The organism is Mesorhizobium sp. B2-8-5, from assembly GCF_006440675.2.
GTDB lineage: Bacteria > Pseudomonadota > Alphaproteobacteria > Rhizobiales > Rhizobiaceae > Mesorhizobium.
The window spans coordinates 452144-567486 of sequence record NZ_CP083951.1 but is presented as its reverse complement, the minus strand read 5'-3'; the positions used below and the strand labels follow the sequence as shown (position 1 = coordinate 567486).

The following is a 115343-nucleotide window of genomic DNA, read 5'->3' as shown; positions in this document are numbered from 1 at the left end:
GTTTCCGCGCTGGACGGAGGAAGCCGCATGAACTGGCTGCGAATCTCGGCGGGGCGAACGGTCTTCGCCCGCAGCTTCCTCGTCTGGTCCGCGTTCGAGCGTCTGGGGGTCTTGGTCCTCATCATCGCGGCGCTGTGGCTGGCGGTTGCCTGGGCGGTGTCGCTGGCATGAACAAGACAGATCCCGCAGCCGCCGAGGCGGGCGGCCGCCTCATCAGCCTGTCGAACGTGACAGTCGCCTATGATCGGCGCCCGGCCGTGCATCATCTTTCCGGCTCGTTTCTTCCGGGCAGCATGACGGCGATCGCGGGCCCGAATGGCGCCGGCAAATCGACGCTGGTCAAGGCGCTGATGAACCAGCTCCCTGTCGTGGAAGGACATATCGACCACGCCGAACTTTCCTCGCGCGACTTCGGCTACCTGCCGCAGGCGGCGGAGATCGACCGCAGTTTCCCGCTGAGCGTCGGAGACACGGTCATGCTCGGCGCGTGGCACGTCGTCGGTGCGTTTCGCGGTATCACCGCGGCGATAACCGCCAAGGCGCGGGAGGCGCTGTCGGCCGTCGGCCTGGAAGGGTTCGAACGTCGTCCCATCGGCTCGCTGTCCGCAGGGCAGTTCCAGCGTGTGCTGTTTGCCCGGCTGCTGCTGCAGGACGCGCGGGTCATCCTGCTCGATGAGCCATTCACCGCCATCGACGCCAGGACCACGCGCGACCTGATGGATATCCTGCTGCGTTGGCACCGCGACGGCCGCACGATCATCGCCGTCCTGCATGATTTCGAGCAGGTGCGGGCGCATTTCCCCGAAACGCTGCTGATCGCCCGCGAACCGATCGGATGGGGTCCGACGTCATCGGTGATGACTGCCGAGAATCTGCTCAAGGCAAGAGCCATGGCGGAAAACTGGGACGACTTTGCCGAGGTTTGTCACCGGCCGGGGAATAAGGCGGCATGAGCCTCCACGACCTGCTTTTGGCGCCTTTCGCCGACTATGGTTTCATGCGCCGGGCGCTTGTCGCCTGTTTCTGTCTGGGATTGGGTTCCGGCCCGGTCGGCGTGCTCCTGATGCTGCGCCGTATGAGCCTGGTCGGGGATTCGCTTAGCCATGCCGTGCTGCCCGGCGCGGCGGTCGGCTTCCTGTTCGCGGGCTTTTCGCTGACGGCCATGGGCATCGGCGGGCTGATCGCCGGGCTCGCCGTTGCGATCCTGTCGGGCATCGTCAGCCGCACGACGTCGCTGCGCGAGGATGCCAGTTTCGCCACCTTCTACCTCACGTCGCTCGCCGCCGGCGTGCTGATCGTCTCGCTGCGCGGATCGAGCCGGGATCTATTGCACGTACTGTTCGGCACCATCCTCGCGATCGACGCGCCGGCGCTTTACCTCGTCGCGACGATCGCTTCGCTCACGCTGATCATCCTTGCGATCGTATACCGCCCGCTGATCGCAGAATGTTTCGATCCCGGATTTCTTCGCGCGGTCGGCGGACGCGGGTCGCTCCACCATCTCGTCTTTCTCTTCCTGGTCGTTCTCAATCTCGTCGCCGGCTTTCAGGCCTTGGGTACGCTCATGGCGGTGGGGCTCATGATGCTGCCCGCCGCGATTGCCCGGCTATGGGCACGCAGCGTGCCTGGAATGTTCATCGTCGCCGCCTCGACGGCAGCGCTCTCCGGTTTCGTCGGGCTGATCGCCTCATTCCATCTCGGCTACGCCTCGGGACCATGCATCATCCTGACTGCAAGCCTCCTCTATTGCGTCTCGCTGCTTGCCGCTCCGTCGGGTGCCGTGCGGCGTCTGTTTCCCCGCCCACACCTTACGGGCTGATCACCAAGGAGAGTTTCGATGAGAAGACTGAACATGATGGCCACGCTTGGGCTCAGCGCTGTTGCCGTGTTGGCGGTGGCGGCCGCTGCCTCCGCCAAGACGCTGCATGTCGTTGCGAGCTTCACGGTGCTTGCCGACGTGGCCAAGGAAGTCGGCGGCAGCAATGTCGAAGTCAAGACAATCGTACCGGCCGACGGCGATCCCCATGAATACGAGCCGACGCCGGACGACGCCAAGAACCTCAAAGCCGCCGATGTCGTTTTCGTCAGTGGCGAAGGGCTGGAGGGCTGGATGGATCGCCTGATCAGCGGTTCCGGTTACACCGGAACGCCGGTCGTCGCTTCCGAAGGCGTCAAGACCCGCACGATGGATGAGGATGGCAAGACCGTGACCGATCCGCATGTCTGGAACAGCCCGGTCAATGTCGAGGTCTGGGTCGGCAACATCGAGAAGGCGCTCGAGGCGGCCGATCCCGAGGGGGCAGGACATTTCAAGGCGAATGCCGAGAGATACATGAAGAAGCTCCATGAACTCGACGCCTACGCGCGTTCCAAGATCGACCCGATTCCGCAGGAGAAGCGCAAGGTGCTGACCAGCCATGACGCCTTCGGCTATTTCGGACGTGAGTACGGGGTTTCTTTCCTGTCGCCGCTTGGCTTGTCAACTGAAGCCGAGGCCTCGGCCGGCGACGTCGCCAAGCTGATCGAGCAGATCAAGAAGGAAGGCGTGAAGACCTATTTCTTTGAAAACTCCAACGATCCTCGTCTCGTCAAGCAGATCGCGGGCGCCACGGGCGCCGAAGCGGGCGGAGAGCTCTACGTCGAGGCCCTTTCGAAGGAGGACGGTCCCGCGCCAACCTACGCCAGGATGTTCAAATACAACGTCGACCAATTGGCCGCTGCCATGGCGAAACAAACGCTGGCGCAGCAATAGAATATTCCATGCCAAAAGCGGATGGGGCCGTCGCCCCATCCGTAGGTTCACCCTGCGATTCCGCCTCTGGCGATGAGATCGAAGAAGCCGCGCCGTGGGGTTATTGGTTCTGTCCAGAGTGGTATCGGGAGGCCGGCTTGCGGCGTGACGGTGGCCTCCAGAATCCAGTTGCGGGTTTCAAGATGCGTGGGAGCCGCGATGGGCTCGCTTCCGCACCTGCCTGCCCGGCGGCTGCCTCGTCGATCTGAGTTTCGACGCCGAGACCTTGGCCAGCCTGCGCGACGGCAAAAGCCTCAAGGTCAAGGTGGTCGCCGACGGCGGCAAGGAGACCAATCTGGCGCTTTCGCTGAACGGCTTCCCCAGCGCCGTCGACAGGACAATGGCGCTGTTGAAGTAGACGTTCTATTTCCCGTACCGTTGCTCCTGGGCATCGGCAATGTGTTCGCAAAACAGCTCCCCGTTTACACCGGGTCTCGTTCGCTGGATTTCTCCGGATGGCTACCCGCGCGGTGTCTTCATGAAGGCCGTCGAGCGAAGCTCGGGATTCTGCAGTCGAATGTAAGATCTGACTTATATTTAAACATCCTAATGTTTACATCAATAAATCCGAAACGATTCAATTAACCTCTTTATAAGTTGCTTGATGTGTGATGTTCTTGACAGACTTGCTTTGCGGTGCCGATTCGGTCGCCAGTGCAACGCCGCCATTGCCCGGGACCAAGGTGCGATCGCGGTTGGCAATCTGATCAGGCTGAGGAGAGGGTGATGCTGGAGCAGATCAAGCCAGCAGTGGGCATTGCGGATATATGAGGTCGTGGCGCAGCCTAGTCAGGCGAGTGGCGCGTCATTGCCGTCGGTCAGTCGACTGATGCAAGGATCCGCCGAGGGTCATCCCGTTCCGGCCCGGCAAAGCGGGCAGGCAACCCTCCTTGCCAGCTGTCGGTTCGTCACCAACCCCTTCAGCAAATCTCTTATCACATGGATCGGTCGGCTGCCGCCCCGGCCATATCGATTTGCAAGGCGGCCGGCATGTTACGACGACTGGTTGCGGCAGTGACCATTCGACGCGGGGGAATATGATGGATAGAATCGTGAACAGCAAAGCAGGCATGTCGGCGGAGCCGACGCGCGAACCATCATTTGCCCATCGCCTGCTGCGCGGCGGCCGTATGACCAAATGGAAAGGCCAGGCGGCGAGCTATGCGCCGAATCTTGCCCACCTGGCTTCGACGGCAGCTCCGGTCTTGCGTGGTGCGCTTGTGTCGGCCGCGCTATTGGCCGGGCTTGGCGCCGTCCCTGCAGGGGCGGCCGATCTCTATTGGGACGTCAACGGCACCGCTGTGGGCCTCGGGGGTACCGGAGCCTGGAACACCTCGTCCCTGCTTTGGAATCCGAGCAGTGATGGTGTCACCGGGCCGATGGCCAGTTGGAACAATGCCGCCGTCGGCGGCGACAATGCCTTCTTCAACGGCACCGCCGGGACGGTGACGCTCGCGGGGCCGATGACGGCCCACAATCTGACCTTCGGTGTCGCGGGCTATACAATCGCTGGCAGCACGCTGACGCTCACCGGCACGACGCCGACGATTTCCACTGCCGGAACCACCACAATCAGTTCGGTGATCGCCGGATCAGGCTTCACCAAAGTCGGCGCCGGCGGGCTGACGCTCACCGGCGCGAACACCTTCACGGGTGACATCACCGTCTCGGCCGGAGGACTTGGGCTCGCCAGCGATGCCTCACTCGGCGCGGCCGGCAATGGCGTGTCACTTGCGAATGGTACCTCTATCAGCTCGACCAGCGCACTTGCCGCCAGCCGGGTTGTTACGATCGTCAGCGGACGTGCGGTCGCAGGTAGTGGGGCGCTCACAGCGCGCTTCACCGGGGCCGGCGGGCTGCAGGTTTTAGGCACAATCAGCAACGACGCCAACGACTATACAGGTCAGACGGTTTTCGGCCAAGGCACCAACGGCTTCACCTCGGTAGCAGACCTTGGGGTGGCAAGCTCGCTCGGCGCGCCTACGGATGCGGCGTCGGGTACCATCACTGTAAGCGCCGGTGGCGGAGTGGGCGGCAATCTGGTCTATTTCGGTGACGGCGACAGCTCCAATCGCAACTGGCGTTTCAACAACACCTCCAGCGGAGGCAACTATCTCCAGAACGCTGGCACCGGGACGCTGACGCTGACCGGCGATATTCTTGCCGGCGGTGCCTACGGACTTACCATGAATTTCTCCGCGGCGTCCGGCGACATGGACCTGCTGGGCGTCATTAGTTCCTCGGTCGCCCGGGCTATCGCCTTTACCGGAAATGCTGGCCGGATCATCACCCTCGGGGACGCCAACACCTACACCGGGCCGACCACGATCAACACTATCACCGTCAGGGCCGGGACCCTGGCGAACAGCGGTGCCAACAGCTCCTTCGGCACCGGCAACACTATCAATTTCGGCGGCGGCACGCTGAGCTATACCGGAACGGGCTCGGCGACCAACCGCACGCTGACGATCTCGGGCTCCAGCACCATCAGCAATGACGGCACCGGCGCGCTCTCCTTCAGCGGACCGACGAGCTTTGTCGCGGGCGGCGTCGCCGATACGCTGACGCTCGGCGGCAGCTTCGCGGGGGCGAACACATTCTCCGGCGTGATCTCCGGCGCCGGCAACCTCACCATGAACGGCGCCGGCACCTGGGTGGTGAGCGGCAGCAACACTTTCACCGGCACCACCACGGTCCAGGGCGGAACGCTCACCGCCGGCAGCTCTGCTGCATTCGGGCCTTCCAATCCGCTTGTCGTCAATGGCGGCACGCTTGACCTGGGTGGCTTCGACATAACCGCGCGCTCCTTGGCGGGCACCGGCGGGACCGTGGACCTCGGCAGCAACAACCTGACGGTGAACGGCACATCGGGCAGCGCCACCTATGCCGGCGTCATTACCGGCGCCGGCGGCCTCACCAAGCTAGGTGCCAGCACGCAGACGCTGACGGGCGCCAACACCTATTCCGGCGCGACCAGCATCGGCGGCGGCACGCTGGCGCTGGATTTCACAGCGCCCGGCGCGCCGACGGACAATATCGTTTCCATATCCTCGGCGCTCAATATGAGCGGCGGCACGCTCACCGTGAAAGATGGCACCGGGACGAACAGCCAAAGCTTCAATGGCCTGAACGTCACGGCGGGCAACAACCGGATCAACGCGACCGCTGGCGCGGGCGGCGTGCTGGCGGTCAAACTCGGCGCCGTCAGCCGTACCGGCGGTCTGGTCGATTTCGGCATCGGCACGGGAACGTCGATGGCCACCAGCAATGCCAACGGCGCGCTTGGCGGCTGGGCAACCGTCAACGGCACCGACTATGCGCAAGTGTCGGGCGGCTTCATCACCGCATTCACCGCCTATGTTGATGAGGACAATGCGGCCCTGTGGGCGACGGGCAATATCCTTAGCGACGAAGCCGGCAACGCCAATACGCCCTATTTCGGCACGGTGAACGGCAATGTCGCGCTCGGCGGCCTCAAATACACGGCGGCGGCCAATTCCATCGTCACTGTTGGCGCCGGCAATACGCTCGGCGTGGACGGCACTATAATCGTCTCTCCCTCGGTCGGCACCGCGAACCAGACCATCCAGGGCGGCTCCTTGACCGGAGGCGCCGGTGGAAGCGCGCTTGGCGTGCAGCAGAACAGTGGCGGCACCTTCACCGTCGCCTCGAACATTATCAACAACGGTGGCCCGACCTCCTTCACGGTGGGCGGCACGGGAGGCTCGACCGGCACCGGTGTCGTCGCGCTGACGGGCAGCAACAGTTACACCGGTGCGACGACGGTGAGCGGTGCCACGCTCGCCTTCAACAGTGTCGCCAATGGCGGCGCGGCGAGCGGCATCGGCGCCTCATCCAGCGCGTCGTCGAACCTGGTGATCGAGAACGGCACGTTGCGCTACACCGGCGCAACGGCCTCGACCGATCGCGGCTTCACCCTCGTCAACGGCGGTCCATCGCGCACCTTCGAGGTCACCAACGCCGCCACCAACCTGACGTTCTCCGGCCAAGTGACCAGCCCGGACGATGCCGGCTTCATCAAGACCGGTGCCGGCACGCTGACGCTGGCCAACGCGAGCAACGACTATGTCGGCGCCACCACCATTGCCGGCGGCACTCTGGCCGTAAGCGCGCTTGCCAATGGCGGGCAGGCAAGCGGCATCGGCGCGGCGAGCAATGCTTCATCCAATCTTGTGCTGCAGAACGGTGGGAAGCTCAGCTATATCGGCGGAACCACCAGCAGCGACCGTGGCTTCACGCTCGGCACCGGCGGCGGAGCTATCGACGTAATCGGCGGCACCACGCTGACGATGAGCGGGGTTGGCACCGGGACAGGTGGTCTCACCAAGGGCGGCGCCGGTGTCTTGGTGCTGTCGGGCACGAACAATTATACCGGCGGCAGCACGGTAAGCGCTGGCATTCTGCGTGCAGGGTCTGCCGGTGCGTTCGGCACAGGGGCGATGACAGTGGCCACGGGAGCGACTCTCGATCTGGCCAACAACAACAACACCGTGGGCGGGCTCGGCGGCGGGGGCAGCGTGCTGCTGGGCGCGGCGACCCTGACGACGAACGGCAACGGCAGCTTTTCGGGCACTATCGGCGGCAGCGGCGGCGTCGCCGTCGCGGGCGGCAGCCAGACCTTCAGCGGCTGCACCAACAGCTACACGGGAGCCACGACCATCACCGGCACGCTGAACGTCAGCTGCCTGCGCAATGGCGGACAGCCGAGCGACATCGGCGCCTCGAGCAGCGCCTCGACCAATCTGCAGATCGATGGCACACTGAACTATACCGGCGCCAGCGTCACGACCGATCGCGGCTTTACACTGACCTCGGGCAGGATCACGGTGGAGAACGCCGCCACGACACTCGAGTTCAGCGGGGTGGCGACGGGGACGCAGCTCGAAAAGTTCGGGCCCGGCACCTTGGTGCTCTCCGGTGCCAATACCTACAACGGTGCGACTTTCGTCAACGGCGGCACCCTCCGCGCGGGGTCGACCAGCGCATTCGGCTTGAGCGGCCTGCGAATGGACACGACCGGGGCAACCCTGGATCTGAACGGTTTCAGCAATACGGTCGGTTATATCAGCCAAGGTAATCTGGGCATTACTGGCGGCAACATCACGCTTGGCAGCGCCACGTTGACGATAAGCGGTATCGGAAGCGCCAATTACAACGGTGCCATCAGCGGCAGCGGCGGGCTTGTGAAGAACGGGGCCAGCGCGCAGTCGTTGTCCGGCAGCGCTAGCAGCTACACCGGCCCGACTGTCATCAATGGCGGCATCCTCGCCGTGGCCAGCCTTGCCAATGGTGGCACCAACAGCTCGATCGGAGCATCGAGTTCCGTGCCGAGCAATCTGATCATCAATGGCGGCGTGCTGCGTTATAACGGTACGGGTGGCAGCACCGACCGGCAGTTCACCTTCGGCCCCAATGGCGGCGGTCTCGACGCGTACGCCTCTGGCCCGGGTCCGATCAATTTTACCAGCACGGCGCCTGTCACCATGTCAGGCAGCGGGAGCCGAACGCTGCAGCTCGCGGGCCTGAGCACTGCCGACAACTCGCTTTCGGCGCGGATCGACAACCCGACGGGCGGCACTACCGCTCTCACCAAGAGCGGCACGGGTACCTGGGTGCTGAAGAACCAGACCAGTACCTATACCGGCATCACCACGATCAGCGGCGGCGTGCTTGCCGTCGACAAGCTCGCCGATGGCGGCCAGGCGAGTTCGATCGGGAAGTCGTCGAACCTGGCATCCAGCCTCGTGATCGGCAGCGGTTCGACGCTGCGCTATACCGGCACGGGCGACACCACCGACCGGCTGTTCACGCTGCAGACAGGCGTCAGCTTCATCGAATCGTCCGGCACCGGGGCGATCCAGTTCACCAATACCGGGTCCGCATTATACAGTGGGGCCGGAGCGCGCACGCTGGCGCTGGGCGGCACGAACACCGGTCTCAACATAATGGGCGGGACGATCGTCGACCAGAATGCCACGACCGGGAAAACGACGCTGGCCAAGAACGATGCCGGCACGTGGGTGCTGACGGGCAACAACAGCTATTCCGGCAACACTGTCATCAATGACGGGAACCTGATCATCGGCAATGGCGGCACGTCGGGCAACGCCGGCACAGGCAACGTCGTTGTCGTCAACTCGACCTCGACGCTGTCGTTCAATCGCAGCGATACGTTCAACTTTGCCGGCAATCTGAGCGGCGCGGGCAACATCGCCCAGATCGGCGCCGGCACGACTAGGCTGACGTCGGCGATCGACAGCAGCATCGGCGGCACGACGCAGGTCGATGCCGGCATGCTGGAATTGGCAACCAACCTGACCAGCAGCGGCGGCACGACCGTGAATGCCGGCACGCTGCAGGTCGACGCGGGCAAGGTGCTGACCACGCCGACCCTCGCCATGGATGGCGGCTCGACCTTGAACGTCAATGGCACCGTGCAGGCGGTCGGCGCGACCCCCGTAGCAATCACCGGCGACGCAGGGGCAAGCACGATCAACATCGCCAATGGCGGCACGCTGCGCAGCAATGGCGACCTTGGCGGTGGCAGCGACACTGTCAATCTGACCGGGACATTGAACACCGGAGTGGGAGCGGTCAACCTTGGCGCCGGCAACGACACGCTGACGCTTAACGACGGCGCCGTTCTCACCGGAACAGTCAACGCCGGCACCGGTGGCGAGACGGGCGCGGGCGACACGCTTCGGGTAATCAACACGGTGAATCGCACAGTCCAGGGCGCGGGCATCAGCGGGTTCGAGAGCCTGGACAAGCAGGGCACCGGAACGTTGACGCTTGTTGGTGACCACAGTTACAGCGCCGGCACGACGATCCAGGGCGGGACGGTCCAGGTGGGCAGCGGCGCGACAGCGGGTACCTTGACGACACCGAGCGTGACCAACAACGGCACGCTCGCGTTCAACCTGAACAACAACTACAGCTTCGACGGCGTCATCTCCGGCACCGGCGCGGTCAACAAGCTCGGCACCGGCATCACCACGCTCACCGGCACCAACAGCTACAGCGGCGCCACCAACATCAATGCCGGGACGCTGCTGATCAACGGCAACCAGTCGGGTGCTACCGGCCCGACATCGGTCGCGAGCGGCGCGACCCTCGGCGGCACCGGCACGATCGGCGGCAGCGTCACCGTCGCCGACGGCGGCACGCTCGCCCCCGGCGGCGCCGGCAATGCTCCAGGCACGCTGACCATCAATGGCAATCTTGCGTTGGGCAACTCCGACCTCAACGTCAATTTCGGCCAGGCAAACGTGCCTGGCGGCCCGCTGAACGATCTCATCAATGTCGGTGGCAATCTGACGCTCGACGGCACGCTGAACGTGACCCAGAGCCCGGGAGGAACCCTGGGTCCGGGCGTGTATCGCATCATCAGCTACAACGGCTCCCTTGCCGATAACGGTCTCGACGTCACGGATCCCAACTATTTCGTGCAGACCTCGGTGGCCAACCAGGTCAACCTCGTCAATTCGGCCGGGCTGACGCTCAGCTACTGGGACGGCAATGCCGGCCCCCACTCCAATGGCGCGGTGAATGGCGGCAGCGGTACCTGGCGCGCCGCAGGCGACCAGAACTGGACGGACATCACCGGAACGTTCGCTGCTCCCTTCGCCAATGCCAGCTTCGCGATTTTCCAGGGGGCCGCCGGCACGGTGACGGTGGACGGCACGAACGGCCCGGTGCAGGCCGCCGGCATGCAGTTCGCGGCGGACGGCTACCTGGTCCAGGGCGCGGACATCGGCCTGGTCGGCCCGCAATCGATCATCCGCGTCGGTGACGGCACGGCGGTGGGCGCGGCCTATGTCGCGACGATCGCATCCAACCTGACGGGCGCCACCCAGTTGGTGAAGACCGATCTCGGCACGCTGGTGCTCGAAGGCACCAACACTTATGCCGGCGGCACGGCGATCAATGGCGGCACGGTCCAGATCGCGTCGGACAACAATCTCGGCGACGCCTCCGGCGGTCTTTCGCTCGATGGCGGCACGCTGCACACGACGGCCGATATCACTTCTGCCCGCGCCGTGACGCTCAATGCCGGCGGCGGCACCTTCGACACCGACGGCGCGACCAGCCTGGCGCTCACCAACACCGTGAGCGGCGCCGGAACTTTGACCAAGGAAGGCGGCGGCACGCTCGTGCTCAGCGGCGCCAACAGCTACCAAGGCGGCACCGTCATCGATGGCGGCACGGTCCAGATCACCGCCGATGCCAATCTCGGCGATGTGGCCGGCGACGTCACCTTCGATGGCGGTACGTTGCATCAGACCCTGTCCAGCATCGTAACCGGACGCGACGCTACGCTTCAGGCGGGCGGCGGAACGTTCCAGGTCGACAGCACCGTGCAGTGGGAAGGCGCTATAGACGGCGCGGGCGCGCTCACCAAGACCGGCGCCGGCGCGCTGATCCTCGGCGCGGACAATAGCTATGCCGGCGGCACGACCATTGCGAGCGGCATCCTGATGCTGGGCACCGGCGGTACGACCGGGTCAATCCTCGGCGATGTGGTCGACAACGGCACGCTCAGCTTCAACCGCTCCAACCTCTATAGTTTCGGCGGCACGATCTCGGGCAGCGGCGGCGTCAGCCAGGATGGAACCGGCAACACCGTGCTCACGGCCGACAACACTTACGGCGGCACCACGCTGATTGTCGGCGGCGGCGGGCTCTACATCAATGGCGACCAGAGCGCCGCAACCGGATTGACCAACGTCAATTTGGGCACGCTCGGCGGCAACGGCACCATCGGCGGCGATGTGTTCGTCGACGTGGCCGGCAGGCTGGCCCCCGGTGGCCTCGGCTCCGCGCCCGGCGCGCTCACCATCAACGGCAACCTCGAACTGGCCGACGGCTCGAATCTTGATTACTCGTTCGGCCAGGCAGGCGTGGTTGGCGGCGCATACAATGATCTGACGGTCGTCCACGGCAATCTGGCACTCGACGGCACCATCAACGTGACGGAGGCGCCCGGCGGCAATTTCGGGCCGGGCATCTATCGCGTCATCAGCTATGACGGCACCCTGACCGACAACGGGCTCGACAGCAATTCGCCCACTCATGTCGTCCAGACCTCGATAGCGGGCCAGGTCAACCTCATCGACATCAGCGCCATGACGCTGAATTTCTGGGACGGCGACGCCGGCCCCAAGAGCAATAACGCCGTCAATGGCGGCAACGGCACCTGGCGGGCGGCCGGCGACGACAACTGGACCGGGCCGGCCGGCGATATCAACGCCGCCTTCTCGAACGGCAGCTTCGCGATCTTCGCAGGCCAGGCCGGCACGGTCGATGTCGACAGCACGACGAATGGCCAGGTGCAGGCCGCAGGCATGCAGTTCGCCACCGATGGCTACCTGATCCAGGGGCAGTCCATCGATCTGGTCGGGCCGCAGGCGACGATCCGGGTGGGCGACGGAACCCTGCCGGGTGCGGGCTACACCGCGACCATCGCTTCGGTGCTCCAGGGCAGCTCGCAGCTGGTCAAGACCGATCTCGGCACGCTGGTGCTGAGCGGCACCAATACCTACAGCGGCGGCACGGCCATCAATGGCGGCACGCTCAGGGTCTCGGCCGACGTCAACCTTGGCGATGGGGCGGGAGCGCTGTCGTTCGACAATGCCGCGACGCTGCAAAATACCGCCGCGTTCAGCTCGGCGCGCGACATCACGCTCAATGCCGGCGGCGGCACGTTGCAGACCGACGCCGATCTCACGCTGTCCGGCCCTATCGGCGGCGCGGGCGGCTTCACCAAGACGGGCGGCGCGGCGCTGACGCTGACGGGCACCAACTCCTATGCCGGAGCGACCACCGTGGCGGCAGGCGGGCTCTATGTCGATGGCGACAACAGCCTGGCCACAGGGCTTACCTCGGTTGAGATCGGCGCCACGCTTGGCGGCAAGGGCACGATCGGCGGCAACGTCGTGATCGCCGACGGCGCCACGCTCTCGCCCGGATCGGCCGACGCCACGCCGGGCACACTGGCGATCGCCGGCGACCTGACGCTCTCCGGCGGCTCGATCCTCAACTACAGCTTCGGCCAGGCGAATGTCGCGGGCGGGGCGCTCAACGACCTCACCACCGTAGGCGGCAATCTGACGCTCGCCGGCACGCTCAATGTGACTGTCTCGCCAGGCGGAACCTTCGGCCCCGGCATCTACCGGGTGTTCGATTACAGCGGGACCTTGACCAACAACGGCCTGTCCGTTGGCTCCATCCCATCCTCGAACTACTTCGTTCAGACGTCCGTCGATCATCAGGTGAACCTCGTCAACACGCAAGGGCTGAACCTGAACTACTGGGACGGCGATGCCGGTCCGAAGTTCGACGGCACGGTCGATGGCGGTAGCGGCACCTGGCAGAGCTCCTTGGGCAACGACAACTGGACCGAAGACACCGGGTCGATCAACGCAGCCTATTCGGACGGCGCCTTCGCCATCTTCGCCGGCCAGGCCGGCACGGTGACGGTGGACAACGGGCTCGGCCAGGTGACGGCCGCCGGCATGCAGTTCTCGACCGACGGCTATGTCATTCAGGGCGGCGACATTGGCTTGGTCGGCGCGCAGTCGACGATCCGGGTCGGCGACGGCACCAGTGCCGGCGCAGGCTACACGGCGACGATCGCCTCCGCGCTCAGCGGCAATGCCCAGCTCGTCAAGACGGATGCCGGAACGCTGGTGCTGACCGGCACCAACAGCTACACCGGCGGCACCGCCATCAATGGCGGCACGCTCAGGGTCTCGGCCGATGCCAATCTCGGCGATGCGGCCGGCGGGCTCTCCTTCAACGGCGGCACGCTCAACACCACCGCCAGCTTCGCCAGCGACCGCGCCATCGACATGCTCGGCCAGGGCACGATCTCGACTGACGCCGGTACCACCTTGACCGTGAACGGGGCATTGACCGGATCGGGCGCGTTCAACAAAGCAGGAGATGGTACGCTTGTCCTGACAGCCGCTGGCTCGGCCTTCTCGGGATCCACCTCTGTCCAGCAGGGCACACTGGCCGCGGGCGCGACAAACGTGCTCAGCTCCAGTTCGGCCTTCACCGTCGCCTCCGGCGGCACGCTTGACCTTGCCGGCTTCGACCAGACGGTGGCCTCGCTCGACAACAGCGGCGCGGTGCGACTTGGCGCCGCGGCACCCGGCACGGTGCTGACGGTGAGCGGCGACTATGTCGGCAATGGCGGCAAAATCCTCATCAATGCCGCGCTCGACGGCGATGCCTCCACGACCGACAAGCTGGTGGTGCATGGCAACACGTCCGGCACCGGCATCCTGGCGGTCACCAATGTCGGCGGCGCGGGCGCGCAGACCAGCGAAGGCATCAAGATCGTCGACATCGACGGCAGTTCGGCCGGCACCTTCACGCTCGCCGGCGACTATGTCTTTGAGGGCGACCAGGCCGTGGTCGGCGGCGCTTACGCCTACCGGCTCTACAAGAACGGCGTCAGCACGCCGGCCGACGGCGATTGGTATCTGCGCTCGACGCTGATCAACCAGACCGGTCCGCTCTATGCGCCAAGCACGCCGCTCTACGAGGCCTATGAAGGCGTGCTGCAGAGCTTCAATGAACTGGGCACCTTGCAGCAGCGCACCGGCAACCGGACCTGGGGCGAGGGCGCGACGCCGCAAGGCGCGGACGTGCCCGGCCAGGGTCCGGTCGACGGCAGCGCCATCTGGGCCCGTATCGATGCCGCGCATGGCAAGTTCGAGCCCAAGACCTCGACCACCGGCACCGACTACGACGTGACGACGTGGAAGCTCAACGCCGGTGTCGATGGCCTGCTGCATGAGAGCGAGGCCGGCATTCTGTTGGGCGGCATCACCGTCCACTACGGCACCGTTTCGTCGGATGTCGCGTCGAGCTTCGGCACCGGCTCGATCTCGGCCACCGGCTACGGCGTTGGCGGCACGCTGACCTGGTTCGGCAACAGCGGCTTCTACGTCGACACGCAGGCCCAGGCGACCTGGTATGACAGCGACATCAACTCGGCCGTGCTGGGCAAGCTTGCCGATGGCAACAACGGCTTCGGCTATGCCTTGAGCATCGAGAGCGGGCAGAAGATCGCGCTGCGCTCCAACTGGTCGCTGACCCCGCAGGCGCAACTTTCCTACTCGGCGGTCGACTTCGACAAGTTCACCGATCCGTTCGGCACCGTCGTGTCGCCCGGCAGCGGCGACAACCTGATCGGCCGGCTCGGCATCTCGGCCGACTATGAGGACCAGTGGGCCGACAGCGCCGGGCAGGTAAGCCGCGCGCATGTCTATGGCATCGCCAACCTCTACTACGACTTCCTCGACGGCACCGAGGTCGATGTCTCGGGCGTGAAGCTTTCCAGCCAGAACCAGAAGTTCTGGGGCGGCGTCGGCCTCGGCGGCTCGCTCGACTTTGGCGACGGCAAGTATTCGGTCTATGGCGAGGCGCTCGCCAAGACCAGCCTGGCGAGCTTCGGCGACAGCAATGTCATAAGCGGCAAGCTCGGCTTCAGCGTGCGCTGGTAGCGGCGCCGACGAGGCATCGGGCAAAGCCCGGGTCGAGCAATCAGAATGCGCGCGGAAATGCGCATTCTCTGTCGTTCGCATTCGTCGTTCGCATTCTGGGCGGTCCGACTTTTTGAGAGATGGAAACGAGATGATACGAAACAGCCGAATTGGATATGCCACGCTGATCGCCGCAAGCCTGCTCTCGCTTGCGGCCGCTTTCGCGCAAGACACGGCAGCCCTCCCAGGCGGGGCGACCTCGCTCAGGGAAGGGCATGGCGACTGGACCGTCTCGTGCAATCTCGCCACCCAGAACGGCGCCAATGTGAAGGTCTGCGCGCTGTCGCAGGAACAGACCGACAGCCAGTCGCGCCAGCGCGTGCTGGCGATGGAACTGCGCCCGGCCGGCGAGGCCGTCCAGGGAACGCTGGTGCTGCCATTCGGCCTGGCGCTGGACCAGGGCGTGACGCTCCAGATCGATGACGGCCCGGCCCTGCCGCCGCTGCGCTTCCGCACCTGCCTGCCCGGCGGCTGCCTCGTCGATCTGAGTTTCGACGCCGAGACCTTGGCGAACTTGCGCGACGGCAAAAGCCTCAAGGTCAAGGTGATCGCGGACGGGGGGAAGGAGACCAATCTGGCGCTCTCGCTGAACGGCTTCCCCAGCGCCGTCGACAGGACGGTGGCGCTGTTGAAGTGATCGCCGTCTTCGGGTTGATGACGAGTCGCTGATTGAGGTCTATTGCCGGTCAAAGCAAATGCATGTCGCGCAAAAGTGTGCAGCGGTTTTGCGATAACGACATGCATGAAAATAAAGGCTTAAAAGCGCGTCGCCTGAATCCGTTTCGACGCGACGCGCTTTAGGCGCAAAAGTCGGCTTTCTAGCCCAATTGACCGTCTCTGCCGAAACTGCCGCCCAAGCTCCTCGACAGACCAAACACACTTGAGCGCTGCTTTTATGGGCAGGACCCAGCAACCGCTTTCCGTGGAATCAGTGCCGGGCACGTCATGCGAACGATGATTACGCGACCTTTGCTCCACGAAAGCAGCGGAAAGAGAGCCCTGTTGGTTGCGTGGGCAGTCTCCAGGCAAGCAAGGTAAGTCAGAATTGGCGTAACCGATTGAAATAGAAAGATAATTTGGCGCACCCGACAGGATTCGAACCTGTGACCTCTGCCTTCGGAGGGCAGCGCTCTATCCAGCTGAGCTACGGGTGCTTCCCGGAAACCGGAAAACGAACCAGCCGGTAAGCCGGCCAGCCACGGCTTCTTAGCGGAAGCCGCACCTAGCTTCAACGGCCAATTGGCGATTGTGCGGCGGCCTGTGATGGGTCGATTGTCCGACCGATAGGCCATCGGAGATGGCGCCCCCTTCTCCGTCTCGATTTCGTCGAGCCTCCGTTCCGGGGCGAGCCGCGGGTCTCGCTTGTCCTTCGGCCCCCCACTTTTTGGGGGCGAGGAACCCTAGCTCCTCATCCCTCCGCCGGCACCTTCGCCGTCTTCCTCCGCACCGCCCTTGTCGCCCGCTTCTGCTTCTTCGCGCCGGCCAGCTCGTGCATGGCGTCGAGCTGCATCTGCTGCATTTCGGCCAGGCGCTGCCATTGGCGCGAGATCAGGTAATCGAGCTTTTCGTGCAGGTGCCGCACTTCGAGCTCGGCCTTGAGGTTCACCCGGTAGTCGTTGAAGGAGCGCAGCCGGTCTTTGGCCTCCTGCCGCTTCTGGCTCATCATGATCACCGGCGCCTGGATGGCGGCGATGCAGGAGAGCATCAGGTTGAGCAGGATGAACGGGTAGGGGTCGAAGGCGTGCGCCAGGCCGGCGATCAGGTTGATGCCGATCCAGATCAGCAGCACGCCGCCGAACGAGATCAGGAACCACCAGCTGCCGCCGAACTCGGCCATGGTGTCGGAGATACGGTCGGCGAAGGAGCGGTGCTCCTCGAACTCCTCTTCCGAGTTTTCCGAGATCGTGTCTTGCCTGGCGATCGATTCCACCACCTGGCGGTCGAGCTCGGAGAATTCGCCGTGCTCCTGCTGCAGCAATTCCTCCATGTAGCGCATGCGGTAGCGGCCGAGCTCCTCGCGGCTGATGCGGGCGCCGCGCGGCAGGTCTGGATGGTCGGAGCGGATGCGGTCGGCGAGGCTGGGCCTCAGATCATCGACGCGCACCAGGTCGCGCTTGCGGAACTTTCTGCCGCTGATCGCCGAGGGTTTTTTCTTCGGCTTGATCCGGCCGGGCACATGCGGTTCGGAATCCGGCACTTCCGGCGCTTCGAGGATCTCGTCGGCGGCGGCTTGCGCATCCTCCGGCACGGTCTCCGCCTCGAGATATTCGCCGGCGATGTCGTTCTCGTTGTCGGCCTGGACTTGCGCGGACGCCTTCGGGTCGCCTGCCATGGTCGGTGCTCCTGTTCGCGGGCTTTTGCGGCTACGATACGCCAAGCCGGCGCAGCATATCCATTGCCAGTGTGAATCCCGTGTGACCGAACAAGTTCTTGTGATTGGGTGGGAAGGTGAGAGGCGTCGCCAGCCGCCACGCGCAATTGCATAGGTCGGCGCTGCCCCCGCTCCGTCTCGGCTCGGTCGAAGTCGAAATGAGAGGGAGAGCGCCGTTCGCGATTATCCGATCTCCCCTGGAGCAATCGTCTTCGCCGGCTGGCCTTGATCCAGATCAAGCTGGCCCCTGTGGCTGGCCTGATAGGCTGACTATATCCAAATCAGGCCTGATCGTTCAGGCTCCCGCCAATTGGGGCGCGCATCGCCCCGCAAATGAGGGGTAGCCACCATGTACAAGAAAATCCTGATCGCCACCGACGGCTCGGAACTGGCCCAGAAGGGCGTCGCACACGGGCTGGAGCTGGCCAAGGGCCTCGGCGCCACCGTGGCGTTCGTCACCGTCTCCGAGCAGTTCCCCGCGCTGGCCTGGGGCGGCGCCATGGCCGGCTACGTCGCCGCCGATGAACTGGTCAATTACGAGGAAAGCGCGCGCAAATATGCAAGCGAGCTGCTCGACAAATGCAAGGCCGAGGCCGATGCGAAGGGCGTGGCCTCCAAGGGCATCCATATCGAGAACCGCACGCCCGCCGAAGCGATCCTCGAGGTTGCGGCCAGTGAAGGCAGCGACCTCATCGTCATGGCCTCGCACGGCCGCCGCGGCATCGGCCGCCTGGTTCTGGGCAGCCAGACGGCGGAAGTGGTGTCGCTGACGCAGATCCCCGTGCTGGTGGTTAGGTAGGGTCTACGGATAGGGCGGCGAGCCACTTTCGGTTCGTCATTCCAGGGCGGAGCGGCGCGAAGCGTCGCGCAGACCCTAGTATCCATGCCATTACGCCGAAGAATACAGCGGTGCAGAGCAGCCTGCGCTGCCTTTCGCATCAGGTCTGCACCGTGGGATCGCTCATAGGTCACGGAATGGCAACTGTGTTCATGCGAATGCGGTTTTGTCGCGCATGATGGCGTTGAGGACGACCAGGAGCTTCCTTGCGACGGCGATGATGGCGAGCTTCTTGGAGCCGGAGCGGGCAGCAAGTGCGCTGTAGAAGGTCTTGAAGCGCTCACAGGTTCGAATGGCGGTGAGGGCTGCCATGTAGAGAGCGCGGCGCACGCGTGATCGCCCGCCCTGGATCTGGCTCCTGCGGTTGAGCTTGCCGCTTTTGTTGTCGAACGGGGCCAGGCCGACCAGTGCCGCGATCGCCTTGGGTGAGCGCTGGCCGAGCTCGGGCAGAAGCGCCAGCAGCGAGAATGCGCCGACCTTGGAGACACCGGGCACGGAGACCATGAGCGTGTAATCGCGGGCGGTGTCCTCGGCTTGACGAATGACTTCGGCAATCTGGCTCTCGATCGCCTTGATGCGCGTGTCGAGGTAGGCGATCGTTTCTTCCAGATCGGCAATGACGATCTCATTGAAGGCCTCGGCGAGGTGCTTCTTCGCCGTTGCCCGCATCTCGACCAGTTGATCGCGGTAGCGGGCAAGCGATTGAAGCCGCTCGACTTCTTCGCGCGGCGCCGGCTCGGCCTCAGGCTGATAGCGACGGCCGTAGTCGCTCAGCATCCTGGCGTCGAGAGGATCGGTCTTGGCCCGCCGTCTCGTCGACTTCGCATAGTGGTGGGTATGCGCTGGGTTGTGCCGCGAGAACGGCACGCCGGCCTTGGCCAGCGCATGGCGCAGAAGCCGGTCATGGACGCCCGTCGCCTCCATGACGACGAAGTCCCGACTGGGATCAAGGCCCGCCACATACGCCGCGATCGCGTCGGCCTGGTTGTCGATGCGCCGAAGACGGCCACTTGTCTCATCAAAAAAATCGAGCCACTGCTTTGAGATGTCGCAGCCGACATAGTTCTGGGCTATCATGTCCACGCCTCTTCCTGTGGTGCGGGGTCTGCTTAGAACAGCCCCGTGCAACTGTTCAGGTTGATGGTTCACCGGTGGGAAGGGACCGGGCCATGCCACGGCCTGTCCGAAAGGACGACCAGGATTCATTCGGTCTCCTTCCCACTTCAAACCATACACCAGAACCAACACACAGGATTCCAGGGTCTCCGCGACGGAGCTTCGCTCCTGCTTCGCCCTGGAATGACGAAGGAACGGCTTCGCCGTCGTTCAAGGAGGCGCGCCTGTTGGCCTTGTCTATTGCGTCGGCAGCAGCGGCGCACTGGGCGAGGCCAGATCCGCCGACGGCAGATCGGATGCCGGCGAACCCGGCGGCGGCAGCCCTGGCAAAGCCGAGTCCGGCGGCGGCAATTGGGGAAGTGGCGAGGCCGGTTGCTGCCCGGAATACATCAGTCGGGGCTGGGTTGCATCGGCGGTCGTCGGCCCCAGGCTGCGCTGGATCAGCGCCTCGACATGATCGTTGCGCTGGCGCGCGGTATCGGCACCCATCACCACCACGATCAGATGCCGCCCGTCGGCATTGTAGGAGGTGACGATGTTGTAGCCGGAAGCTCTTATGTAACCGGTCTTGATGCCGTCGACGCCGCGCACCCGTCCCAGCATGTCGTTGTGGCCGCGCACCAGCCGGCCGCGGAACATGAAGTCGCTTTCGGAGAAATAGTGGAAATGCTGCGGGAAGCGGCGCTCCAGCGCCATGCCCAGCACCGCCATGTCGCGCGCCGTGGTCACCTGGCCGTCGTCGGGCAGGCCGCATGCATTGCGGAAACTGGTGCCGGTCATGCCGAGCGAGCGCGCCTTGGTGGTCATCATGGCGGCGAACTGGTCCTCTGAGCCGCCGCCCAGATATTCGCCCACGGCCACCGCCACGTCGTTGGCAGACTTCACCACCATGGCGCGGATGGCGGAATCGACGTCGATCGTTTCGCCACGCCGGAAACGCAGTTTCGTCGGCGGCTGCGAGGCGGCGTGATCGGAAACCGGGATCCGCGTTTCCTTGGTGACGCGGCCGGACTCCAGCGCCTCGAACAGCATGTAGAGCGTCATCATCTTGGTCAGCGACGCGGGATAGCGCTGCGACCTCGAATTGACCTCGAACAGGGTCTTGCCGGACGAAGCGTCGACCACGATCGCCGCATATTTCTGCGGTTGCGCCGGCACGGCCAGCACGCTTTCCGGCGGCGTGGTGGTGCAGCCGGCAAGCGACGCGAGCAATGCCAATATGGCGATGAGTTTCTGGAGGAAGGGACGGGGCAAGACTTGTTCTAAAGCTGTTGCTGAGACGCGGCGAAGCTAGCGTAACCCATCCGCCGCGTCCAACTGGTTAACGCGCACAGCAAAGCATTTGCCCAGGTTTTGCAGTCTTTCAGACACACCGGCGCGTCCCCGCTTTGCCATCCCCGCCCCCCCTTGCCGCTATGGGATTTCATAGGGCGCAAACGCGCTGATGCAAAATGCTGGTCGCTCCGCTTGCGCGCGCTCCATCGAACAGGCTTTTCTTGCGCAAAGATTCGCGGGAGACATTCATGGACACGCTCACCATCGGCGCAAAAGGCATCTCGGTCTCGCTCGATCTCGCGGTCGGCCATATCGCCGCCATGGACATCGAAGCCGACGGCCGCGTTCTGAAACCCCTGCATCGCGCGCCCTGGGTCGGTTCGCCGCGCGAGAACCTGCCGGAAACCCTGCCCGAAGGCACGGTCCGCCTGTCCGGCGATTTCCTTTGCGCGCCATTCTCCACCAGCGACGTCGAGGCCGCGCCCCTGCATGGCTGGCCGGCCAACAGTCAGTGGGACGTCGTCGAGAACGGCGCCATTGCCGGCGGCTGGCGGGCCGTGTTCCGGCTGCGCCGCAAGGTGATGGGCGCCACCATCGACAAGGTCTTCACGCTGCGCGACGGTCATCCCTTCCTCTACCAGGAGCACATCTTTTCCGGTGGCTCCGGCGCGATCTCCGTCGCCCACCATCCGATGACGGTGATGAAGGGCGGCGGCCGGTTGGCCTTCTCGCCGAAGCGCATGGCCGTCACGCCCCCGACGCCGCCGGAGCCCGATCCGGCGCGCGGGCGTTTTCGGCTGGCCTATCCGGCCCGCGCCAGCGACCTCACAAAGGTCCCTCTGGCCGCCGGCGGCACAACCGACCTCACCGACTATCGCATGGAAGACAGGCGCGAGGATTTCATAACCCTGGTCGAGGCGGATCACGGCGGCCCGGGCTGGACGGCGATAGCCCGCCACGCCGAGCAGGACCTGGTGCTGGTGCTGAAGAACCCGGCCGAACTGCCGGTGACCATGCTGTGGTTCAGCAATGGCGGCCGCGACTACGCGCCCTGGAGCGGCCGTCACGTCGGTGTTCTCGGCGTCGAGGACGGCTGCACTGCCGTCGGCCACGCCGCCTCGCTCGGCGACAACTGGTTGAAGCATGAAGGCGTGGCAACGGCCTTCGCGCTCGCCGAGGGACGGTCGATCTCCTTCCGCCATGTCATCGGCGCGGTTCCGTTCGCGGGTGTGGAGCCGCCGGGCGGCCTGGAATCGGCGCCTGACCGCTTGCGCGTCGTCACCGCCGGCGGCGCGGCGCGGGAGCTGCCGTTCGACGGCGGGTTCCTGCGTATCGGCCGCTCGGTTCCTACGTGAGAGGTCCGGGGACAGCGCGTCTAGAAATTCGTCATTCCAGGGCGGAACGAGGAGCAAAGCTCTGTCGCGGAGCCCTGGAATCCTTGCCGTTACCTCGATAGAAAGGCGTGAGCCGAGCAGAATTCTGCGCCGTTGCAACCCTCAAGGGCACGGAATGGATCCGCGCGGCTGCGCCGCGTCGCAACGCTCCTTGCTCCGCCCGTGGATGACGATGGGATGGACGCCTCGGCTAATCTCGAAGGCGTGCAGGCCGCCGAAACTTCGGAACGAGGTTTGAAATTTCCATCCACACCCGCCAAGATGTCGGCTGAACCGCAGCCGGAAAGCCGCCGATGTCCGAGATCGCCCATATCACAGCCGCCATATTCAAGCGCGCCGGCGGAGCCAGGCGCTTCGTCGTCGCCATCGCCGGTCCGCCCGGCTCCGGCAAGTCGACGCTGTCCGCTGCATTGCATGAGCTGCTGCCGGAAGGCACATCCGAGGTCGTACCGATGGACGGCTTCCATTATGACGACATCATTCTCAACCGCCGCGGCCTGCGACCTCGCAAGGGCGCGCCGGAAACCTTCGATTTCGCCGGCTTCGAGACGCTGCTGAAGCGCATCCGCTCCGGCGAACCCGATATCGCGATTCCCGTGTTCGACCGCAGCATCGAACTGTCGCGCGCGGCGGCCGAAATCGTCGGCGCCGACACCAAGTTCATTCTGGTCGAGGGCAATTACCTGCTGCTCGACGAGGAGCCGTGGTCGCGGCTGGCGCCTTTGTTCGACTTCACCATCTTCGTCGACGTGCCGCGCAACGAGCTCGAGCGCCGCCTGATGGAGCGCTGGCGGGAGCACGGCAAGTCCGACGAGGACGCCCGTGCCTGGATCGCCTCCAACGACATGCCCAACATCGAGCGGGTGCTGGCGCGGCGCCGACCGGCCGACATGGTCGTTGGTTCCTTGGTTATTGGTTAACCTGCTCAATTTTCAATATTTTCCGGCGGGAACTTTAAGGTTTTCAGGCCGTTATGACCCTATCCCGAATTGTCCGGCGCCGGAGCAATTCCAGGAAGGTGCATCGCTTTGCCTCCGGAATTGCAAAAAAGAAAATGACAGGAGCCGTCAGATGGCAACCAGCAGAAAACCCGCGCCCAAGAAAAGCAGGGCCAACCAATCCAGGGCGACGCAGGCCAAGGCTGGCGCCGGCCCCACAATCGCTGAGCGGTCGAAAGACGCCAAGCCGGCTTTCGGCAAGGCGGCGCCAAAGAAAGTGACGCCTGGCACGGCCCACAAGGTCGCGGCCAAGAGCGCGAAACATGCCAAGTCGCCGGCTAGCAAATCGGGGCCGATCCGCACTGTGGCCAGCGTCGCGACAGGAGCAGTCGTCGCGACCGCGAGGCTCGCGGCGTCCGTGTTCGGCCGCGGCGGCGCCAAGGCCAAGGCGAAATAGCTCTTAGCCTTTCGCCGGGATGGTGAGGCCTCGCTTCACCGCCGGCCGTTCCAGGCCGCGCTCCAGCCACTCGGCGACGGTCGGGAAATCATCGAAGCCGACCAGGTCCCGCGCCTCGTAGAAACCGATCAGGTTGCGCATCCAGCCCAGCATCGACACGTCCGCAATGGTGTAGTCGTCGTCCATGATCCACTTGCGGCCCTTCAGGCGCGTTTCGAGCACGCCGATCAGCCGCCGCGACTCGTCGCGGTAACGCTCCAGCGGCCGCTTGTCGGCGATCTCGCGTCCGGCGAATTTGTGGAAGAAGCCGACCTGCCCGAAGATCGGGCCGATCGCCGCCATCTGGAAGAACACCCATTGGATCGTCTCGTAGCGCCGCGCCGGATCGGCGGGAATGAGCTTGCCGGTCTTGTCGGCCAGATAGAGCAGGATGGCGCCGGACTCGAACAGCCCGATCGGCTTGCCGCCCGGACCGTCCGGATCGATGATCGCCGGTATCTTGCCGTTCGGGTTGAGCGACAGGAATTCCGGCGTCCAGCTCTCGTTCTTGCCGATGTCGACGTAGTGCGGTTCGTAGGGCAGGCCGATCTCCTCCAGCGCGATCGACGCCTTCACGCCATTGGGCGTCGTGGCGGAATAAAGCTGCAAGCGATCGGGGTGCTCGGCCGGCCAGCGCTTGGCGATCGGAAAGGCGGACAGGTCGGTCATCGGAAACTCCGGATGCGGATTGGCGCCGGGGCGGCGCTCATGGCGGGTGAACAAAGAATTAGGACCCTGGCCGGCCGGATCAATACACCGGCAAGCGGCTTGCCGTGCACAGTCAACGGAATCGCTAGATCAGACCGCCTTGAAGGCCAGCACCGCATTGGTCCCGCCGAAGGCGAAACTGTTGCTGAGCGCGGCGCGCACCTTGCGCTCGCGCGCCGTGTTCGGCGTCACGTCGAGGTCGCATTCCGGGTCCGGCTCGCGGTAATTGGCGGTCGGCGGCACGATGCCGTCGCGGATCGCCATCACGCAGGCGATCATCTCCAGCCCGCCGGAAGCGCCGAGGCAATGCGCATGCATCGACTTGGTCGACGATACCGAAAGCGAACGCGCGTGCTCGCCGAAGACGCGCTTGATCGCCGCGGTTTCGATCTGGTCGTTGGCCTTGGTGCCGGTCCCGTGCGCGTTAAGGTAGTCGACATCTTCAGGATTGAGCCCGGCATCTGCCAGGCAGAAACGCATGGCCGCCTCCGGCCCTTCCACGGTCGGCGCGACGATGTCGGAGGCGTCGGCCGAAAGCCCGACGCCGGCGATCTCGGCCAAAATGGTGGCGCCGCGCGCCATCGCGTGATCGTAGCTTTCGAGCACCGCCATGCCGGCGCCTTCGCCGAGCACCAGGCCTGCTCGATCGGCCGAGAACGGCCGGCACGTGTCGGGCGAAAGCACCCTGAGCGCCTCCCAGCCCTTCAGCACGCCCCACACCAGCGGCGCTTCGGTGCCGCCGGCGACCATTACGTCGGCGCGGCCGAGCCTGATCTGGTCGACGGCCGAGGAAATCGCGTGGTTGGCGGACGAGCAGGCCGAAGTGGCGCCGAAGACAGGGCCGCGCAGCCCGAGATTCATGCTGACCTGGCCGGCGGCCGCGCCCGGCATCACTTTCGGCACGGTGAAGATCGCGGCGCGGTTGCGCCCCTCGAGCAGAATGGCGCGGTAATTCTCTTCGATGGTCTCGAAGCCCGCGACGCCGATGCCGACGATTGCCCCCATCCGGTAGGTGTTGTCGGCATGCGCCGTCAATCCGGACTGCCTCATGGCCTCGCGCGCGGCGATCACCGCCAGCAGGCTGAAGCGGTCCATCGACACGACCTGCTTGCGGTCGATGCCATGGTCCGGCAATTCCTTGATCTCGCAGCCGGTCTTGACCTTGAGATCATGCAGCGACGGGTTGTCGATAGGGCCGATGGCCGAGCGGCCGGCGCGCATGGCCTCCCACATCGCCGGCGCGTCGTTGCCAAGCCCGCAAATCCCGCCAATGCCGGTGATGACGACGCGTTTTTGCATGAAGTCAGGCTTTTTTCGCGATCAGTTCGCGAACCGCCTCGACCATGTCGCCGACGTTCTTCAGATTGCTCCAGGCGTCGACCGTATTCATCTCGATCTCGATGCCGTATTTTTCCTCGAGATCGAAGATGATCTCGGTCAGCTCCAGCGAATGGATGCCGAGCGTGCCGAGATCGGTGCTCGCGGTGATTTCCTCGCCGCCGGTATCGGCATGGGCCTTGATCTTTTCGATGATCTCGGTCGTCAGTTGGTCAGCCATTCGGTTCCTTCCCTGTCGTTGCCCGACGCCAACTGATCAGCGCCCCTTTTTGATCCCCGGACCCAACAAACGCCGTCGCCCTTACCTCGCCAGGCACCACGCGACCGCTCCAAGGTGGCTTCCCTCTATAGAAACCGAAACGATGTCAAGCAACAAGCGATATCGACAAAGCCGCCGGAGTGCTTAACCTGGGATCGTGGACATGATCGACGACACCTTGACATCCCAACCTGCCTCGCCCCTGGCGGCCCCCTCCTTGCCTGCCGCGCAACGTGTTGCCGGCCTAGGCAGGCTTTTCTGCGGCAAAAGCGGCGGCCGGACGCGTCTGCAGCGGCTTTACCAGGACGGATCGGCCAAGATCCGCCTGCCGGCGGTGCAAGGCGATCCGCTCGAGGCGGTGCTGATCAACACCGCCGGCGGACTGACCGGCGGCGACCGCCTCGGCTGGACGATCGAGGTCGGCGCCGACGCCTCCGCCGCCATCACTACCCAGGCCTGCGAGAAGGTCTATCGCGCCGCCGCCGACAGGGCCGAGACAAGCGTCCGCCTGCGGGTGGATCCGGGCGGCCGCGTGGCCTGGCTGCCGCAGGAAACCATCGTTTTCGACCGCGCCGCCTTCGCTCGCACGCTGGATGTCGAGCTTGGCGACGATGCCGAGGCATTGGTGCTCGAAGCCACGCTGTTCGGCCGGCTGGCGATGGGCGAGCGCGCAACCAACGGCAGTTTCCACGACCGCTGGCGGGTCCGCCAAGGCGGCGCGCTGATCCATGCGGAGGATTTTCGCGTTGGGCCGGATATCGCGGCAACTTTGCGGCGGCCGGCGGCGGCCGGCCGCGCGCTTGCCGTCGCCACATTGCTGCTCGTTTCGCCGCAGGCCGAAAGCCTGCTGGAACCGGCCCGCGCCATCATCGGCGATCCCCTTATGGGGGGCGGCGCCAGTTTCTGGCGCGTCGGCCGATCTGGCAAGCTTCTTGCGAGGCTTTGTGCCGGCGACGGCTACCAGCTCCGCAAGCGGCTGGTTCCGCTGGTCGAACTGCTCAATGGGCGGGCGGGCCTGCCCAAATTGTGGTCACTCTGATTTCGATTGCCGGGACATTGCATGAACCTGATGCCGCGTGAAAAAGACAAGCTGCTCATCGCCATGGCGGCGATGGTGGCGCGCAAGCGGCTGGAGCGAGGCGTCAAGCTGAACCATCCCGAAGCCATCGCCCTGATCACCGACTTCGTCGTCGAAGGCGCGCGCGACGGCCGCCCGGTCGCGGAACTGATGGAGGCGGGCGCCCATGTCGTCACCCGCGCCCAGGTCATGGACGGCATCGCCGAGATGATCCACGACGTCCAGGTCGAGGCGACGTTTCCCGACGGCACCAAGCTGGTGACCGTGCACGAACCCATAAGGTGAGACCGATGCTGGAGCTCAGGCCGAATTGCGAATGCTGCGATAAGGATCTGCCGCCGGACGCGACCGATGCGCTGATCTGCACCTTCGAATGCACCTTCTGCGCCGACTGCGTGGATAATGTGCTGGGTGGCGTCTGCCCCAATTGCGGCGGCAGTTTCTCGCCGCGGCCGATCCGGCCGGCGGCCAAGCTGACGAAATATCCGCCATCGACCAAACGCGTGCTCAAGGCCGAAGGCTGCGGTCCGCGCAAGGCCGCTTGACCAGGTCAATTGGAAAGGCAGAAAGATGATCCCCGCTTCGACGAAACGTACCACGCTTGCCGCGATCCTGTTCCTGGCAGCCGCCATGCCGGCCTACGCCCATGTCGGCGTCGGCGCGACCTCGTCCTTTTCCGCCGGCTTCGCGCACCCTCTGTCCGGCCTCGACCATATGACCGTGATGATCGCGGTCGGCCTGTGGGCGGCGCTGAGGGGCGGCAAGGCTATCTGGGCCTGGCCGCTCGCCTTTGTCGGCGTGATGCTGGTCGGCGGCGCGCTCGGCATGCTGCATGTGCCGGTGCCTTTCGTCGAGCCGGGCATCCTCGCTTCCGTCGTGGCGCTCGGTCTGCTGGTGGCGCTGGCGATCGACCTGCCGGTCTCGGCCGGTATCGCCGTCATCGGCCTGTTCGCGCTGTTCCACGGGCACGCGCATGGCACGGAAGTGCCGGAAAATGCCAGTGGCCTCGAATATATGGCGGGCTTTGCCGCCGCAACGGCGCTGCTCCACGGCGTCGGCATTGCGGCCGGTCTTGGGCTAGGCTCGCGTTTCCGCCGCCTGGCGCGCGCCGCCGGCGCTGCCTGTGCGGCGGTTGGCGTCGGCCTTGCCTTAGGCGTGCTGTGAGGCCGCAATGATCCCCGGCGAAGTCATCACGGCCAAAGGCGACATCGAACTGAACAAAGGCCTGCCCATGGTGACGCTCAAGGTCGCCAATAGTGGCGACCGGCCGATCCAGGTCGGCAGCCACTATCATTTCTTCGAGACCAATGAGGGGCTGAAATTCGACCGCGAACGCGCGCGCGGCATGCGGCTCGACATCGCCGCCGGCACCGCCATGCGCTTCGAACCGGGACAGGAGCGCGATGTCACGCTGGTGCCGCTGGGCGGCAAGCGCGAGGTCTATGGCTTCCAGCAGAAGGTGATGGGCAAGTTGTGAGGTCCGCCGCCGCGCTGATATCACTTCGGAGGCTTGGCTGCGGCGTAGATGACAATCCTGCGGGGATTGTCGAACTCCACCGCAAGCACGTCCTCGGCCAGAACACGGCGCGAATCGATCGCGTTGAAGAGCAGGGCGTTCGCCTCGATCTCCTGGCGAAGTTCGGCAACATCGTCCTTATGCTGCTTCACCTTGTTCTCGATGACGGGCGGCGGCCCGCCTTCGCTGCGCGCCGCGTCGGTCAGGAAGACGATGTCGACCGTGTCGAGCTTGGTGGTCTTGCGCACCGCGCCGATGTTGTCGCGGGTGCGGTCGATGGCGGTGATGACCTTTCCGGCTTCCGTCCTGGAGAGCGCTTCCTCCTGGCGGATGTTGGAATCGACGATTGCCGCGGCAGGCCTGTCGCTGTCCAGCGGCTGCGCCGCGAGTGCAACATGTGGCGCGGCCACGAAAAGCGTGGCGGCAATCACGGAACTCCATTTCGCAAGGCGCGGGGCGTTCGCCATCGCTCGCTCCTGACTGAACTCGTGGCGGGGCGAAAACAGCGAAACGGTCCTGCCTGGCCGGTGGTTCCCTTTAAAAGCTCGCCGGCGGACCGCGAAGCGGCCCGCCTGGTCGCGCAATCAGCTTGCCTTCTTGGTGATCAGCGTCAGCGCGCCATTGGGCTGCAAGCTGGCGGCGATCACTTGCGCCGAACTCACCCCCTTGGCTTCGAGGGCGGATTTCACCTTCGGCGTCGCGTCGATCGATTTGCGCAATGTCTGCAGGCCGGCGTCGCCGCGTTGCGCGACGATCTGATTGACCTGCGTCTGCGTGTCCTTGGGCAATTCGGTGATGTCGACCACGTTGACGCTCTGGATCGACGGCGCCGCGGGCTGAGCCTTCGGCGCGGCGGGCGCGGTCGGCGCGGGGCTGGGCTGCGGCGTCGGCTGCTGCTGGGCATTCGCGGCGCCCGCCATCAACGTGGCGGCGGTTGCGGCGAGAACAATCGCTTTGAGCATGGATATTCCTTCCATCGATTTGGCAAACGGTCGTTTTGGGCTGACCGGGCCACCTCAACCGCCAAATGGGAGCGCAAGGTGTCGCCGAGCGGGTCATTGCGTGACCATTGGATGGCGACAATGTGCAGTCCGCGCCCAAACAACCTTACTTTTGGCAACCTGAATTTCGGGAGCAATCGCTGATGGCCAGGATAACCCGCGCCGCCTATGCGCAGATGTATGGGCCGACCATCGGTGACAAGGTGAGGCTCGCCGATACCGAACTGTTCATCGAGGTCGAGAAAGACCTCACCGTTTACGGCGAGGAAGTGAAATTCGGCGGCGGCAAGGTCATCCGCGACGGCATGGGCCAAAGCCAGGTGACGCGGGCCGGCGGCGCGGTCGATACCGTTATCACCAATGCGCTGGTCGTCGACGCGCTCATCGGCATCGTCAAGGCCGATATCGGCCTCAAGGACGGCCGCATCGCCGCGATCGGCAAGGCCGGCAATCCGGACACGCAAGCCGGCGTCACCATCATCATCGGGCCGGGCACGGAAATCATCGCCGGCGAGGGCAGGATCCTGACGGCCGGCGGCTTCGACGCGCATATCCACTTCATCTGCCCGCAGCAGATCGAGGAAGCGCTGATGAGCGGCGTCACCACCATGCTCGGCGGCGGCACCGGTCCGGCGCATGGCACCCTGGCCACCACCTGCACGCCGGGACCGTGGCACATGGCGCGCATGATCCAGTCCTTCGACGCCTTCCCGGTGAATATCGGCCTGTCGGGCAAGGGCAATGCGTCAAAGCCGGCGGCGCTTGAAGAGATGGTGCTGGCCGGCGCCTGCTCGCTGAAGCTGCACGAAGACTGGGGCACGACCCCGGCCGCCATCGACTGCTGCCTGTCGGTCGCCGACGACTATGACGTGCAGGTGATGATCCATACCGACACGCTGAACGAATCGGGCTTCGTCGAGAACACCGTGGCGGCCATCAAGGGCCGCACCATCCACGCCTTCCACACCGAGGGCGCCGGCGGCGGCCATGCGCCCGACATCATCAAGGTCTGCGGCCTGCCCAACGTCATCCCGTCCTCGACTAACCCGACCAGGCCCTACACGGTCAACACGCTGGCCGAGCATCTCGACATGCTGATGGTCTGCCATCATCTGTCGCCCTCGATCCCCGAGGACATCGCCTTCGCCGAGAGCCGCATCCGCAAGGAGACGATCGCCGCCGAGGACATCCTGCACGACATCGGCGCCTTCTCGATCATCTCCTCCGACAGCCAGGCCATGGGCCGTGTCGGCGAGGTGGCGATCCGCTGCTGGCAGACCGCCGACAAGATGAAGCGCCAGCGCGGCGCGCTGCCGCAGGAAACCGGCGACAACGACAATTTCCGCGTCCGCCGCTACATCGCCAAATACACCATCAACCCGGCCATCGCGCACGGCCTGTCGAAGGAGATCGGCTCGGTCACCGTCGGCAAGCGGGCGGATCTGGTGCTGTGGAATCCGGCCTTCTTCGGCGTCAAGCCGGAGATGGTGCTGGTCGGCGGCTCGATCGCGGCCGCTCCGATGGGCGACCCGAACGCCTCGATCCCGACGCCGCAGCCGATGCATTACCGGCCGATGTTCGGCGCCTATGGCAAGGCGCTGACCAACTCCTCGGTGACTTTCGTTTCGAAGGCGGCGCTCGACGCCGGTCTGCAGGGCAGGCTGGGTGTCGACAAGGCGATGGTCGCGGTTGAGAACACGCGCGGCGGCATCGGCAAGCATTCGATGGTGCTCAACGACGCCACGCCGCATGTCGAGGTCGATCCGGAAACCTACGAAGTGCGGGCCGACGGCGAGCTGTTGACCTGCGAGCCCGCAACCGTGCTGCCAATGGCGCAGAGATATTTCCTGTTCTGATGCCAATCGCAGGGTTGGCATACCCGCGATTGGCTTGAGATGGAAAACAGCGCATTATGTGGTCATGAACAAGATCCAGATACAGCGCCGGCATAAGTCTACACCCTACGAGACCGACTATGCTCAGTGGTGCGCCGAGCAGGGCGCACTATTGCGAGAAGGTCGTCTCTCCGACCTCGATCGCGAGAATCTTGCCGAGGAGATCGAGAGCTTGGGGCGGAGCGACAAGAGGGAAATTGCGAGCAGATTGGGCACCTTGCTCCAGCATTTGCTCAAATGGGAATTTCAGCCTGAAAAACGCAAAACCGGTTGGTTGGCGACGATCCACGAACAGCGATTTCGGATCGAAAATCTACTCGACGAGAGTCCTAGCCTGAAAACCTATCCAGGAAAACAGCTTGGTCAGGAATTCAAAATAGCGAAGTTGAAAGCGGCCGACGAGACCGGTCTGAGGGAGCGGGATTTTCCCGTCGATTGCCCGTACACGATCAGCCAAATTCTCGATCATGATTTTTTCCCCGGCGTTCCCTGGTCAGCGGACAAACTTATTCGCGAATGAAACATCACTTTGCATTGGCCTGTTGGCTGGCCTCCCAACATCGAGAGCGCTGTCAGTAGGCCATGCCCACCGAAATCGCCTCTCCCCACGACATCTTCCCGCATATCCGCATCGTCATGGGCATGGTGATCGGCCTCGGCGTCACGCGGTTGCTTTCGGGAACGGCCCGCATCGTCCAGCACCCCGGTCAGTACCGGCTCTACGCGGTGCATCTCGCCTGGGTCGGCTCGGTGCTGTTGATGCTGGTGCATTTCTGGTGGTGGGAGTTCGGCCTCTACGCCATCGAGAACTGGACCTTCGGCAAATATCTTTTCATCATCTTCTACGCCATCACGCTGTTCCTGCTGTGCGCGCTGCTATTCCCGGATTCGATGCTCGACTACACCTCCTACGAGGACTATTTCTACTCGCGCCGCGCCTGGTTCTTCGGCCTGCTTGGCGCAACCTATATCCTCGATGTCGTCGACACGCTGCTCAAAGGTCCGGAGCATTTTGCCCGCTTCGGCAACGAATATTTGATCCGAACGCCGGTCTTCGTCGCGCTCTGCATCGTCGCGATCCTGGTGCGCGACCGCCGCTTCCACATCGCCTTCGTCGCGGCCGCGCTGATCTATCAGGTCTCATTCATCCTGCGGCTCTTCGACACCATCGTATAAGTGGCGTTGGGCCGATGCCTGCGTTGGTCTAGGATTTGGGGAAAGGCAAGAGTTCAACCATGTACAAGGCCGTCGGATCGCGTGGCTCCCGTGTCAGCCGGGTGCTTTGGATGCTCGAGGAGCTCGGGCAGCCCTACGAGTTCGTCGAGGTGAAGCTGCGCTCGCCGGAGGCCTATGCGCTCAACCCTTCCGGCAAGGTGCCGATCCTGATCGATGGCGACCTCAAGGTCACGGATTCGGCGGCGATCTGCGTCTACCTGGCCGACAAGCACGCCGATAAGGGGATGGGCGCCAACCCCGGTCTCGCCGGCCGCGCCGAGATGGATTCCTGGATGCATTTCGCCCAGAGCGAATTGGAAGCGCCGCTGTGGAACAAGCTGCGCCACCGCTTCCTGCTGCCCAGGGATGTGCGGGTCGATGTCGGCCCGGCCACGGCCTATGATTTCGCATCCGAAATAAAGGCGCTGGAACGGTGGCTTGGCGACAAGCCCTTTGCGCTGGGCGACCGGTTCTCCGCTGTCGATGTCCTGCTCGGCGACATGGGCGGCTGGGCCCGCGCAGGCCGCTTCCCGATCGACTCCGAACGGGTGAATGCCTATTTCGACCGTGTGCTGTCGCGACCCGCTCGTGCCCGTGCCCAAGCTAATGGCGGAGCCATGAAATGAAGCTCAACATCACCACCGATTTCACCAAATTCCCGCGCGCCGTCTCGGTGTTGCCAGCCGGCGAGGCTGGCTCGGCGGCGCCCTATGACAAGGCCGTGCTGCCGCATGACGAGCGGCACCTGCGCCGCCGCGCCGTTGAAACCGCCGGCGGCGACAAGGTGCTGGTCGACCTGCCGGAGCCGGTGGCGCTGAACAATGGCGACCGGCTGGTGCTGGAGGACGGCCGCCAACTCGAGATCGTCGCAGCATCCGAGGAAGTCTACGACATCCGCGCCCGCGACCCGGTTCATCTCGCCGAGCTCGCCTGGCACATCGGCAACCGTCACCTTGCCGCGGCGATCGAGGCGGACCGCATCCTCATCCTGCGCGATCATGTCATCAAGGCGATGCTCGAAGGCCTCGGCGCCACGGTGAACGAGGTTTCGCAGCCGTTCAGCCCGGTCCGTGGCGCCTATTCCGGGCATGGGCACGACCACGGCCATTCGCATGATCATGATCACCATGATCATGATCATCACGATCACGACCACCACGGCCACCACCATCATCATGACTGAGCGGCTTTCCAGCGTCGCGCTGCTGCGGCTGATGGCCTGGCTGTCGCCGTCTTTTCCGGTCGGCGGCTTCTCTTACAGCCACGGGCTCGAGCGCGCCGTGCATGATGGGCTGATCGCCGATCGGAAAGATCTCGCCGGCTGGCTGGAGACGCTGGTCGAGTTGGGCTCCGGCTGGAACGACGCCGTGCTGTTCGCCGAAAGCTGGCGCCGTGCGCGCGACGGTGGCGATCTGAGTGAGGTTGCCGCGTTGGCCGAAGCGCTTGCCGGGTCGCAGGAGCGGCACATGGAAACCATGCTGCAGGGCGCGGCCTTTCTCCAGGCGGCGGCCGCCTGGTCGCCTCCGGTGTTGGGACGTCTGCCGGCCGACTGCCCCTATTGCGTTGCAGTCGGTGCTGTTGCCGGCAGCGGCGGCATCGACCTCGCGCAGGCGCTGTCTGCCTTCCTGCAAGCTTTTTTCTCCAATCTCGTGCAGGCTGCGATCAGGCTGGGTGTCGTCGGTCAGGTCGACGCCGTCACGTTGTTAGCCGGCTTTGAAACCTCGGCCATAGACACGGCCGCCCACGCGGCTGCCTCGACGCTTGACGATCTGGGCGGCGCGGCCTTCATGTCCGACATCATGGCGATGCAGCATGAGACCCAATACTCCAGGCTGTTCCGCTCATGATCGTGCTTGCCGTGATCCTCTCCTTCGTCCTGCTCCTGATCACCACGCTGCATGTCTATTGGGGCATAGGCGGCATCTGGCCAGGCACGGACCAGGCCTCCTGCGCGCGCGCCGTCGTCGGCTTCCGTGGCGTCGACGAGATGCCCTCGACCTTCGCAAGCCTCGCGGTCGCCGCTTGCCTGGCGCTCGCGACGCTATGGCCGCTGGCGCTCGCTGGTGTGTTCGCCACGCCCTTTCCACGGGAAGGCCTTGCGGCCACGGCGTTGATGATCGGCCTTGTCTTCCTCGGACGCGGCATTGCGGGCTTCACGCCCTGGTGGCGCCGGCTTGCGCCCGAACAGCCTTTCGCGCGGCTCGACCAAAGCCTCTATTCGCCGCTCTGCCTGTTGATCGGGCTGGGCTTCGCAATCCTTGCCATCACGGAGTTTCCGGCATGACGTCGAAAAACGGTCCCCTTCGCATCGGCATCGGCGGCCCTGTCGGCTCCGGCAAGACGACACTCACCGAAAAGCTCTGCAAGGCGCTGCGCGACGACTTCTCCATCGCCGTCGTCACCAACGACATCTACACCAAGGAGGATGCCATGATGCTGGCGCGCCTGCAGGCGCTGCCGGAAGAGCGCATCGTCGGCGTCGAGACCGGCGGCTGCCCGCACACCGCCATTCGCGAGGACGCCTCGATCAATCTGCGCGCCATTGCCGAGTTGAACAAGAAATTCCCGGACCTCGACATCATCTTCATCGAATCCGGCGGCGACAACCTCGCCGCCACCTTCTCGCCCGACCTTGCCGATCTGACGCTTTATGTCATCTCGGTCTGCCAGGGCGAGGAGATCCCGCGCAAGGGCGGTCCGGCCATCACCCGCTCGGATTTCCTCATCATCAACAAGAGCGATCTGGCGCCCTATGTGAACGTCAACCTCGATATCATGGAGAGCGATGCCGGCCGCATGCGCGGCAAGCGGCCTTTCGGCTTCACCGATCTGTCGCGCGGCAAGGGCTTGCAAGAAGTGGTCGATTTCATCGTCGCGCAAGGCGGGCTGCAGTCGGAGCGGCCTGCCGCGTAAGCCACTGACCTACCAGTTTGCGGTTGCTGGCAGCGGCTTCGCACGGCATTCTCACCCAAACAGGAGGATTTTCGATGAGCCTTGCCCACCTGCACAAGGAACCGCTGAGCAACCTGCCCTATTACGAGGAGCGGGTCGATCTCGCCGCCGCCTTCCGCTGGACCGCCAGGCTCAACATGCACGAGGCGGTGGCCAACCACTTCTCGCTGTCCGTCAACGACGACGGCACCAAATTCCTGATGAACCCGAACCAGGTGCATTTCTCGCGCATCAAGGCGAGCGACCTGCTGCTGATCGACGCCAACGATCCCGAAACGCTGTCCGGCCCCAACGCGCCGGACCCGACCGCCTGGGGCCTGCATGGCGCCATCCATCGCAACGTCCCGCATGCGCGCTGCGCCATGCATGTCCATTCGATCCATGCCACGGTGCTTGCCTCGCTTGCCGATTCGACGCTGCCGCCGGTCGATCAGAACTCGGCCATGTTCTTCAACCGCCATGTCGTCGATGCCAATTATGGCGGCTTGGCCTTCGAGGAAGAGGGCGAGCGCTGCTCGCAGCTTCTCACCGACCCCAAGGTCAAGGTGATGGTCATGGGCAATCACGGCGTCATGGTCATCGGCGACAACGTCGCCGATGCCTTCAACCGCATGTTCTATTTCGAGCGCGCCGCCGAGACCTACATCAAGGCGTTGTGGACCGGCCGGCCGCTGCGCACGCTCTCCGACGAGATCGCCGAGAAGACCGCGCGCGAGATGGACGATTATCCCGGCCAGGCCGAGCGCCATCTGGCCGAGCTGAAAGCGATCCTCGACGAGGAAGAGCCGGTCTACCGGAATTGAAGCTTTTTCCTTCTCCCCGTTCACGGGCAAAAGGTGGTCCGAAGGACCGGATGAGGGCGGCGCCCACCTTGGCGGTCGTTCAGAGTCCGAGTTCTCGGCGCAATTCCTCGGCGCTGTTGATGACGATGGCGCCGGCCGGACCCTCCATCGGCGCTTCCGGCCAGAAGATCGTCTTCATGCCCGCCGCCAGTCCGGCCATGGCGCCGGTCAGGCTGTCGTCGATGGCAAAAGCATCCGCCGGATCGACGCCGGCGAGATAGGCGGCGCGCAGGAATGGTTCGGGCAGCGGCTTGCCGTCGATCACGTCGTTGCGGCTGACCGTCATCATGCCCGGATAGGTGAGGCCGACGGCGCGCAGATTGGCATCGACGATCAGCCGGTCGGAATTGGACACCACCGCCTGCTCGACGCCGAGCGCCCGCAATTCGTTGAACACCTCGATCGCGCCGGGCCGTGGCTTCAGCGTTTCGGCCATCGGCAGATAATGGTCGTATTTGCGCCCGATCCAGTCGTCGAAGGGCAGAGCGAGGCCGAACTCGTCGCGCAGCATCTCGTAGACCGGCCACGCCGCGATCCCCAGCACGCGCTCATGCAGGTTGGTCGGCGGCGCAATCCCGACGCTGCGCAGCGCGGCCGCAAGGGCAGCCGCATGCAGCGGCTCGCTGTCGACCAGCGTTCCGTCCATGTCCCAGAAAACCGCTTTCGGCATCACGCGAGGCTCCTTTTCCGATCCCTTAAAGCGTTTCCCGGTAGAGATAAACCGTCCCCATGGCAAATGGCCCGGACAGGGGCGAAGCGGCCGCCTTCCCAGAGTCAAAATTACCAAGCAATTGCTCTTTCGATAGACAATTGCGCGCCGCTGCATTCGCTGTAAGCTATGGCGCCCGCTTGAACGTTGCACGGGGTTGGGGAGGCAGGACGTGAATTCGCGACAGGACACCGGCAGCACAAGGTTGGACGACGCCGCGCGCGCCGGCTGGCTCTATTATGTTGCCGGCAATACACAGGACCAGATCGCCGCCAAATTGGGCATTTCCAGGCAAACGGCGCAGCGGCTGGTATCGCTCGCCATGTCGGAAGGCCTAATCAAGGTGCGGGTCGATCACCCGATCGCCAACTGCCTCGACCTCGCCGCGCGGCTGAAGTCGCGCTTCGCGCTCGACCTCGTCGAAGTGGTGCCGAGCGATCCGGCTTCGAACTCGACGACGATCGGCATCGCCGAGGCGGCGGCGGCCGAGATCGAACGCCGGCTGCGCTCGGAGGCCCCCATCGTCATGGCGATCGGCACTGGCCGAACGCTGAAGGCGGCGATCGAGCAACTGCCGCCGATGGAATGCCCGCAGCACAAGGTCGTGTCATTGACCGGCAACATCTCGCCCGACGGCTCGGCCGCCTTCTACAACGTCATCTTCACCATGGCCGACCGCGTTAAGGCACGGTCCTTCCCGATGCCGCTGCCGGTCATTGCGTCCTCGCCGGAAGAGCGCGAGATGCTGCTCAACCAGCCGATGATCCAGCCTACATTGGCGCTGGCGGCGGAGGCCGATGTCACCTTCGTCGGCATCGGCGACCTCGGGCCTAAGGCACCCCTCTACGAGGACGGCTTCATTTCGGAAAGCGAGTTGAAGGCGCTGCAGAAGGCCGGCGGCATCGCCGAAATCGTTGGATGGGTGTACGACCGGGAGGGTCGCATGATCGAGGGCATCACCAACGACCGGGTGTCCTCCGCCGCGCTGCCGTCGCGGGAAAGGTCGCTGGTCATTGCTCTGGCCATGGGCGAACGCAAGCTGCCGGGCATCCTGGCCGCCGTCAACCGCCGGCTGGTCAACGGCCTCGTCACCGACGAACGGACTGCCGAAGCCCTTCTTGACGGCTGATTGCCCATAAAAAGAGCCGGCTATTGCGAGGGGCCGCGCGGATCGTTGCCGTCGAGAAAACCCATGTCGCGCTGCAGATGCTCGGATAGTTCCCTGACATCGATATAGCTGCGCCTGCGGCCCGAAAACCTTGCAAATTCCCGCACGAGCGTGAAAAACCAACCGCGTGCCGGGGTGGAGATGAGTTTTTCCTGTACCGTGGTCATGATCGTCAGCCTTCGCTTGAGCAATTCCAGGAAAAGTGTGAGCGGTTTTCCGTCCGGAATTGCGTAAAATCAGACGGTTAGAGCGATTTGCCGTTTCGGTGAAACGGCGAAGCGCTCTGGCGCTTGAACTGGATTGATCGTCGACCCCAAATATCGGTCTGGCCGGTTCGTGCTTCCAATTAAACCTCGATCATGACCCATAAGGAGGCCTTATGCCCGATCTCAGCTCTCCGCAGCTTGCGCCGCTGCCGCCGCTGCAGGCGATCCGGGTGTTCGAGGCGGTGGCCAGGCACCTGTCCTTCACCAAGGCCGCGCAGGAGCTGGGCATGACCCAGGCGGCTGCGAGCTACCAGATCAAGCTGCTCGAGGAGCGCATCGGCGCTCCGCTGTTTCTGCGCCGTCCACGGCAGATCGAGTTGACCGAGCCCGGCCAGCGACTGGCGCCCGCCGTCAGCGAGGCCTTCGCCATCCTGGGCCAGGCCTATGCCGCGGCGCGCGGCGGCGCCGACGGCCTGCTCTGCGTCACCACCGTGCTGACCTTCGCCTCGAACTGGCTGGCGCAGCATCTGGGCGCGTTCCAGCTCGCCCATCCCGCACTTGCCGTGCGGCTCGACACGTCGAGCCGCCTGACCGATTTCGCGCGCGAGGATGTCGATCTCGCCATCCGCTCGGGCGGCGGCAAGTGGCCGGGCCTAGAGGCGCACAAGCTGCTCGATGCCGATTTCACCCCGATGCTGAGCCCGAAGCTCGCGGCGAGCATCGGCGGCGTCAACGAGCCGGCGGATCTGCTGCGCCTGCCGATCCTTGATCCCGGCGACGTCTGGTGGGCGCAATGGTTCGAGGCCGCCGGCGTGACCGGGCACGACCTCGCAAAACGGCCCGGCTCCAGCATGGGCGCACAGGCCTATGAGGCGAACGCGGCCATGGCCGGCCACGGCGTAGCGATCCTGACCAGGGCCCTGTTCAAGAACGAGATCGCCGACGGCCGCCTGGTCCAGCCCTTCGACCTGGTCGGCGACGACGGCCATGCCTATTGGCTGGTCTATCCGACGGCGCGTCGCAACGTGCCGAAGATCCGCGCCTTCCGCGATTGGATCCTGGCCGAGATCGCCTGCCCGTAATCCGGCGGCCCCCTTAGCTTCCTCCTCCAAAGATACCGGCCGCATCGCTGAATCGGGTTACGTAACGTCATTTCTGCTGCGTTGCAGCATAGATTCAGGGTTGACATAATTCATGCCGAGTGAGTAATTGCTCAAAGCCAAGGCAAATGCTCAACTTGGTTTATGGGAGGAATTTGATGAAACTTCGCACGCTCACCCTGGGCCTGTTGTCGGCCAGCGCTCTCGCTTTCGCCGCGCAAGCCGAATCCATCACCATCGCCACCGTCAACAATGGCGACATGGTCCGTATGCAGAAGCTGACGGACGACTTCACCAAGGCCAACCCCGACATCCAGCTCAACTGGGTCACGCTCGAAGAGAACGTGCTGCGCGAGCGCGTCACCACGGATATCGCCACCAAGGGCGGCCAGTACGACGTCATGACCATCGGCACCTATGAGGTTCCGATCTGGGCCAAGCAGAGCTGGCTCCTGCCGCTCGACAAGCTCGGCGACGACTACGACGTCAAGGACATCATCCCGGCCATTGCCGGCGGCCTTTCGGTCGACGGCAAGCTCTATGCCGCGCCCTTCTACGGCGAAAGCTCCTTCGTCATGTACCGCAAGGACCTGATGGAGAAGGCGGGCTTGAAGATGCCCGATGCCCCGACCTGGGACTTCATCAAGCAGGCCGCCGACAAGATGACCGACCGCGCCAACGGCGTGAACGGCGTCTGCCTGCGCGGCAAGGCCGGCTGGGGCGAGAACATGGCCTTCCTCACGGCCATGTCGAACTCCTTCGGCGCGCGCTGGTTCGACGAGAACTGGAAGCCGCAGTTCGATCAGCCCGAGTGGAAGAACACGCTGCAGTTCTATGTCGACCTGATGAAGGCCGACGGTCCGGAAGGCGCTTCGTCCAACGGCTTCAACGAGAACCTGGCGCTGTTCCAGCAGGGCAAGTGCGGCATGTGGATCGACGCCACCGTCGCCGCCTCCTTCGTCTCCGATCCGAAGGCCTCGCAGGTCGCCGACAAGGTCGGTTACGCGCTGGCGCCCGACAACGGCCTCGGCAAGCGCGGCAACTGGTTGTGGGCATGGTCGCTGGCGATCCCCGCCGGCACCCAGAAGGCCGATGCCGCCGAGAAGTTCGTCTCCTGGGCAACCAGCAAGCATTATGCCGAGCTGGTCGCCTCGAAGGAAGGCTGGGCCAACGTTCCTCCGGGCACGCGCTCCTCGCTCTATGCCAATGCGGAGTACCAGAAGGCGGCGCCCTTCGCGAAGATGACGCTGGATTCCATCAACGCCGCCGACCCGACGCATCCCACTGTCAAGCCGGTGCCCTATGTCGGCGTGCAGTTCGTCGCCATTCCTGAATTCCAGGGCCTCGGCACCACCGTCGGCCAGCTCTTCTCGGCCGCCCTTGCCGGCCAGTCGAGCGTCGACGATGCCCTCAAGCAGGCTCAGGACGCGGCCACCGCGGCGATGACCGAAGGCGGCTACATCAAGTAAGGCTCCTCCCGGTGCCGAACGCCGGTCGCGCATCATGACCGGCAGGTGGCCGCCCGAAACCCAGTTCGGGCGGCCACCCTTCAAAATCGGGAAAATTCTGGGACAACTCTGAAAATCCGGCTGACCTTGGGAGGGTGACCGTCATGGCTACTCAGCAAACCCGTTCGCTTGCGCGTTTCATGATGGCGCCATCGGTGATCCTGCTGTTCATCTGGATGATCGTGCCGCTCGCGTTCACGCTGTGGTTCTCGTTCCTGCAATACAATCCGCTGAACCCGATCCGCGACGGCTTTGTCGGTTTCTCCAACTACAGGCTGTTCTACGACAATCCGGCGTTCTTCGCCGCCATTCTCAACACGCTGACCATCGTCGTGGCGGTCCTCCTGATCACCATCATCGGCGGCATTCTTCTTGCGCTGCTGCTCGATCAGCCGATCTGGGGTCAGGGGATCGTGCGCATCCTGGTCATCTCGCCGTTCTTCGTCATGCCGCCGGTGGCCGCACTGGTCTGGAAGAACATGATCATGCACCCGCAATACGGCGTCTTCGCCGACATTGCGCGCTTCTTCGGCGCCCAGCCGATCGACTGGTTCGGCCAGCACCCGCTGACGGCGGTCATCATCATCGTCGCCTGGCAGTGGTTGCCCTTCGCGACGCTGATCCTGCTCACCTCGCTGCAGTCGCTCGACGGCGAGCAGAAGGAGGCGGCCGAGATGGACGGCGCCGGCTTCCTCAGCCGCTTCTGGTATCTGACGCTGCCGCACATGTCGCGGGCCATCACCGTCGTCATCCTGATCCAGACCATCTTCCTGCTCTCGATCTACGCCGAGATCCTGGTCACCACCAATGGCGGCCCGGGCTATGCCTCCACCAACCTGCCCTTCCTCGTCTACCAGAAGGCGCTGCTGGAGTTCAAAATCGGCCAGGCGTCCGCCGGTGGCGTGATCGCCGTCATTCTCGCCAACATCGTTGCCTTCTTCGCCATGCGCGCCGTCGGCAAGAACCTCGACAAGTAAGGGAGGACAAGATGGCACGCGCAGTCACCACCCAGCACAAGACCATCGCCACGGCCGCGGCCTGGATCGTCGCCCTGCTGATCTTCTTTCCGATCCTTTATACGATCATCACCTCGTTCAAGTCCGAGCAGGAGGCGATCCAAGGCTTCGCCCTGATCCCATCCGGGACCTTCGAGAGCTATTCGGAGGTCCAGCAGCAGAGCGGCTATTTCAAGTTCTTCTTCAATTCGGTGCTGCTGTCGGTCGGCTCGACCATCCTGGCGCTGCTGATCGCGGTCCCTGCGGCATGGTCGATGGCCTTCTCGCCGACCAAGCGCACCAAGGACATCCTGATGTGGATGCTGTCCACCAAGATGATGCCGGCCGTCGCGGTGCTGTTCCCGATCTACCTGATCTTCCGCGACACCGGCCTGCTCGACAGCCGCATCGGCCTGATGGTCATGCTGATGCTGATCAACCTGCCGATCGTGGTGTGGATGCTCTACACTTATTTCCGCGAGATCCCGGGCGAGATCCTCGAGGCCGCGCGCATGGACGGCGCCTCGCTGTGGAACGAGATCATCTATGTACTGACGCCGATGGCCGTTCCGGGCATTGCCTCGACCATGCTCTTGAACATCATCCTCGCCTGGAACGAAGCGTTCTGGACCATCCGGCTCACCACCACCAATGCCGCGCCGCTGACGGCCTTCATCAGTTCCTTCTCCAGTCCGCAAGGTCTGTTCTGGGCAAAGCTTTCTGCGGCCTCGACACTGGCGATCGCGCCGATCCTGATCATGGGCTGGTTCAGCCAGAAGCAGCTGGTGCGCGGCCTCACCTTTGGCGCTGTGAAGTAACGACGCCCGAGCGGCGGACGACGAAGACCATCCCCGGGAGGAAACCATGGGAAACATCACGCTCAAGAACGTCTCCAAGTCCTTCGGGTCGACGGTGATCATTCCGGACATCGACCTCAACATCGATGACGGCGAGTTCGTCGTGTTCGTCGGCCCATCGGGTTGCGGCAAGTCCACGTTGCTCAGGCTGATCGCCGGGCTCGAGGACACCAGCGGCGGCACCATCAGCATCGATGGCCGCGACGTCACCGGCGAGGCGCCGGCCAAACGCAAGCTTGCCATGGTGTTCCAGTCCTACGCGCTCTATCCGCATATGACGGTCGCCAAGAACATCGCCTTCCCGTTGAAGATGGCCGGCGAGGACCAGGCGACCATCGACAAGAAGGTGAAGGACGCAGCCCGCGTGCTGAACCTCACCAACTATCTCGAGCGCCGCCCCGGCCAGCTGTCCGGCGGCCAGCGCCAGCGCGTCGCCATCGGCCGCGCCATCGTGCGCCAGCCCTCGGCCTTCCTGTTCGACGAGCCGCTGTCCAACCTCGATGCCGCACTGCGCGGCACCATGCGCCTGGAGATCAGCGAGCTGCACCATCAGCTCAAGACGACGATGATCTACGTCACCCACGACCAGGTCGAAGCCATGACCATGGCCGACAAGATCGTCGTGCTCAACGCCGGCAACATCGAGCAGGTCGGCTCGCCGATGGAGCTCTACAAGACGCCGAAGAACCTCTTCGTCGCCGGCTTCATCGGCTCGCCGAAGATGAACCTCATCGAGGGCGCGCCGGCTGACAAATACGGCGCCAAGACCATCGGCATCCGGCCCGAGCATCTCAACATCTCGACCACGTCGGGCGACTGGAAGGCGACGGTCGGCGTCGCCGAGCATCTTGGCTCCGACACTTTCCTGCACGTCCAGGCGGACGGTATCGGCACCGTCAACGTCCGCGCCGACGGCGAGGTCGGCGTGAAACACGGCGATACCGTCTACCTGACCCCCGACAAGGCCAAGCTCCATCGCTTCGGCGCCGACGGCAAGGCGCTGGCCCAGTGAGGACGGCAAAGTGAGGCTGAAAGGCAAATCGGCGCTGATCACCGGATCGGCGCGCGGCATCGGCAGGGCCTTCGCCGAAGCCTATGCGCGCGAAGGCGCGACGGTGGCGATTGCCGACATCGACCTGGAAACGGCGCAAGCGACGGCGAAAGCGATCGGCGCGGCCGCCTACGCGGTGAAGCTCGACGTCACGGACCAAGCTTCGATCGACGCGGCAGTGAAAGCAGTCGAGACCAGGACCGGCGGCCTGGATGTGCTGATCAACAACGCGGCGGTCTTCGACCTTGCGCCGATCGTCGAGATAACCAAGGCGAGCTACGAAAAACTGTTCTCCGTCAACGTCGCCGGCACGCTGTTCATGCTGCAGGCGGCTGCCCGCTCGATGATCGCACGCGGCAAGGGCGGCAGGATCATCAACATGGCGAGCCAGGCCGGCCGTCGCGGCGAGCCGCTGGTCGCCGTCTATTGCGCCACCAAGGCCGCGGTCATCTCGCTCACTCAATCGGCCGGTCTCGATCTCATCAAGCATCGCATCAACGTCAACGGCATCGCGCCGGGCGTGGTCGACAGCGACATGTGGGATCAGGTCGACGCGCTGTTCGCCAAATACGAGAACCGGCCCAAGGGCGAGAAGAAGCGTCTGGTCGGCGAAGGCGTTCCTTACGGTCGCATGGGCAAGCCCGAGGACCTCGCCGGCATGGCGGTTTTCCTCGCCAGCGACGAGGCCGAATACATTGTCGCCCAGACCTACAATGTCGATGGCGGCCAATGGATGAGTTGACCGGGATGGGCTGAGGGGGAAGGCGCTTCTCTTCTTTCCTCCGGAGAAGACGCCATGGGGCGGGTGAGGGGCGGCATGCTGGAACACCAGGTGTTGCCCCTCATCCTCGCTCTCCCCAAGGAGGCGTAAACAGTCGGGCTGCGGATCGGCCAAAGGGTAAAATGAGATGACCGTGAAACTCTCTTCCTCGAACCTCGCCAGGCTGCCGGCCAAGGTCGCCGGCCCGAAATACGACCGCTCCGCCCTGAAGGCGGGCATCGTCCATTTTGGCGTCGGCAATTTCCACCGCTCGCACCAGGCGGTCTATCTCGACGACCTGTTCGGCACCGGCGAGGGCCATGACTGGGCGTTGATCGGCGCCGGCGTGTTCGAGGGCGAAAAGATCGGCCGTTCCAAGCTCCAGGAACAGGACTGGCTGACCACGGTCGTCGAGCAGGACCAGGGTCATATGAGCGCCCGCGTCACCGGCGCCATGATCGATTTCCTGACGCCCGGCGACGCGGCCGCGATCATTGACCAACTCGCCGATCCGGCGATCAAGATCGTCTCGCTGACCATCACCGAGGGCGGCTATTTCATCGACCCGGCCTCCGGCAAGTTCAACCCGGCCCATCCCGACATCGTCGCCGACGCCCAGCCGGGTGCTGCGCCGAAGACCGTCTTCGGCATCATCCTTGCCGGCCTGCTGCGCCGGCGCGCCGACGGCATCGTGCCGTTCACCGTCATGTCCTGCGACAACATCCCCCATAACGGCCACGTCACCTCCGACGGCGTGATCGGCCTTGCCAGGCTGATCGACGAGGATCTGGCGAAATGGGTGGAGGACAAGGTCGCCTTCCCGAACGGCATGGTCGACCGCATCACCCCGGCCACCAGCGACCGAGAGCGCAAGATCCTCGCCGACGATTTCGGGCTGGAGGACAATTGGCCGGTGTTCTGCGAGCCGTTCAAGCAATGGGTGCTGGAGGACCGTTTTACCGCCGGCCGCCCGGCGCTGGAAAAGGTCGGCGTGCAGTTCGTCAAGGACGTCTCGCCTTACGAGCTGATGAAGATCCGCATCCTCAATGGCGGCCACGCCACGATCGCTTATCCGGCCGGGCTGATGGACATCCATTTCGTCCATGAAGGCATGCAGGAGCCGCTGGTGCGCGGCTTCCTGTCGAAGCTCGAGCATGACGAGATCATCCCGACCGTGCCGCCCGTGCCCGACATCGATCTGGAGGACTATTACCAGCTCATCGAGCGCCGCTTCTCCAACCCGAAGATCGGCGACACCATCCGCCGGCTTTGCCTCGACGGCTCCAATCGTCAGCCGAAATTCATCATCCCGACGATCGCCGACCGGCTGAAGGCGGGCGAGGGCGTCGCCGGTCTCGCGCTGGAATCGGCCTTGTGGTGCCGCTACTGCTTCGGCACCACCGACAGCGGCGCCGTCATCGAGCCGAACGACCCGAGCTGGGACCGCATGCAAGCGACCGCGAAAGCGGCGAAGGACGATCCGAAGGCCTGGCTGGCTATGGAGGATATCTATGGCGATGTCGGCCGCTCGCCCGTCTTCGCCGAAGCCTTCGCCCACGCCTTGAAGGTGCTGTGGGCGCAGGGCGCGCATGAAACCCTGACGCGCTATCTCGCCGGCAAGCTCTGAAAGCCTCGATCTCTTTTGACGCAATTCCGGGCGGAAAACCGCTCACAACTTTCCTGGAATTGCTTAGCTGGAAGCAACAGCCATGACGCCGGAACTGGTCATCTTCGACTGTGACGGCGTGCTGGTCGACAGCGAGGCGCTTTCCGTCTCGGCGCTGCTTGGCATGATCGAGCTCGCCGGCGGCACGGTCGGCGAGGACGCCGCCTACGAGCATTTCCTCGGCAAGAGCATGAAAAGCGTGCGCGAGATCCTCGGCCGCGATTTCGGGTTGGAGATCAGCGACGAGCATCTGACCGCCATGCGCGTCGACCTGATGCGCAAATTCCGCGAGGAATTGAAGCCGATCCCAGGCGTCAAAGAGGTGCTGCCGAAGCTTGGCCTGCCATGCTGCGTCGCCTCCTCCGGCACGCTGGAGCGCATCCGCTATGCGCTCGACGTCACCAGCTTGCTTCCCTTGCTGGAGCCGCATCTGTTCAGCGCCAGCATGGTCAAGCGCGGCAAGCCGGCGCCCGACCTTTTCCTGCATGCCGCCGCCTGCATGCGGGCGCATCCGCGCCGTTGCCTGGTGATCGAGGACAGCCCCGCCGGCGTTGCCGCGGCCCGCGCGGCGGGCATGCGCGTTTTTGCCTTCACCGGTGGCTCGCACGCGTCCAACCCCGCCCTCAAGGCGCGGCTTGCGTCGACGGAACCGGACTTTATATTCGCTGACATGCTGCAATTGCCCGATCTGATTGCAGGCCTGGGAGCGAGAGAAAAAGCATCTTGACGAAGAGTTTCGTTTGCGCGGTCGATGTCGGCACCGGGAGCGCTCGCGCGGGCATTCTCGACTCCGAAGGCAATCTGCTCGGCCGCGCCGATCATCCGATCGCCATGCATCAGCCCAAGCCTGATCACGCCGAGCATGATTCGGAAGATATCTGGTCGGCGGTGTGCAAATCCGTGCGGTCCGCTCTGCAGAAATCCAGCGTCGCCGCTAGCGATATCGCCGGCATCTCTTTCGACGCGACCTGCTCGCTGGTCGCGCGCGACAGGCAAGGCAGCCAGATCAGCGTCTCGGTCACCGGCGAGAAGCGCTGGGACACCATGGTCTGGCTCGATCATCGCGCCATCGCCGAGGCCGACGAATGCACCACGAGCGGCCACGCCGTGCTCGACTATATCGGCGGTGTGATGTCGCCGGAGATGGAAACGCCGAAGCTGATGTGGCTGAAGCGTCATCTGCCGAAGACATGGAATGAAGCCGGCTATCTATTCGATCTCGCCGATTTCCTGACCTGGAAGGCATCAGGCTCGCTCGCCCGCTCGCAATGCACGCTGACGGCGAAATGGACCTATCTCGCGCATGAGGAAAAAAGCTGGCGGCGCGACTTCTTCGAACTTGTCGGTCTCGGCGACCTGTTCGAGCACGCCAACCTGCCGGAAAAGGCCAGCCCCGTCGGCGCCGATATCGGTCCGCTGACGGCCGAGGCCGCGGCTGAACTTGGCCTCACTGAAAAATGCCGGGTCGGCGCCGGCGTCATCGACGCCTATGCGGGCGCGCTCGGCGTTCTGGGTGGCTTTGCCGGCGACGAGAAGGACATCGGCCGGCATCTGGCGCTGATTGCCGGCACATCGTCCTGCGTCATGGCGATGTCGCCCGACCCGCAGCCTTTTGCCGGCGTCTGGGGCCCTTATTTCGGCGCGGCATTGCCGACGCTGTGGCTGTCGGAAGGCGGCCAGTCGGCCACCGGCGCGCTGCTCGACCACATCATCCGCTGGCATGGCGCCGGCGGCGAGCCGGACGCGGCCATGCATATGAAGATCGCCGGGCGCGTCGCCGAGCTGCGCGCCGAGGACGGCGATGCGCTGGCCGCAAGGCTGCATGTGCTGCCGGATTTTCACGGCAACCGCTCGCCGCTCGCCGACCCGCACGCCGTCGGCGTCATCAGCGGCCTGACGCTCGATTCCTCTTTCGACAGCCTTTGCAAGCTCTACTGGCGCACCGCCGTCGGCATCGCGCTCGGCGTGCGCCATGTGCTCGAGGCGCTGAACGAGAACGGCTATCTGATCGACACGCTGCATGTCACCGGCGGCCACACCAAGAACCCGCTTTTGATGGAGCTCTACGCCGACGCCACCGGCTGCACGGTTGTCGAGCCGCTGGCCGACGAGGCGGTGTTGCTCGGCACCGGCATGGTGGCGGCGACCGCCGCCGGGATCTATCCCGATCTCAACGCCGCCTGCGTCGCCATGCAACAGGGCGGCAAGATCCGCGCGCCCAACAAAGCCGCCGGAGCTCGCTTCGACCGCGACTACCGGATATTCCTCGAAATGCATCGCCAGCGGCAGATGCTCGACGCGATCGGATAGGGCGATTCCAGGAACGCTCTCGCCGTTCTACTGCCTGCGCAGCGACTTGCCTGTCTCGGCGTCGAACAGATGGATGCTTTCCTCGTCGAACGTGTAGCGCACCGGCGCGCTCTGCTGCGGGCATTCGCGGGCCGGCACCAGCGCGCTGATCTCCTTGCCGCCAAAGCCGAACGTCACCAGCGCGTCATTGCCATGGAACTCGATGAGATCGGCGGTGCCTTGCAGCAGGTTTCCCGCGCCGGCTTCCGCCGTCTTCAGATCCGGAGGCCGGATGCCGAGCACCACGCGATCGCCATGCTGCAGGTAGAAGTCGCTGCCCTCGACCGACAGCACTGTCCCCGCGCCGGTCAACGTCCAGCCATCGCCTGTGCGGCCGACCATGGCCTCGATGAAATTCATGTTCGGCGTGCCGATGAAGCCGGCCACGAACAGATTGCCGGGACGGCGATAGATTTCCGCCGGCGAGCCGATCTGCTCGATCACGCCGTCCTTCAACAAGACGATGCGGTCGGCCAGCGTCATCGCCTCGAGCTGGTCATGCGTGACATAGACGGTCGTGGTCTTCAGCGACTGGTGCAGCCTCGCGATCTCGACCCGCATATGGTTGCGCAGCTTGGCGTCGAGATTGGACAGCGGTTCGTCGAACAGGAACACTTTCGGTGTCTTGATCATGGCGCGCGCGATCGCCACCCGCTGCTGCTGGCCGCCGGAGAGCTCGGTCGGCTTGCGGCCGAGATAGGGTTCGAGGCCAAGCGTTTTCGCGACCGCCTCGACGCGCTTCTTGATTTCGGCCGCCGGCACCTTCTGCCGCTTCAGTCCGAAGGCGATGTTGTCGAAAATCGTCATGTGCGGATAGAGCGCATAATTCTGGAACACCATGGCGATGCCGCGGTCGCCTGGATCGAGGTCGTTCACCACCTTGCCGCCGATCGACACCTTGCCGCCGCTGATGTCCTCCAGCCCCGCCAGCATCCTGAGAAGCGTGGACTTGCCGCAGCCGGACGGGCCGAGGAACACGACGAACTCATGCTCTTCGATCGAGAGATTGAGATCGCGGATGACCGTCGTGGCGCCATAGGCCTTGTCGACATGGGAGCAAACGATGGCGGACATTCCTTATCCCTTCTCGCCGGTCAGCAGGATCTGCAGCTTGACGTCCTGCGGCTTGCCTTGCGCGGCGCGCTCGAACGCCTTGATGCTCTCGGAGAAATCATAGGTGCCGGTGATCAGCGGCTTGAGGTCGACCTTGCCGGAGGCGATGAGCTGCAGGGCGCGGTCGAAGATGTTGGCATAGCGGAACACGGTTTCAATGCGCACTTCCTTGGAGATCGCAGCCGGCACGTTGAGCTCGACCGCTTCGACCGGCAGGCCGACCAACACCACCGCGCCGCCCGGCCGCACGACCTCGAACAGATTGGCGAAGGCCTTCGGGCTGCCGCTCGCCTCGAACACGATATCGGCGCCCCAATTGTCGGTCGCGGCCGCAACGGTGTCGACCAGCGACTGCTTGCCGATATTGACCGGTACGATGCCGGGATACTGGGCGGCGATCTCCAGCTTCGGCGCGGAGAAGTCCGAGATCAGCACCTTGGAACAGCCGCCGGCTAAAGCGGCCAGGGCGATCATGATGCCGATCGGTCCGCAGCCGACGACGACGGCGACATCGCCCGGAATGATCCTGGCGCGCGCCGCCGCCTGCATGCCGATGGCGAAGGGCTCGACCATCGCGCCCTCGGCGAAGGAGACATTGTCCGGCAGCTTGTAGGTGAAGGCCGCCGGATGGACTGCGTAGGGCGCGAGCACGCCATGCACCGGCGGCGTCGCCCAGAAGCGGACGTCGGGGTCGACATTGTAGATGCCGAGCTTCGTCGCGCGCGACGCAAGGTTCGGCACGCCTGGCTCCATGCACACCCGGTCGCCGACCTTCAGGCTTGTGACATTGGCGCCGACCTCGACGATGGTTCCCGAGGCCTCGTGGCCGAGCACCATCGGCTGGCGCACGATATAGCTGCCGATGGCGCCATGCGTGTAGTAATGCACGTCGCTGCCGCAGACGCCGACGGTGTGGATCGCGATCCTGACGTCGTCCGGTCCGACGTCTTGCGGCAGCGCGATCTCGCGCAGCGACAGTTCGCCTTTTTTCTCAAGCACCAGTGCCCGCATCGGGATGAGCCTCACTTCAATTTTTCTTTTGCCGGAAAACGGAATTCAGGAAGCCGCTCAAAACACCGAGGAACAGCAGCGGCGGCAGCGACAAGAGCACGACCGAGGCATTGAGGATTCCCCACGGCACGTTCATGCCTTGCTGGGACAGCTCGGAAGCCACGATCGGCAGCGTCTTGGCGTTGGAGCTCGACAGCATCAGCGCGATCAGGAATTCGTTCCAGACCAGCACGAAGCTGAAGGCGACGGCGCCGATCAGCGAGCGCGCCGCGACGGGAAGCGCGATCCGCCAGAACACCGAATAGGCGCCGTAGCCATCGACGAAAGCCGCCTCCTCGATCTCTTTCGGCACGCCCTGGAAGGCTGGGATGGCGAGCCACATGATCACCGAGATGGTGGGCAGCGAATAGGTGACGATCAGCGCCGGCAAAGTGTCGTAGAGGCCGACCTGCAGCCAGATCACCATCAGGGGGATGGCCACCGCCACCGGCGGCAGGAAGCGCAGCGACAAGACGAAGAACTGGATGTCGCCGGCAAAGCGGTTTGGGTAGCGCGCCACCGCATAGGCTGCCGGCAGGCCGAGCGCGATGCCGATCACCACCGCCGCGCCGCAGGCGACGACCGAGTTGTAGAGCCCGGTCAGCACGCTGTCGCGGCCGAGGATATAGGTGATGTTGGCGAGCGTCGGCGTGAAGATCACTTTCGGCACGCGCGTGATGATGTCGACGTTGTTCTTGAGCGCGTTGAGCGCCGTCCAGACCAACGGGAACACGGCCAGGAATCCGGCCAGCGCCAGGATGGCCTTGGCGACCAGGCGGCCCACTCTTATCGGATATGGCTTCATGCCTGCACCCGCTTCCACAGCATGGTGAAGGTGATGACGGTCGCGATCATCATCAGCACCGCCATGGCCGACGCGTAGGAAACCTTGCCGGATTCGATGAAGCCTTGCGAGAAGGCGTACATGTCGAGCGTCTCGGTCGCGACGCCGGGCCCGCCGCGCGTCATCACATAGATGAGGTCGAAGGACCGCAGCGACTCGATCATCTTGACGAACATCAGGCTGATCAGCGGCGCCTTCAGCATCGGCAAGGTGACGTAGGCGTGGATCTGCCAGCGCTTGGCGTGGTCGAGTCTGGCCGCCTCGATCGGCTGCGGCGGCAAGGTCTCGAGCAGCTTCAGCACGATGACGGCGAAGAACAGCCCCCATTGCCAGACATCGACCGAGGCGACGGCGAACAGAGCGGTCGCGGGCTTGGACAGCGGATCGAAGATGAGGCCGCCCGTCAGCAGCCGGTAGGGATAGGTGGCGATGCCGTAGAGCGGGTGATAGGCGAACTTCCAGACGAAGGCGGCCGAGACGCGCGGCAAAAGCACCGGGATGATGAACAAGAGGCAATAGAAATTGCGAAGGCGTGGGCCGGCGGCCTCGAACATCAAAACGCCCAGCCCGATCGCCACCACCATTGTCGCGACGACGGTGACGATCTCCCATTTCACCGAAACCCAGACGGCGTTGAGGAAACGGCGGTCGGTAAAGAGATCGGCGAAGTTCGAGAACCAGACCCAGGAATAACCCGGCGAGCTCAGCTCGCGGTTCTGCAGCGCGATGACGATGGCGTAGAGCGTCGGCACCATCGACAGCACGAGCAGGATGGCGAGCGTCGGAACGAGAAATGTGACCGGCAGGGAAGAGCGTCGGCGCATTGCCTATCCTCGGGTTTGTCGCGGTGCCTTGGATCGAGGGTGAACCCGCGGCGGGGATCCCGGCATTCCGACGAATGCCGTGGATCGCGCGCCGCGGGCGGGAGGATTACTTCTTCTTCACCAGCTCGTTGGCATAGGCCTCGAGCTCGTTGAGGCCGCCTTTGATGTCGGTGCGCGTGCCGGTGACGAGCTCTTCCAGGATGATGCCCCAGCGGTCGCCGAGATCGGGCCAGCGCGGATCCTGCCAGAAGTTCACCGCCGTGACCTTGCCGGTATCGGCCAGCGCCTGGCCGAGATCGGCGCCGTAGATATCGGCGAATTCCTTGCTGGTGAGGATGCTGGTCCGGTTCAGCTCGCCGAATTGATGCGCGTCGAGCCGGCGCTTCTCGTTCTCTTTCGACGTCGCCCAGGCGATGAACAGGCCGGCGCATTTCTTCGCGGCGTCATCCGCATTGGCCTTGGTGCCGATGGCAAGCCCGTGGCCGTAGCCGCCGCCGGGCAGCGGCGAGGGCGGCGGCAGGAAGCCGATCTTGCCGACCACCTGCGAGGTCTTCGGGTCCACCGCCATGCCCGACAGCGGCGTCGATTCGACGAGGATGGCGACCTGGCCGGACAGGAAAGCGCCGGTCGATTCATCCCAGCTGCCGGTCTGCGTGCCGGGCGCCGAGTCCTTGAACAGCTTCAGGTAGGTCTCGGTCGCCTTGACGGCGGCGTCCGAATTGAAAGCCGGCTTGTCGCCGTCGAACCACTTGCCACCATAGGCTTTGAAGAACGGCATCCAGCGCCAGACATTGGCGCCCGAGCCGCGCGCGCCGCGCAGCGCAATGCCGTACATGCCCTTGTCGGCATTGGTCAGCTTAGGCACGTCGGCGATCAGCTCGTCCAGCGTCTTTGGCGGCTGGATGCCGGCGGCCTCCAGCACATCCTTGCGGTAGACCATCAGGTCGCCGCCGCCGGTCAGCGGCGCGAACCACACCTTGCCGTCATAAGTGGCGACCTTCTGGCGGCCCGGATCGAAATCGGCATAGTCATAGTCAGCCGGGTAATAATCGGTCAGAGGCACGATCCAGCCGGAGGACGCAAACAGCGCCACATTGGCCTCGTCGACATAGTAGACATTGTAGTTGCCGACGGTGGAAGCATCGGCGCGCGACTTGGCGCGGCGGTCGTTCTCGTTGAGGTAATCGATCTGGAACGAAGCGCCGGAGAGCTTCTTGAACTCGTCCTTGGAGTCCTCCAGCAGCGTCAGGCCGTCGCGCGGCTGCGCCAGCACCTTGACCGGCGCCGAGCAGACCGGCGCCTGTGCCAGGGCTGCGGTTGAAACGGAAGCGGTAAGCACGAAAGCTGCACCGAGGCTGGCAGCGAGCCGGTTTGATTTCATTGATGTTTCTCCTCCAGGAACATGCGCGGGAAGTAGCAAGTCCGCGGGCTAAGCGACCCTCACGTCGCCCGCATGATTGCGACCCGTCGCCAAAATGAGGAGTTGGAAGGGGCGAGACTAGAAGCCCCGTTGCAGCAGACCTGTACTTTTATGCATTGTGCGGCGCAAAAAATGACGCCGGCAGAGTTTGCCCGTCACACGAGTATCAGTGCTATCAAGCGTAGCCGCTCCCGGCTCGATCAGGCCCGCAACGTCAGCCGCTGCCGCGACAGCTTGCGATAGGACGACGGCGTCATCTTGTGCTTGCGCAGGAAGGCTCGGTTGAAGTTGGAGATGTTCATATAGCCGACCTGGAAGCAGATGTCGGTGATCGGGATCTCGGTATCGGCGAGCAGCTTGCAGGCCTGCCAGAGCCTCAGCTTGGCGACATGGTCGCTGAACGAGTTGCCGGTGTTCTTCTGGAAGAAGCGGGAAAAAGTGCTTTCGCTCATCCCGGCCAACGCCGCCACCTCCGGCAGCTTCAGGTCCTCGGCAAAATGCTGGAACAGATAAGTCAGCGAGCGCTGGATGATGGTGAGCGACTCGGCGTCGAGCAGCGGGGAGAAATCCGGGGACGACAACAGCTTATATTCGTCGGTGGCGGCCAGGAGATCCAGCAATTCGAGGAACAGGCGGAACCTCGCCAGTCCCTGCACCTCTCCCATTCTTTCCATCAGGTCGGCGCCGTCGATCGCGGTCTGGCCATGGAAGACCATGCCGCGCAGCGAGCGTTCCAGGAACGGCTCCAGCTCGCGCAGTTCCGGCAGCAGCCCGGACGAGCCGCGCAGCCGCTCGGGATCGAATTGGAGAACGATATCGCGGCCCTGGATCAGCTCGCCGGGCTGTACCGCGGTCACCCAGTCATGCGGCAGGCCGCCGCCGACGATGGTCAGGTACCCCGGTCCGAACTCGCCGATATGGTCGCCGACCAGCACCACGCCGGACGATTTCCTCAGAAGATGGATTTCGTATTCGGGGTGAAAATTCCAGACATTGCGCTCCCACGGATAGTCGTCCAGCCGCCACAGGAAACTGTCGCTCGCCTCGGTCACGATATGCTCGAAGGCGGGCGCCGTGCGTGGTATCGCGGCGGTGTTCTTTCTGCGCTTGAAGGGCATCCATTCCTCCCGGCGCGGTGCGCCGGCTATCCGCGTCGGCGCTATCCGTAGCAGCCCAGCTCCGGCAAGTGAACGTGCCGTCGCGCCGGAACCCAGGCCGGCCGGCGAATGCCCTACGCCTTCACCACCCGGTCGCAGACGATGCCGTTGCGCTGCATGGCGTTGCGCGTGTCGATAATCAGGCGCGAATGGTTTGCCAGGAGCCCGTAGTCGACCCCGTCGTGATCGGTGACGATGACGACCGCGTCATAGGCAGCGATCGAGTCGCGGTTGAGGCGGATGCAATCCTTGCCGGCCAGCGTCGGGTGCTTGCGCGTCTTCGGGATGCGCGCGACGTGAGGGTCATGATAGGCAATGTCGGCGGTGCGTGTCTCGAGCAGCTCGATCAGCTTGAGCGCCGGGCTTTCGCGCACGTCCGACACGTTCTTCTTGTAGGCGACGCCGACGATCAGGATGGCTGCCTGGCTCAGCGGCAGGCCAAGCTGTGTGTCGAGGGCTTCCGAGAGCTTCGCCATGACGTAGTGCGGCATGGAGACGTTGATCTCGCCGGCCAGCTCGATGAACTTCGTCGACACTTCGAACTCGCGTGACTTCCAGGTCAGGTAGAACGGATCGATCGGGATGCAGTGTCCGCCGAGCCCTGGACCGGGATAGAACGGCATATAGCCGAAAGGCTTCGTCTTTGCCGCCTCGATGACTTCCCAGATGTCTATCCCCATCGCGGAATAGATAACCTTGAGCTCATTGACCAAGGCGATGTTGACGGCGCGGAAGATGTTTTCCGTCAGCTTCACCACTTCGGCCACCTTGATGCTCGAGACAGGCACGACCCTCTCCACGATCGCGCCGTAGAAGAGCGCCACCAGTTTTGCGGCGACCGGCCCGTCGCCGGCGACAACTTTCGGAATGGTGGCGGTTTCGAAGCCGATGCTGCCCGGGTCCTCGCGCTCGGGCGAATAGCCGAGGAAGAAATCCCTGCCGGATTTGTGGCCCGTCGCTTCCAGTATGGGCTTCATCACCTCGTCGGTGGTGCCGGGATAGGTGGTCGATTCCAGCACGACAAGCTGGTGCTTGCGCAGATGAGCCGCGATGGCGCGCGTCGTTCCTTCCACGAAGGAGAGGTCCGGCTCCCGCTGCTTTGTCAGCGGCGTCGGGACGCAAATGGATATCACATCGCATTCTTCGAGGGCCGCGAAGTCCGATGTCGCCTGGAAACGCCCGCCAGCGCTGATGTCCTGCAGCGCCTCGTCGGCAACGGCGCCGATATAGGACCGACCCGCCCTCAGCCTCTCGACCTTGCTGTTGTCGATGTCGAAGCCGATCACCCGGAAGCCGGCCCGCGCCGCCACCGCGGCAAGCGGTAGGCCGACATAGCCAAGCCCGATGACGCCGATCGTGGCCATTCGTGATTCAAGTTTCGAATGAAGTGTCGCGCCGCGAGCCTGCTCGACCAAAGTCATTGTTGCCCTCCACCAGGGCGGCTGACCGGAACCGGCGCCGCATTGCAATTGCCGTGAATTCTGACGAACAGGACTTCTGGTAGCCGGCGTCATAACCCCACGTTGTCATGGGCCGCGATGCAACTCCTGTGCCACGAGTTTTCGTCTGCGGCTGAACCTTGCGCAGGGCCGGCAAACAAGGCGACTGCGGCTCGCGGCAGGATCAAGATTCTGCGGATTGTCAAGCGCGCTGCTTGTGCCGATTTCGCACGCAGTCGTTCCACTTTAGGTCATCTTAAAAAAGGAACGCCAAAAAAAGCAACGATTACAAAAAGGTAATTAACCACTGTTGTTTATCATATTATTAACTATCAGTTGCTTTGCCTGGGGAAATCCTCGTTTCATGGAGCAAGGCGCACAATGAGGGGGTGCGGCTTTCTTCTTTTGCAAACGAGGATTGTCGCTCGATGAGCATGAACAGCAACGAAGTCAGATGCCTTATCGCGGGAGGCGCGGGGTGTCTGGGGACCAACCTTGCCCGTCGCCTTCTCGATCAGGGCGCGCAGGTCGATGTCGTCGACAATCTCTCCACCGGTCGCCAGGCGAATGTCGACCAGTTGTCGCGCCATCCAAATTTCGGCTTCATCAAGATGGATATCGCCGATCCGGCAATCTGCCGGCGGTTGCAGCGCCGTCGTTACAGCCATGTCTACAACCTGGCCTGTCCAACGGGCGTTCCCAACATCAAGCGGCTGGGCGAGCAGATGCTGATGGCCTCGTCCGCCGGAACGCTGAACCTGTTGAAGATCACGCGCAGGTGCAAGGCGAAATATCTGTTCGCCAGCACCGCCGAGGCTTACGGCGATCCGGACGTCTTCCCTCAGCCCGAGACCTATGTCGGGCGGGTCGATCCGGTCGGGCCGCGCAGCCCCTACGAGGAAGGCAAGCGCTTCGGCGAGGCGCTGACCCGCTTCTGGGGCGGCAAATATGGAATCGAGGTGCGCATCGTACGCATTTTCAACACCTATGGTCCGGCCATGTCGCCCAAGGATCAGCGTGTCATCCCACAGATGTTGACCCGCCTCATCGCCGGCCAGCCCGTGCCGATCTATGGTGACGGAACGCAGACGCGAACCTTTCTCCACGTGGACGATCTGGTGAACGGACTTCTCACCGTCGTCGAAAAGGGAGTAAGCGGCGAGGTCTACAATGTCGGCGGCGACGAACAGATCACCGTGCGCGACCTCTTCACAACGGTGAAAAAAGCAACCGGCCTTGCTGGCGAAGCAGCCTTTCGCGAGCATTTCATCGAGGATCACCGCGGCCGCTGGCCGGACACGACCAAGCTTCGGGCCCTCGGCTGGCGGCCGAACATCTCGTTGGAAGCAGGCATCCGCCAGAGCTACCAGGACCTGCTTCGCGCGATGGGCATCAAGCCTGCCCGCTCGGCTCTCGGCCCCGCGCACAGGAGGGACGGCGGCGCGCCGGTCCCGAGCGATCGGTTGCAGCCCGCCGCGCCATGAGCCCGACGGCCGCCCTCAATATGACCTTGATGGTTCTCAGCGCGTCGCTGGGCATTAACATCGCATTCTGGTGCACGGTCGGGCTGCTGCGCTTCATCGCCGAACTCGGTAGCAGCAAGGCCGCCGCGATCCCTCGCGCCATCAGGGTCGCCGATGTGGCGGTCGTCATTCCCGCGCATAATGAAGAGATCGCGCTTCCCAAATGCATTGCCGCCCTCAAGGCGATCATCCCGGCCCGGCAGATCTATGTCGCCAGCGACGGATCGAAAGACGCCACGGTTTCCATCGCCCGGAGCCTGGGCTGCAGGGCTCTTGATATCCGGCCCAACGGTGGCAAGGCCAAGGCCATAGACCGGGCGATCAAGCACTATCGCCTTTGCGAGCGGTTCAAGGCGGTGCTGATCCAGGACGCAGACTCCGAAATCGACCCACACTATTTCGACCACGCCCTTCCGCTGTTCGACGATCCGGGTGTCAGCGTCGTCGCGGGCCATGTCCTGTCGCGCTGGCGCGATCAGCGCCTGCCGACGCTGGATATGCTCTTCGCCGCCTATCGCACACGTCTCTACAGGATCCTGCAGACGGCGTTCCAATATGGCCAGTCCTGGAAATGGGCCAGCGTGAGCTATATCGCGCCCGGCTTTGCAAGCATGTATCGCACCCAGGCCCTGACCCAGATCGACATCACGGCCCCGGGCCTTGTGATCGAAGACTTCAACATGACCTTCGAGGTGCAGCACAAAGGGCTGGGCCGCGTCGCCTATACGCCGAGAGCGCGATGCTCGTCGGAAGATCCGTTCAACCTCTCCGACTACCGCAAGCAGGTGCAACGCTGGTATCTGGGTTTCTGGCAGACGGTGCGCCGGCATGGCGTCTGGCCAAGCCGCTTCTGGCTTTCGCTCGGCGGCTTGCTGGCCGAATTGCTCGTCATATCGGTTTTCGCGCTCGCTCTGCCGCTGGCCGTCCTGGCGTATCTGGCGACAGGCCTTGAAGTGCCCGCATTGTCGATCGGCCAATTGGCGATACGGCCGGTCTCGCCCGTCATTCTCCTCGCTCTGTTCCTCGCCGTCGATTATGCGCTTACACTGGTCGTCGCGGTCATCGAACAGCGGCCGAGCCTGATGCTCTACGGCATCGCCTTTCCCGCCATCCGGCTTCTCGACGCCGCTCTTTTCCTGCGCGCCCTCGTCAAATCCTTCTCCGCGAAATCCGATGGCCGCTGGGTGAGCCCGGCGCGGTACGCAATTCCAGCCGCCGACAGGAGGCACTCATGAACATAACCCGGCGTTCGGTCCTTCTCGGCGGCATCGGCATCCCGCTCTTGGCCGTTGCCGGACGAGGTGTCGCCACGGCCGCGGCGCGCCTGCCCAATCCGCTGATCGTGACCGTCAGCGGCGTCGGCGCCAGCGCCGACACAGGCAAGCTCGAAGCTGTCGCAAACGCCTTCTCGTCCGCCGGGCTGCCGATCGCCATGACCATCAAGATGGCGGGCGATCCCGGCGACATCCCAGGCTACAGCTCCGGCCTGGCCAAGTGGATCAGGCAGTCCGTGGAACTGGCTCCAAACGCCATCGAATTCGGAATCCATGCCACGAAGATCGCGCCGGCCGATCCTTATCTGCAGGCCCGGCAGGCCGGCGAGATGCAGGCCGCCTTCTCGCTCATGATCAACGCGTTCGACCGCTACAAGTCCAAGGCCGTCATCACCGCGCTGACGCTGACCACCAATCAGCCGCTGCAATCGCCTCAGGACGCCGCATCGATGAGGTCGGCCGGCATTCGCACCGTCATTCGTCTTGCGGGCGAGCCAGACGACAAGGTCGGCCGGCGGCCTCCGGATGGAGGCTATTGGATGACCAACACCGGCCTTGTGAACACCGTCGCCTCGGTGCGAACATCCGCCACGTCGGGCAATGCGACAGCCGCGCTGACGGCCCCGGCCGCGCTTGCGCGGAATATCACGGCTCTTGCCGCCAACATCGACCCGATCATCATTGAAATTCCCTTTGACGCGCTCGCCGGCCTGTCCAATGCCGATGCGGCCGACTACGCGGCCGGCGTCGCCAAGGCGGTGCTTGCGGCGGTTTCATCCGGCGCCGTGCGTGTCCTGACGCCGCAGAGGCTCTATACACAGAGCCGCGCTGCCGGCAGGCGCTACATCGTGGTCAGGGTGGATGACCTGCGTCTCGACAGCGACACCGATCCGAGCCACATGGCCTTCGTCAAGGGCCTCATCGAAGCCGGCTATCCAGTCACCAACGCCATCATCCCGGCCCCCAAGGCGGGCCTGCTGTCGGCGGACGAAAACAGCAAGGCCTTTCTGCGATCGATGCTGGCCGACCAGCGATACGATATCGCGGGGCATGGCTGGCACCATACGCCTTCCGAGCTGCTCGGAAACTCGCTCGCCAAGGACGTCGACCTCATCAGGGACTGCATGAGCGAAATCTACCGCTCCACCGGCAGGCTGCCGCTGACCTATATTCCTCCGAACGACGATTTCGACGACAACACGCTCGATGCCGTGGCCGGCACAGGGACGCCGATGTTCGCCGCCGAGAAGGGCGACATGCGCTGGTTCAACGGTCTCGACAGGCGTGGAGTCCTGCATGTGTCCAATACCGTCAAGTTCGAAGCCGCCTGGACCGGCGACCTTCCCTACTTCTCGCAAGAACAGGTCTTCGATTATCTTGGAGAGGACAATGATGCGGTCTTCTGCATCCACCCTGACACCGCCAAAACGCCCGAAAAGAAGCAGGTGATACTCGACTCCATCACCCGGATGGCAGGCCTGCCGGGCACGACGCTGGTCAATTTCGCGCAATACTACAAAGCCGTCTGCCCAGCCATGCCGAAGGTGGATCGCATCCGGCAAGCCCGTGCCGAGGTATCGGTGAAGGACTGGAGAAAACCCGATCCGTATTGGCTGGAGGAGGAAGCGCTGAGGGCCGATGCCGAACTGGCCTGGACCTATTTCGACTGGGGCGCAAGGCATTACAACGGCATGGCGCCGGCCACGTCCTGGATCGAATCCGGCAAGCAGGCCGGATATCCGTTTGTCACCATGTGGGATATCGGATCGCACATCCTGGCGGCGGTTTCCGCCCAACGCCTGCGCATCATCGACCAGACCGAATTCGAGACGATGATCAATCGGATCCTGGCATTCCTGGGCCAGGGCGATTTCAGCTTCGCCGGGGTGAAGATTCCAAATACCGAGCGGCGGCTGAGTTCAAGGGGCGGCGAGCGCGATGGTTTCGACAGCGCCGATACCGGGCGCCTGCTCGTCGCGCTGAAGATCCTGGACAGCTACACCGCGGGTGCCTTCCCGGTGTTCAAGCTGGTGCGGCATTGGTCGTTCGGACCCGTCCTCAAGGATGGCGAGATGCATGTGGTGAGCGACACCGGCAAGATTTCGTCGGGACAGTACAACAGCTATGCCGGCTATGCCGGCCGCGGATACAGCCTCTGGGGCGAGGCGATATCGCCGGTCTTCGGCACTGCGGATCCGAGCAACGACATGGACGCCGCCCTCGCGGCCATGGTGGAAATCCAGCGGCGCGGCCGCATCGCGACCGAGCCTCATGTCACCGAGGAAATCGAGCTGGGCGCATCACCGCATGGGCGGCTGATCGCGGACATCCTCTACGCCGCCCAGATGAAGCGCTTCCAGGACACCGGCATCCTGACCTGCGTTTCAGAGACCGCCATGGCCGGGCCGCCCTATTTCACCTACCAGGGCTACCAGTTGACCCACGATGGCGGCACTTTCCCGGTCGACACGTTGAAGACCTCGGCGCCCGAGAAGGCGGCGAAGCTTTCCGACTCGCTGCGGCTGGTCAACTCCAAGGGCGCCTATCTGTGGCTCGCGGCGCGGCCGGGCGACTACGCGCAAAAGCTCGTAGCCCATGTCAGGGAGCGCGCCAGGATGAAGGGAATAGGTTTTTCCGCGGGCATATCCGAGCGGACCGGCAAGCGGATCGAGGTCACCGATATCAACACCAACGGCGTCATCCTCGAGTCTGTCGCCTATATACTCGGTGGCCGCAAACCCCTGATTTTGCGCGCAGAGGCCTGAACTCCGCCGGTCCTTGCGGCGGTGGAATCGCGCTGCCCGGCGTTTTTGTCACCTGGCGCGGAAGCGGCAGCCGTCGCGCCGGGTTGCGTCGGCTGGATCAATCGCTAGCCGGGCCCCTCCCTTGCCAACATGTCGCATTTCGTTCACAAGGCGACGCAAATGGCGCCATTTCGCGCCGTTGTTGTGCGGCTTCCGGCCCTTTGGCCGACGCGCCGTGTTCTGAAAGAGCAGAACAATGTCTGCGATCGAAGCCGGCGCTCGCGCGCCGGAAAACCTTTGGCGTCAGGAAATCAGGGCGACGATCACGCTTGCCTGGCCGATGGTGCTGACCAATCTCGGCCAGACCGCCATGACCGCGACCGACGTCATGATGATGGGCCGTTTGGGGTCCGATACGCTCGCCGCCGGCGCGCTCGGCGCCAACCTCTACTTCATGCCGCTGATCTTCGGCCTCGGCCTGATGCTGGCGACCTCGCCGATGATGGCGACCGAGCTCGGCCGCCGCCGCCATTCGGTGCGCGACCTGCGCCGCACCGTGCGCCAGGGCCTGTGGCTGGCGATCCTGATCTCGATCCCGATCTGGATTTTTCTCTCGCATGGCGAAGAGGTGCTTTTGGCCATGGGCCAGAAACCGGAGCTCGCGCATCAGGCCGGCATCTACCTGCACTGGCTGCAATGGGCGGTGCTGCCCTTCTATGGCTATATCGTGCTGCGCTCCTTCATCTCGGCGCTGGAGCGGCCGGGCTGGGCGCTGATCATCGTTTTCGTCGCGGTCGCCTGCAACGCCTTCGTCAACTGGGTGTTCATGTTCGGCAATCTCGGCGTCAAATCGATGGGCATCGCCGGCTCCGGCCTTGCCACCACTCTGTCCAGCACGCTGATGTTTGTGGGCATGGCGGCGGTGGTGATGCTGGAGAAGAAGTTCCGCCGCTACCGTCTGTTCGGCCGCTTCTGGCGCTCCGACTGGCCGCGTTTCCGCAGCCTGCTGAGACTCGGCATGCCGATCGCCGGCATCCTCGCCTTCGAGGTCACGATCTTCAATGCGGCGGCCTTGCTCATGGGGCTGATCGATGCGGATTCGCTGGCAGCCCACGCGATCGCCATCCAGATCGCCTCGATCTCCTTCATGGTGCCGCTCGGGCTCAACCAGGCGGTCACGGTCCGGGTCGGCCTGGCGCACGGCGCCGGCAACCCGGAAGGCGTTTCGCGCGCCGGCTGGACAGCCTTCGTCATCGGCGTCTCGTTCATGGCGCTGATGGGCCTGGTGATGATTCTGTGGCCGCATGCGCTGATCAGCGCCTTCATCGATCTCGCCGATCCGGCCAATGCCCGGGTGATCACGCTTGCCGTGTCGTTCCTTATGTTCGCCGCGCTGTTCCAGATTTTCGACGGCGCCCAGGCGGTCGCGACCGGCATGCTGCGCGGGTTGCACGACACCAAGGTGCCGATGATCTACGCCGCGATCGGCTATTGGGGCGTCGGCCTGCCGCTCGGCGTGCTGCTCGCCTTCCATTTCGGTCTGAACGGTATCGGCATCTGGATCGGCCTGGCCTCGGGGCTAGCCGTGGTGGCGGCGCTGCTCCTCGCGCGCTGGCTCAGGCGCGACCGCATCGCGCCGGCGCTGTCCTTCGGGCATTGACAGGAAAGGCTGCCGGCACGATCGGCAGCCTTGCGCCGGCTCAGCGCGCCCCTGCCCGTTGCTCCAGCCGCCGCGCATATTGCGTCAGCGGGAAGCACATGACGAAGAAGATTAGCGCCACCAGCCCGTAGACCTTGAACGGCTCGAAGGTCGCGTTGTTGATGGCGTTGGAGGTCCTGACCAGTTCCTCGAAGCCGATGATCGAGGTCAGCGCCGTCGACTTGATGAGCTGCACCAGGAACCCGACCGTCGGCGCGCGGGTGATCGCGAAGGCCTGCGGCAGGATGATCAGCCTGAGCTCCTGCAGATAGTGCAGCCCGAGGCTCGCGCCCGCGTCCCACTGACCGCGCGGCAGCGCGTCGACGCCGCCGCGCCAGATCTCGGCCAGGTAGGCGCTGGCGAAGAAGGTCAGCCCGAGCGCCGCCGCCGTCCACGGTTCGATGCGCAGCCCCAGCATCGGCAGGCCGAAGAACATCAGGAAGAGCTGCATCAAAAGCGGCGTGCCCTGGAACAGCGCGATATAGCCCGAAGCGATGCGCCGGCTCCATTTGGTCTTGGCGATACGGAAGAACAGCACGATCAGCCCGACCAGCGCGCCGCCGATGAAGGCGGCGAGCGACAACAGCACCGTCCAGCGGGCGGCGAGCAGCAGGTTGCGCAGGATGTCCCAGAAGGTGAACTCGATCATGAAACACCTGCTCCAAGCGCCTGGCGCCCCCCGGCAACGAGCAGCCGGCGCAGCCCAATCGACAGGCCGAGATAGACCAACGTCACCACGAAATAGGTCTCGAAGGCGCGGAAGGTGCGGGCCTGCAGCATGTCGGCTTCATAGGTCAGCTCGCGCACCGCGATCTGCGACACCACGGCCGATTCCAGCATCATGATGACGATCTGGCTGGTCAGCGCCGGGTAGATCACCTTCAGCGCCTGCGGCAGCACGATCTTGATGAACACCTGGCGAGGCCTGAGGCCGAGCGCCAGTGCGGCTTCAGCCTGGCCGCGCGGCACGGCGTCAAGCCCGGCCCCGACGATCTCGATCGTATAGGCCGCCATGTTGAGCGTCATCGCCAGCATCGCGGCCAGGATCGGATCGAGCCTGATGCCGAGGCTGGGCAGGCCGAAGAAGATGAAGAACAGCTGCACCAGGAACGGCGTGTTGCGCATCACCTCGACATACCAGCCTATGGCCCGACGCAGCAGCACGGGGCCGTTCCGCCGGCCCGCGGCGCCGAGAATGCTGAGCAGCGTTCCCGCCACCGTGGTCACGACGATCAACAGGATCGTCGTGGCCGCGCCGTGAGCGATGTCGCCCACAGCGCCTGGAAGCCAGCCGAAGGCCACGGCAGCTCAATCCTTGAGATTGTCGGGATTGAGCGGCGTCTTCAGCCAGGCCTTCGAACTCTCGTCGAGCTTGCCGTCGGCGAGCATCTTGGCGACCGCGTCGTTGACCGCCTTCTTCAGCCGGTCCTCGTTCTTGTTGAGGCCGATATGCGAAGGCGAAGTGAGCAGCTGGAATTTCTGCTCCGGCTTCAGCGCGTCCTGCTTGGCCAGAACCTGGGCGCCGACATCGTTGCCGACCACCATCAGCTGGGTCTGGCCGGAGATGAAGGCCTGGATAACCGCATTGTAGTTGTCGAAGCGGCGGATGTCGGCGGAAGCCGGTGCTGCTTCCGTCAGCGAGGTGTCCTCCAGCGTGCCGCGATTGACGGCGATCGACTTGTCGGCAAGGTCTTCCTTGCCTTTGACCGCCATTGCCTTCGGACCGATGACGGCGATGTAGTAGGGCGCGTAGGCTGCGGCGAAGTCGATCACCTGCTCGCGTTCCTTGGAGTAGCCGACGCTCATCAGGATATCGACGCGCTTGGCGGTGAGATACGGGATGCGATTCTGGCCGGTGACGCTGACCAGGTTGAGCTTCACCTTCAAGGCATCGGCGATCGCCTGCGCGACGTCGACGTCGTAGCCTTTGATGCTCATGTCGGCGCTGGCCGACGAGAAGGGTGGGAAGTCGGAGAAGATGCCGACATTGATGGCGCCGGCCTTGGTGATGTCGTCGACGGCATCGGCCTTCGCTTGCGTGGCCAGGCCGGCGCCGAGGATGACAGCCGCGGTGATGACGGATTTCAGTGCGTTGCGAAGAGTCATTTTTTTCCCCTGCTGGAAGCTTGTTTGTTGCATCCGGCCGCCGGCTCCAGCGCGGCGGCCGTGTTGGTATGGCATTAGCCCTTCTTGATTGCCGGGCTGAACACCATCAGGCTGAGAATCTCGAACAGGACCTGGGCGCCGACATGGGCGGTGTTTGTGGTCGCGTCATATTGCGGCGCCACCTCGACGACGTCGCCGCCGACGATGTTGAGGCCCTTCAGGCCGCGCAGCAATTCGAGCACCTCGCGCGTCGTCAGCCCGCCGACTTCCGGCGTGCCGGTGCCGGGCGCGAAGGCCGGATCGATGCTGTCGACGTCGAAGGAGATATAGGTCGGGCCGTCGCCGACGATTTTGCGCGCCTTCTCGATGATGGCGGGGATGCCGAGACCGGTCACCTCCTCGGCATGCACGACGGTCATGCCGGATTCGTAGGTGAACTCCCACAGATACTCGGCCGAGCCGCGAATGCCGATCTGGATCGTGCGCGAGGGATCGAGCACGCCGTCCAGCACCGCGTTGCGGAACGGTCCGCCGTGGTGGAACTTGGTCATGTCGAACAACCCGCTGGTGTCGCAGTGGGCATCGATATGGATCATGCCGACCGGCGCTTTTTTTCCGACCGCCTTCAGGATCGGGTGGCTTATCGAGTGGTCGCCGCCGACCGAGAGCGGCAGCACGCCGGCGTCGACGATCTGGTTGGTGCGCTTTTCGATGTCTTCATGGCTGATCTCCAGCCGGTAGCGGCTGCGGAACGGCGTGTCGCCGATGTCGGCGACGCGAAGCTCATGCGTCGGCGCGCATTCCAGCACATGGTTGTAGGGTCCGATGCGCTCGATGGCGCGCAGCGCGCGCGGCCCGAAGCGCGATCCGGGACGGTTGGTGACGCCGAGGTCCATCGGCACGCCGATCATCGCCACCTGCAAGTCGCCGAAATCCGGATTGTCGGCCGATATTTCGCGATAGGGCGCGGCGAGGAAGGTCGGGATGCCGGAATAGGGCGCCAGCCTTGTGCCCGACTTGTTGAAGATCTTGTCGGCGACCTTGCGGAATTTCGGGTCGAACATCTCGCCGCCATGGCTCTCGCCATATTTGCGGCGCAACGCTTCGAGCTTGCTGCGATCGTAACCCATGTCCGGTCTCCTCTCTTGCCTGCCTGCAGCGCTGCCCACAGGGACGATTTGCCAAGCCAGCCTGTTGTCCGGCTGGATCGTTGCCCGCCGGCTGTGCTGCGGATTCCACGTCTCTTGAAGCTGTTCCGGGCAAAAGTGTCGGGCAGCCGCTTTGAAAAATCAATTGATATTGTTAGGGTCTTGGCTGTGAGAAAATCTCACAAAGTAGGAGCCGACCCATGGCCAAGCGCCTGCCGCCCCTGAACCCGCTGCGCGCCTTCGAAGCCGCGGCGCGGCACGCCTCGCTGACCAAGGCCGCGGGTGAGCTGAATGTCACGCACGGCGCCGTCAGCCACCAGATCAAGGCGCTCGAGCAATCGCTTGGCGTGAAACTCTTCGAGCGCGCCGGTCAGCGCGTGAAGCTGACGCCGCATGGCGCCGAATTCCTGCCGGCGGTCTCGTCCGCCTTCGACGGCATCGCCGCCGCCACCCAGCGCATGACTAGGCCGGCAAGCGCGGGCGCGCTGTCGGTATCCTGCGTGCCGGCGCTGCTCTTGCTCTGGATGACGCCGCGGCTCGGTTCCTTCACGGCGCAATATCCGGACATCCAGCTGACGCTGATCCCATCCAACGACGCCCGTGATATTCGCGCCCCGCAGATCGACGTCTGCGTGCATTATGGCGACGGCAGTTGGAGCGATTGCTGGATACGCAAATGGTCGGGGCTGGAACTTTTTCCCGTGGTCAGCCCGACGTTGATCAACAACCGGCCGATCCGCGGCGTCCGCGACCTTGCCGATCACGTCTTCCTGCATGGCGACGACGGCCGCGAATGGCACACCTGGCTGGCCGCCGCCGATGCGCTCGATCTGGAACGCGGCCGCCGCCATCATCTGGGCGATGCGCGCATGGCGACGGAGGCTGCCGTGCACGGCCATGGCGTGGCGCTCGGCGATTCCGTCACCGCACGCGCCTTGCTGGCCAGGGGCATGCTCGTCGCGCCTTTTACGTTGTCGGTGCCGGCGGTCGATGATTTCTACGTCGTCTGCCGCAACGAAATGCGCTCGGCGCCGATCGTCCAGCTCTTCATCGACTGGTTGTTCGCCGAGAAGGAGCAGGACGAGGGCCGGGCCGACGCGCCGGTGGCCGGCCGCGTGCCCAGCCGCAGGAAACGCCCCGCCCTGAAGGTGATCGGGGCTAGAGCAATTCCAGGAAAAGTGTGAAGCGGTTAGGCTCGGCGACTTCGCCGTAGCCTCCGTCTGGAAATGCTCTGGCGCGGCGTCTTGATGGTTGGACTTGCACAGCTGCTTTTTGTCGGGCCAGCTTACAAAGCAGCAAGCGCGTTCGAAAATACAGTGCTAAGAGGCATTCCCGCGGCTAGAGCATGATCCCGAAAAGTGGGAACCGGTTTTCGGAAAAGATCATGCTCAACAAAAAAGTTAGATCAGGATGGCGATTCAACGAAACGTCATCCTGATCTAGCGAGCAACGAAAGCGCATTGAGACATGGCAAAAACCGATATAGCGCGGCGCGTCTACAACCACACCTGGAAGCTCGACCCGATCGTCCGCAGCCTGCTGGACACCGACTTCTACAAGCTCCTGATGCTGCAGATGATCTGGGGCATGTATCCCAAGGTCGACGCCACCTTCTCGCTGATCAACCGCACCACCTCGGTGCGGCTGGCCGACGAGATCGACGAAGGCGAATTGCGCGCCCAGCTCGACCATGCCCGCACCTTGCGTTTTTCCAAGAAGGAGATGATCTGGCTGGGCGGCAACAATTTCTATGGCCGCAAGCAGATCTTCGAGTCGGAATTCCTGGCCTGGCTGGAGAATTTCCGCCTGCCCGACTACGAACTTTCCAGGCGTGACGGCCAGTACGAGCTCTCCTTCCCCGGCCCCTGGATGTACACCACGCTCTGGGAAATCCCGGCCTTGGCCATCATCAACGAGCTGCGCTCCCGCGCGGCGATGCGCTCCTACGGGCCGTTCGCGCTCGATGTGCTTTACGCCCGCGCCAAGGCCAAGATGTGGGCCAAGACCGAGCGGCTGAAAGCGCTGCCCGGCATCCGCATTTCCGACTTCGGCACAAGACGCCGCCACTCCTTCCTGTGGCAGCGCTGGTGCGTCGAGGCGCTGAAGGAAGGCATCGGCGATGCCTTCACCGGCACCTCCAACGTGCTTCTGGCCATGGACAACGACCTCGAAGCTTTGGGCACCAACGCGCATGAGCTGCCGATGGTCTTCGCGGCGCTGGCCAATTCCGAGGAGGAATTGCGCGAGGCGCCCTACAAGGTGCTGCAGGACTGGCAGCGCTATTATGGCGGCAATCTCCTGATCGTGCTGCCCGACGCCTTCGGCACGGATTCCTTCCTGCGCGACGCGCCGGACTGGGTCGCCGACTGGACCGGCTTCCGCCCCGACAGCGCCCCGCCGATCGAGGGCGGCGAAAAAATCATCGACTGGTGGCGCAAGAAGGGCAAGGATCCCAAGCAGAAGCTGCTCATCTTCTCCGACGGTCTGGAGGTCGAGACCATCGAGGAGACTTACAGGCATTTCCGCGGCAAGGTGCGCATGTCCTTCGGCTGGGGCACCAACCTCACCAACGATTTCGAAGGCTGCGCCCCGACCGAAACCGACAGCCTCGACGCCATATCGCTGGTCTGCAAGGTCACCGAGGCCAATGGCCGGCCGGCGGTGAAGCTGTCGGACAACCCCGCCAAGGCGACGGGGGACGAGAAGGAGATCAAAAGGTATCTGAGGATTTTCGGCGAGAAGGGCCGGGTGGAGCAGTTGGTGAAGGTGTAGAGGCTTAAGGCCCGGACGAATGGAATTCCTGGATAAGCCGAGTTCCTTCGCGCCCCCCTCTGTCCTGCCGGACATCTCCCCCACAAGTGGGGAGATTAGACGTCACCTTCGCTTTCGCCAATCACCGACGAAGCAAGAAGAGCGCCGAGCGCCCGAGCTGCTGATCTCCCCCCTTGTGGGGGAGATGTCCGGCAGGACAGAGGGGGGCGCCGTAGAGCGCCATCGCTGCAGACTGGCCATTAAGGCGCTCGCCTTTGCCCTCCTCCCCACCCCAGCCTTCGCCCACGCCTCCGACCGTGGCCATGTCCTGCTGCTGCCCACCCGCTACTACCTCGCCGGCGGCGCGCTTGCCGTGGCCGTCAGCTTCCTCGTCCTGGCGCTGCTGCCGCCCGCCGCCCTCGACAATTTCTGGCGCAAGCGTCTGTCGCTCCTCACCTTCAGCCACCGCCCGCGCGCCGTCGTCAGCCTGATTTCCTTTGCCTGCTTCGCACTTCTCATCGCCGCCGGCCTTTTCGGTAGCCGGGACCCGCTCTCAAATCCGCTGCCGCTGGTGGTCTGGACGCTGCTTTGGGCCGGTTTCACGCTGCTGCAGGGCGTGCTCGGCGACCTCTGGGCGTGGCTCAACCCGTGGTACGGGCCTTGGCGCGTCGCCTCTCGCGTCTTCGGCATTCATGCGGGCGATGCAAAGCGGTCACGCCTGCCGTCATGGCTCGGCTACTGGCCGGCCTTCGCGCTGTTCCTCGCCTTCGCCTGGTTCGAGCTGATCGATCCCGCGCCAGACGATCCCGCGCGGCTGGCATGCGCCGCCGGCATCTACTGGCTGGTCAGCTTCGTCGCCATGCTCATCTTCGGCTACGACGGCTGGAGCCAGCGCGGCGAGTTCCTGAGCGTCTTTTTCTCGATGGTCGCGCGCTTCGCGCCTGTCGAGCGCCTCGAAGGCCGGCTGAGACTCTGCTGGCCCGGCGCCAAGCTGCTCGCCGCTGAGCCGCTGCCACTGAGCGGCACCGCCTTTCTCCTCCTGGCCCTGTCCTCAGTATCCTTTGACGGCCTGTCGAAAACCTTCTTCTGGCTCGCTCAGTTCGGCATCAACCCGCTGGAATTTCCCGGCCGCACCGCGTTGATCGGCATCGGCGGCTTTGGCCTCGTCCTGACCTTCATCCTGCTTGCGGCGGCGTTCGCGCTGGCCGTCTTTCTCGGCCAACGCCTCGCCGGCGATGTGCAGTCGTTCGGAAAAGCCGCCGGCCTGCTGGTCTGGTCGATCGTGCCGATCGCGCTTGCCTACCACATCGCGCATTACCTCACCGTGCTGCTGGTTGACGGCCAGTACGCCCTGGTCGCTCTCTCCGATCCCTTCGCGCTCGGCTGGAACCTGTTCGGCACCGCCGACATGATGGTCGAGGCAGGCGTCGTCGCCGGCGCTCAGTCGGCCTGGTGGCTGTGGAATCTTCAGGCAGGCGTCATCATCGCCGGCCATGTGCTGGCCGTGCTCGTCGCGCATGGCCTTGCCTGGCGTCTCCACCCGCAGCCATCGCGAGCCGCGCTCAGCCAGCTCCCGCTCACACTGTTGATGATCGCCTACACGATCTTCGGCTTGTGGTTGCTTGCCACGCCGACCGCCGGATGACACAAGGGCGCGCTCCGGTGCCGTCGGGTAAAGCTCGCTTGCCAGGCCAAAGCTTTGGTGATTTAGTTTGTACACATGCAATTTTCCCATCCTCGGGAACGGGATGGTTTAGCCGCCTTATCGCTGGTCAATTCTGAAAAAACAGGGGAACCGACATGGCCGACAAGAACGGATTTTTCGACCTCTCGAAAACCACACTATCCCGCCGCACCGCGCTGAAGGGCATCGCCGCCGGCGCCGGCCTGGCGCTGGCGCCCGGCTTCGTCCGCTACAGCCAGGCGCAGAGCTCGGCACCGATCAGAATAGGCTTCCAGTCGCACCGCACCGGCATCGGCGCCGCCTATGGCCGCTGGTACGAGAAGACCAGCGCCGCCGCCGTCAAGGCGATCAACGACGCCGGCGGCATCGGCGGCCGCAAGGTCGAGCTGGTGATCGAGGATGACGGCACCGATCCCGCCCGCGGCGCCGAGGTGGTGGCCAAGTTCGCCAAGCAGCATAAGACCGACATCGTCTTCGGCACGTTGTTCTCGCATGTCGTGATCGGCTCGGCGCCCGCCGCCGGCGAGAACAAGATCCCCTATTTCGTGGTCAGCGAAGGTCATCACGTCGCCTCGACCAAGCTCAACCGCTACGTCTTCCAGCCCGGCATCACCGACGTGAAAAGCCAAATCCAGTCGATGGCGCCATGGATCGCGGCGAACGCCGGCAAGAAGGTGACGCAGATCTTCCCCGACTTCGCCTTCGGCTACGACCATCGCGACTACCTGCCGCCGGCGCTGAAGGCGCAGGGCGCCGACGTGATCGCGCAGATCGCCATCCCGCCGACGGAAAGCTCCTTCACGAAATACTTCCCGCAGATCCCGGCCGAGACCGAGGTGATCTATCATGTCATGGTCGGCCCGGCCGTGCTCACCTTCGTCAAGGAGCTTGGCGAGTTCTACGGCTCGCAGCGGCCGCAGCTCTTCGGCTTCATCGATTCGCTCGAGGCCGTCGACATCAACAGCCCTGGCCTCGAATTCCTCGACGGCAGCCATTTCTGGGAGGGCTCGCCGCGTTACGCGCAGGCCGATGACTCGGCCGCGCAGAAGGCCTATCGCGCCGCCGTCGGCATCGACGACAATGGCGCCGCCGTCGGCGACCCCAAGGACGTCTCCACCGCCGCCCACATGTTCGGCTGCTGGGAAACGCTCTATGTCGTCAAGAAGGCGATGGAAGATGCCGGCTACAAGGGACCGGAGGACCGCGCCAAGCTGGTCGAGGCGACCGAGGCGCTGAAGGAATTCGCCGAGGGGCCGGAGCATCCCCAGGGTCCAAAGACCTTCAACGGCAAGATCCACCAGTGCTTCGGCATCCAGAACATCTCCAAGGTCGAAGGCGGCAAGCTCAAGGTCGTGCACAAGACCAAGATCGAGGAGGGCCTCTACGAGCCGGAAGGGGATTACACGACGCAGGCGCTGTGAGCTTAGCTGCTCCTGCACACGTGAGCGCCAAGGCACCCCCCTCTGGCCTGCCGGCCATCTCCCCCGCAAGGGGGGAGATCAGCAGTTCGTGCGGCAGCGCCTATTTTCTTCCTTTGGCGATTGGCGAAGCCTTAGGTGAAGGCCAATCTCCCCCCTTGCGGGGGAGATGCCCGGCAGGGCAGAGGGGGGTGCCTCGCGCATCCGTTGGTGCTTAGCATATGCACTTCGGACCCCATCTCCTCCTCGCCGCCCTCGAAGGTCTCGTCACCTCCGCCGTATTGGCGCTGACGGCGCTCGGCCTTTCGCTGGTGTTCGGCGTCATGCGCGTCGTCAACGTCGCCCATGGCGAGTTCTTCATGCTGGGCGCGGTGCTGGCCTGGGCGGTCTCGACGGCGATCTCGGGCCACCCGGCGATCGGTTTCGTGGCCGCGCTGGTGATCGCGCCCGTGCTGGTCGGGCTGGTTGCGCTCGTCGCCGAACGCCTGGTGCTGCGCCGGCTCAACTACAATCCCGAAGGCACCATCGTCGCCACCATCGGCATGCTCTACATCATCCAGCAACTGGCGTTGACCTTCTATGGCCCCGAGGCCCGACCGGTCGAGCCGCCCTTCAGCTACCGCATCCTTTTGCCGTGGTTCGGCTATTCCGGCTACAAGCTCTCCGTGGTTGCCGCTTCCGCCATCCTGCTGGTGATCACCTGGCTGGTGCTGACGCGAACGAAGATCGGCCTGATCATGCGCGCCACCCAATATGACCGCGAGACGGCGCAGGCCTTCGGCATCCCGGTCGAGCGCGTCTATGCCGGCGTCTTCGCCGTCGGCGCCATGCTGGCGGCGATCGCCGCGGTGCTGATCGTGCCGATCAGCCAGGCGCATTACCTGATGGGGCAGGACTCGCTGCTGCTTTCCTTCATCGTCGTCATCATCGGCGGGCTCGGCTCGCTGCGCGGCACTGTGGTCGCCGCCGTCCTGATCGGCCTCTCCGACGGCATCATCTCGATGTTCTTCTCGCCGACGCTCGCCAAGATCATCGCCACGCTGGTGGTCGCCATGGTGCTGGTGTTCCGGCCGCAGGGCCTGTTCGGGACCACGCCGCGATGAGGGATGCTTCGCCGGCAAAGGCCTACGCCCTGCATATCGGCGTCATCGCGCTTCTCTTCGCGCTGAACTTCATCCTGCCGGACTATCACCAGGGCCTGTCCGCCCGCATCATGACGCTGGCCGTCTTCGCCATGGGCTACAATCTGCTCTTCGGCTATGTCGGCCTGCTCAGCCTCGGCCACGCCATGTTCTTCTCGGCCGGCCTCTACGGCGCGGGCTTGACCGTCTATCATCTCGGCTGGGGTGTACCCGAAGCCTTCGTTGCCGGAGTCGTCTGCGGCGCGCTGCTCGCTCTGGTCATCGGCCTGCTGGCGCTGCGCACCTCGGGTGTGGCGTTCATGATCGTCACCATGATGTTCGCCCAGGTTTTCTACCTGCTCATCCTCTATTTCGCCGCCTGGACCGGCGGCGACCAGGGCCTGGTCATCCAGCAGGCATCGCGGGTGTTTTCGATCGGCGGCACCTCCCTCGACCTGACCGATCCGACCGTTCGTTATATGAGCGCGCTGGCGCTGTTCGCGGTCGTGCTGCTCATCACCCTTGCCGTCGTCCGCTCCCGCTTCGGCCGTGTCCTGGTCGCCATCCGCGAGAACGAGGAGCGGACAAAGATGCTGGGCTATGACACGGTCGCCAACAAGCTCGCGGCCGTCGTGGCCTCAGGCGCCATCTGCGCGGCGTCGGGCGCCGCCTATGCGCTGCTGTTCGGTTATGTCGGATCGAGCTTCGCCGGCGTCCAATATTCGATCCTGCCGCTGCTCTGGGTGCTGCTGGGGGGTGCCGCGACCACGCTCGGGCCGCTCATCGGCACGCTGTTCATGTATTACGTCACCGACATCACCAGCGGCTTCACCTCCGCCTATCTCCTGATCGTCGGCGTGGCGCTCATCCTGCTCGTCCTGTTTGCTCCGAAGGGCATTATGGGCAGCATCCGCCAGCGCTGGCTGGGGTGGCTGCCATGATGCCGCTGCTGACCACCAAGGGCCTGTCGCGCAACTTCGGCGGTCTTCGCGCCGTCGACGGCGTCGACTTCGCGCTGATGCCGGGCGAGATCCGCGCCATCATCGGACCCAACGGCGCCGGCAAGACCACTTTCGTCAGCCTGCTCTCGGGCCGCATCCAGCCGTCGTCGGGCATGATCGTCTTCGACGGTAGCGACATCACCAGCCTGCCGGCCTATGCTAGGGTCCGCCTCGGCGTCGCCTACACCTTTCAGATCACCAGCGTCTTTGCCAACCTCACCGCCTTCGACAATGTCGCGTTGCCGGTGCAGCGCACGCTGACGGATGGCCGCTCCAGGGGCGCGGTCAGGGCCGGCGTGATGTCGGCGCTGGAGCGCACCGGCCTAGCCGACCGCGCCGGCACGCTGGCGGGACAGCTCTCCTACGGCCACCAGCGCCTGCTCGAAGTGGCGATGGGACTGTCGCTGAAACCGCGCCTGCTCATCCTCGACGAGCCGACGCAAGGCCTGGCCGACGCCGAGATCGACAATTTCATCACGCTGGTGCGTGAGATCGCCAAGGACGCCACCGTGCTTCTGATCGAGCACAACATGCCGGTGGTCATGCAGCTTGCCGACCGCATCACCGTCTTCAATTCGGGAAAGATCCTCGCCGAAGGCACGCCGGAGCAGATCCGCGCCAACGCCGAGGTGCAGGATGCCTATCTCGGAGCGACCCATGGCTGAGCCCCTCATGGCCGACACAGGCCTGCTCGCCATTTCCGGCCTCGACTGCTTCTATGGCGAGGTGCAGGTGCTCTACGGCCTCGACCTCGTGCTCAACAAGGGCGAGGTGCTGTGCCTGTTCGGCCGCAACGGCGCCGGCAAGACGACCACGCTGAAGGCGATCATGGGCCTGGTCCCGGCGGCCGGCGGCTCGATCAAACTGGACGGCAAGGAATTGACCGGCCTCGCCGCGCATGACGTGCCGAAGGCCGGCGTCGCCTATGTGCCGCAGGGCAGGCGATTGTTCGCCGAGATGACGGTGGCGGAAAACATCGAGATCGGCCTGATGGCGCGCGGCAAGGGCACGCAAACCCGCGAGAGCGTGCTCGATCTCTTCCCGTTGCTCAGGGAACGGCTGAGGCAACGCTCCGGCACGCTCTCCGGCGGCGAGCAGCAGATGCTGGCCATGGCCCGCGCGCTCTGCCTCGAACCGCAGGTGCTGCTGCTCGACGAGCCGACCGAAGGGCTGATGCCGTCGATGATCGCCAAAATCCGCGAGACGGTGGCAAAGCTGCGCGAGCTCGGCGTCTCGACCATCCTGGTCGAGCAGCGCGTCGACGCCGTGCTTTCGGTGGCGGATCGTGTTGCATTCATCGAGAACGGCCGCAACCGCGAGACGGTCGATGTCGAGGAATTGCGTGACGACCCGTCGGCGGTGCGGCGCTATGTCGGCGTGGGATAAGCGCTGAATGCGCGTTCGTACCAAGACCATCGGCCGCTGCGCTGCCCCCTCATAGCCCTGCCGTTCACGGGGAGAAGATGGCGGCAGCCAGATGAGGGGCAGCGCCGGCGGTGGAAATTGAGTAGCTCAGCTCATCGAAAAAACAAAAACCCGGCGATGAAAAACGTCGGGATCAGCACCAGGCCCGACCACGCCATGTAGCCGAAGAAGCCGGGCATCTTGACGCCGCGATGCCTGGCGATGGCATAGACCATGAAGTTCGGTGCGTTGCCGATATAAGTGTTGGCGCCCATGAACACCGCGCCGGCCGAGATCGCCGCAAGCGTCGAGGCAGCCTCCGTCATCAAATGCCGGGCGTCGCCGCCGGCGAGCTCGAAGAACACCAGATAGGTCGGCGCGTTGTCGAGGAAGGACGACAGCCCCCCGGTCAGCCAGAAATAGGCAAGGTTGTTAGGCTGGCCATCCGCCGACGTGACCAGCGCGACCAGCGGCGCCAGGGCACCGTCATGGCCGGCTCTCAGGATCGCGATGACCGGCACGATGCAGACGAAAATGCCGGCAAACAATTTCGCCACTTCGGCGATCGGCCCCCAGGTGAAGCCGTTGGCTTCCCTGTGGCTCTTGTACGAGACGCGAAGTGACAGCCACGCCAGCGCCAGGATGATGGCATCGCGCGCGAGGTTCTGCAGTTCGAGGCTGACGCCCAGGACGGAAAAGCTGACGCCGGGCTTCCACGCGGCCGAAAGCAGGATGGCGCCGATAACCCCGGCCAGCAGCGGCAGGTTGGCCAGGCCGCGCAGACGCACCTTCGTGTCCGGAGTGAGATCCTTGATCTTCGGCATGCCGCCCTCGCGGCGATGCAGGATGATGTCGATCGCCAGGAACACGGCGAGCACGACACCGCCGACGAACAACGTCTCGCGCCACAGATTTGCCGTCGTCCAGAAGAAGTCGACGCCGCGCAGGAAGCCGACGAACAAAGGCGGATCGCCGAGCGGCGTCAGCGAGCCGCCGATGTTGGAGACCAGGAAGATGAAGAAGATCACCACATGGGCGTTGAACGGCCGGTTGTCGTTGGCGCGCAGCATCGGCCGGATCAGGATCATCGAAGCGCCGGTCGTGCCGATGACCGAGGCGAGCATCGCGCCGATCAGCAGCAGCCCGGCGTTGACCAGCGGGGTGCCGTGGATGTTGCCGGCAAGCAGGATGCCGCCCGAAATCGTGTAGAGCGCGAATAACAGGATGATGAAGGACAGATATTCGGTAAGCAGCGTGTGCAGCACCGCTTCGCCTGCCGAAGCAAGGCCGAAGGCCACCGCCAGCGGCACGACCGCCAGCACGGCCCACGCAGCGGCGATCTTGCCGTAGTGATGTTCCCAGACATGCGGCAAGAGCAGCGGCCCGGTCGCGATCGACAAGAGCAGGCCGGCAAAGGGCAGGCCCCACCACAGCGACATCGCGGCGCCGGGCAGTTCGTGGATTTCGGCGGCCAGCGCCTGTGCTGGAAACAGCATCGCGATGGCGAGCGCGGTGAAATATGGAAAAAGCTCCCTCATCCGTCGCCTTCGGCGACACCCTCTCCCACAAGGGGAGAAGGGGGAACCCGCAATCCGGCGGCGCATACCGGCGACCTCCTCTCCCCTCGGGGAGAGGTCGGATTGCACCGAATTGCCCTTCGCAATTCGGCGGGCAATCCGGGTGAGGGGGGCCTTCCCCACAGTCCGGTCAGTCCGACAGATGATCGTCGAGCGTCACGCCGGCCTCGCGCATCCGCCCCAGCATCGCCTCGACGGAGCCGTTGAGATCGATGCCGCGGCAGGCGTCGAGCCGCACCGTCGTCTTGAATCCTTGCTTCACCGCGTCGAGGGCGGAGAAGGCGACGCAGAAGTCGGTGGCAAGGCCGACCAGGGTGATCGTGTCGATGCCGCGTTCCTTGAGATAGCCTCCGAGGCCGGTTGGCGTCTTATGGTCGTTCTCGAAGAAGGCCGAGTAGGAGTCGATCGCGGTGCGGAACCCCTTGCGGATCACCAGCTCGGCCTTGGTCCAGGCGAGCCCGGAATGGAAATCGGAACCGAGACTGCCCTGGATGCAATGGTCCGGCCAAAGCGTCTGCGGCCCATAGGGCATCTCCATGGTTTCGAAAGCCTGCTTGCCGGCATGGCTGGAGGCGAAGCTCGAATGTCCGGCGGGGTGCCAGTCCTGTGTCAGGATCACATGCTCGGTCCGCCGGATCAGGTCGTTGACCAAAGGCACGATCTCGTCGCCGCCAGCAACCGCCAGCGCGCCGCCGGGGCAAAAATCATTCTGCAGGTCGATGACGATGAGCGCTTCTTCGGCCATGCGGTTCCCTCTCGTTTCAGCTTGGGGGCTCCAATCCAAAAGCCGCTGACGCGACCGGACACGGAACCTTGACCAGATGGCCGGCGGCGTCAACCTCCGGCGCCATAACAATCGCGTTCAGGTGTTCGCGGCGCCAACTCTGGCTTTGACAATTGCCGCCGGCCTGATATCATTTGCATACGAATGAAATTTGACCGGTACGCATGCCGGCGGGAAGACCCGAAGCAGGCACTTCGGAGGGCCAGGGGAAGGCCCCTTTTCGGGAAGGCCCAATTGTCTGGAAGGCAGAGCGTGATCCGTTACGCGAAACCCACCATGGTCGACGAGGCGCTCGCTTTGCTTGGCGAGGATCGCTGGCGCATTCTGGCCGGCGGCACCGATTTCTATCCGACGCAGGGCGCCAAACCCTTCCGCGACAACATCCTCGACATCAATGGTCTCGCCCAACTGCGCGGCATCGCCGAGGCCGACGATCATTGGCGGATCGGCGCCCGCACCACCTGGACGGACGTTGTCCGCCATCCGCTGCCGACGGCGTTCGACGCGCTGAAGGCCGCAGCGCGCGAAGTCGGTTCCGTCCAGATCCAGAATGTCGCCTCGGTGGCCGGCAATCTCTGCAACGCGTCGCCTGCGGCCGACGGCGTGCCGGCATTGCTGGCGCTCGAAGCCGACGTCGAACTGCGCTCGGCCACAGCCGTCCGCCATCTTCCGCTCGGTGAATTCATCCTCGGCAATCGCCGCACCGCCCTGCAGCCGGGCGAGATGGTCACCGCCATTCGCGTGCCGAAGCGCTCCGCCGTCGGCGCCTCGGCTTTCGTCAAGCTCGGCGCCCGGCGCTACCTCGTCATCTCGATCGCCATGGCGGCAGCCCGGCTCGTGGTCGAGAATGGCGTCGTCGCCGATGCGGCGATCGCCGTCGGCTCCTGCTCGGCCGTTGCCCGTCGTCTCGCCGGCGTCGAGGCGGCGTTGCGCGGGCAGCCTGTCACTTCTGCCCTTGCGGACACGGTGCTGTCCGCGCCGATCGATGAACTGTCGCCGATCGCCGATGTGCGCGGCAGCGCCGAGTATCGGCAGGACGCGGCGCGCGAGATCGTCGTCCGCGCGGTGCATGCCGCGATCGGTTCCGGTGAAGGCAAGGTGGCCGCATGAGCATGATCCAGCCCGGCATGGCCCAGTCCGGCATGGAACGCGCCGAGATTGCCTTCGAGGTCAACGGCGCGGCTGTCAGCGTATCCGTGCCGCCGGTCAGGCGGCTGTCGCAGGTCTTGCGCGACGAGTTGCGGCTGACCGGCACCAAGGTCGGCTGCGATGCCGGCGATTGCGGCGCCTGCACCGTGCTGGTCGACGGCAATCCGGTTTGCGCCTGCCTGATGCCGGCGGCCTCCGTGGTCGGTGCTTCCGTCACCACCGTCGAAGGCCTTGCCAATGGCCGGCTGTCCGCCTTGCAGGCCTCGTTCCTCGAACACGGCGCCGCGCAATGCGGCATTTGCACGCCCGGCCTGATGGTCGCGGCCACCGCGCTTTTGGAACGCAACCCCACGCCAAGCGAGACCGAGACGCAGGATGCGCTGGGCGGCGTGCTCTGCCGCTGCACCGGCTACAGGAAGATCGTCGCGGCGGTGATGGGCGCCTCGCGGCATATGAACGGGATCGATCTTCGCCTCCCGGAAGTGGGCCACGCCGTCGGCGCCTCTCCCATCCGCCTCGACGGCGTGCCGAAAGTCACGGGCGACGAGATGTTCGGTGGAGACTCCTTTCCGGCCGACGCATTGTCGGTGCTTGTGGTGCGCTCGCCGCACTATCATGCCCGCTTCAGCTTCGGCGATCTCGATGCCTGGACGAAAGCGCATCCCGGCATTGCCGGCGTCTTCACGGCGGCCGACATCCCGGGCCACAACTGCTTCGGCGCCATCGGTCCCTTCGCCGACCAGCCCGCGTTGGCCGAGGGTTTTGTCCGTCTGCGCGGCGAGGCGGTGGCGCTGGTGGCGGGCGAGCGCGAGGCGATCCTCGATCTCGACCTGACGGATTTTCCGATCGGATGGACGGAACTGCCGCATATGCTGCAGCCCGCCGAGGCGAAGGCCGAGGGTGCCGCGCTGATCCACGGCCACCGGCCGGCGAACCTGCTCACCTCCGGCCTGGTCGAACGCGGCGATCCTGAGGGAGCGCTGGCAGCTTCCGCTGCCACCGTGTCGGGCGCCATCGAGACCTCTTTTGTCGAGCACGCCTATATCGAGCCGGAAGCCGGCTATGCTTATGTGGACGGCGACACGCTGGTCGTCGTTGCTTGTACCCAGGCGCCCTATATGGACCGCGACGAGACGGCCAAGGTGCTGGGCCTAGCCGTCGACAAGGTGCGCATCGTGCCGACCGCTACAGGCGGCGGCTTCGGCTCGAAACTCGATGTCTCGCTGCAGCCTCTCATCGGCCTTGTGGCGATGAAGACGGGACGGCCGGCCGCACTTGCCTACACGCGCAACGAATCGATGATGTCGACCACCAAGCGTCATCCGGCCGAGATGAAGGCGACCATCGGCGCCGATGCCGAAGGCCGCGTCACCGGCATGGTCTTCGAGGGCGATTTCAACACCGGCGCCTATGCCAGCTGGGGGCCGACGGTCGCCAACCGCGTGCCGGTGCATGCCTCCGGCCCCTATCTCACGCCGAACTACCGGGCGGCCGGCTATGCCATCCACACCAACGGCCCGATCGCGGGGGCCTTCCGCGGCTTTGGCGTTCCCCAGTCGACGATCATGCAGGAGACGCTCTATGACGAGCTTGCCGGCAAGCTGGGCATCGATCGGCTGGACTTCCGGCTAAGGAATTGCCTGCGTGACGGCTGCGAGACGGTCACCGGCCAGCGCCTCGAGTCGGGCGTCGGCATCGGCGAATGCCTGGAGCAGCTTCAGCCGCATTGGGCGCGCGCGCTGGCGGACGCGGAGGCGTTCAATGCGATCCATAGCGCAAGCAAGCGCGGCGTCGGCGTCGCCTCCTGCTGGTACGGCTGCGGCAACACTTCGCTGCCCAATCCCTCGACCATCAAGGTCGGCATCTCGGCCTCCGGCGACGTCGTCCTGCATCAGGGCGCGGTCGATATCGGCCAGGGCTCCAACACGGTCATCACGCAGATCTGCGCCGACGCGCTCGGCCTGCCGCTGGGCAGGTTCAAGCTGAAGAGCGCCGATACCGCTATCACGCCCGACGCCGGCAAGACATCGGCCTCGCGCCAGACTTTTGTCACCGGCAAGGCGGCGGAGAAGGCAGGCCGCGCATTGCGCGAGAAAATCCTGCGCTTCGCCAATGTCTCCGGCCAGGCGACGATCGCGCTCGACGATGCCAGCATCTCCATCCGCGAAGGCGATGCCGCGCGGCGCATCGATCTAGCAGCACTCAAGGCCGATGCCGACGGCCTGGTGTTCGTCGCCGAGGAAACCTACGACCCGCCGACGCTGCCGCTCGACGCCAAGGGCCAAGGCAAGCCCTATGCCGTCTATGGCTATGGCGCGCAGATCGCCGAGCTCGAGGTCGACCTCAAGCTCGGCACGGTGAAGCTGATCAGGATCACCGCCGCGCATGACGTCGGCAAGGCGATCAACCCGGTGCTGGTCGAAGGCCAGATCGAGGGCGGCATCGCGCAGGGCATCGGCATGGCGCTGATGGAGGAATACATCCCCGGACGCACCGAGAACCTGCACGACTACCTCATCCCTACCATCGGCGACGTGCCGCCGGTCGAGCACATATTGGTCGAGGTTCCGGATCCGGAGGGACCCTTCGGCGCCAAGGGCCTTGGCGAGCATGTGCTGATCCCGACCGCGCCGTCGATCCTCAACGCCATCCGCCATGCCACCGGCGTCCTGGTCACCAAGGTGCCGGCGACGCCGAGCCGCATCCTTGCGGCGATCCGCGAGAAGGAGGCGCGCCGATGAGCGAGCTTGCCGAACGTTTCGAAACCCACGATCCCGGCGAGAAGCAGGTGGCGGAGAAGATCCGCTGCGATGCCTGTCCGGTCATGTGCTACATCGCCGACGGCCGCACCGGCGCCTGCGACCGCTACGGCAATGTCGGCGGCCGCATCGTGCGCATGGACCCGCTGACCATTCTCGACCACGCGGCCGAAACCGGCGGCGCGGTCGTGCCGTTCGTCGCCGAGGGCGGGGCCTGGAACGGCGAGCTGGTCAACACCGGCCGTCGCTTCGTGACTGCCATCGGCGCCGGCACCACCTATCCCGATTACAAGCCGGCCCCCTTCATCGTCAGCCAGGAGGTCGAGGGCGTCGATCTCGTCACCGTCGTCACCGAGGGCATCTTCTCCTATTGCGGCGTCAAGGTGAAGATCGACACCGACCGCCACATCGGCGACGAGACGGCGATCGTGCGCTCGGAAGGCGAGGCGATAGGCCATGTCACGACCGGCGAATACGGCTCGCAGATGCTGTCGCTTGGCGGCGTCCATCACCTTACCGGCGGCTCCAAGGCCGAAGGCCGCGCCACTTGCGATGCGCTGCTCAACCTCTGCAACAGGAAACCGGTCGAGCTCAGCATTGACGGCGGCGCGACCGTGATCGTCGAAGCCGGCAAACCGCCGGTCATCGACGGCAAGGTCGAGCATCGCATGCGCGTCGGCTGCGGCTCGGCCACCATCGGCATGTTCGCCACGCAATGGCGCGGGCTGGTCGACGAGGTGGTGGTGGTCGACGACCACATCACCGGCGTCGTCTCCGAGCATCAGGCCGGCAAGGTGCTGGGCTGGGAGGACACCGGCATCAAGATCATCGGCCGCCGCTCGACGCCCGGCCGCTACTTCAAGGTGTCCGAGCCCGGGCTCGGCTGGGGCGGCACCACGATTTCAGACCCGCTGTCGATCCTTGGCGACTGGAATGCCAAGAAAGGCGCGCGTCCGGGCCTGTCGCTGCTGATGGTGTCGACCACCGGCGAGCAATTCGCCTATTACGAGCTCGACGACGAACTGAAGCCGGTCGAAAAGCCGTTCCCGGACCGGCTTCAGAAATCGGTCGGCCTGATCGAGGACAATTGCGAACCGGCTTTGTGCACGGTTCTCTTCATCGGCGGCGCCGGCGGCTCGCTACGCGCCGGCGTCACCGAGAACCCGGTCAACCTGACCCGCTCGGTGCAGGGCCTGAAGACCTATGTGACCGTCGGGGGCGCGCCCGTCTATGTCTGGCCGGGCGGCGGCATCACGCTGATGGTCGACGTCACCCGCGTGCCGGAAGGCACCTTCGGCTATGTGCCGACGCCGGCGCTGGTGGCGCCGATCGAGTTCACCATGCGCCGCGACGACTATGTCAGGCTCGGCGGCTACGAAAACGAGATCCGCAGCGTCGAGGACATCCTCGCCAAGGGCGGCGAATACCTCAACTCGCGCAGCAACACCGGCGCGCCGGCCGGCAATCCATGGCCGCCGCTGGCGCAACTGCGGCGTTCAGCGGCGAATGGCGCCGGCTGATGAACGGCCCACAGGCGCATTGGCTTGCCGACGGCCGTCGGCTCCATCTCAACCATGGGCCGATCGACCTGATCGTCGAGGCCTTTGGCGAAGCGGATGAACGCCGCGCCGCCTACGAACAGGCAGTCGCCCGCTTTCAGACGATCCTGATCGAGGTGGTCGAAGAGCTGCCCGAATTGCGGCTTCCTGCATTCTTCCTGGCGCCCCGCAGTTTTGCCGGCCCTACGGCGCGCCGCATGGAAGCAGCCGTCACGTCATTGGCGGAATGCTTCATCACCCCGATGGCCGCCGTTGCCGGTTCGGTAGCCGACGAAATTCTTGGCTCAATGCTCGCCGGCCGCCGGCTCGACCGCGCTTACGTCAACAATGGCGGCGATTGCGCCCTCCATCTCGGCAGAAGCCAGTCGATGACGGTGGCCATCGCCGGCACCGGGAGTGGCATGGCCGATCGCGTCACCATTCGCACCGAGGACGGCGTGCGCGGCGTTGCCACCAGCGGCTGGCGCGGCCGGTCGTTTTCATTTGGGATCGCCGACGCCGTTACCGTTCTCGCCCCGACCGGCGCCGAGGCCGACGCGGCGGCGACGTTGATTGCCAACGCCGTCGATCTTCCCGGTCACCCAGCCATCGTCCGCGCCGCGGCGCGCGACCTGGCGCCGGACAGCGATCTCGGCGAGATGCTGGTGACGCAAAGCGTCGGCGCGCTCGCGCCCACCGAGGTTGCGCGCGCGCTGGACAAAGGCCTTGCCGTCGCCGAAGATTTTCGCCGGCGCGGCCTGATCGCCGCATCGGCGCTGTTTTTGGCGGGCGAGGCCCGCATCAGTGGTTCGGTGGCGCTCGCCGCGCCCAACAAACATAAAGCGAAGGAAACTGCCCATGCCTGACTTTCCGATCCGCAAGGTCGCGGTTCTGACCGAGGAGATTTTTCACGATGGCGGCCCGGTGGCGAAAGAGCCCCGCCTTCGCGCGGCGGCTCTCGCCGTGGTCAAGAACCCCTTCGCCGGCCGCTATGTCGAGGACCTGCAAGGCGCGATGGAAGACCTGAAGCCGCTCGGGCTTCTGCTCTCCGACAGGCTGATCGCGGCGCTCGGCGGCGACGTGAAGAAGATCGACGGCTACGGAAAGGGCGCCATCGTCGGCTCCGCCGGCGAATTGGAGCACGGTGCGCTGTGGCACGTGCCCGGCGGCTACGCCATGCGCGAGCGATTGGGCGACGCCAAGGCCATCGTGCCTTCGGCCAAGAAGGTCGGCGCCTTCGGCTCGCGGCTCGACGTGCCGCTCGGCCATATCAACGCCGCCTACGTGCGCAGCCATTTCGATGCCATGGAAGTCGGCATCAGCGACGGCCCGCGTCCCGACGAGATCCTGTTCTGCCTCGCCATGACCTGCGGCCCGCGCGTCCACAACCGCATGGGTGGCCTGGCGGCGCAGGACATCAAGGCATGGGACGGTTTGAGATGAGCGGCGAGGACAATCTGCTGCGGCTGGTCGAGGCCGAAGACGGCGACGAGAACAACTACCATCTGCAGGACCAGGTCGGATTCATCCTGCGCAAGGCGCATCAGCGCCACGTCGCGCTCTTCGCCTCGCATATCGGCGACCTGACGCCGCCGCAGTTCGCGGCGCTCGCCAAGCTCTACGATATCGGCGAAACCTCGCAGAACCAGTTGGGAACGCTGATCGCCATGGACGCCGCCACCGTGAAAGGCGTCATCGACCGGCTGAAGGCACGGGGACTGGTCGAGGTTTCCAAGCACGAGGTCGACAAAAGGCGGCTGCTGGTCAATCTGACGCCGCAAGGCCGCGAGGCGATCGAGCGTCTGATCCCGCTTGCCCGCACGATTACAGAGGAAACGCTGGCGCCGCTGACGGCCAAGGAGACCGCAACCTTTCTGCGGCTGCTGGCGAAGCTGGCTTAAAGCGTTTGCGCGACCTGCATCAGGCGGGAAGGATCCGGCTTGCCGTCGCTGATGCTTGCGGTGCGCCGCCAGATCAAGGCCACGACCAGCATCGAGACGTAGCCGTCGACAGCATAGTGCCAGCCCGAATACACCGAACCGAACAGGATGACGATCGCGAATGCCCAGCCCACAATGCCGAGCCAGCGATTGAGCCGCCCAAGGTAGAACGCGTTCAGCGTGGCGATCGCCACATGCATGCTGGGCATGGCGGAAATCCCGGAACCAAGCGCCAGCATGTCGGTCCTGTACGTGGCAAGAAGGTAGCTGGAATAAGACAGCACGTGCTCGTTGCCGGGCCGCTGCTTCAACACTTCCAGAAGCTCCGCATAGCGATCGCCACCCACCAACTCATCGTAAAAGACCGGGCCGACGGAGGAAAACAGCGTCGCCATGAGCGTTCCGACCACTACAAGCACAAGGGCCATCGCGGTGAGATATCGCAGATGCACCGGCTGGTTGGCGAGCAGCGCTGCAAAAAACACCAACCCGAACCATTCGAGAAACCAGAGCTTGGCATAGGTCACCGACACGACCATCGCCAGAAGGTCGGAATCGAATGCGTGAACGATGCGCCATGGCGCCTGGCCGTGCAGCAGCTCGCCGAAATCGGCCAGGGCTTCGTCACAGTAGAAGGGGACTATGTCGGGTATGTTCACCTTGTAGGTCGTGAACGCGGAGAGCGTCAGGATGAACATGATCACGATAATCGCCGCCCGCAACCCATTGGCACGGATCGACATTGCGATGAATGTGAGCGGAGCCTTCGGCGATAAGGCCATCGCCACCGGGATTGCCACGGCCAGAAAGCCGAGCGGTCCAAGAACGAAAAGCCGCGGCAAATACATCTGTGCCATCGTGTAATATGCCGACGGCCAGATCAGCGCCGCCACCGTAATATAGACCAGGCAGAGCCCAAACAGCTTTTGCGGAACATTGCCTAATTCAGGGTAACGCGCGAGCCGACCATGCCGCAATCTGGCGTGGTCGCGCAAATGTCCGTCCGCAAGTAAATCACTGGATAGCCCCATATGCGCCCCCGAAACGCTATCAGAGTTCTATCTATAGTTGTCTGATTAATATATCCTTATCCGTTTGCTTGGTGTTTGAAATGTCAAAGCTAAATAACATTAGCAATATGTAATATGCGTACACTATACTTGAAAGGCAGCTGGCGAGGAGGGAGTAAGGGCGTCGAACATCTCCCTAGCCTGCTCGGCCGTATAGTAACCAAGCCTGACATCCTCGGCGACCTGCTTCGGGTCGCGCTCGCGCGGATCGCCATAGCCGCCGCCGCCCGGCGTGCCCACACGCACGCGGTCGCCGGCCTTGAGCGCGATGTCCTGCTCCTTGGAAAGATGCGGTGGCACATGCGCTTCGCCGTTCCGGAACACAGTCACGCTGTTTGGCGCGCCATCCTTGCCGCCGAGAGCGCCCTGCGGCCCGAAGCGGCCATGGTCCATGACGAAGGACGCGCGGGCTTCACCGCGTAGGATCTCGACTTCATAAGCGAGCCCGAAGCCGCCGCGATGCTTGCCCGCGCCGCCGGAGCCTTCACGCAGCGCGTAGTGGCGGTAGAGCACCGGAAAAGCCTGCTCCATGATCTCGACCGGCGGCGACTTCGAGATGCCGATGGTCGAGCAGCCATTGCTCAGTCCGTCATGGCCGGCATTGCCGCCATAGCCGCCGCCGGAGATCTGGTACATGACATAGTCGCGGCCGCGCGCCGGATCATTGCCGCCGAGCGCGAAATTGCCGCTGGAGCCGGCGGGCGCCGCCGTCACCTTTTCCGGCAGCGCCTGTACCATGGCCGCGAACACCGCTTCGGCGATGCGTTGCGACACTTCCGCCGCGCAGCCTGATACGGGCCGCGGATATTTTGCGTCGAGGAACGTGCCTTCCGGTCGCTTGACGATGAGCGGCTCGAAGGCGCCGGCGCTGATCGGCACTTCCGGGAAGATATGGCGCATGGCGAGGTAGACGGACGACAAGGTCGTCGCCAGAACGCTGTTCATCGGCCCCGCGCAGGGTTTTGAGGAGCCGGCAAAGTCGAAGATCAGCGTGTCGCCCTGCTTCTCGACGGCGAGATCGATGGTCAGCGGCTCGTTCACCACCCCGTCGGAATCGACGAAGGCCTGCGAGCGGTAGACGCCGTCCGGGATGACGGCGATCGAGGCGCGCATCTGTTCGGCGGCGCGGCGGCGCAGTTCCGCGATCGCCTCGACGACGGTTTCGTCACCGTAACGATCCAGGATTTCATTGAGCCTGTCCTGGCCGATCAGCAATGCGGCGGCCTGCGCGCGGATGTCGCCGATGCGTTGGTCGGCGACCCGGATGTTCGAGCAGATGATGGCGTAGATCTCGGGATCGAGCGCGCCCTTCTTGAACAGTTTCACCGGCGGCAGCCGCAAGCCTTCCTGTTCGACCGCGGTGGCCGAGGCCGAGAAACCGCCCGGCACCGAGCCGCCGATATCCGGCCAATGACCGGTGTTGGAAAGCCAGCAGAAGATCTTGCCGTCGCGATAGACCGGCATGACGAAGCGCACGTCCATCAGATGCGTGCCGCCGAGATAGGGATCGTTGACGATGTAGATGTCGCCCGGATCCGGCGCCAGGCACCGGCCGTCGGCGATCATCTCGATCACGGTCTTGGTGGAATACTGCATCACGCCGACGAACACCGGCAGGCCCTGGCTGCCTTGCGCGATCAGCGAGCCGTCGACCGCCGAATAAATGCCGTCCGAGCGGTCGTTGGCTTCCGCGATGACCGGCGAGAAGGCCGCGCGGGAAAAGGTCAGGTCCATCTCGTCGCAGACCTGCTGCAGTGCGGCCTGCAGCACCGAAAGCGTGATCGTGTCGAGTTTTGCCCCAAACGCTGGCATTGTCAGGCCTCGCCGATGTCGATGATGATGTTGCCGTCCGCGTCCGAGCGCGCCCGGTCGCCGGGTTCGAGCACAGTCGTGGCGTCCATCTGTTCGAGAATCGCCGGCCCCTCGATCACGGCGTCGAGCGGTAGCTTTTCGCGCGCATAGACCGGCGTGTCGTGCCAGCGCCCGCCGTACCAGACCGGCCGGACCTCGCGCCGCGCTTCCTCGAGCGTTGCCGCGCGGCCTGCCGGGTCGATCAACCGCGACAGGTCGATCTGCGGCCGCACGCCGGTGACCGAGGTGTTGAGGTTGACGAGGTTGGCGCGGATCTCCGGCAGCTCGACCTTGAAACGGGAGAAATAGGCCTTTTCGAACAGAAGCTGCAGCGTTTTTCGTGAAACCGACGAGGAGGGCAGCGGCACGTTGATGATGTGCGTCTGGCCGACGAACTGCATGTCGGCGGAATGGGTGACGCGGATCGCGTGCGGCTTTACCGCTTCCTTGGCGATCAGCGCCTCGCCTTCGTTACGGTGCCGTTCCAACACCTCGCGAAGCTTTGCTTCGTCGAGCAGCGCCACCGGCATGTTGATTGTGTTGACGAAGTCGTGGCGCAGGTCGGCCACGACGCAGCCGAGCGCGTTGGTGATGCCCGGGCGCGCCGGCACGAGCACTCTCGGCAGGCCGAGCTCGCGGGCGAGCGCCGTCGCGTGCAGCGGCCCAGCGCCGCCGAAGGCGAACAGCGCGAAATCGCGCGGGTCATGGCCGCGCGAGACCGAGACCATGCGGATGGCGCCCGCCATCTTCATGTTGCCGAGCCTCAAGACGGCCCCCGCCGCCTCGACGCCGGAGAGGCCTGTGCGCTTGCCGATCCTGTCTTCGAAAATACCGGTGACGCGCTCGACGGTGACGGGATTGTCGACTGCGAGCAATTTCTTCGGCGCCAGGCGGCCGAGCACCAGATTGGCGTCTGTGATGGTCGGCTCGATGCCGCCGCGCCCGTAGCAGATCGGGCCGGGGTTTGCGCCCGCGCTTTCCGGGCCGATTTGGATCAGCCCGGCCGCATCGACGCGCGCGATCGAGCCGCCGCCGGCCCCGACGGTGTGCACCGCCACCATCGGCACGTGGATCGGCATCGCATATTCGATCTCGATTTCGTTCGAGACGGCGGGCTCGGCGTTGCGGATCAGCGCCACATCGGTCGAGGTGCCGCCCATATCGTAGGTGACGAGGTTGCCGAAGCCGGCGCGTTTTCCGGTATAGGCAGCGGCGATCACGCCCGACGCCGGGCCGGACATCACGGTCTTTGCCGATTCCTGCGTGACGAAGCGGGCCGAGATCATGCCGCCATTGCCGTTCATGATCAGGAAGTCGCGGGCGTAGCCCTTTGCCGCCAGCTCCTTGCGCAGCCGTTCGACATAGCGTTCGAGGATTGGCTGAACCGACGCGTTGACCGCCGCGGTGACGCCGCGTTCGAACTCGCGCGCTTCCGAAAGCAGAGCATGGCCGGTGGTGATGTGGCCGTTCGGCCAGAGCTCCGCCGCGATCTCGGCGGCGCGCCGCTCATGCGACGGGTTGGCGTAGGAGTGCAGGAAATGGATGACCAGCGATTCGCAGCCGGCGTCGAGCAGCGTCTTCACCGCATCGCGCATCTCAGCCTCGTCGAGCGGCACACGCACGGCGCCCGACGCCTCGACCCGTTCCGACACTTCGAGCCGCAGGTCGCGGGGAATGACCGGGACAAAAGTGCCCGTCATGCCATAGGCCTGCGGCCTTGTGCGGCGCCCAAGCTCGATCACGTCGCGAAAGCCGCGCGTGGTGATCATGCCGGTCCGCGCCAGGCGGCGCTCCAGCACGGCGTTGGTGGTCGTCGTCGTGCCGTGCACGATGAGGTCGATGCCGTCGATCGGAAAGCCGGTGGCGCCAAGGGCTGCGACCACGCCGAAGGCCTGATTTTCCACCGTGGTCGGGGTCTTGGCGATATGGACCTTGCCGCCTGCCTTGCCGTCGATCAACAGAAGGTCGGTGAAGGTTCCTCCGACATCGATGCCTGCTACCACGCTTCCGGCCGACGCCGAAAATTTCTCATTCATTGCCGAAACCCGAAATGCCAGGACTACGGATATGCCTCGGTTTGGAAAGGCGTTTTACGCCACCATCTTGACCTGAAGATCATTTGTATACTAATAAATTATCGACACAAGAGCTTGCCGCTTGACAGTGTGCAGGGAGCACGCCGGAACCTGACCGTTCGGGCGCGCACGAGAAGGCTTGGCCCAGAAGGTTCCGTCTGGGCCGGAAAGTTGGGTTGGAATGAACACGACATCCGCGTTGAACGTCGCCTGCGCAAAGCCGCTGCAGTTCCCGATCCCGGCCAATGTCTATGCCGAGACCGTGGTGTCGGTGAAGCATTATACCGACCGGTTGTTCTCCTTCCGCATCACCCGGCCGCAGTCGCTGCGCTTCCGCTCCGGCGAGTTCGTCATGATCGGCCTGCCCAATGCCGAGAAGCCGATCTTCCGCGCCTATTCGGTTGCAAGCCCCGCCTGGGACGACGAGCTTGAATTCTTCTCGATCAAGGTGCCTGACGGTCCGCTGACCTCCGAGCTGCAGAAGATTGAGGTCGGCGACACCGTCATCATGCGCCAGAAGTCGACCGGCACGCTGGTGCTCGACGCGCTGACGCCTGCCAAGCGCGTCGTCATGATCTCGACCGGCACCGGCATCGCGCCCTTTGCCAGCCTGCTGCGCGACCCCGATACCTATGAGAAGTTCGACGAGGTCATCCTCACCCATACCTGCCGCGACAATGCCGAGCTCATCTACGGCCAGGAACTGGTCGCGGGGCTCGAAAGCGACCCGCTGATCGGCGAGCTGACCGGCGGCCGCGTCACGCTCTACAATTCGACGACGCGGGAAGAGTCGGCGCGCATGGGCCGCATCACCGCGCTGATCGGCTCGGGCAAGTTCTATTCCGACCTCGGCATCGACAAGCTCAATCCCGAGACCGACCGCATCATGATCTGCGGCTCGATGCATATGCTGAAGGACGTCAAGGAACTCGCCGAGAGCCTCGGTTTCCAGGAAGGCTCGCTCAGCCACCCGGCAAGCTTCGTCGTCGAGCGCGCCTTCGTCGGCTGAGGCGCGTCGCGGTCCGCCAGCTCTGTTGGAGACGTCTGAGATTAGCGACGACATTCGCGCTTCGTCATTCTAGGGCGGAGCAAGGAGCGGAGCGACGCGCGCAGACCCTAGAATCCATGCCGTTACGCCAAGGCGTTGCGGCGGTTACAGAATTCTGCACCGTTGCACTCTGCGGCAGAGGTCACGGCATGGATACTCGGGTCAAGCCCGAGTATAACGAAGGGATGGGCGTTGCCGCCAATCTCCAACGCCGGGAGCGCCTACCCAGCATGATGTTTTGACCATACGGTCAAAAATCTGCTGCCTGAGCCGCCTTTTTCCGCTATGACCCACTGAAGGACTCGTGAAGCATCGCTTCGCGGGTTATCTTCGGCTGAGGTCGCTGAGTGAAAGGGCAGGAGATGAGCACGATCCGCGAAGCAGGCGCTGGCGCGTCCAAGGTGATGCCGCTGCCGGCGCGCGCTGCCGCCAACACGCCCGTGCCGCTGGAGCACGGCATTGCCCGCAACCCCGGCATGAAGCTCGATCTCGGCTTCCTGGAATCGGTGCGCAGCGTCAACCGCTCGGCGCTGGAGCGCCGCGTCGCGACGCTGACCAAGCGGCGCTCGATCAAAGCCGACAACCAGGCGGCCTGGCTGCTGCGGGCCATCGCCTGCATGGACCTCACCACGCTGAACTCCAACGACACCGACGAGCGCGTGCGCCGGCTCTGCGCCAAGGCGATCAATCCGCTCCGCAAGGATATCGTCGAGGGTCTGGACATATCGGGCGAAACCATCCGTCCGGCGGCGGTCTGCGTCTACCATCCCTTCGTCGCCACCGCGGTTGACGCCGTGCGCGGCACCGGCATCCATGTCGCTGCCGTTTCCACTGCCTTTCCGCACGGCCTTGCGCCGCTTTCGACCCGCCTGCAGGAGATCGAAGCCTCGGTGAAGGACGGCGCCGACGAGATCGACGTCGTCATTCCGCGCGGCCTGGTCTACGGCGCCAAATGGCGCGAGCTGTTCAACGAGATCGTCGCCATGCGCGCCGCCTGCGGCGATGCGCATCTCAAGGTCATTCTCGGCACCGGCGACCTCGCCACGCTGCGCAACGTCATGCTGGCCTCCATGGTGGCGATGATGGCGGGGGCGGACTTCATCAAGACGTCGACCGGCAAGGAAAGCGTCAACGCCACGCTCCCCGTCGGGCTTGCCATGGTGCGCGCCATCCGTGCCTATTTCGAGGAGACCGGCTACCTGATCGGCTTCAAGCCGGCGGGCGGCATCTCCACGGCCAAGGTGTCGCTCGACTGGCTGGTGCTGATGAAGGAAGAGCTCGGCCGGCCGTGGCTCGAGCCGGACCTGTTCCGCTTCGGCGCGTCCAGCCTGCTCACCGACATCGAACGCCAGCTCGAGCATCATCTGACCGGACATTACTCGGCCAACCATCGCCACGCGATGGCGTAGGGCGAAGGCCTTGAGCGCCGAGTTCCTTCGCGCCCCCCTCTGTCCTGCCGGACATCTCCCCCACTTGTGGGGAGATTGGCTGTCATCGATGATTTCGCCAATCACCGACGTTGCAGGACGGCAGCCGCCAGGCGTGGAGGCTGATCTCCCCCCTTGTGGGGGAGATGTCCGGCAGGACAGAGGGGGGCGCGAAGGATCGCCTGCCAAGACGATTATCAGGAGCATGTTATGAACATCCTCGAACGCTACCACGCCATGGAATACGGCCCGGCGCCGGAAGCCCGCAACGAGGCCGATGCCTGGCTCGCCGCGCGCGACTTCTCCAAGGCCCTGTTCATCGACGGCGCCTGGAAAGCGGCGGCCAGCGGCAAGACTTTTGAGACCAGCGAACCGTCCTCAGGCAAGCTGCTTGCCAAGGTCTCGGATGCGGGCGCCGCCGATATCGACGCCGCGGTCGCGGCCGCCGCCAAGGCGCTGCCGAAATGGAGCGCCAGTTCAGGCTATGCCCGCGCAAAAGTGCTCTATGCCATCGGCCGCGCCATGCAGCGCCACCAGCGCCTGTTCGCGGTGCTGGAATCGATCGACAACGGCAAGCCGATCCGCGAGAGCCGCGACATCGACGTGCCGCTGGTGATCCGCCACTTCATCCACCATGCCGGCTGGGCGCAGACGCTCGAGAAGGATTTTCCGTACCACAAGCCAGTCGGCGTCGTCGGCCAGGTCATCCCGTGGAATTTCCCGCTGCTGATGCTGGCCTGGAAGATCGCGCCGGCTCTTGCCGCCGGCTGCACGGTGGTGCTGAAGCCGGCCGAATTCACGCCGCTCACCGCCATTCTGTTCGCCGAGATCTGCGAGCGGGCGGGCGTGCCGAAAGGCGTCGTCAACATCGTCCAGGGCGGGCCGGAAGCGGGTGCCGCCATCGTCAATCATCCCGGTGTCCAGAAGATCGCCTTCACCGGTTCATCCGAAGTCGGCAAGATCATCCGCAAGGCGACGGCCGGCTCAGGGAAAAAACTGTCGCTGGAGCTTGGCGGCAAGTCGGCCTTCATCGTCTTCGAGGATGCCGATCTCGACAGCGCCGTCGAAGGCCTGGTCGACGGCATCTGGTTCAACCAGGGCCAGGTCTGCTGCGCCGGCTCGCGCCTCCTGGTGCAGGAGGGCATTGCGGAAGCACTTATCGCCAAGATCAAGGTCAGGATGAGCCGGCTGCGGGTCGGCAGCCCGCTCGACAAGAACACCGACATCGGCCCGTTGGTCGACCGCAGCCAGCTCGACCGCGTCAAGGGCCTGATCGCCGAGGGCGCCAAGCAAGGCGCCGTCTGCTGGCAGCCGGACGCCGCGCTGCCGACAACCGGCTATTATCATCTGCCGACGCTGGCGACGTCTGTTTCGCCGGCTAATATTCTGGTGCAGGAAGAGGTCTTCGGGCCGGTTCTGGCGACGATGAGCTTCCGCAACACCGAGGAAGCGATCGAGCTTGCCAATAACACGCGCTACGGCCTCGCCGCTTCGGTGTGGAGCGAGAACATCAATCTCGCGCTGCATGTCGCGCCGCAATTGAAGGCCGGCGTCGTCTGGGTCAACGGCACCAACATGTTCGACGCCGCCTGTGGCTTCGGCGGCTATCGCGAAAGCGGCTTCGGCCGCGAAGGCGGTCGCGAAGGCGTGTTCGAATATCTGTCGGTGAAGCTGCCCGTCGGGCCGGTCATCAAGCCGGCCGCGGCCGGCTCGGCCCAGCCGGTCGAGCAGGCCGACGGCTTGGCCATCGATCGCACGGCAAAGCTGTTCATCGGCGGCAAGCAGGTGCGGCCGGACGGCAATTATTCGCTCGCCGTTGCCACCGCCAAGGGCAAGCTGGCCGGCGAAGTCGGCCTCGGCAACCGCAAGGACATCCGCGATGCCGTCGCCGCCGCCCGCGCCTGCAAGGCCTGGCCGGACGCGACTGCCTATAACCGCAGCCAGGTGCTCTATTATTTCGCAGAGAACCTTTCGGGCCGCGCCGACGAGTTCGCCGCACGCCTTGTCCAGTTGACCGGTGTCACCGCCAAGGCCGCGCGCGAAGAGGTCGAGCAGTCGATCGAGCGGCTGTTCCTCTATGCCGGCCTCACCGACAAGTTCGAGGGCCGCGTCCACCAGCCGCCGGCCCGCGTCGTGACGCTCGCGCTGCATGAGCCGGTGGGCGTCGTCGGCATCGTCGCGCCGGACAACCAGCCGCTGCTCAACTTCATTTCGCTGGTCGCGCCGGCGCTCGCCATGGGCAACACGGTTGTTGCCGTCCCGTCGGAGCGCCATCCGCTTTTGGCGACCGACCTCTACCAGGTGATCGAATATTCCGACATTCCGGCCGGCGCCATCAACATCGTCACCGGCCGCAGCGCCGAGCTGGCCGGCGTGCTGGCCAAGCATGACGATGTCGACGGGCTCTGGGTGTTCGCCGACGCCGAAACCTGCGCCAAGGCGGAAGCCGACTCCATCGGCAACTTGAAGCGCGTCTGGACCGGCAATGGCCGCGCGCTCGACTGGGCGTCGGGCGAAGCTGCCGGCGAGGCTTTCCTGCGGCGCGCCATCGAGGTCAAGAACGTCTGGGTTCCTTATGGCGACTGAGGCCCTTCGCACGAGGCGCGTCCGCAACCTTGCGGCAACGATAGTCGGCGCGCCGGAGCTGGTCTGGTCGCTGTCGCGAAGGTGATGGCGTTCGGGCTTGACGCTCGCGCGCGTGTTCTTTAACGAGAAAAAACATCTTTATCTGTGAAGCAGGGACTTAGGCCGCACAATGCTGGCGGTCTGGCACACGACGCCGGGGCTGGCCATCGATAGAGGCGGACGCACTAAAGCAATTCCAGGAAAAGTATGAGCGGCTTTCCGTCCGGAATTGCGTCAAAACAAAGAGATAGAGCGGTTCGCCGTTTCCGTGAAACGGTCAGACGCTCCAGGCAGGCGAGGAGAAGAACATGGCGGATCTGGCAGGCAAAGTGGTCGTCGTCACCGCGGCGGCGCAAGGCATCGGCCGGGCTAGCGCGCTGGCCTTCGCCAAGGCGGGCGCGACCGTTCACGCCACCGATATCAACGAGCCGTTGCTGGCCGAGCTGGGCAAGACGCCCGGCATCAAGCCCCGCAAGCTCGATGTGCTGAACGACGCGGCCGTCGCCTCCGCCTTCGCCGAGATCGGCCGGGTCGATGTGCTGTTCAACTGCGCCGGTTTCGTCCATGGCGGCTCCATCCTAGAGATGAAGGACGAGGACCTCGACTTCGCGCTCAACCTCAACGTCCGTTCGATGATCCGCACCATCCGTGCCGTGCTGCCCGGCATGCTGGAGCGTGGCGACGGCTCGATCATCAACATGGCGTCGCTTGCCAGCTCGCAGAAGGGTGTGCCGAACCGCTTCGCCTACGGCCTGACCAAGGCGGCCGTGGTCGGCCTGACCAAGGCGGTCGCCGCGGACTATGTCGCCAAGGGCATACGCTGCAACGCCATCTGCCCGGGGACGGTCGAAAGTCCGTCGCTGCAGGACCGCATGCATGCCCAGGGCGACTATGAGGCGGCGCGCGCGGCTTTCATCGCCCGCCAGCCCATGGGCAGGCTTGGCACGCCGGAGGAAATCGCCGATCTCGCCGTCTACCTTGCCGGCGCCACCTACACCTCGGGGCAGGCCTACAACATCGACGGCGGCTGGTCGATCTGAGGGATCGGAACGGGCTTGGCAAGAGATCGGGGTTCTGCATCCATCAGTCTGAAAATCCTTTTCGCCAGATCGCCCGATGTGGCGTTCGCGCTTGCCGGGGATCAGATCGATGGCTACGGTCCGCCCGGCTTTCGCAACGTCACCCCAATCGAAACGAATTCTGCAAAATGGCTTCAGGCCGCACCTTAGGAGAAGAATGATGAAGTTGTTGCGCTATGGCGAAGTCGGCAGCGAAAAACCCGGCCTGCTCGATGCGGATGGGATGATCCGCGACCTTTCTGCTCATGTCGCCGATATCGCCGGCACGACGCTCCATCCGGCCTCGCTGGAGATGCTCTCGAAGCTCGATCCGAAGTCGCTGCCGGTGGTTTCCGGCAAGCCGCGCCTGGGCGCCTGTGTCGCCGGCACCGGAAAATTCATCTGCATCGGCCTGAACTATTCCGACCACGCCGCCGAGACCGGCGCCACCGTGCCGTCCGAGCCGATCATCTTCATGAAGGCAAGCTCGGCGATCGTCGGACCCGATGACGACGTGCTGATTCCGCGCGGCTCGGTCAAGACCGACTGGGAGGTCGAGCTCGGCGTCGTCATCGGCAAGACGGCGAAGTATGTCTCGGAGGAGGACGCGCTGGATTATGTTGCCGGCTACTGCGTTGCGCACGATGTTTCCGAGCGCGCCTTCCAGGCCGAGCGTCAGGGCCAGTGGACCAAGGGCAAGTCCTGCGACACCTTCGGCCCGACCGGCCCGTGGCTGGTGACCAAGGACGAGGTCGCCGATCCGCAGAACCTCAAGATGTGGCTGACCGTCAACGGCAAGACGATGCAGAACGGCTCGACCAAGACCATGGTCTACGGCGTGAAGTATCTGGTGTCCTATCTCAGCCAGTTCATGTCGCTGCATCCCGGCGACATCATCTCCACCGGCACGCCGCCCGGCGTTGGCCTCGGCATGAAGCCGCCGGTGTTCCTGAAGGCCGGCGACGTCGTCGAGCTCGGCATCGAAGGGCTCGGCCAGCAGAAGCAGACGTTCAAGGCTGACGAGTAACGCAGACTTTCCGTTCTCTCCTTTTGATATTCCGGAAGTGAGAAGGTGGTTTCGCGCCCTTCCTCTCCCCCCTCCGGAGGGAGAGGAAAGAAACTCCGCCTACTTCAACACCTTCCCATCCGCCCCAAACCTGTACGTCTTCGCCGCATCGGGCGTCGCATAGAGCGTCGCGCCCGGCTCGGCATTGTAGACGCCGAAGATGCGCACCGTGATCAGCCCGGCCTTCTCGCAGTCGAGATAGAGGTTGGTGTCGGCGCCGAGATGCTCGGCATGCACGACCGTGCCTTTCCAGCCGCCGGACTTCGTATCGACCGTCAGATGCTCCGGCCGCACGCCTACGGTCTTCGCCGTCTCGCCGAGCTTGGCGCCGTCGATAAAATTCATCTTCGGCGAGCCGATGAAGCCGGCGACGAATTCATTAGCCGGAGAATTATAGAGCTCCATCGGGCTGCCGATCTGCTCGATGCGGCCGGCATTGAGCACGACGATCTTGTCGGCCAGCGTCATCGCCTCGACCTGGTCGTGGGTGACGTAGATCATCGTCGCCTTCAGCCGCCGATGCAACTGCGCGATCTCAAGCCTGGTGTTCACGCGCAAGGCGGCATCGAGGTTGGACAACGGTTCGTCGAAGAGAAAAAGCTTCGGCTCGCGCACGACGGCGCGGCCGATGGCGACGCGCTGGCGCTGTCCGCCCGACAACTCCGCCGGCCGGCGCTCGAGATAGGGCTCGAGCGACAGCATGGCGGAAGCGATCTTGATGCGGCGCTCGATCTCGACCGCCGGCGTGCCGGCCTGCTTCAGGCCCAGCGCCATATTGTTCTTCACCGTCAGATGCGGGTAGAGCGCGTAAGTCTGGAACACCATGGCGATGCCGCGTTTCGCCGGAGGCGTGATCGAGACATCGGCGCCGTCGATCAGCACGCGGCCGGAGGTCGAGTCCTCAAGCCCGGCGATGACGCGCAGCAGCGTCGATTTTCCGCAACCGGACGGGCCGACGAAGACGACGAACTCGCCGTCCGTCACCTCGAGGTCGATGCCCTTCAGAACCTCGACCGGCCCGAAAGCCTTCTTCACATTCTCGATCTTCAGCGAGCCCACGGCTTCGTTCCTGTTCTAGAGTTTGACGGCGTTGCCTGTGCGCACGCTCTCGTCGGCGGCGAGGCATACGGCGAGCGATTTCACGGCATCGTCCATGTGGCGGGTGAGGTCGATATTTTCGCGGATGGCCTTGAGCAGGAAGGCTTGCTCCAGGTCGCAGAGCTCCTGATGGCCGGGCTCGCCTTCCATCGACAGCAGCTGGTCTTCCCTGGCGAATTTACCGTCCGGTCCGGTCTCGGCGTTGTGCAGCCGGATGGTCGAGGTCTTGGTGTGGGTGTCGATGTCGTCGGACTTGACGCCCTCCTTCATCACGATCGACACGCAACCCTTGGGCGACATCACATCCTTCACGAAGAAGGCCGTCTCCGAGATCATCGGCCCCCAGCCGGCCTCGTACCAGCCGACCGAGCCGTCCTCGAACAGCACCTGCAGGTGCCCGTAATTGTACATCGACGGCGCCACCTCGTCGCTCAGCCGCACCCCCATGCCGCGCACTTCGACCGGCCTGGCGTCGGTGATCTGCAGCATGACGTCGAGATAGTGCACGCCGCAGTCGACGATCGGCGAGGTCGTCTGCATCAATTGCTTGTGCGTCCCCCAGGTATGGCCGGAGGATTGCTGGTTGAGGTTCATGCGGAAGACATATGGCCCGCCGAGCTTGCGCGCCTCGGCGATCAGCCGCACCCAGGACGGATGGTGGCGCAGGATATAGCCGATCACCAGTTTCCTGCCGTTGGCCTTGGCGGCGTCGACGACGCGCTTTGCGTCGGCAACCGTGGTCGCCAGCGGCTTCTCGACGAAGACATGGCAGCCGGCCTCGAAGGCCCTGACCGCATAATCGGCGTGGCTGTCGGAATAGGTGGCGATCGCCGCGACGTCGGGCTTCTCGTCGCGCAGCGCGTCCACGAAGGAGCGTCTGATGCCGTAGCTCCCGAGCCCGTCCGGCAGCGGCACGTCGGAACGGTTGACGAGTGCCGCGATCTCGAAGCCCGGATTGGTATGATAGGCCAGCGCATGGCTGCGGCCCATATTGCCGAGCCCGGCGACGACAACGCGAAGGGGTTTATCGCTCACAGACTGCTCCACTTTCTCTTGAGACGGTGTCACCCCACCCGGCGCTATGCGCCGACCTCCCCATCAAGGGGAGGTAGGGCGTTGGCGTGAACATCCCCATCGCCGAAGAAGCTGCTATGAACCGAGGACACTGGCGGTCGAAAATAAAGCGGCGGCCTTCTACCTCCCCTTGATGGGGAGGTCGGCGCGAAGCGCCGGGCGGGGTGAAGCGCAGCCCTATGGAGAGATGGCTGCTACGGCTCACTTGACGGCTCCGGAAGTGATGCCGCGGATCAGCTGCCGCGAGAAGATGACATAGAGGATCAGCACCGGCAGGATCGCCAGCGACAGCGCCGCCAGGATCGCGTTCCAGTTGGTGACGAACTGGCCGAGAAAGAGCTGCGCGCCGAGCGTCACGGTCTTGGTCTCTTCCGAAGGCGCCAGGATCAGCGGGAACCACAGATCGTTCCAGATCGGGATCATTGTGAAGACGGCGACGGTCGCCATCGCCGGCCGCACCAGCGGCAGCACAAGGCGGAAGAAGATCGTGTATTCCGAGAGCCCGTCTATGCGGCCTGCGTTCTTCAGATCGCTGGACACCTGCTTCATGAATTCGGACAGGATGAAGATCGCCAGCGGCAGCCCTTGCGCCGTGTAGACCAGGATCAGCGCCGTCAGCGTGTTGACCAGCCCGCTCGCCACCATCAATTGCAGGATGGCGACGGTGCCGAGCCTGATCGGGATCATGATGCCGAGCGCCAGGTAAAGACCCATCAGCGTGTTGCCGCGGAAGCGGTATTCCGACAGCGCGAAGGCGGCCATCGCCCCGAACAGCAGCACGAAGAACAGCGAGGCGACGGTGACGACGAGGCTGTTCTGGAAATAGTGGAAGAAATCGCCCTGGCCGAACACCGTGGTGTAGCCGATCAGGTCGAAGGTCTTCGTCGTCGGCGGCGTCAGCGGCGCGCCGAAAATGCCCGCGCGAGACTTGAACGAATTCATCACCACCAGGATCACCGGAAACAGCGCGATCGCCGTGTAGGTCAGCAGAATCGCATGCGCGCCGATGGTGCGGGGAAGCGAACGGGTGGCTGTGCTCATGGCGCGCCTCAGAACTGGTAGCGACGCAGGCGCGTCTGCACGAGGAACAGGTAGACGCAGACGCCGGCCAGAATGATCAGGAACATGATCGTAGCGATCGCCGCGCCCATGTTGGGGTCGCCGACCTGCAGCTGGAAGCCGAAGAAGGCGCGGTAGAGGAAGGTGCCGAGGATGTCGGTCGAATAATTCGGCCCGGCCAGCGCCCCTTGCGCCGTGTAGATCAGGTCGAAAGCGTTGAAATTGCCGACGAAGGTCAGGATCGAGATGATGCCGATCGAGGGCAGGATCAGCGGCAGCTTGATCTTCCAGAACTGCGCCATGCCGGTGACGCCGTCGCATTCGGCCGCCTCGATCACCTCGTCGGGGATCGACAGAAGCGCCGCGTAGATCAGCATCATAGGGATGCCGACGAACTGCCAGACCGACACCAGGCTGAGCGCGGTGAGCGCATATTGCTCCTTGCCGAGCCATGGCGTGAACAGGCTCTTCAGGCCGACGAAATCGAGCAGATGCGGCGCCACGCCCCACAGCGGCGACAGGATCAGCTTCCAGGCGAAGCCGACGATGACGAAGGACAGGATCGTCGGCACGAAGATCGCCGTGCGGTAGAAGGCGGTGAAGCGCAGCCTGGGGCTGGAAAGCAGCGCCGCGAGCAGGATGCCGATCGGGTTCTGCACCAGCATGTGGATGATGAAGAACCAGACATTGTTCCGCAGCGCATTCCAGAAATTCACCGACCAGTTCGGATCGCCGAACAGCGTGCGGAAATTGCCCAGTCCGACAAAGACCTGGGACTGGTCTATGTTGCGGAACAGCGAGAGCTGCAGCGTGCCGAACAGCGGCAGGATCATGAATGCGGTGTAGACCAGCACCGCCGGCGCCAGGAAGACGCCGACATGCCAGCGGATCGATCTTTTCGGTCGCGTTTCTGCAGCCATGAGTTCGGTAGCCATGAGTTCGGTTCCCCGCCGTCTCTGGATTCCAGTTCGGTTGATGCTAGCTGATGCCTCGATGCACGGCTTGGCTGTCCCCTTCGAGGAGAAAGACAAGGCCAGCGACAGATCGGCTCCGTCTTCCCCCGCAAGGTGAGGGTAAGACCGGGAGGCCGCGCCGACAATCGCTATGTGGAGCTGTTTGAATGCCGGCCGGGCTCGCGCCCGGCCGGCATCGCAATCGAGGCTCTTACTTCGCCGGCTTATACCAGCTGTCGAGGCCGGCCTGCAGCTTCTTGGCCGCGGCTTCCGGGGTATCGGTGCCGTTGATCACATTGGCCGATTCGACCCAGGTCTCGTTCTCGAGGTTCGGCGTGCCGCGCGACAGGATCTGGTAGGTCGAGCGGATCGTCGACTTGCACTTGCCGCGCCAGGAAACGAACTCCTGCGCCAACGGGTCTTCCATCTTCACCGGCGAGGAGTTCAGGCTGAAGAAGCCCGGCAGCGCGTTGGCGTAGATGGTGGCGAAATCCGGCGAGGCCACCCAGGACAGGAAGGTCTTTGCCGCATCCGCGTGCTTGGAAGCAGCGTTCAGGCCCATGCCGATGTCGGTATGGTCGGAGATGTAGCAGGTGTCGCCGGCCTTCTCGACCGGCGGCGGGAAGGCGCCCATCTTGAACTGGGCCTGGGTGTTGAACAGGCCGATTTCCCACGAGCCGGCCGGGTAGATGGCGGCGCGGCCGAGCGTGAACAGGTTCTGGCTGTCCGGATAGGTCTGCGCCTCGAAGCCGTCGCCGAGATACGGCTTCCACTTGGCCAGTTCCTCATAGGGCGCGACCCAGTCCTTGTCGGTCAGCTTCTGCTCGCCCTTGATCAGGGCCGCGCGGCCTTCTTCGCCCTTCCAGTAGTTCGGGCCGATATTCTGGTAGCCCATGGTCGCGGCTTCCCAGAGGTCCTTGGTGCCCATCGCCATCGGGATGTAGGTGCCGTCGGCCTTGATCTTGTCGAGCACGGCGAAGAACTCGTCGCGGGTCGTCGGCACCTTCAGGCCGAGCTTGTCGAACGCGTCCTTGTTGTAGATGAAGCCGTGGATGACCGAGGCCATCGGCACGCAGAAGCTCGACTTGCCGTCGTCGGTCTGCCAGGCGGACTTGGCGACGGGCGAGAAGTTTTCCATGCCCGGCAGCGAGCTAAGGTCGGCGAGGTTGCCCTTCTTGAACAACTCGAGCGACTTGTCGAAGGGGCGGCAGGTGATCAGGTCGCCCGCCGAGCCGGCGGCGAGCTTGGCGCCGAGGGCCGCGTCATACTCGGTCGGGGCCGAAGGCGCGAACACCACCTTGATGCCGGGGTTCTTGGCTTCGAAGGCCGGGATCAGCTTGTCCTTCCAGATGGTCAGGTCGTCGCCGCGCCAGCTTTCGATGTTGAGCGTTACGTCCTCGGCCAGCGCCATCCCGGTCGTGCCGAGGATGCTTGTGCCGAGCAGAAGGGCCGTCAGTAGTTTGGTCTTCATCTTCAGTCTCCCTGTTGACCTTTTTCAGGTTCCGTTTTGATGAGAACAGGGGCTCAGCGCCCCTTGCTCCCCTCGCAAGCCCGTTTCACCCCGATGGAAATCGGGATGAAACAGGCCCTACTTCTTTGTTAGGGCATGATCTTTTCCGAAAAGCGGGTTCCACTTTTCGGGATCATGCCCCAGCGCGGAAAGCGCCGGCCGAAGCTTCTGGCCGGTTCCTTCCAGTATCTTCTCGGCCGCGTCGGCGTTGGCGGCGCCGGCGGCGAGCAGAATGGCGGTCTTGACGCCGCCGCCGCTTTCCTCGAGCAGGCGGGCGGCGTCGTCGCGGCTCTTGCCGCTGATGGCGGCGACCATGCGCACGGCGCGGTCGCGCAGCTTGATGTTGTCGGCGGTGAGATTGACCATGTAGCCGTCATGGACATGGCCGAGATGGATGGCGGCGAGCGTCGACAGCATGTTGAGCGCGATCTTCTGCGCGGTGCCCGCGCCCATGCGCGTCGAGCCGGCGATCAACTCCGGGGGCGTTTCGAGCAGGATGGCGACGTCGGCTTGCTTGAACAGCGCGGCGCCCCGGTTGTTGGCGATGGCGATGGTGGCGGCGCCCCCGCGCCGCGCGTCCTGCAGCGCCTGGACCGCATAAGGGGTCGAGCCGCTGGCTGAAATGGCGATCAGGCAGTCGCCCTTGCCGATATCGGCCGCGGCAACGGCCGTCGCTGCTTCCCCGGTGTCGTCCTCCGGTCCGCCGGCCAGCGTGCGGAAGGCCTCGTCGCCGCCCGCGATCAGGATGGCGATGCGGTCGCGCGCAATGCCGAACGTGCCGGGCAGTTCCAGCGCATCGGCCAGCGCCATAAGGCCGGAGCTGCCGGCCGCCGCATAGGCGAGCCTGCCGCCGCTCTTCAACTGCTTCGCGATGAGTTCGGCGGCAACGGCGATTGCCGGAATGGCGCCGTGCACGGCCTTGCTGGCCTCGATCTGGGCATTGGCCAGGAACGCCAGAATGGCTTCCGGAGCCTGGACATCCAGCCCCTCGGCATTCTGGTGAAGCGCTTCCGTGCGCGTCTCGGCCATCCAGTTTCCTCCAACTGAGCGAAACAATACCAAAAAAATACCACTTGTCCACACGCATTAACGAATTTCAGGCAGGGGAATTTGCTTGCCGGCAAATTGCTACGGGTTTTCAATAAAATACGCCTTAATCTTTTTTGAACCGAAATTAACTCTTGGCTATTGGTATTTTATTGGTATTATCCGGGCCGAGGAGAAAATCGCGTGAAATTCGTGCTCGGCATCGATGGCGGCGGCACCAGCTGCAGGGCGGCCCTTGCGACCGTCGACGGCGCTGTCGTCGGCCGCGCCAAAAGCGGCGCCGCCAACATCCGTACCGACCTCACCGGCGCCCGCGCCAACATCGTCGAGGCGGCCAGGCAGGCTTTCCTCGCCGCCGGCCACGATCCGGAGCTGATCCCGCGGACACCTGCCATCCTTGGCCTCGCCGGCGCCAATGTCGGCACCTATCGGCAGCAGCTCGAGGCAATCCTGCCTTTCAGCCAAAGCCGTGTCGAAACCGATGCCGAGATCGCGCTCGAAGGCGCGGTCGGTTCCGGCGACGGCGCCATGGCCATCTTGGGCACCGGCACCGCCTATATGGCGCGTAAGGGCGGAAAATCGCGCGCCATCGGCGGCTGGGGTTTCCAGGTCGGCGACCAGGGCAGCGGCGCCCGCATCGGCCGCGACCTGCTCGAGCAGACGCTGCTTGCCTATGACGGCATTCGTCCAGGCTCCCCCTTGACCGACGCCATGCTCGCCGTCTTCCGCAACAATCCGGAAGACGTGGTCGAATTCACCACCAACGCCAAGCCGGGCGATTTCGGCGGCTTCGCGCCAAAGGTCTTCGACCATGCCGAAAAGGGCGATCTCGTCGCCAATTGGATCCTCGGCAAGGCGGTGGCCGATGTCGAGGCTTCGCTCGGCGCGCTCGATCTCGCCGAAGATGCCCCGCTCTGCCTGCTCGGCGGCCTGGCGCCGCTTTATGCGCCGCGTCTCTCGGCGCGCTATCAGGCGCTGCTGAAAGCTCCGCTCGACGACGCGCTCGGCGGCGCCGTGCAGATGGCCTTGCGCATCTTCGCCAGGGGTTCGGAGGTCGGCCGATGAGCGCCGCCGACCAGATCTTCGCCATGCTGCCGGAGGCGCCGCGATGAGCGCCGCCGACCAGATCTTCGCCATGCTGAAAGAGTCCTCGCAGAGCGGTGCGCCGCTCTATCTGCAGCTGAGGAGAAGCATCGAGGAAGCGGTCAATCGCGGCTTGATCGGCCCCGGCGACGCGCTGCCGTCCGAGCGCGACATCGCCAGCAAGGCCGATATCTCGCGCGTCACCGTGCGCAAGGCGGTGCAGGACCTGGTCAAGGGTGGCATCCTCGTGCAGCGTCATGGCTCGGGCACCTTCGTCGCGCCGCGCATGGAGCGCGTCGAGCAGTCGCTGTCGCGGCTCACCTCCTTCACCGAGGACATGGCGCGCCGCGGCATGAATGTGCGCTCCGTCTGGCTGGACCGCGGCCTCTATGCGCCGTCGCCGGACGAGATGATGGTGCTGGGCCTGTCATCGACCGAACTGGTGGCGCGCGTCGCGCGCCTGCGCATCGCCAACGACACGCCGCTGGCGATCGAGCGCGCCGCGCTCTCGGCCAGCGTCCTGCCCGACCCCGAGGCGATCGGCTCCTCGCTCTATGCGGCGCTGGGCACGACCGGCAATCGCCCGGTACGCGCCGTGCAGCGCATCTCGGCCACCAACCTCGGCGACGCCGATGCGCGCCTGCTGGAAGTGCCGCCGGGGGTTGCCGGTCTGCAGATCGAGCGCATTTCCTATCTGGCAAGCGGCAAGGTGATCGAGTTCACCCGCTCGGTCTACAGGGGCGACGCCTATGATTTCGTCGCGGAACTCCGGCTGACCGGGCCGGGAGAGGAGATCCGGCAATGATGGCAAACACCACCCATATGCGGCGCGAGATCGATGAGATCCCTGAAGCCGCCGCCCGCCTTCTCGACGGCTCGGCTTCGGCTTTGGCCGAGGCCGGTCGCGGCCTGCGCGAGCGCGACCCGCATTTCGTCGTCACCGTGGCGCGCGGCTCGTCCGACCACGCCGCGACCTTCATGAAATATGCCGTCGAGCTGACGGCGGGCCTTGCCGTCGCCTCGGTCGGGCCGTCGATCGCGTCCATTTATGGCGCCAAGCTCAGGCTGCGCGGCTCCGCATGCCTGGCGGTCTCGCAGTCGGGCAAAAGCCCCGATATCGTCGCCATGGCCGAAACGGCAAGGGCCGGAGGAGCGCTCACTGTCGCGATCACCAACACGGCCGACTCGCCGTTGGCGCGCGCCTCGGATTATGCCATCGACATCCTGGCAGGGCCGGAACGCTCCGTCGCCGCCACCAAGACCTTCGTCAATTCGGCCGTCGCCGGCCTTGCGCTGATGGCGCACGCGACCGACGACCAGCCGTTGCTGAAGGCGCTCGCCGGCCTGCCTGGCCATTTCGAGAAGGCGATCGCCTGCGACTGGATGGCGCTTGCCGGCGCGCTGGAGAACCCGCAGTCGCTGTTCATCCTCGGCCGCGGCCCATCCTTCGCGATCGCCAGCGAGGCGGCGCTGAAGTTCAAGGAAACCTGCGCCATGCATGCCGAGGCCTACAGCGCCGCAGAGGTCATGCATGGGCCGCTGGCGCTGGTCGGACCGGGTTTCCCGGTTCTGGCGCTTGCCGCGCGCGATGCGTCCGAACCCTCGGTCGCCGAGGCGGCCGACGGGCTGACGGCCAAGGGCGCGGCCGCCTTCATCACCTCCGACAAGGCGAAGGCCGCGAAACTCCTGCCGCATGTCGCCACCGGCCACCCGCTGACCGATCCGCTGCCGCTGATCGTGTCCTTCTACGGCTTCGTCGAGGCCTTCGCGCGCCATCGCGGCCTCGACCCCGACACGCCGCGCAACCTGCGCAAAGTGACGGAAACCGTATGAGCGACCGTTTCGCACTCACCGGCGCCCGCATCTTCGACGGTGCCGACTGGCATGACAACGCCGCCCTTGTCGTCAAGGGCGACGCGGTCGAGGCCATCCTGCCCGCAGGCGCGATTCCGTCCGGCGTTCCGGCGGTCGAGACCGGTGGTGGCCTGCTGGTGCCTGGTTTCGTCGACATCCAGGTCAATGGCGGCGGCGGCGTGATGCTCAACGACCATCCCGACGTCGCCTCGATTGAGACCATCTGCCGGGCGCACGCGCCCTTCGGCACCACCGCGCTGCTGGTGACGCTGATCACCGACACGCCGGCCGTCACCGCCGCCGCCATCGCCGCCGGCGCCGAGGCGGCCCGGGAAAAGGCGCCGGGCTTCCTCGGCCTGCATCTGGAAGGGCCGCATCTCTCCGTAGCCCGCAAGGGCGCGCATGATCCGGCGCTGATCCGGCCGATGACCGATGCCGACCAGGCCGCGCTCATTGCGGCGCGCAAAGAGCTTCCGGTGCTGCTTACCACGATCGCCCCGGAATCGGTCGAACCGGTCCGTGTCACGGCGCTGGCCAAGGCCGGCGTCGTCGTCAGTCTCGGCCATAGCGATACCGATTATTCGACCGCCAGTGCCTTTGCCGGCGCCGGCGCCACGGTGGTGACGCATCTGTTCAACGCCATGAGCCAGATCGGCAACCGCGAGCCGGGTCTGGCGGGCGCTGCGATCGACACCGGCGGTCTGTACGCCGGCATCATCGCCGACGGCATCCATGTCCATCCCGCGACGATGATCCTGGCGCTGCGCGGCAAGCAGGGACCGGGCAAGATCGTGCTGGTCACCGACGCCATGGCGACGATCGGCACCGATATGACGTCGTTCACGCTGAACGGCCGCACCATCTACCGCAAGGACGGCAGCCTCAGGCTTGCCGACGGAACGCTGGCCGGCGCCGACCTGGACATGATTTCCGCCGTCCGCTTCGTCCACCGCGTCGTCGGCCTCGACCTCGACGAGGCCTTGCGCATGGCCTCGCTCTATCCGGCCGAAGCAATCGGCCAGGCGCATCGCCTCGGCCGCTTCGCCAACGGCACCGCCGCCGACATTGTCGGCCTGTCGGAGGGGCTGGATGTCAGGAACGTCTGGATCGGCGGCAACAAGGTTTTTGGGGCGTAGGCCTCCGCGATTTTCGTCATCCTCGGGTCTGCGCGCGTCGCTTCGCTCCTTGCTCCGCCCTAGAATGACGAAGCGATGGGCGTTTCGGCTAACCTCCGAGGCCTGCGGCTCGATAATCGTTAGCCGGCTCCACGCACCGCGTAGATATCCTTGTACGACTCGCGCAGCACGTTCTTCTGCACCTTGCCCATCGTGTTGCGCGGCAGTTCGTCGACGAAGATCACCTGCTTCGGGTGCTTGTATTTCGCCAGCCGGCCGGCGATGGCGCCGGCAATGTCGGCGGCGCTGATCGCCGATCCCGGCTTGCGCACCACGACCGCGGTGACACCTTCGCCGAAATCCGGATGGGCGACGCCCACAACCGCGCTTTCGCTGACGCCGTCGAGCGCGTCGATCTCGCTCTCGATCTCTTTCGGATAGACATTGTAGCCGCCCGAGATGATCAGGTCCTTGCCGCGCCCGACGATGTGGACATAGCCGTCGGTATCGATCAGCCCGAGATCGCCGGTGATGAAGAAGCCGTCGTCGCGGAACTCGGCCCTGGTCTTTTCGGGCATGCGCCAATAGCCGGCAAAGACGTTCGGGCCCTTGACCTCGATCATGCCGGTCTCGCCCTGGGCCAGCGGCTTGGCGGTCTCGGGGTCGGTGATGCGCAATGAGACGCCGGGCAAGGGGAACCCGACCGTGCCGGCGCGCCGTTCGCCGTCATAGGGATTGGACGTGTTCATGTTGGTCTCGGTCATGCCGTAGCGCTCGAGGATGGCGTGGCCGGTGCGCTCGCGCCAGGCCTTGTGCGTCTCGGCGAGTAGCGGCGCCGAGCCGGAGATGAAGACTCGGATGGCCTTGGCCGCTTCGCGCGTCAGGCCGTGCTGCTGCAACAGCCGTACATAGAAGGTCGGCACGCCCATCAGCGCGGTCGCGCGCGGCATCAGCGACAGGATGCGCGCCGGGTCGAATTTCTGCTCGAAGAACATTTTCGCGCCGGCCATCAGGATGACGTTGGTGGCCACGAACAGGCCGTGCGTATGGAAGATCGGCAGCGCATGGATCAGCACGTCGTCGGCGCCGAAGCGCCACTGCTCCACCAGCACGCGAGCATTGGAAGCAAGGTTCTCGTGGCTGAGCATCGCGCCCTTGGAACGGCCGGTCGTGCCGGACGTGTAGAGGATAGCGGCAAGATCGTCCGGCCCGCGCGCGACATCGCTGAAATCCGTCGCCTGCCGCGAAGCCTGGCTGGCGAGCGTTCCCTGCCCGTCGCGGCTGAGCGTGAGCACCGTCGCGCCGATCGATGCGGCAAGCGGCTCGACGCCCGAAAGACGGTCCGGATCGCACACGATCAGCCTCGGCTCGGCGTCGCGGAAGAAATAGTCGAGCTCTGGCAGCGTGTAGGCGGTGTTGAGCGGCAGGAAGACCGCGCCGGCGCGTAACGTGGCGAGATAGAGCAGCGCCGCCTCCGGGCTCTTCTCGACCTGGACGGCGACGCGGTCGCCGGGCTCGACGCCGGCCTGCGCCAGCGCATGCGCCAGTTGCGCCGACTTCGCCAGCATGTCGCCATAGGTGATCGAACGGCCGTCATCCGTCTCCATCAGCAGCCGGTCTGGCGCCGGCATATGGGAACGGAAAGCGCCGAAGAGATGATTGGTCATGAAATGTCCTCTGGAGCAATTCGAGGAGAGGCGGTTTTCATTCCGAATTGCGTCAAAACAAGGAGTTAGAGCGGTTCTCCGTTTCCGTGAAACGGCGAACCGCTCTGGCGTACGCCGGATGGCTCATGCGTTGCGCTGCCCGAGCGAATATCAGATTTGGTGGCCGGAGAAAAACGGCGCGGCAGTTATCTGCGGCGCCCTTTGGCGACGCCGGCCTTCGGATCATAACCCTGCGCGAAGCGTTCCATGCACATCGCCGCGGTGAGGCGGTAATGATTGAGAAGCGCCTCGACCGCGCCGTCGGCGTCGCCATCCAGCGTGCGCTCGGCAATCATGCGGTGCTCGCCAAGATCGTCGCGTCCCATGCCCGGCGCGTTTTGCGAGATCAGGCGGTAGCGCGAAGCCTGATCGGAAAGCTGATCGCAAAAGCCGATCAACCAGTGCGACCGGCACGCCGCGATCAGCGCGCGATGGAAGGCGCGGTGCAGCTTCTCCCATTCCGGATTGTTGGTTGCCGGGTCTTCCGGCAGGCGGCGCTCGGCGCGCGCGAGGCGGTGCAGGGCCAGCACCAGCTGCTCTTCCCATTCGGCGGTGCGGTGCGCAATGGATTCGCGCAGCGCTCGCTCCTCCAGCCAGCAGCGCGTACGCGTCAACTCCTCCAGCTCCGCGGCGCTGACCGGCATCAGGAAGAAGCCGCGTTGGTCGTGACGGCCGAGCAGGCCCTCGGCGGCCAGGCGGTTGAGTGCCTCGCGCACCGGCGAAGCGCCGGCGCCATAGCGGGAAACGACCCATTCGACACGCAGTTTCGTCTCGGACTCCAGAGCTCCGCGCAGCAAGTCGTCGCGGAGTTGCTGGTAGACCGAACTGGCAAGCGTGCTTTTGGCGCCCTTGCTCTCGCCCGGCTCGGTGTTTCCGTTTGTCAATCGAACTCCTGTTGCTTTGCCCCTGGTTTGCCAGGGCCCCGCGGCGAAGCAATTCCCGTAAATGTATCATACAGCCGGGCAACGGCGCCTCAAGCGGAAGATGACGATATTCGACCTTAAGACAGGGCGGGCCGTCTATTCATTGAATAAAGTAGAATCTCAGGGAAAAGCCGATAATCCTGCGTCGCTTCCTATATCGAGAAGTCGGTCAATTGCCGCAGTCATGCAACTCCCGGGAGAGATGGGGCAGTTATACGTTTAACCGACGGCTCTGTCGGCGGCCGTTCGAATTGCTTCGATATTTGCCCTGTAGGCTTCGACGCTGCCGCCCTTGAAGACGGCGGCGCCCGCCACCAGCACATTGGCGCCGGCCGCGGTCACCAGCGGCGCCGTTTCGGCTGAAACGCCGCCGTCGATCTCGATGTGGATCGGCCGGCTGCCGATCAGCGCCTTGACCCGTTTCACCTTGTCGACGATCGCCGGGATGAAAGCCTGTCCGCCGAAGCCCGGATTGACGGTCATGATCAGGATGAGGTCCAGCCGGTCGAGCACATACTCGATCGCCGTTTCTGGCGTCGCCGGGTTGAGCGAGACGCCGGCCTTCTTGCCAAGGCTCTTGATGGTCTGCAGCGAACGGTCGAGATGCGGCCCGGCCTCGGCGTGAACCGTCATGCCGTCGCAGCCGGCTTCGGCGAAGGCCGCCAGGTAAGGATCGGCCGGCGCAATCATCAGATGGCAGTCGAAGAAGGCCTTGGTGCGGTTGCGGATCGCCTTGATCACCGGCGGGCCGAAGGTGATGTTGGGTACGAAATGGCCGTCCATCACGTCGAGATGGATCCAGTCGGCGCCGGCCGCCGCGACGGCCTCGACCTCGTCGCCGAGCTTGGAGAAATCCGAAGCCAGCACCGATGGCGCGATCAGGGTCTTCTTGCTCATGGCGCAAATTCTCCCGGCAGTCCTGCGCGCGTGGCCGCGCCTGTCAGCGCGATTGCCTAGAGCAATTCCAGGAAAAGTGCGAGCGGTTTTCCGTCCGGAATTGCGTCAAAACAAGGAGATAGAGCGGTTCGCCGTTTCCGTGAAACGGTGAAACGCGCTAATGCATGTCGCGCAGAAGTGTGCAGCGGTTTTGCGATAACGACATGCATGAAAACAAAGGCTTAAAGCGCGTCGCGTGAATCCGCTTCAGTGCGACGCGCTAGACCATGATCCTGCCAAGGGGAAGCATGTTCTCGACAGTCGAATCGGTCCGCTTGCCACAGGGCAGTCTTCGATGTGGAAAAGAAAACCCGCCGGATCGCTCCGGCGGGTCTGGGTCTTCAGCCGCAAGATTACGGCTTGAAGTTCTGGATGTTGGCGCCCGCCGGATCCTGCGGCACGCGCCGCGGCTGGCGCTGCGGCACCAGTTGCTGCAGCACGTTCGGGTTGAGCAGGATGCCGGGGTTGATCTCGACGCCCGGCCGCCTGCGGATCGGCGTGCAGTCCGGGAACCGTCCGGCCGTGCCGATCGGGCAGCGCCGCTTGGTCAGCACCGGCTGGCACTGGCCGTCGATGTAGCGCGAGCCCGGCGCGCATTCCTGTTGCGGCTTGCGGCAGGCGCCATCGCGGATTTCGGTCCCACGCGGGCAGACGCAGTCGCCCCGCTTGTTGTGGACCTGACCGCGAATGGTGCACTGCTCCTGCTTCGGCTTTGGCGGCCTGCAGGCTTTGCCCCGCACCTCCAGGCCGTCCGGGCAGGCGCAGTTGCCGTCGGCGTCGCGCACCTGGCCGCGAATCGGGCATTGCCTCGACACGATCGGTCGGCAGGCGCCGTCACGGACTTCCGTGCGGCTCGGGCAGACGCAATCGCCATCGGCATTGCGGGACTGGCCCCGGATGCGGCACTGGGCGGGCGGCTGCCTGTCGGGCACGCAAGCCTTGGCCACCCGGTCGAGATGTGTGCCGTCCGGGCAGGTGCAGCCATTGCCGTTCGAAGTCGGCACCGCGCCCCGCACCGTGCACCTCGGCGGGATGACCTGGCAGACGCCGTTGACGAGTTCGCCGCGGCGGCAGACGCAGTTGCCGTCCTGGTCGCGGTACTGGCCGGGACGCAGCGTGCACTGCGGCTCCTGCGGCTCTTCGCCCCGCACGCATTTGCCGTTCTCCAGCTCCGTGCCGCGCGGGCAGACGCAGCGTCCGTCCGCTGTCCGGATCTGGCCCTGCAGCAGGACGCAGCGCGGCGGCACGGGCAGCGGCAGGAGCTTGGTGCCTCCACCGCCTGAGCACTGGCCGTTGCGGAAGGTGGTGCCGTCCGGGCAGACGCAACGGCCGGCCGAGTTCAGCACCAACCCGTCCGAGCACTGGTTCTTCACCTCATGCCTGATGGTGAAGGGATGGCACGCATAGGCCTTGCCGCGATCGCCCTGGTTGGTGGTCAGGTCGCGCGACGGCACGTCGCCGCCGCCGTGCACCGGCGTGTTCGGAGGAAGCACGCCGACGCAGTTCTGTCCGTTGACCGTTCCCCGCAGATCGGCGAGGCGCCCGTCCTCGGGAAGGATCACGGTGACGTGGTGGGTGTGGCTTTCGCCTGCCCCCAGCGTCAGGTTGGCGATGCAGGATAGAGGCAGCGTCGTCGGCTCCGGCGAGCAGCCGAAAGGCGGATCGATCGAGGAGATCTGAACGCCTTCCAACCGGCCGAGTCCTTCCACGCCGATCGCATCGCCGATGCGGACCGGACCGGAGAAGGGGTTCGGCCCACCATTCGTGATGGTGATCTCGAACGAGCAGGGTTCTCCCGGCTGGCACTCGGCATCGCCGGTCTTCTCGACGCGGATGGTCGAGGCGCCGCCGCCCTTCGCGCAAGCTTGGCCGATCGGGTAGACGATGTCGTCGCCCGGCGCCGGCCCGTAGGAGCCGCGCGCGCAGTTTTCGAACGCGCCATTGCCGCTCACCGTCACGTCGAAGTGCCTGGAGGCTCCGGGCGTCATCACGGCGCCGGGAATCTGGCACGACAGCGTGTTGGCTGGCGCCGGTCCGCAGTTCCATTCCGGGCCGTCGGGCGCGACGGTCTGGATCTGCACCGGCGCGCCGCCCGACACCAGGGTCGCGGCATCGTTGACCCGCACCGGTCCGGTGGGAGCCGCGGTGCCGGCATTGCTGACGGTGATGCGGCAAGAGACCATTCCGGCGCGCACGAGCTGATCGCCGCTGCAGGTCTTGGTGATGCGCAGGCCAGGCTGGCCGCCATTCGGATGGCGGATGCGTTCGGTGGCGCAGGCCTTGTTGTTGGCGAGGTCGACCTCGCCGGGAATGGCCTTCACCTCGGCGCAG

General features: G+C 64.6%; 99 protein-coding genes and 1 tRNA gene (2 of these 100 running past the window's edge). 63 read left to right on the top strand and 37 right to left on the bottom strand.

Annotated elements, in window-relative coordinates:
- The 8 genes from zigA to FJ430_RS02570 all read left to right on the top strand — a co-directional run.
- Positions 1-31, top strand: partial view of a zinc metallochaperone GTPase ZigA gene (gene zigA, locus FJ430_RS02605; RefSeq protein ID WP_140711161.1) — the end only. It extends 1187 nt beyond the left edge of the window; the window shows 31 of its 1218 coding nt (coding positions 1188-1218); its start codon lies beyond the left edge, outside the window; it ends in the stop codon at positions 29-31.
- The gene (locus FJ430_RS02600; protein WP_181175615.1) at positions 28-171 is read left to right on the top strand and encodes a hypothetical protein; all 144 of its coding nucleotides are present in this window, start codon (positions 28-30) and stop codon (positions 169-171) included. The genes zigA and FJ430_RS02600 overlap by 4 nt, the downstream gene beginning before the upstream one ends.
- A complete protein-coding gene (locus FJ430_RS02595; protein ID WP_140655884.1) occupies positions 168-953 on the top strand; it encodes a metal ABC transporter ATP-binding protein in 786 nt (261 codons plus the stop codon). Before FJ430_RS02600 ends, FJ430_RS02595 begins: the two co-directional genes overlap by 4 nt.
- Positions 950-1819, top strand: a complete 870-nt coding sequence (locus tag FJ430_RS02590) for a metal ABC transporter permease (protein ID WP_140711162.1) — start codon at positions 950-952, stop codon at positions 1817-1819. The genes FJ430_RS02595 and FJ430_RS02590 overlap by 4 nt, the downstream gene beginning before the upstream one ends.
- Positions 1820-1837: 18 nt before the next feature.
- Positions 1838-2752: a metal ABC transporter solute-binding protein, Zn/Mn family gene (locus tag FJ430_RS02585; protein WP_140711163.1), complete on the top strand. Its 915-nt coding sequence runs from the start codon at positions 1838-1840 to the stop codon at positions 2750-2752.
- Positions 2753-2972: 220 nt separating this feature from the next.
- Entirely contained in the window at positions 2973-3149 is a 177-nt protein-coding gene (locus FJ430_RS02580) for an invasion associated locus B family protein (protein ID WP_140711164.1), read from the top strand.
- Positions 3150-3843: 694 nt separating this feature from the next.
- Positions 3844-15327 (top strand): autotransporter-associated beta strand repeat-containing protein, encoded by an 11484-nt coding sequence (locus tag FJ430_RS02575; RefSeq protein ID WP_226892043.1) that lies wholly within the window; start codon positions 3844-3846, stop codon positions 15325-15327.
- A 130-nt stretch (positions 15328-15457) separates the two neighbouring features.
- Entirely contained in the window at positions 15458-16003 is a 546-nt protein-coding gene (locus FJ430_RS02570; RefSeq protein WP_140711166.1) for an invasion associated locus B family protein, read from the top strand.
- 440 nt (positions 16004-16443) lie between these two features.
- Here FJ430_RS02570 and FJ430_RS02565 read toward each other — a convergent pair.
- Both FJ430_RS02565 and FJ430_RS02560 read right to left on the bottom strand, forming a co-directional pair.
- Positions 16444-16520: transfer RNA gene (locus tag FJ430_RS02565), tRNA-Arg, on the bottom strand.
- Positions 16521-16774: 254 nt separating this feature from the next.
- Complete coding sequence (locus FJ430_RS02560) at positions 16775-17698, bottom strand: DUF1003 domain-containing protein (RefSeq protein ID WP_140711167.1); 924 nt, start codon at positions 17696-17698, stop codon at positions 16775-16777.
- Between the two features lie 388 nt (positions 17699-18086).
- Here FJ430_RS02560 and FJ430_RS02555 point away from each other — a divergent pair, with 388 nt between their 5' ends.
- Positions 18087-18536 carry a universal stress protein gene (locus FJ430_RS02555; RefSeq protein WP_140711168.1) on the top strand — a complete coding sequence of 150 codons (450 nt, stop codon included), beginning with the start codon at positions 18087-18089 and terminating at the stop codon, positions 18534-18536.
- Between the two features lie 189 nt (positions 18537-18725).
- Here the strand turns inward: FJ430_RS02555 and FJ430_RS02550 are convergent, their stop codons facing one another.
- On the bottom strand, positions 18726-19652 hold the full coding sequence (locus FJ430_RS02550) for an IS110 family transposase (protein WP_226892211.1): 927 nt from the start codon (positions 19650-19652) through the stop codon (positions 18726-18728).
- A gap of 276 nt (positions 19653-19928) precedes the next feature.
- The gene (locus tag FJ430_RS02545; protein ID WP_140702023.1) at positions 19929-20945 is read right to left on the bottom strand and encodes a D-alanyl-D-alanine carboxypeptidase family protein; all 1017 of its coding nucleotides are present in this window, start codon (positions 20943-20945) and stop codon (positions 19929-19931) included.
- Between the two features lie 269 nt (positions 20946-21214).
- Here FJ430_RS02545 and FJ430_RS02540 point away from each other — a divergent pair, with 269 nt between their 5' ends.
- From FJ430_RS02540 to FJ430_RS02530, 3 genes are all read left to right on the top strand, one after another.
- Positions 21215-22321, top strand: coding sequence for a hypothetical protein (locus tag FJ430_RS02540; RefSeq protein WP_140702025.1), 1107 nt, complete (start codon positions 21215-21217; stop codon positions 22319-22321).
- 332 nt (positions 22322-22653) lie between these two features.
- A complete protein-coding gene (locus FJ430_RS02535) occupies positions 22654-23280 on the top strand; it encodes a nucleoside triphosphate hydrolase (RefSeq protein WP_140702027.1) in 627 nt (208 codons plus the stop codon).
- 151 nt (positions 23281-23431) lie between these two features.
- Complete coding sequence (locus tag FJ430_RS02530) at positions 23432-23755, top strand: hypothetical protein (RefSeq protein WP_140702029.1); 324 nt, start codon at positions 23432-23434, stop codon at positions 23753-23755.
- Positions 23756-23758: 3 nt separating this feature from the next.
- Here the strand turns inward: FJ430_RS02530 and FJ430_RS02525 are convergent, their stop codons facing one another.
- From FJ430_RS02525 to FJ430_RS02515, 3 genes are all read right to left on the bottom strand, one after another.
- Entirely contained in the window at positions 23759-24463 is a 705-nt protein-coding gene (locus tag FJ430_RS02525) for a glutathione S-transferase family protein (RefSeq protein WP_140655979.1), read from the bottom strand.
- A 129-nt stretch (positions 24464-24592) separates the two neighbouring features.
- A complete protein-coding gene (locus FJ430_RS02520) occupies positions 24593-25801 on the bottom strand; it encodes a beta-ketoacyl-[acyl-carrier-protein] synthase family protein (protein ID WP_140702031.1) in 1209 nt (402 codons plus the stop codon).
- A 4-nt stretch (positions 25802-25805) separates the two neighbouring features.
- On the bottom strand, positions 25806-26060 hold the full coding sequence (locus FJ430_RS02515) for an acyl carrier protein (RefSeq protein ID WP_041003067.1): 255 nt from the start codon (positions 26058-26060) through the stop codon (positions 25806-25808).
- Between the two features lie 202 nt (positions 26061-26262).
- Here FJ430_RS02515 and FJ430_RS02510 point away from each other — a divergent pair, with 202 nt between their 5' ends.
- From FJ430_RS02510 to FJ430_RS02490, 5 genes are read left to right on the top strand one after another with little or no spacing between them, the layout of a single operon-like run.
- On the top strand, positions 26263-27138 hold the full coding sequence (locus FJ430_RS02510; protein ID WP_140702033.1) for an urease accessory protein UreD: 876 nt from the start codon (positions 26263-26265) through the stop codon (positions 27136-27138).
- Between the two features lie 21 nt (positions 27139-27159).
- Positions 27160-27462, top strand: a complete 303-nt coding sequence (locus tag FJ430_RS02505; protein ID WP_140655988.1) for an urease subunit gamma — start codon at positions 27160-27162, stop codon at positions 27460-27462.
- 5 nt (positions 27463-27467) lie between these two features.
- Positions 27468-27722 (top strand): DUF1272 domain-containing protein, encoded by a 255-nt coding sequence (locus tag FJ430_RS02500; RefSeq protein WP_140655991.1) that lies wholly within the window; start codon positions 27468-27470, stop codon positions 27720-27722.
- Between the two features lie 25 nt (positions 27723-27747).
- A complete protein-coding gene (locus tag FJ430_RS02495; protein WP_140702035.1) occupies positions 27748-28341 on the top strand; it encodes a HupE/UreJ family protein in 594 nt (197 codons plus the stop codon).
- A gap of 7 nt (positions 28342-28348) precedes the next feature.
- Complete coding sequence (locus FJ430_RS02490; protein WP_140655997.1) at positions 28349-28654, top strand: urease subunit beta; 306 nt, start codon at positions 28349-28351, stop codon at positions 28652-28654.
- A gap of 20 nt (positions 28655-28674) precedes the next feature.
- Here the strand turns inward: FJ430_RS02490 and FJ430_RS02485 are convergent, their stop codons facing one another.
- Positions 28675-29160, bottom strand: a complete 486-nt coding sequence (locus FJ430_RS02485) for a hypothetical protein (RefSeq protein WP_140702037.1) — start codon at positions 29158-29160, stop codon at positions 28675-28677.
- Between the two features lie 117 nt (positions 29161-29277).
- Positions 29278-29655 carry a hypothetical protein gene (locus FJ430_RS02480; protein ID WP_140702039.1) on the bottom strand — a complete coding sequence of 126 codons (378 nt, stop codon included), beginning with the start codon at positions 29653-29655 and terminating at the stop codon, positions 29278-29280.
- Between the two features lie 182 nt (positions 29656-29837).
- On the opposite strand from FJ430_RS02480, the gene ureC reads away from it, so the two are divergent.
- The 9 genes from ureC (at position 29838) to FJ430_RS02435 (ending at position 36559) form a co-directional block, all read left to right on the top strand.
- Positions 29838-31550, top strand: coding sequence for an urease subunit alpha (gene ureC, locus FJ430_RS02475; protein WP_140702042.1), 1713 nt, complete (start codon positions 29838-29840; stop codon positions 31548-31550).
- 64 nt (positions 31551-31614) lie between these two features.
- Positions 31615-32109 carry a DUF29 domain-containing protein gene (locus FJ430_RS02470; protein WP_140702045.1) on the top strand — a complete coding sequence of 165 codons (495 nt, stop codon included), beginning with the start codon at positions 31615-31617 and terminating at the stop codon, positions 32107-32109.
- 62 nt (positions 32110-32171) lie between these two features.
- The gene (locus tag FJ430_RS02465) at positions 32172-32765 is read left to right on the top strand and encodes a hypothetical protein (RefSeq protein ID WP_140702047.1); all 594 of its coding nucleotides are present in this window, start codon (positions 32172-32174) and stop codon (positions 32763-32765) included.
- A gap of 59 nt (positions 32766-32824) precedes the next feature.
- Positions 32825-33430, top strand: coding sequence for a glutathione S-transferase family protein (locus tag FJ430_RS02460; RefSeq protein WP_140702049.1), 606 nt, complete (start codon positions 32825-32827; stop codon positions 33428-33430).
- Entirely contained in the window at positions 33427-33987 is a 561-nt protein-coding gene (gene ureE / locus FJ430_RS02455) for an urease accessory protein UreE (RefSeq protein WP_140702052.1), read from the top strand. The genes FJ430_RS02460 and ureE overlap by 4 nt, the downstream gene beginning before the upstream one ends.
- Positions 33938-34651 carry an urease accessory protein UreF gene (locus FJ430_RS02450; RefSeq protein WP_413467857.1) on the top strand — a complete coding sequence of 238 codons (714 nt, stop codon included), beginning with the start codon at positions 33938-33940 and terminating at the stop codon, positions 34649-34651. Before ureE ends, FJ430_RS02450 begins: the two co-directional genes overlap by 50 nt.
- Positions 34648-35088: a DUF3995 domain-containing protein gene (locus FJ430_RS02445; protein ID WP_140702054.1), complete on the top strand. Its 441-nt coding sequence runs from the start codon at positions 34648-34650 to the stop codon at positions 35086-35088. Before FJ430_RS02450 ends, FJ430_RS02445 begins: the two co-directional genes overlap by 4 nt.
- Positions 35085-35717 (top strand): urease accessory protein UreG, encoded by a 633-nt coding sequence (gene ureG / locus FJ430_RS02440; protein ID WP_140656020.1) that lies wholly within the window; start codon positions 35085-35087, stop codon positions 35715-35717. Before FJ430_RS02445 ends, ureG begins: the two co-directional genes overlap by 4 nt.
- 74 nt (positions 35718-35791) lie before the next feature.
- On the top strand, positions 35792-36559 hold the full coding sequence (locus FJ430_RS02435) for a class II aldolase and adducin N-terminal domain-containing protein (RefSeq protein ID WP_140702056.1): 768 nt from the start codon (positions 35792-35794) through the stop codon (positions 36557-36559).
- 79 nt (positions 36560-36638) lie between these two features.
- Here FJ430_RS02435 and FJ430_RS02430 read toward each other — a convergent pair whose 3' ends face one another.
- Positions 36639-37271: an HAD family hydrolase gene (locus FJ430_RS02430; protein ID WP_140702058.1), complete on the bottom strand. Its 633-nt coding sequence runs from the start codon at positions 37269-37271 to the stop codon at positions 36639-36641.
- Positions 37272-37479: 208 nt separating this feature from the next.
- Here FJ430_RS02430 and FJ430_RS02425 point away from each other — a divergent pair, with 208 nt between their 5' ends.
- Positions 37480-38436, top strand: a complete 957-nt coding sequence (locus FJ430_RS02425; protein ID WP_140702060.1) for a sugar-binding transcriptional regulator — start codon at positions 37480-37482, stop codon at positions 38434-38436.
- A gap of 20 nt (positions 38437-38456) precedes the next feature.
- Here the strand turns inward: FJ430_RS02425 and FJ430_RS02420 are convergent, their stop codons facing one another.
- Positions 38457-38642 (bottom strand): hypothetical protein, encoded by a 186-nt coding sequence (locus FJ430_RS02420; protein WP_140702062.1) that lies wholly within the window; start codon positions 38640-38642, stop codon positions 38457-38459.
- Between the two features lie 212 nt (positions 38643-38854).
- Between FJ430_RS02420 and gcvA (FJ430_RS02415) the strand changes: the two genes are divergently transcribed.
- The 9 genes from gcvA (FJ430_RS02415) to FJ430_RS02375 all read left to right on the top strand — a co-directional run bounded on the left by gcvA (FJ430_RS02415) (position 38855) and on the right by FJ430_RS02375 (position 48928).
- A complete protein-coding gene (gcvA, locus tag FJ430_RS02415) occupies positions 38855-39763 on the top strand; it encodes a transcriptional regulator GcvA (protein WP_140702064.1) in 909 nt (302 codons plus the stop codon).
- A 176-nt stretch (positions 39764-39939) separates the two neighbouring features.
- Positions 39940-41250, top strand: coding sequence for an ABC transporter substrate-binding protein (locus tag FJ430_RS02410; RefSeq protein ID WP_140646805.1), 1311 nt, complete (start codon positions 39940-39942; stop codon positions 41248-41250).
- Positions 41251-41393: 143 nt separating this feature from the next.
- The gene (locus tag FJ430_RS02405; RefSeq protein WP_140702066.1) at positions 41394-42266 is read left to right on the top strand and encodes a carbohydrate ABC transporter permease; all 873 of its coding nucleotides are present in this window, start codon (positions 41394-41396) and stop codon (positions 42264-42266) included.
- Between the two features lie 11 nt (positions 42267-42277).
- On the top strand, positions 42278-43102 hold the full coding sequence (locus tag FJ430_RS02400; RefSeq protein ID WP_140646803.1) for a carbohydrate ABC transporter permease: 825 nt from the start codon (positions 42278-42280) through the stop codon (positions 43100-43102).
- 46 nt (positions 43103-43148) lie between these two features.
- Positions 43149-44153, top strand: coding sequence for an ABC transporter ATP-binding protein (locus tag FJ430_RS02395; protein WP_140656029.1), 1005 nt, complete (start codon positions 43149-43151; stop codon positions 44151-44153).
- Positions 44154-44163: 10 nt separating this feature from the next.
- Complete coding sequence (locus tag FJ430_RS02390; protein ID WP_140702068.1) at positions 44164-44934, top strand: L-iditol 2-dehydrogenase; 771 nt, start codon at positions 44164-44166, stop codon at positions 44932-44934.
- A gap of 166 nt (positions 44935-45100) precedes the next feature.
- On the top strand, positions 45101-46579 hold the full coding sequence (locus FJ430_RS02385; RefSeq protein WP_140702070.1) for a mannitol dehydrogenase family protein: 1479 nt from the start codon (positions 45101-45103) through the stop codon (positions 46577-46579).
- A gap of 82 nt (positions 46580-46661) precedes the next feature.
- Positions 46662-47345, top strand: a complete 684-nt coding sequence (locus FJ430_RS02380) for an HAD family hydrolase (RefSeq protein WP_140702073.1) — start codon at positions 46662-46664, stop codon at positions 47343-47345.
- Positions 47342-48928, top strand: coding sequence for an FGGY-family carbohydrate kinase (locus FJ430_RS02375; RefSeq protein ID WP_140702075.1), 1587 nt, complete (start codon positions 47342-47344; stop codon positions 48926-48928). Before FJ430_RS02380 ends, FJ430_RS02375 begins: the two co-directional genes overlap by 4 nt.
- Positions 48929-48955: 27 nt before the next feature.
- On the opposite strand, the gene FJ430_RS02370 is transcribed toward FJ430_RS02375, so the two are convergent.
- From FJ430_RS02370 to FJ430_RS02340, 7 genes are all read right to left on the bottom strand, one after another.
- Complete coding sequence (locus FJ430_RS02370) at positions 48956-50041, bottom strand: ABC transporter ATP-binding protein (RefSeq protein ID WP_140702077.1); 1086 nt, start codon at positions 50039-50041, stop codon at positions 48956-48958.
- A gap of 3 nt (positions 50042-50044) precedes the next feature.
- On the bottom strand, positions 50045-51091 hold the full coding sequence (locus tag FJ430_RS02365; RefSeq protein WP_140702835.1) for an NAD(P)-dependent alcohol dehydrogenase: 1047 nt from the start codon (positions 51089-51091) through the stop codon (positions 50045-50047).
- 16 nt (positions 51092-51107) lie between these two features.
- Positions 51108-51935, bottom strand: coding sequence for a carbohydrate ABC transporter permease (locus tag FJ430_RS02360; protein WP_181175207.1), 828 nt, complete (start codon positions 51933-51935; stop codon positions 51108-51110).
- Positions 51932-52798: a carbohydrate ABC transporter permease gene (locus tag FJ430_RS02355; RefSeq protein ID WP_140702082.1), complete on the bottom strand. Its 867-nt coding sequence runs from the start codon at positions 52796-52798 to the stop codon at positions 51932-51934. The genes FJ430_RS02360 and FJ430_RS02355 overlap by 4 nt, the downstream gene beginning before the upstream one ends.
- Before the next feature lie 106 nt (positions 52799-52904).
- Complete coding sequence (locus FJ430_RS02350) at positions 52905-54179, bottom strand: ABC transporter substrate-binding protein (RefSeq protein WP_140646794.1); 1275 nt, start codon at positions 54177-54179, stop codon at positions 52905-52907.
- Between the two features lie 239 nt (positions 54180-54418).
- Positions 54419-55336 carry an AraC family transcriptional regulator gene (locus tag FJ430_RS02345; RefSeq protein WP_140702084.1) on the bottom strand — a complete coding sequence of 306 codons (918 nt, stop codon included), beginning with the start codon at positions 55334-55336 and terminating at the stop codon, positions 54419-54421.
- A gap of 113 nt (positions 55337-55449) precedes the next feature.
- On the bottom strand, positions 55450-56796 hold the full coding sequence (locus tag FJ430_RS02340) for a nucleotide sugar dehydrogenase (protein ID WP_140702086.1): 1347 nt from the start codon (positions 56794-56796) through the stop codon (positions 55450-55452).
- Positions 56797-57242: 446 nt separating this feature from the next.
- On the opposite strand from FJ430_RS02340, the gene FJ430_RS02335 reads away from it, so the two are divergent.
- The 4 genes from FJ430_RS02335 to FJ430_RS02320 all read left to right on the top strand — a co-directional run bounded on the left by FJ430_RS02335 (position 57243) and on the right by FJ430_RS02320 (position 64015).
- Positions 57243-58298 carry an NAD-dependent epimerase/dehydratase family protein gene (locus tag FJ430_RS02335; protein WP_140702088.1) on the top strand — a complete coding sequence of 352 codons (1056 nt, stop codon included), beginning with the start codon at positions 57243-57245 and terminating at the stop codon, positions 58296-58298.
- Positions 58295-59572, top strand: coding sequence for a glycosyltransferase (locus FJ430_RS02330; RefSeq protein WP_140702090.1), 1278 nt, complete (start codon positions 58295-58297; stop codon positions 59570-59572). Before FJ430_RS02335 ends, FJ430_RS02330 begins: the two co-directional genes overlap by 4 nt.
- Positions 59569-62376: a DUF3131 domain-containing protein gene (locus FJ430_RS02325; RefSeq protein ID WP_140702092.1), complete on the top strand. Its 2808-nt coding sequence runs from the start codon at positions 59569-59571 to the stop codon at positions 62374-62376. Before FJ430_RS02330 ends, FJ430_RS02325 begins: the two co-directional genes overlap by 4 nt.
- A 235-nt stretch (positions 62377-62611) precedes the next feature.
- Positions 62612-64015: an MATE family efflux transporter gene (locus FJ430_RS02320; RefSeq protein ID WP_140702094.1), complete on the top strand. Its 1404-nt coding sequence runs from the start codon at positions 62612-62614 to the stop codon at positions 64013-64015.
- 40 nt (positions 64016-64055) lie between these two features.
- Here the strand turns inward: FJ430_RS02320 and FJ430_RS02315 are convergent, their stop codons facing one another.
- From FJ430_RS02315 to speB, 4 genes are all read right to left on the bottom strand, one after another.
- Positions 64056-64703, bottom strand: coding sequence for an amino acid ABC transporter permease (locus FJ430_RS02315; protein WP_140702096.1), 648 nt, complete (start codon positions 64701-64703; stop codon positions 64056-64058).
- The gene (locus FJ430_RS02310; protein ID WP_140656073.1) at positions 64700-65356 is read right to left on the bottom strand and encodes an amino acid ABC transporter permease; all 657 of its coding nucleotides are present in this window, start codon (positions 65354-65356) and stop codon (positions 64700-64702) included. Before FJ430_RS02310 ends, FJ430_RS02315 begins: the two co-directional genes overlap by 4 nt.
- Before the next feature lie 6 nt (positions 65357-65362).
- Positions 65363-66160, bottom strand: coding sequence for a transporter substrate-binding domain-containing protein (locus FJ430_RS02305; protein ID WP_140702098.1), 798 nt, complete (start codon positions 66158-66160; stop codon positions 65363-65365).
- Positions 66161-66234: 74 nt separating this feature from the next.
- Positions 66235-67290 (bottom strand): agmatinase, encoded by a 1056-nt coding sequence (gene speB / locus FJ430_RS02300; protein WP_140702101.1) that lies wholly within the window; start codon positions 67288-67290, stop codon positions 66235-66237.
- A 218-nt stretch (positions 67291-67508) separates the two neighbouring features.
- Between speB and gcvA (FJ430_RS02295) the strand changes: the two genes are divergently transcribed.
- The 8 genes from gcvA (FJ430_RS02295) (at position 67509) to FJ430_RS02260 (ending at position 76669) form a co-directional block, all read left to right on the top strand.
- A complete protein-coding gene (gene gcvA / locus FJ430_RS02295) occupies positions 67509-68492 on the top strand; it encodes a transcriptional regulator GcvA (protein ID WP_140656078.1) in 984 nt (327 codons plus the stop codon).
- A 283-nt stretch (positions 68493-68775) separates the two neighbouring features.
- A complete protein-coding gene (gene pncB, locus FJ430_RS02290) occupies positions 68776-70080 on the top strand; it encodes a nicotinate phosphoribosyltransferase (protein WP_140702103.1) in 1305 nt (434 codons plus the stop codon).
- A 184-nt stretch (positions 70081-70264) separates the two neighbouring features.
- Positions 70265-71704: a hypothetical protein gene (locus tag FJ430_RS02285; RefSeq protein WP_140702837.1), complete on the top strand. Its 1440-nt coding sequence runs from the start codon at positions 70265-70267 to the stop codon at positions 71702-71704.
- A 155-nt stretch (positions 71705-71859) separates the two neighbouring features.
- The gene (locus FJ430_RS02280; protein WP_140702105.1) at positions 71860-73164 is read left to right on the top strand and encodes an ABC transporter substrate-binding protein; all 1305 of its coding nucleotides are present in this window, start codon (positions 71860-71862) and stop codon (positions 73162-73164) included.
- Between the two features lie 218 nt (positions 73165-73382).
- Positions 73383-74264: a branched-chain amino acid ABC transporter permease gene (locus FJ430_RS02275; protein WP_140702107.1), complete on the top strand. Its 882-nt coding sequence runs from the start codon at positions 73383-73385 to the stop codon at positions 74262-74264.
- Positions 74261-75223, top strand: coding sequence for a branched-chain amino acid ABC transporter permease (locus FJ430_RS02270; protein WP_140702109.1), 963 nt, complete (start codon positions 74261-74263; stop codon positions 75221-75223). The genes FJ430_RS02275 and FJ430_RS02270 overlap by 4 nt, the downstream gene beginning before the upstream one ends.
- A complete protein-coding gene (locus FJ430_RS02265; protein WP_140659824.1) occupies positions 75220-75948 on the top strand; it encodes an ABC transporter ATP-binding protein in 729 nt (242 codons plus the stop codon). Before FJ430_RS02270 ends, FJ430_RS02265 begins: the two co-directional genes overlap by 4 nt.
- Positions 75941-76669, top strand: coding sequence for an ABC transporter ATP-binding protein (locus FJ430_RS02260; RefSeq protein ID WP_140702111.1), 729 nt, complete (start codon positions 75941-75943; stop codon positions 76667-76669). Before FJ430_RS02265 ends, FJ430_RS02260 begins: the two co-directional genes overlap by 8 nt.
- A gap of 131 nt (positions 76670-76800) precedes the next feature.
- Here FJ430_RS02260 and FJ430_RS02255 read toward each other — a convergent pair whose 3' ends face one another.
- Positions 76801-78225, bottom strand: a complete 1425-nt coding sequence (locus FJ430_RS02255) for a sodium:proton antiporter (protein ID WP_140702113.1) — start codon at positions 78223-78225, stop codon at positions 76801-76803.
- Between the two features lie 169 nt (positions 78226-78394).
- On the bottom strand, positions 78395-79009 hold the full coding sequence (pncA, locus tag FJ430_RS02250; protein WP_140702115.1) for a bifunctional nicotinamidase/pyrazinamidase: 615 nt from the start codon (positions 79007-79009) through the stop codon (positions 78395-78397).
- A gap of 291 nt (positions 79010-79300) precedes the next feature.
- Between pncA and FJ430_RS02245 the strand changes: the two genes are divergently transcribed.
- Genes FJ430_RS02245 through FJ430_RS02220 form a run of 6 tightly spaced genes read left to right on the top strand, consistent with a single transcriptional unit; the run spans position 79301 to position 86395 of the window.
- Complete coding sequence (locus FJ430_RS02245; protein ID WP_140702117.1) at positions 79301-80158, top strand: FAD binding domain-containing protein; 858 nt, start codon at positions 79301-79303, stop codon at positions 80156-80158.
- Positions 80155-82938 (top strand): molybdopterin-dependent oxidoreductase, encoded by a 2784-nt coding sequence (locus FJ430_RS02240; RefSeq protein ID WP_140702119.1) that lies wholly within the window; start codon positions 80155-80157, stop codon positions 82936-82938. Before FJ430_RS02245 ends, FJ430_RS02240 begins: the two co-directional genes overlap by 4 nt.
- Entirely contained in the window at positions 82935-84476 is a 1542-nt protein-coding gene (locus FJ430_RS02235; protein ID WP_140702121.1) for a 6-hydroxynicotinate reductase, read from the top strand. The genes FJ430_RS02240 and FJ430_RS02235 overlap by 4 nt, the downstream gene beginning before the upstream one ends.
- Positions 84476-85360 carry a UPF0280 family protein gene (locus FJ430_RS02230; protein WP_140702123.1) on the top strand — a complete coding sequence of 295 codons (885 nt, stop codon included), beginning with the start codon at positions 84476-84478 and terminating at the stop codon, positions 85358-85360. The genes FJ430_RS02235 and FJ430_RS02230 overlap by 1 nt, the downstream gene beginning before the upstream one ends.
- On the top strand, positions 85353-85937 hold the full coding sequence (locus tag FJ430_RS02225; protein ID WP_140646770.1) for an amino acid synthesis family protein: 585 nt from the start codon (positions 85353-85355) through the stop codon (positions 85935-85937). The genes FJ430_RS02230 and FJ430_RS02225 overlap by 8 nt, the downstream gene beginning before the upstream one ends.
- Positions 85934-86395, top strand: coding sequence for a MarR family winged helix-turn-helix transcriptional regulator (locus tag FJ430_RS02220; protein WP_140646841.1), 462 nt, complete (start codon positions 85934-85936; stop codon positions 86393-86395). The genes FJ430_RS02225 and FJ430_RS02220 overlap by 4 nt, the downstream gene beginning before the upstream one ends.
- On the opposite strand, the gene FJ430_RS02215 is transcribed toward FJ430_RS02220, so the two are convergent.
- The 3 genes from FJ430_RS02215 to FJ430_RS02205 form a co-directional block, all read right to left on the bottom strand.
- A complete protein-coding gene (locus FJ430_RS02215; protein WP_181175208.1) occupies positions 86392-87429 on the bottom strand; it encodes a phosphatase PAP2 family protein in 1038 nt (345 codons plus the stop codon). The two genes, FJ430_RS02220 and FJ430_RS02215, sit on opposite strands and share 4 nt — an antisense overlap.
- Positions 87430-87588: 159 nt before the next feature.
- Positions 87589-89316 (bottom strand): hydantoinase B/oxoprolinase family protein, encoded by a 1728-nt coding sequence (locus FJ430_RS02210; protein ID WP_140702127.1) that lies wholly within the window; start codon positions 89314-89316, stop codon positions 87589-87591.
- A 2-nt stretch (positions 89317-89318) separates the two neighbouring features.
- Positions 89319-91391 carry a hydantoinase/oxoprolinase family protein gene (locus FJ430_RS02205; protein ID WP_140702129.1) on the bottom strand — a complete coding sequence of 691 codons (2073 nt, stop codon included), beginning with the start codon at positions 91389-91391 and terminating at the stop codon, positions 89319-89321.
- 220 nt (positions 91392-91611) lie between these two features.
- On the opposite strand from FJ430_RS02205, the gene FJ430_RS02200 reads away from it, so the two are divergent.
- The 5 genes from FJ430_RS02200 (at position 91612) to FJ430_RS02180 (ending at position 98615) form a co-directional block, all read left to right on the top strand.
- Positions 91612-92439, top strand: a complete 828-nt coding sequence (locus FJ430_RS02200) for a ferredoxin--NADP reductase (protein WP_140702131.1) — start codon at positions 91612-91614, stop codon at positions 92437-92439.
- A gap of 401 nt (positions 92440-92840) precedes the next feature.
- Positions 92841-93887, top strand: a complete 1047-nt coding sequence (gene deoC, locus FJ430_RS02195; protein ID WP_140702133.1) for a deoxyribose-phosphate aldolase — start codon at positions 92841-92843, stop codon at positions 93885-93887.
- Between the two features lie 228 nt (positions 93888-94115).
- A complete protein-coding gene (locus FJ430_RS02190; RefSeq protein WP_140702135.1) occupies positions 94116-96491 on the top strand; it encodes an aldehyde dehydrogenase family protein in 2376 nt (791 codons plus the stop codon).
- Positions 96492-96838: 347 nt separating this feature from the next.
- Positions 96839-97570: an SDR family oxidoreductase gene (locus FJ430_RS02185; protein WP_140702137.1), complete on the top strand. Its 732-nt coding sequence runs from the start codon at positions 96839-96841 to the stop codon at positions 97568-97570.
- A gap of 199 nt (positions 97571-97769) precedes the next feature.
- Entirely contained in the window at positions 97770-98615 is an 846-nt protein-coding gene (locus FJ430_RS02180) for a fumarylacetoacetate hydrolase family protein (protein WP_140702139.1), read from the top strand.
- Positions 98616-98714: 99 nt separating this feature from the next.
- On the opposite strand, the gene FJ430_RS02175 is transcribed toward FJ430_RS02180, so the two are convergent.
- The 6 genes from FJ430_RS02175 to FJ430_RS02150 all read right to left on the bottom strand — a co-directional run bounded on the left by FJ430_RS02175 (position 98715) and on the right by FJ430_RS02150 (position 105377).
- Positions 98715-99713 (bottom strand): ABC transporter ATP-binding protein, encoded by a 999-nt coding sequence (locus FJ430_RS02175; RefSeq protein ID WP_140702141.1) that lies wholly within the window; start codon positions 99711-99713, stop codon positions 98715-98717.
- A gap of 15 nt (positions 99714-99728) precedes the next feature.
- Entirely contained in the window at positions 99729-100742 is a 1014-nt protein-coding gene (locus tag FJ430_RS02170; RefSeq protein WP_413467856.1) for a Gfo/Idh/MocA family protein, read from the bottom strand.
- Between the two features lie 285 nt (positions 100743-101027).
- Entirely contained in the window at positions 101028-101867 is an 840-nt protein-coding gene (locus FJ430_RS02165) for a carbohydrate ABC transporter permease (RefSeq protein ID WP_140648045.1), read from the bottom strand.
- 8 nt (positions 101868-101875) lie between these two features.
- Positions 101876-102805: a carbohydrate ABC transporter permease gene (locus FJ430_RS02160; protein WP_140702840.1), complete on the bottom strand. Its 930-nt coding sequence runs from the start codon at positions 102803-102805 to the stop codon at positions 101876-101878.
- Positions 102806-103049: 244 nt separating this feature from the next.
- The gene (locus FJ430_RS02155) at positions 103050-104309 is read right to left on the bottom strand and encodes an ABC transporter substrate-binding protein (RefSeq protein WP_140702145.1); all 1260 of its coding nucleotides are present in this window, start codon (positions 104307-104309) and stop codon (positions 103050-103052) included.
- A gap of 117 nt (positions 104310-104426) precedes the next feature.
- Positions 104427-105377 carry an N-acetylmuramic acid 6-phosphate etherase gene (locus FJ430_RS02150; protein ID WP_140702146.1) on the bottom strand — a complete coding sequence of 317 codons (951 nt, stop codon included), beginning with the start codon at positions 105375-105377 and terminating at the stop codon, positions 104427-104429.
- A gap of 201 nt (positions 105378-105578) precedes the next feature.
- Between FJ430_RS02150 and FJ430_RS02145 the strand changes: the two genes are divergently transcribed.
- The 4 genes from FJ430_RS02145 to nagA are packed head-to-tail and all read left to right on the top strand — an operon-like array spanning position 105579 to position 109468.
- Positions 105579-106460 carry an N-acetylglucosamine kinase gene (locus FJ430_RS02145; RefSeq protein ID WP_140702148.1) on the top strand — a complete coding sequence of 294 codons (882 nt, stop codon included), beginning with the start codon at positions 105579-105581 and terminating at the stop codon, positions 106458-106460.
- A gap of 43 nt (positions 106461-106503) precedes the next feature.
- Positions 106504-107283, top strand: a complete 780-nt coding sequence (locus FJ430_RS02140) for a GntR family transcriptional regulator (RefSeq protein WP_140659693.1) — start codon at positions 106504-106506, stop codon at positions 107281-107283.
- On the top strand, positions 107280-108311 hold the full coding sequence (locus FJ430_RS02135; protein WP_140702151.1) for an SIS domain-containing protein: 1032 nt from the start codon (positions 107280-107282) through the stop codon (positions 108309-108311). Before FJ430_RS02140 ends, FJ430_RS02135 begins: the two co-directional genes overlap by 4 nt.
- Complete coding sequence (nagA, locus tag FJ430_RS02130) at positions 108308-109468, top strand: N-acetylglucosamine-6-phosphate deacetylase (protein WP_140702153.1); 1161 nt, start codon at positions 108308-108310, stop codon at positions 109466-109468. Before FJ430_RS02135 ends, nagA begins: the two co-directional genes overlap by 4 nt.
- Positions 109469-109587: 119 nt before the next feature.
- Here the strand turns inward: nagA and FJ430_RS02125 are convergent, their stop codons facing one another.
- From FJ430_RS02125 to FJ430_RS02110, 4 genes are all read right to left on the bottom strand, one after another.
- Complete coding sequence (locus FJ430_RS02125; protein WP_140702155.1) at positions 109588-111114, bottom strand: malonate--CoA ligase; 1527 nt, start codon at positions 111112-111114, stop codon at positions 109588-109590.
- 185 nt (positions 111115-111299) lie between these two features.
- On the bottom strand, positions 111300-112037 hold the full coding sequence (locus FJ430_RS02120) for a GntR family transcriptional regulator (RefSeq protein ID WP_140702156.1): 738 nt from the start codon (positions 112035-112037) through the stop codon (positions 111300-111302).
- Positions 112038-112295: 258 nt separating this feature from the next.
- Entirely contained in the window at positions 112296-112973 is a 678-nt protein-coding gene (rpe, locus tag FJ430_RS02115) for a ribulose-phosphate 3-epimerase (protein ID WP_140648036.1), read from the bottom strand.
- A 392-nt stretch (positions 112974-113365) separates the two neighbouring features.
- Positions 113366-115343, bottom strand: the 3' portion of a protein-coding gene (locus tag FJ430_RS02110) for a DUF11 domain-containing protein (protein WP_140702157.1). It continues 1901 nt past the right edge of the window; only the last 1978 of its 3879 coding nucleotides appear in the window; its start codon lies off the right edge, out of view; it ends in the stop codon at positions 113366-113368.

Excerpts from the sequence above, each read along its gene's own strand:
- FJ430_RS02600 (WP_181175615.1), top strand. The coding sequence starts at position 28 with ATGAACTGGCTGCGAATCTCGGCGGGGCGAACGGTCTTCGCCCGCAGC.
- FJ430_RS02595 (WP_140655884.1), top strand. The coding sequence starts at position 168 with ATGAACAAGACAGATCCCGCAGCCGCCGAGGCGGGCGGCCGCCTCATC.
- FJ430_RS02590 (WP_140711162.1), top strand. The coding sequence starts at position 950 with ATGAGCCTCCACGACCTGCTTTTGGCGCCTTTCGCCGACTATGGTTTC.
- FJ430_RS02585 (WP_140711163.1), top strand. The coding sequence starts at position 1,838 with ATGAGAAGACTGAACATGATGGCCACGCTTGGGCTCAGCGCTGTTGCC.
- FJ430_RS02570 (WP_140711166.1), top strand. The coding sequence starts at position 15,458 with ATGATACGAAACAGCCGAATTGGATATGCCACGCTGATCGCCGCAAGC.
- FJ430_RS02560 (WP_140711167.1), bottom strand. The coding sequence starts at position 17,698 with ATGGCAGGCGACCCGAAGGCGTCCGCGCAAGTCCAGGCCGACAACGAG.
- FJ430_RS02555 (WP_140711168.1), top strand. The coding sequence starts at position 18,087 with ATGTACAAGAAAATCCTGATCGCCACCGACGGCTCGGAACTGGCCCAG.
- FJ430_RS02550 (WP_226892211.1), bottom strand. The coding sequence starts at position 19,652 with ATGATAGCCCAGAACTATGTCGGCTGCGACATCTCAAAGCAGTGGCTC.
- FJ430_RS02540 (WP_140702025.1), top strand. The coding sequence starts at position 21,215 with ATGGACACGCTCACCATCGGCGCAAAAGGCATCTCGGTCTCGCTCGAT.
- FJ430_RS02535 (WP_140702027.1), top strand. The coding sequence starts at position 22,654 with ATGTCCGAGATCGCCCATATCACAGCCGCCATATTCAAGCGCGCCGGC.
- FJ430_RS02530 (WP_140702029.1), top strand. The coding sequence starts at position 23,432 with ATGGCAACCAGCAGAAAACCCGCGCCCAAGAAAAGCAGGGCCAACCAA.
- FJ430_RS02525 (WP_140655979.1), bottom strand. The coding sequence starts at position 24,463 with ATGACCGACCTGTCCGCCTTTCCGATCGCCAAGCGCTGGCCGGCCGAG.
- FJ430_RS02520 (WP_140702031.1), bottom strand. The coding sequence starts at position 25,801 with ATGCAAAAACGCGTCGTCATCACCGGCATTGGCGGGATTTGCGGGCTT.
- FJ430_RS02515 (WP_041003067.1), bottom strand. The coding sequence starts at position 26,060 with ATGGCTGACCAACTGACGACCGAGATCATCGAAAAGATCAAGGCCCAT.
- FJ430_RS02510 (WP_140702033.1), top strand. The coding sequence starts at position 26,263 with ATGATCGACGACACCTTGACATCCCAACCTGCCTCGCCCCTGGCGGCC.
- FJ430_RS02505 (WP_140655988.1), top strand. The coding sequence starts at position 27,160 with ATGAACCTGATGCCGCGTGAAAAAGACAAGCTGCTCATCGCCATGGCG.
- FJ430_RS02500 (WP_140655991.1), top strand. The coding sequence starts at position 27,468 with ATGCTGGAGCTCAGGCCGAATTGCGAATGCTGCGATAAGGATCTGCCG.
- FJ430_RS02495 (WP_140702035.1), top strand. The coding sequence starts at position 27,748 with ATGATCCCCGCTTCGACGAAACGTACCACGCTTGCCGCGATCCTGTTC.
- FJ430_RS02490 (WP_140655997.1), top strand. The coding sequence starts at position 28,349 with ATGATCCCCGGCGAAGTCATCACGGCCAAAGGCGACATCGAACTGAAC.
- FJ430_RS02485 (WP_140702037.1), bottom strand. The coding sequence starts at position 29,160 with ATGGCGAACGCCCCGCGCCTTGCGAAATGGAGTTCCGTGATTGCCGCC.
- FJ430_RS02480 (WP_140702039.1), bottom strand. The coding sequence starts at position 29,655 with ATGCTCAAAGCGATTGTTCTCGCCGCAACCGCCGCCACGTTGATGGCG.
- ureC (WP_140702042.1), top strand. The coding sequence starts at position 29,838 with ATGGCCAGGATAACCCGCGCCGCCTATGCGCAGATGTATGGGCCGACC.
- FJ430_RS02470 (WP_140702045.1), top strand. The coding sequence starts at position 31,615 with ATGAACAAGATCCAGATACAGCGCCGGCATAAGTCTACACCCTACGAG.
- FJ430_RS02465 (WP_140702047.1), top strand. The coding sequence starts at position 32,172 with ATGCCCACCGAAATCGCCTCTCCCCACGACATCTTCCCGCATATCCGC.
- FJ430_RS02460 (WP_140702049.1), top strand. The coding sequence starts at position 32,825 with ATGTACAAGGCCGTCGGATCGCGTGGCTCCCGTGTCAGCCGGGTGCTT.
- ureE (WP_140702052.1), top strand. The coding sequence starts at position 33,427 with ATGAAGCTCAACATCACCACCGATTTCACCAAATTCCCGCGCGCCGTC.
- FJ430_RS02450 (WP_413467857.1), top strand. The coding sequence starts at position 33,938 with ATGATCATCACGATCACGACCACCACGGCCACCACCATCATCATGACT.
- FJ430_RS02445 (WP_140702054.1), top strand. The coding sequence starts at position 34,648 with ATGATCGTGCTTGCCGTGATCCTCTCCTTCGTCCTGCTCCTGATCACC.
- ureG (WP_140656020.1), top strand. The coding sequence starts at position 35,085 with ATGACGTCGAAAAACGGTCCCCTTCGCATCGGCATCGGCGGCCCTGTC.
- FJ430_RS02435 (WP_140702056.1), top strand. The coding sequence starts at position 35,792 with ATGAGCCTTGCCCACCTGCACAAGGAACCGCTGAGCAACCTGCCCTAT.
- FJ430_RS02420 (WP_140702062.1), bottom strand. The coding sequence starts at position 38,642 with ATGACCACGGTACAGGAAAAACTCATCTCCACCCCGGCACGCGGTTGG.
- gcvA (WP_140702064.1), top strand. The coding sequence starts at position 38,855 with ATGCCCGATCTCAGCTCTCCGCAGCTTGCGCCGCTGCCGCCGCTGCAG.
- FJ430_RS02410 (WP_140646805.1), top strand. The coding sequence starts at position 39,940 with ATGAAACTTCGCACGCTCACCCTGGGCCTGTTGTCGGCCAGCGCTCTC.
- FJ430_RS02405 (WP_140702066.1), top strand. The coding sequence starts at position 41,394 with ATGGCTACTCAGCAAACCCGTTCGCTTGCGCGTTTCATGATGGCGCCA.
- FJ430_RS02400 (WP_140646803.1), top strand. The coding sequence starts at position 42,278 with ATGGCACGCGCAGTCACCACCCAGCACAAGACCATCGCCACGGCCGCG.
- FJ430_RS02395 (WP_140656029.1), top strand. The coding sequence starts at position 43,149 with ATGGGAAACATCACGCTCAAGAACGTCTCCAAGTCCTTCGGGTCGACG.
- FJ430_RS02385 (WP_140702070.1), top strand. The coding sequence starts at position 45,101 with ATGACCGTGAAACTCTCTTCCTCGAACCTCGCCAGGCTGCCGGCCAAG.
- FJ430_RS02380 (WP_140702073.1), top strand. The coding sequence starts at position 46,662 with ATGACGCCGGAACTGGTCATCTTCGACTGTGACGGCGTGCTGGTCGAC.
- FJ430_RS02370 (WP_140702077.1), bottom strand. The coding sequence starts at position 50,041 with ATGTCCGCCATCGTTTGCTCCCATGTCGACAAGGCCTATGGCGCCACG.
- FJ430_RS02365 (WP_140702835.1), bottom strand. The coding sequence starts at position 51,091 with ATGCGGGCACTGGTGCTTGAGAAAAAAGGCGAACTGTCGCTGCGCGAG.
- FJ430_RS02360 (WP_181175207.1), bottom strand. The coding sequence starts at position 51,935 with ATGAAGCCATATCCGATAAGAGTGGGCCGCCTGGTCGCCAAGGCCATC.
- FJ430_RS02355 (WP_140702082.1), bottom strand. The coding sequence starts at position 52,798 with ATGCGCCGACGCTCTTCCCTGCCGGTCACATTTCTCGTTCCGACGCTC.
- FJ430_RS02350 (WP_140646794.1), bottom strand. The coding sequence starts at position 54,179 with ATGAAATCAAACCGGCTCGCTGCCAGCCTCGGTGCAGCTTTCGTGCTT.
- FJ430_RS02345 (WP_140702084.1), bottom strand. The coding sequence starts at position 55,336 with ATGCCCTTCAAGCGCAGAAAGAACACCGCCGCGATACCACGCACGGCG.
- FJ430_RS02340 (WP_140702086.1), bottom strand. The coding sequence starts at position 56,796 with ATGACTTTGGTCGAGCAGGCTCGCGGCGCGACACTTCATTCGAAACTT.
- FJ430_RS02335 (WP_140702088.1), top strand. The coding sequence starts at position 57,243 with ATGAGCATGAACAGCAACGAAGTCAGATGCCTTATCGCGGGAGGCGCG.
- FJ430_RS02330 (WP_140702090.1), top strand. The coding sequence starts at position 58,295 with ATGAGCCCGACGGCCGCCCTCAATATGACCTTGATGGTTCTCAGCGCG.
- FJ430_RS02325 (WP_140702092.1), top strand. The coding sequence starts at position 59,569 with ATGAACATAACCCGGCGTTCGGTCCTTCTCGGCGGCATCGGCATCCCG.
- FJ430_RS02320 (WP_140702094.1), top strand. The coding sequence starts at position 62,612 with ATGTCTGCGATCGAAGCCGGCGCTCGCGCGCCGGAAAACCTTTGGCGT.
- FJ430_RS02315 (WP_140702096.1), bottom strand. The coding sequence starts at position 64,703 with ATGATCGAGTTCACCTTCTGGGACATCCTGCGCAACCTGCTGCTCGCC.
- FJ430_RS02305 (WP_140702098.1), bottom strand. The coding sequence starts at position 66,160 with ATGACTCTTCGCAACGCACTGAAATCCGTCATCACCGCGGCTGTCATC.
- speB (WP_140702101.1), bottom strand. The coding sequence starts at position 67,290 with ATGGGTTACGATCGCAGCAAGCTCGAAGCGTTGCGCCGCAAATATGGC.
- gcvA (WP_140656078.1), top strand. The coding sequence starts at position 67,509 with ATGGCCAAGCGCCTGCCGCCCCTGAACCCGCTGCGCGCCTTCGAAGCC.
- pncB (WP_140702103.1), top strand. The coding sequence starts at position 68,776 with ATGGCAAAAACCGATATAGCGCGGCGCGTCTACAACCACACCTGGAAG.
- FJ430_RS02285 (WP_140702837.1), top strand. The coding sequence starts at position 70,265 with ATGTCCGGCAGGACAGAGGGGGGCGCCGTAGAGCGCCATCGCTGCAGA.
- FJ430_RS02280 (WP_140702105.1), top strand. The coding sequence starts at position 71,860 with ATGGCCGACAAGAACGGATTTTTCGACCTCTCGAAAACCACACTATCC.
- FJ430_RS02275 (WP_140702107.1), top strand. The coding sequence starts at position 73,383 with ATGCACTTCGGACCCCATCTCCTCCTCGCCGCCCTCGAAGGTCTCGTC.
- FJ430_RS02270 (WP_140702109.1), top strand. The coding sequence starts at position 74,261 with ATGAGGGATGCTTCGCCGGCAAAGGCCTACGCCCTGCATATCGGCGTC.
- FJ430_RS02265 (WP_140659824.1), top strand. The coding sequence starts at position 75,220 with ATGATGCCGCTGCTGACCACCAAGGGCCTGTCGCGCAACTTCGGCGGT.
- FJ430_RS02260 (WP_140702111.1), top strand. The coding sequence starts at position 75,941 with ATGGCTGAGCCCCTCATGGCCGACACAGGCCTGCTCGCCATTTCCGGC.
- FJ430_RS02255 (WP_140702113.1), bottom strand. The coding sequence starts at position 78,225 with ATGAGGGAGCTTTTTCCATATTTCACCGCGCTCGCCATCGCGATGCTG.
- pncA (WP_140702115.1), bottom strand. The coding sequence starts at position 79,009 with ATGGCCGAAGAAGCGCTCATCGTCATCGACCTGCAGAATGATTTTTGC.
- FJ430_RS02240 (WP_140702119.1), top strand. The coding sequence starts at position 80,155 with ATGAGCATGATCCAGCCCGGCATGGCCCAGTCCGGCATGGAACGCGCC.
- FJ430_RS02235 (WP_140702121.1), top strand. The coding sequence starts at position 82,935 with ATGAGCGAGCTTGCCGAACGTTTCGAAACCCACGATCCCGGCGAGAAG.
- FJ430_RS02230 (WP_140702123.1), top strand. The coding sequence starts at position 84,476 with ATGAACGGCCCACAGGCGCATTGGCTTGCCGACGGCCGTCGGCTCCAT.
- FJ430_RS02225 (WP_140646770.1), top strand. The coding sequence starts at position 85,353 with ATGCCTGACTTTCCGATCCGCAAGGTCGCGGTTCTGACCGAGGAGATT.
- FJ430_RS02220 (WP_140646841.1), top strand. The coding sequence starts at position 85,934 with ATGAGCGGCGAGGACAATCTGCTGCGGCTGGTCGAGGCCGAAGACGGC.
- FJ430_RS02210 (WP_140702127.1), bottom strand. The coding sequence starts at position 89,316 with ATGCCAGCGTTTGGGGCAAAACTCGACACGATCACGCTTTCGGTGCTG.
- FJ430_RS02205 (WP_140702129.1), bottom strand. The coding sequence starts at position 91,391 with ATGAATGAGAAATTTTCGGCGTCGGCCGGAAGCGTGGTAGCAGGCATC.
- FJ430_RS02200 (WP_140702131.1), top strand. The coding sequence starts at position 91,612 with ATGAACACGACATCCGCGTTGAACGTCGCCTGCGCAAAGCCGCTGCAG.
- deoC (WP_140702133.1), top strand. The coding sequence starts at position 92,841 with ATGAGCACGATCCGCGAAGCAGGCGCTGGCGCGTCCAAGGTGATGCCG.
- FJ430_RS02190 (WP_140702135.1), top strand. The coding sequence starts at position 94,116 with ATGAACATCCTCGAACGCTACCACGCCATGGAATACGGCCCGGCGCCG.
- FJ430_RS02185 (WP_140702137.1), top strand. The coding sequence starts at position 96,839 with ATGGCGGATCTGGCAGGCAAAGTGGTCGTCGTCACCGCGGCGGCGCAA.
- FJ430_RS02180 (WP_140702139.1), top strand. The coding sequence starts at position 97,770 with ATGAAGTTGTTGCGCTATGGCGAAGTCGGCAGCGAAAAACCCGGCCTG.
- FJ430_RS02170 (WP_413467856.1), bottom strand. The coding sequence starts at position 100,742 with ATGGGCCGCAGCCATGCGCTGGCCTATCATACCAATCCGGGCTTCGAG.
- FJ430_RS02165 (WP_140648045.1), bottom strand. The coding sequence starts at position 101,867 with ATGAGCACAGCCACCCGTTCGCTTCCCCGCACCATCGGCGCGCATGCG.
- FJ430_RS02160 (WP_140702840.1), bottom strand. The coding sequence starts at position 102,805 with ATGGCTGCAGAAACGCGACCGAAAAGATCGATCCGCTGGCATGTCGGC.
- FJ430_RS02155 (WP_140702145.1), bottom strand. The coding sequence starts at position 104,309 with ATGAAGACCAAACTACTGACGGCCCTTCTGCTCGGCACAAGCATCCTC.
- FJ430_RS02150 (WP_140702146.1), bottom strand. The coding sequence starts at position 105,377 with ATGGCCGAGACGCGCACGGAAGCGCTTCACCAGAATGCCGAGGGGCTG.
- FJ430_RS02140 (WP_140659693.1), top strand. The coding sequence starts at position 106,504 with ATGAGCGCCGCCGACCAGATCTTCGCCATGCTGAAAGAGTCCTCGCAG.
- FJ430_RS02135 (WP_140702151.1), top strand. The coding sequence starts at position 107,280 with ATGATGGCAAACACCACCCATATGCGGCGCGAGATCGATGAGATCCCT.
- nagA (WP_140702153.1), top strand. The coding sequence starts at position 108,308 with ATGAGCGACCGTTTCGCACTCACCGGCGCCCGCATCTTCGACGGTGCC.
- FJ430_RS02125 (WP_140702155.1), bottom strand. The coding sequence starts at position 111,114 with ATGACCAATCATCTCTTCGGCGCTTTCCGTTCCCATATGCCGGCGCCA.
- rpe (WP_140648036.1), bottom strand. The coding sequence starts at position 112,973 with ATGAGCAAGAAGACCCTGATCGCGCCATCGGTGCTGGCTTCGGATTTC.